Here is a 115,343-nt window from a genome sequence, read left to right as displayed (position 1 = left end):
TTGTAGTACGCCGGGAAGTTGATCCCCGGGAAGATGTTGTCGTGGTAGGCCAGCGTGTTGGTGGTCAGCTCATACGGCAGCAGGAGGCTGGACTGCAGGTCGCCGGCATTGGGGTCGCAGCTCTGGAACTGCTGCGTCGTGCCGGGGCAGTACCAGCGCAACTGGCCACTCTGCTGGTAGGCGGTGTTGTAGCGGTACTTGGCGCCGAACTGCACCGACGACAGCCAGCCCTTGTCGAGATCCAGCGTGAAATCGGCCTGGGCGACGTTCTGGGATGTCGCGGTGTTGACGAAGCCGGAACCGGTGGAACCCAGATCCACCTGCCCCTCGCCATCCAGCATGTTCTGCAGCGTGTCCGTCGAAGCCGAGATGCCCGGCGTACCCTCTCTGCCCATCAGGGTCCACTGGCTGTACTCGCTGCCGTCTACCCACTGCCCGTTGACGAAGTTGCGCGGCTTGGCCGCCACGCCGAACTCCACCGACGGGCCACCCGTGGCCCAGGTGCGGCCGAGATTGAACGTGCCGCTGAGGATGCCGCCGGTATTCCATTCGCCCTCGATGTTGGCGGTCTGCGACGTCGCTTTTTCGACGGAGTAGTTGCCATTGAGCCACGGCGTCTGCGTGGAGCAGACATCCACTGGCTGGCGCTGCGCACCGGTGACCGGATTGGTCAGCGAGTTGCACCCCGTGCCGGCCGCCGGCAACTGGTAGTTGGCGCCGGTGACGACCGTGCCCGACGGGTCGAACGTCAGTCCGTTAGGCGCCAGCAAGTTGCCCTGCTGGTTCGCGTAGGTGTCGGTGGGCAGATTCCATTCGGGAATCTCGAGCGTGTTGGTAATCTGGGTGCGGTCCAACTGGAAGCGGAAGTAGTTGGCCGTCATCTGGAAGTGGTCGCTGGGCTTGAACTGCAAGGTGAGCTGGGCGGCCTTGTTTTTCAGGTTCAACTGCGTCTGGGAAGTGCTGAACTGCTGCGGCATCCAGTAACCCGAATAGGCGCGGCCGCCCTGGTCGACGATGCCTCCGGGCGGGACGTTGCCCCATTCGGGGATGTTGGGCTCCACGTAGTTGCCGAACTGGTTGCCGCCGACGCTCACCGGCGGCTGGGTGTTGTAATTGTTGGCCCACCAGTACCAGTTCGAGGCGTTGGACGTGTATTCGGTTTCCTGCCGCTTGTTGTAGGCCCCGCCCACCAGCACGCCGAAGGTGCTGTCGCTGTTGTGCCAGGAATACAGCCCGGATACCTGCGGATTGATCTTGCCGTTGTTGTCGGCGCCCGTCTCGTTGACGGTGAGGAAGCCGTCGTTGGGTTTCATGTCCAGCGGCTTGCGCGTGTGCGCCTCCACTACGCCGCCGATGCCGCCTTCGTCCAGCGACGCCATCTGGCTCTTGTAGAGCTTGACGCTGGAGAACATGTTGGCCGGCAGCAACTGGTAGTTGAACGAACGGTCGAGCCCGCTCGACGTATCGGCGGAGGCGACGTAGTTGCCGTTGAGTTCGGTCAACGTCAGCTCCGGCGCCAGGCCGCGGATGCTGATGTTCTTGCCTTCGCCGTCGCTGCGGCTGATCACCACGCCGGGAACGAACTGCAGGGCATCGGCGATGTTCTGGGCGGGGAACTGCGCGATGTTCTGCGCGTTGACGACTTCCACGATCTCGTTGGTGTTGCGCTTGTCCTGCAGGTTTTCGTCGATCGACTGGCGGTAGCCCGTGACGACCATGCCTTGCAGTACCACCGGTTTTTCGTTTCCGGCCTTCTTCTTGCCATCCGTCTTCGTCGTGTCGGATGTCGTGCTATCGGCCGCCTGAGGGGACGGCGAGCTTGCCGGCGCCGTCGGCGCCTGTTGGGCATGAACGGCTGCGGGCAGGCCACCTCCAAAAGACAGGAGGGCCAGGGTGAGCGCTGCATACAAGGGCTTTCGTGCAGAAACACGCAATAGACTGATCATATTTGAATCCCCATTTCATTGGCGCGCGTTGTTTGTCGGAGTCAGCGCGACATCTCCTCCCGCCCCTGTTTGGATAGACGATTCATTCACGTGGTCATAACAACCTCCGACACCCGGCAGATAATCCATGGCATGCACATCGCCACCCCTGACGACGCGCAAACCCTCCCAGCGCCATGTCATCCATGGACGTCAAAGAAAGCCGTATTTATATCGATCTAAATCGTATTATAAAACTTATACATCGCGGCGCGGCATGTCACGCTGCACTGCGCAAAATCTTCATCTTTTCTTAATCGATGCGCGCCAATGAAATTCGGCGCCAAGCATTGCCATTCCATTCAATGCTTGAAATGAGGCGTAAATGGCAGTTTGGGAGGAAGGCAAAAGCCTCCTCCACTCCGTATCCATTATTCGATTCGGCAATAAAGCCGGATTAATCGAAACGCGTCACGGCGTTCCACCCGCGCGAATTACCGCTGCGTTGATCGCACGCACCTTGGCCTCGTCCACTTTCTCAACCTTGCGGTCGTAGGTGAACAGGCCGTTGTGCTCGCCCTCGACGTCGGTGATCTGGGTGTAGACGCTGCCGGACATGCCCTTGGGCACGCCCTTGTCGAGCAGCACTTGGGTGTTGGCGACATAGCCAGCAACCAGCGCCGCGCGATCCTTCACCGCGCCATAGGGGTTGATCGGCGTACCGGGCCAGACATGACCGGGGATGCCGAGGGTAAGACCGCCGTGCTCGCCGTCGATGGCTGCACGTACCGCATCCGGACTGGGCAGGCCCGGCCCCTGGTAGTCGTGTACGTCGTAGACGTCGCCGGCATGCGGATCGCCCTTCATGTCGCAGCAATTGGCACCGCTGCGCGCATCGACGAGGCGCGACGGATCGAGCTGCTTGATCTGCGCGGCCAGCTCGGCCGCGGCGGGAATGCTCCACTGGCCCCAGCCTTCGTTGAAGGGAATCCAGCCGATGATCGCCGTCGTGCCCTTGAGCTGGTCGACGATGGCCGACACCTGCGTGCGGAAGTTGTCCTTGTCGGCCTCGCTGAGCTTGTCGTTGCGGTCCGTGGGCAGCGCCGGCATGTCCTGCCACACCATCACGCCGAGGCGGTCGGCCCAGTAATACCAGCGCGCCGGCTCCACCTTGATGTGCTTGCGGATGGTGTTGAAACCGAGGTCCTTGGTCTTCTGGATGTCGAACTTCAGGGCCTCGTCGGTAGGCGCGGTGTAGATGCCGTCCGGCCAATAGCCCTGGTCCAGCGTGGCCAGCAGGAAGGTCGGCTTGCCATTCAACACGATGCGGTTGCGGCCGCCTTCCGGCTTGATCGCGATGCTGCGCAGACCGGCGTAGCTGGTGACCGCGTCGCTTTGCCCATCCCGCGTGAGCGTGGCCTTGAAGGTATAGAGAAACGGATCCGCCGGGCTCCACAGATGCGGTTGCGCGATCGCCAGATGCAGCGGCTGGCCGGCCGGGCCGCTGGCCTCCCCCGCCACCTTGTCGCCTGCATAGGCGGTGACGTGCAGGGTGGCGCCCTCGCTTCCGTGCACCTTGGCGGTCACGGTGAAAGCGTCAAGGCTTTGGCTCGGCGTGAAGACGAGCTGCGCGAGGCTGGTGGCCGGCGCCGGCTCCAGCCACACCGACTGCCAGATGCCCGAGGCCGCCGTGTAGAAGATGCCGCCCGGCTTCAGGCGCTGCTTGCCGACCATCACGTTGAGGCTGTCCGCCGGCGCATGCACGGCGACGATGATCTCCTGCATTCCCTGCGCATGAAGATAAGGCGTGATGTCTACGCTGAAGGAGGTGTAGCCGCCCACGTGCCGGGCCGCCTGCCTGCCGTTGACGTAGACCGTGGCCTCCCGGTCCACCGCGCCGAAGTTCAGCCATACGTGCTGATCGTGCGCGGTGAATGCCGGCGGGATATCCACCAGCCGGCGATAGAACATGAAGTCGGCATGCTGCTGCACGCCCGACAACACGGACTCGATCGGGTACGGCACCAGCACGCGCTCCGCCAGCGTCTTGCCGAACGGCGGGGCACCCTTGCCGTCATCCGGCGCAAACTGCCACAGGCCATTCAAGTTCATCCATTGCGGATGCGCCAGCGACGGCCGGGCGAGCTGCGGGCGCGGGTAGTCCGGCAACGCATTGGTGGGCGAGACCTTGGCCGTCCATGGCGTCGTCAGGGGCGCGATCTTGCCGCTCCATGTGGCCGCCTGGTCCGGTGCCGCCATCGCCATGGGAGCAAACCCGATGGCGGCAGCCAGACCGATCATCAGCATCACTTGTCGCATCTCGCCCTTACCGATCATGTGCGTGCCTCTCTGCTTATGCTTTGGTTTCCGTGGCAAGACGGCCGAACGACGGCGGCCGGTCTTCCGGCGCGGCGCCGAACTTCTTGTTCGGCTGGTCACCCATCTCGAATACCAGCGTGCCGCCTGCGGCCAGTTCCGCGTGGCTGATCCAGCTCTTCGTCCACGGCTTGCCATTCCACGTCACGGACTGGATGTAGGGCTTGCCCGGGCCGTTGCCGTGCGCCTCGACGACGAGCTTCTTGCCTTCGCCCACCGTCACTTCGCCGCGATCCACCAGCGGGCTGCCGAACACCCATTCGGCGCTCACCGGATCCACCGCGTACAGGCCCAGCGCACTCAGCACGTACCACGCGCTCATCTGCCCGCAGTCGTCGTTGCCGGCGGTGCCGTCGGGCAGCGGCGGGTACATGGTTTCCAGCAGGGAGCGCACGCGCGACTGCGTCTTCCAGTGCGAACCGGTGTAGGCGTAGAGGTAGGCCACGTGGTGGCTGGGCTCGTTGCCGTGCGCGTATTGGCCCACCATGCCGGCGATGTCCGGCGGCGCGTCGGCAGGCAGCTCGGAGCTGGTGGTGAACAGTTCGTCCAGCTTGCGCTCGAAGGCGGGGATGCCGCCGAACATCGGCATGTAGCCGTAGAGGTCGTGCTGGTTGAGGAAGGTGGCTTCCCAGGGATTCGACTCGGTGAAATCGCGCCACTTCTCGAAGTGGCCCATCTCGAGCGGATTGAACGGCTCGATCCACTGGCCCTTGCTGTCGCGCGGACGCATGAAGGTGATCTTGGGGTCGAACACGTTGCGGTAGTTGCGCGAACGCTTGCGCAGCGCCTCCGCATCCGCGTGCTGGCCCACGGCGTCGGCCAGGCGGGCCATCGCCCAGTCGTCGTAGGAGTATTCCAGCGTCTTGCTCACCGACTCCCATTCCATGTCCGCCGGGATGAAGCCCATGCCGCGGTACAGCGGCAGGCCGCGGTAGTCGTCGTCGAAGGCGCGCTTGCGATACACCGGCCAAGCCTTGTCGAAGGCGATGCCGGTATAGCCCTTGGCCTGCGCCTCGGCGAGCAGCACGATGGAGTGGTAGCCGATCATGCAGCCGGTCTCCACGCCCTGCAGCGGCCATACCGCCGGACCTTCCGGGCTTTCGTTGGCCTGGCGGATCAGGTCGTTGGCGAAGTCGGGAATGCGCTCCGGCTGGAACAGCGTGTACAGCGGATGCAGCGCACGGTAGATGTCCCACAGCGAATACGTGCTGTAGGTGTGCTGTCCCTGCGGCAACTGGTGCACCTCGAGGTCCATGCCGCGGTAGCGGCCGTCGACGTCGCTGAAAAGCGTGGGCGCGACCATCGTGTGATAGAGCGAGCTGTAGAACGTCTTCAGCACCACGTTGGACGAGCTGTCGATGCGGATGCGCGAAAGCTCCTGCTCCCACTGCTGCGCGGCGGCCTGCTGCACGTGCTCGAAATTCCAGTCGGGCAGTTCGGTTTCGAGGTTGCGCAGCGCGCCGTCGATATCCACGGCCGAGAGACCCACCTTGACCAGCAGCGGCGCCTTGTCCGCGTCGTCGAAGTGCAGCGCGGCCTTGAGATGGTCGCCCGATGCTTCCTTCATGCTGCTGGGAAGCGGCGCGTCCTCGATGTACAGCGTGGCCTTGGAGATCGGCCGCGACAGCTTCATCGCGAAGTAGATGTAACGGCCGGGCGCCCATTCGTTGACGCGGCGGCCGCCGACCAGGGTGTCGTTGCCGACCAGGCGCAGCTTGGCGTCGGTGACCTTGCACGGCGTCTTCGCGTTGTCCTGGTAGCCGTGCGTGAAATCGACCAGCAGGTGACCGGGGCCGCTCTTGTTGAAGGTATAACGGTGGAAGCCGGTGCGCGCCGTCGCGGTCAGCTCGGCGAGGATGTCGTTGTCGGTGAGGCGCACGCGGTAATAGCCCGGCACCGCCTGCTCGGAACCCTTGTCGTAGCGCGAGCGGTAGCCCTTGCCCGGATGCGCCACGGAATCCGCCGTGAGGTGCGGCCCATGCGCCGCGCCGTCGAACTTGGAGAAGTACAGCTGGTCGGGCAAGCCGCGGTCGCCGGCCTTGAGCAGCACCTCGCCCTGCCTCGGCATCACCAGCACGTCCAGCAGGTCGCCGCCACCGGTGCCGCTGAGATGGGTGTGCGAGAAGCCCATGATGGAACCGTCGGCCTGGTGGTAGCCCGAGCAGGCATCCCAGCCGTAGTTGTTGGTGTCGGGCGACAGCTGCACCATGCCCCACGGCAGCGTGGGGCCCGGATAGGTGTGCCCATGGCCGCCGGTGCCGACGAAGATGTCGACGTACTTCGACACGTTGTTCTTAGGCAGGCTGGACAGCGACAGCGCATCCGCGCCGCCTAGCGCGCGCGTCGCGGCCAGCGCGCGGTGCGCATCGAGGCCGCCAAGCAGGGTCAATGCTGTCGCGCCTTGCAGGAATCGTCTGCGGGTCACCATGTTCGTGGGCTCCTTCGGGGAATGTGGGGTGCGGCGGTTACCGCAGCAGCTCGGGGTGGTGGTCGGCCAGCTCGACGATCAGCTCGCCGAACAGGCTGTTGGCCCAGGCGAACCAGGGCCGCGTGAATTTCGCGGGATCGTCCTGATCGAAGGCTTCGTGCATGAAACCGGTGCCGGCGTGCGTGGTCTTGAGCCAGTGCAGGCACTGGCGGATCTCGCCCGTGTCCGCGCTGGTGAGCGCACGCACCATCAGCGACATCGGCCAGATCATTCGCAGGCCTTCGTGCGGTCCGCCGATGCCCTCCGCCGCCTTGCCGCGGAAGAAATACGGATTGTGCTCGCTCCAGACGCGCGCGCGGGTGCGGCGATAACGCGCATCGTCAGGGGTGCAGAAGCCGAGATACGGCAAGGCCAGCAGGCTGGGTACGTTGGCGTCGTCCATGAACAGCTGGTTGCCGTAGCCGTCCGTTTCATAGGCCCAGAAGTCCTGGCCGGCGTCGCTCATCACGGCGTACTTTTCCAGCGCCGCCTGCACCTCGCCGGCCAGCGCCTCGCAGTCGGCGGCGAACGCGGCATCGCCATGCAGTGTTCGCGACATTTCGGCCAGTTGCCGCAGCGATACCACGGCGAACGCATTCGCCGGTACGAACAACGGATAGATGCAGGCATCGTCCGACGGACGGAACATCGAGAAGATCATCCCCACCGGCAACGCCGGATTGCCGTAGCCGTCCAGCGGCACGGTGTCGGTGGGCACGGCGGAGGCGCGCTGGAAATGGTACGGACCCGGACCGTGCTTGCGCTGCTGCGCGCGGAACGTCGCCAGCACCTGCTGCATCGCCGCGCGCCAGTCGTCGTCGAACGGTACGCGGTCGCCGGTGGCTTTCCAGTAGCCGTGCGCGATGCGGATCGTCCAGCACAGCGAGTCGATCTCCCACTTGCGCTCTGCCACGCCGGGCTTCATGTCGGTGAGGTCGTGCTGCGCCCAGCTCAGCGTGGTGTGTGCCTGCGGATCCGGCAGGAAAGCATTGGCGTAGGCATCAATCGCGATGCATGCCGCATGGCGGTGGATCAGCCCGCGATACAGCCGTCGCAGCGACTCGTCCTTCGCCGCCAGCGGCAGGTACGGCCACACCTGCGCCGAGGAATCGCGCAGCCACATCGCGTCGATGTCGCCGGTGACGATGAAGGTGTCCGGCTTGCCGCGCAGGGTGCCGATATGCACGGTGGTATCCAGCGTGTTCGGATAGCAGTTGCCAAACAGCCACGCGAGTTCGGGATCGCCGATCTTCGCCTGCACCCGCGCGATCTCCGCTTCCACCGCCGCACTGGTGAACTTGCGCTTGCCCGGTGGCGGACGGTGATCGGGACGCGCCTGCTTCGCGGCCGCGATGGCGAAACGCGGCGACGCCAGCGCGACGGCGCTGGCACCGATCAGCTTGAGCATGTCGCGCCGGGTGAGCGTGTCCATGGTCATGGAGCCAGCACCTCTTTGCCGTTGATGGTGAATGTGGATGCGACACCTGCAGCGTCGCCGGGCTGGCCGCCGCCGATGAACACACGATAGCGGCCGGGCACCACGGCGCGCATGCCCGCCGCGTCCACGCTGCTCAATTGCCGCGGCGACAGCGTGAAGCTCACGTGCCGCGTTTCGCCCGGTGCGAGGTGCACGCGCTGGAAGCCGACCAACGCATGCCGTGGCGCCAGCGGTGACGGCGGCACATCCAGGTACACCTGCACCACTTCGTCGCCCGCGCGCGATCCGGCGTTGCGCAGCTCGGCGCTCACCTGCAAGGTGCCGCCCGCCTTGAGTGCATCCGTCGACAATGCGGGCGCCGCATAGGCGAAGCGCGTGTAGCTCAAGCCATGGCCGAAGGCATACAGCGGCGTGCCCTGGAAATAGCGGTAGGTGCGCCCCTGCATCGCATAGCTGGTGAACGGCGGCAGATCCTGCACCGAGCGATAGAACGTCACCGGCAAGTGGCCAGCAGGATTGGTGTCGCCCGCCAGGGTCTGCGCGATCGCCGTGCCGCCGGCCTGCCCCGGATACCACGCGGCAAGGATGGCGTCGGCGTGCTGCTTCGCCCAGTCCAGCGCCACCGCGCCGCCGGACATCAACACGACGACCAGCGGCTTGCCGGATGCCGCGGCGCGTTCCAGCAAGGCGCGTTGCGGTGCCGGCAGATCGAGCGAAGTGCGGTCGCCGCCCGCGAAGCCGGGTACCTCGACCTGCAAGGCCTCGCCTTCGACATCGGGCGACAGGCCGACGAAGGCGACCACTGCATCCGCCGCGCGCATCGCGCGATCGGCCTCGGCGAGTTGCACCGCAGGCGGCGCCAGCCACTGCAGGCGCACGCCGCCGTCGTGACCGCGATGCAGCAGCTCTATGCGCAAGCTGTGCGGCTTGCCGTCGGCGAAATGCAGCTTCGCCTGCATGTGCTTGTCGTCGCCATCGTCAGCAAGCACGGGCTTGCCGTCCACGAACAGTCGCAACGCGTCGTGCGCATCGCAATCGAAGCAACGGTCCACATGCAAGGCGAGCACGTAGTCGCCGGACCCCGGCGGCAAGAGCTCGCCGCTCCAGCGCACCGCGTAGTGACCGGCATCGAGACCGGCGGCAGGCGCCGCGCGATCCCAGTCGAAGTCGATCACACGATCGGTGCGCGTGACGCGCGGCGTGCCGCGGAAGTCGTCATGTGCGTAGTACTCGCCCGTGAGACCGGCTGCGCCACCTACGGTGCGCAGCGCGCTCTCCGGCACCGGAATGGGCACGCCGATCGCGACCGGAGCGCCTTGCGCATAGCTCACGCGATCGTTGCCGAAACGCGCGCGCAATCTCTGCAACGGCGTCACCGCCGCACGCGCGGTGCCGTGGTAGTTCGCCTCCAGCGTTTCCAGCGTATCCGCGTCCGGGCCGATCACGGCAAGGCGCAGGCCGGCATGCAGCGGCAGCGTGTCGTGTGCGTTCTTCAGCAGCACCAGCGACTCCTGCGCGGCCTGCAGCGCCAGCTTGCGGTGCACGTCGCTGTCGATGTCGTCCGTGCCGATGCGTGCATACCTGTCGTCGCTGCCGAGCTCGCCGAGGCGATAGCGCGCGGTGAACAGGCGCACCAGCGCGGTATCCAGCGCAGCTTCGGGAAGCTCGCCCTTGCCCACCATGGCGGCGAGGCTGGCGTAGGTGTGGCCGCAATCGAGATCGGTGCCGGCACGCAACGCGGCCGCAGCAGCCTGCCCATCGTCGGGCTTGTAATGATGGAAGGCCGAGATGTCGCCTACCGCGTCGCAGTCGGACACCACATAGCCCTTGAAGCCCCAGTCCTTGCGCAGGCGCGTGTCCAGCAGCGTTGCGTTGGCGCACATCGGCACGCCGTCCAGCGCGTTGTAGGAACACATCACCGAGCCTGCGCCGCCTGCGGTGACGGCTGCGCGGAAGGCCGGCAGATAGGTGTCTTCCAGATCGTGTGGCGACACCTTGGCATCGAAGCTGTCGCGCCCGGTCTCCGGCCCGCTGTGCGCCACGAAATGCTTGGGCGTGGCGATGGCGCGCGGGTGCAGCGCATCGTCGCCCTGGATGCCATGCACGAAGGCCACCGCGAGACTGCCGGTGAGGAACGGATCCTCGCCGTAGGTTTCCTGCCCGCGGCCCCAGCGCGGGTCACGGTCGATGTTGATGTTGGGCGACCAGATGGTCAGGCCTCGATAGCGCTCGTGGGCATGGCCCACGCCGGCTGCGTTGAAGCTGGCGCGGGCCTCGGTCGACACCGCCGTCCCCACCGCCTGCAGCAGCGGCGCATCCCAGCTCGCAGCGAGGCCGATGGCCTGCGGAAACACGGTGGCGTAGCCGTCGCGCGCGTGGCCGTGCAGGCCCTCGTTCCACCAGTCGTACGCCGGCACGCCGAGGCGTGGGATCGCCGGCGCGTCGTTCTGCAGCTGCGAGACTTTTTCCGCCAGCGTCATCTTCGCCACTAGCGCCGACGCCTGCGCCTCGGCGCCTTGCGTCTGCGCTGCAGCGCCACCCGCCGCCAGCAGCAGGGCCATAGCCGCGATGCTGGCGATACGTTTCGTCACGGCGCGGTTACCGTGGCGCCGTACAGGCTGCGCACCGTCAACGAGTGCTGCAAGGCGGCCGCATCGGCGGTGCTGTCGACATGCAGCGTCACCGATTCGCCGGGCAGCAGGTCGAAGGCGTTGTCGGACAGGCGCGCATCGGGATCGGCGAAGTCCAGCCACACTTCGCGCGCAAGATGCCGTGCGCTCACCGTGACGCTGTGGCCGTCCGCGGAAAGCTCCGCCTTCAGGCCGGGGTCGGGCAGCGCCAGGTTCTTCGCGTCATCGAAATACAGCAGATGACGCGAAACCGGCTTGCCGTGCTCCAGCAATTCGAACACCGCCACCGTGCGGCGCGGATCGGCGCCACGCAGCAGTTGTGCATCGGTGTAGTCGCCGACGGCCGTGCTGGCCAGCGCCGCCACGTGCGCAGGCTGCGTGCGCTCCCAGAGCGTCTTGCCGTCCATGCCGAGCACGCGCACGCGCAGTTCGGCGTCGAACGCCTCGGTGCGGTCGGACACCAGCGACACCTGCGTCTTGCCGCCCTTGCGCAGGGCTACCACACGCAGCGGCGCGTAGAAGCGCTTGGCATGGTATTGCAGCGCCTTCCAGCGACCGTAGTAGTCGATGCTGGCCCAGGTGGCGCCCGGCCACACGTCGTTGAGCTGCCAGTACAGCGAACCCATGCTCTGCGGCCGCGAGGCGCGCAGGTGCTCGGCGGCGAGCTGGATGCCTTCGGCCTGCATCACCTGGCTGAGGTACACCAACGAGGCGAAATCCTTGGGCTTGCCGTAGCCGCGCTCCACGTACATCAACAGGCGCTGGTTGCCCTTGCCCTTGTCGAACTTCTGGTGCGCGCGCAGCACGGGTGAATCGATGTCGAGGTCGGACGGCTCGAGCGCGCTGCGCAGCGTCGCCATCGAGGGGAAGGATTGCAGGCCGTATTCGGACTGGAAGCGCGGCGTCACGTCGAGGTAGGCCGTCGGCGGCAGCGCGTCGCCCGACCACACGTTCCAGTAGTGGTAGTCGCCGTTGTCCAGCACGTTGGCCTTGTCGTCGTAATTGCTGCTGGGCGTGCTCGGCCAGTACGGCGTATCGGGCGACTGCGACGCCACCACGTCGCGCAGCGTGTGGTCGAACAGCTCGCGCATGCCCTGCTCGATGCGCCGGGCTTCGTCCTTCGCCAGCTTGGCCTTGAGATCGAGGCTGGTGCCCCAGGACTCCCACGCGGTTTCGACTTCGTTGTTGCCCACCCATATGACGATGGAGGGATGGTCGCGCAGGCGGTCCACCTGCTCGACGGCCTCGATGCGCGTGTTGTCGCGGTAGGCCTTGTCGTAGGGCGTGATCGCGCCGCCGAACATGAAGTCCTGCCACACCATCAGGCCCAGCTTGTCGGCCTCGGCGTAGAACGCGTCGTCGAAGTAGTAGCCGCCGCCCCAGATGCGCAGCATGTTCATGTTGGCGTCGCGCGCGGATTGCAGCATCGCATCGATGCGCGCCGGCGTGACGCGGTTCGGGAACATGTCCTGTGGGATCACGTCCGCGCCCTTGGCGAAGATGGGCACGCCGTTCACCACGAACTCGAAGCTCTTGCCCCACTGATCCTTCTGCCGACGCAGCTCGACGCTGCGCAGGCCGGTGCTGCGGTCCGCACTGGCCACGGTCTGGCCGCCCATGTCCACGTCGACGTGGAAGTCGTACAGGTTCGGTGCGCCGTAGCCGACAGGCCACCAGCGCTGCGGGTGGGCGATGCGCAGCGGCAGTGCGATGTGGTTGTCGCCGGCTTTCAGCGCGATGTCGCTGGTCTGCGATTGCGTGCCGCCGTCCGGCGCGCGCCAGCGCAGCGTGGCCTTGGCCATACCGGCGGCATCGGCATGGAGGTCGAGCTGCGCCTGCAGTTCGGCGACGTCCGCCGTGACTTTCGGCTGGGCGATGTGGAAATCGACGAGGCGCAGCGCGTCCCAGCTTTCCAGCTTCACGTCCCTCCAGATGCCTTCGGCGACGATGCGCGGACCCCAGTCCCAGCCGTACTGCCAGGCGGCCTTGCGCACGTAGTTGGCCGTCTGCTTGCCTTCGGGCTCGTCGCCGAAGGGCGTGTCGAACTCGCCCGGCAGCGCATACGGCTGCTTCAGCAACCAGGGCTGCAGGCGCGCGATCGGCGAATGCAGGGTGACTTCCAGCGTGTTCGCACCCGCATGCAGCCACGCCTTCACCGGCACGCGCCAGCGGCGGAACATGTTGTCGGCGGCGAGCAGCTTGTGGCCGTTGAGCGAGACGTCCGCAAACGTGTCCAGCCCGTCGAACACCAGCTCCACGTGCTTGCGCGCCAGCGTGGCGACGTCGATGCTGAAACTGCTGCGGTACTGCCAGTCGGACAGGCCCACCCACTGGATCTTGGCCTCGTTGTCGCGCCAGTACGGATCGGGCACCAGCTTCGCGGCGAGCAGGTCGGTCTGCACCATACCGGGCACGGTGGCAGCCAGCCATTGCGCGGCGTCGGGATGATCGGCGGCGTGCTTGTCGCCGGGTGCGAGGCGGAACTGCCAGCCGCTGTCCAGCGATTGCGTCGCCAGTGACGCCGCCAGGCTTGGCAGGGGCAAGGCCAGCATCAGGGCCGCCAGTGCCGGCAACCATGGGCTGCATGCCGGCACGCTTCGCGGCCATCGCTTCTTCATCGCCTACCCCTTCTCGTATGGCCGCGTACCGGCTCTGTCATCGCCAAATTTAGATCGATCCATGTGGACGCTAACACCGACCTGACCCCGGTGCATGCCGCAGCGCAAAATCCGCCAAGGCGGTCACGCGGATTGGAGACTTCAACCGATCCAAAGCTTCCCTCTCCCACCCCGCCCCAGCCTGTGAAAGAAGTCAGGCGGTTGCATGAATACGTATGCACCGGGCTGGCTGCTGCACTGCGATGCCGCCTAACCTCGCAGGATCGCCCAGCGCAGGATCGTGCCCTTGACGCCCGTCCCCACCCCTCGCACCGCCTCGCAGCAACAACCCGAGTTGTCGTTCCGGCAGATCTGGAACATGTGCTTCGGCTTCCTCGGCATCCAGTTCGGCTTCGCGCTGCAGACCGCCGACGTCAGCCGCATCTTCCAGACCCTGGGCGCCTCGCTGGAGCAGATCCCTTCGCTGTGGATAGCCGCGCCGCTCACCGGCCTGATCGTGCAACCCATCATCGGCCACTACTCCGACCGCACCTGGACCCGGCTGGGGCGGCGACGCCCGTATTTCCTCGCCGGCGCGCTGCTGTCGACGCTGGCGCTGCTGTGGATGCCGAACTCCGGCGTGCTGTGGATGGCGGCGATCCTGCTGTGGCTGATGGACGCCTCCTTCAATGTCGCGATGGAGCCGTTCCGCGCCTTCGTCGCCGACCAGTTGCCGGTGCGCCAGCGTCCGCTGGGCTATCTGATGCAGAGCTTCTTCATCGGCATCGGCGCGGTGGTCGCTTCGATGCTGCCGTGGATCCTGGCGCACTCGGGCGTCAGCAACGTGGCGCCCGACGGCGGCATTCCCGATACGGTGAAGTATTCGTTCTATGCCGGCGGCGCCGCGCTGCTGTGCGCCGTGCTGTGGACCGTCTTCAGCACGAAGGAGTACCCGCCCGAACAGTTGCGCAGCTTCGATGCCGCGCCGGCACACGGGAACCTGCCCGACCTGCGCGGCATCTGGCGCCGCGGCAGCCTGTGGCTGGTCGCGGGCATGGCGCTCGGCATGCTGGTCTGGCTCCTGCAACTGCGCAACGAGGTATACCTGCTGGCCGGCGGCCTGGCCTTCTACGGCCTGCTGCTGATCGGCTACGAGGCCGCCATGAAGATGCGTCCCGCGCTGGCGGAAAAGCGCGGCCTGCTCGGCCATGTACTGGGCGACCTGCACGCCATGCCCGCGGCGATGCGCCAACTCGCGTGGGTGCAGTTGTTCTCGTGGTTCGCGCTGTTCGCGATGTGGATCTACACCACGGCTACCGTGGCGCAGGTGCAATACGGCGCCACGGACGCGCACTCCGCGCTCTACAACGAAGCGGCGAACTGGGTGGGCGTGCTTTCCGCCGCCTACAACGTCTGCGCGGCGGTGGCCGCGATGGTCATTCCGCGCATGGTGCGCCGCTGGGGCCTGCGCGTGAGCCATCTGGTGAACCTGTGGCTGGGCGGCCTGGGGCTGGCGTCCTTCCTGTTCGTGCGCGACCCGCACTGGCTGCTGCTGCCGATGGTGGGCGTGGGCTTCGCATGGGCATCGATCCTGTCGCTGCCCTACGCGATGCTCTCCGACAACCTGCCCGCGTCGAAGATGGGCGTGTACATGGGCATCTTCAATTTCTTCATCGTGATTCCGCAGCTAGTCGCCGCCAGCGTGCTGGGGGAGCTGTTGAAGCGGTGCTTCCATGATCAGCCGGTGTGGGCGCTGGTGACGGGGGGCGCCAGTCTGTTCATGGCGGGGTTGTGTACGTTGAGGGTGCGATTGGGGAATGGGGTCGCGGGCTGAGAAGGCACCCTGGTGTTCTGCGCCGGGGATGAGTTGTCTTGGCTATCGCAAGCGACAAAGCGGTTTCGGTCGCCTGCCGGCGCCCGAGTTACTTCTCTTTGCTGGCCCAAAGAGAAGTAACCCAGAGAAAGGGCCTGGTGTAATCCGCCGGGACTACGAGCAGGCGGTGTTGAGGATGTTGGAACTACGTTCGGCGACACGTCCTGCACCGCGGCCACACCGCGCCGTATCTGGAAACTGAGGGGACAAAGCACAAAGCCTCGCGGCGCTTCGCGCCGCCTTGGCTTTGCTCTGGCGGTTGCCGTTGCTTCTGCGCGGAGGAAGCGCGCTGCTTCTTCAGGGGCCCCTAGGCGGCGGTGAGGCGGGGGCGATCAGGCCGCGCAGCGGGCGAGTCCATGGAGGGACTCGCCTTTTCGACCGGACAGGAGTCCGGCCGAAAAGCCCGGCCCCGCCTCACGCACTCGCAGGGCAGGATGCCCGGAGAGCGCTGCATCGGGGTGGCCTTCTCTTTTGGTTACTTTTCTCTTGGCCACGCAAGAGAAAAGTAACTCGGGCTGCGGCAGCAGCACGAAACCGCTCTGTAACTTGCGGCAACGCATACCCCCATCCCTGGCGCAGAGCGCATACACACCTCTCACCAAGAGGTCATGAATCCGACAGTCTCCCCGCGCTTTTGGACATCTCACGCCGATGCGCAATCGCCACGTGCTGCCTAGCATGAAGCCATCCCCGCCGGAGTCCGCGCATGGCCATCGACCTCGACCGCCCCTACCCGCTCACCGCGCAGCAGATCGCGGATTACCGCCGCAACGGCTTCATCAAGCTCAAGGACGTGTTCAATGCCGACGAGCTGCGCCATTACGGCGAGGAAATCACCCGCCTCACCATCGCGCTGAACACGCAGACCGCGCCGCTGGAAGAACGCAGCACCTACGACCGCGCCTTCCTGCAGGTGATGAACCTCTGGGAGGAAAGCGCCACCGTGCGCGAGTTCGTGTTCGGCAGGCGCCTGGCCGGGCTCGCCGCCGCATTGATGGAAGTGGACGGTGTGCGGCTGTACCACGACCAGTCGCTGTACAAGGAGCCGGGCGGCGGCATCACCCCGGCGCACGCCGACCAGTACTACTGGCCCGTCACCAGCGACCGCACCGTCACCGCCTGGGTGCCATTGCAGGCCGTGCCGCAGGACATGGGACCGCTGGCCTTCTTCGCCGGCAGCCAGCATGAGGCGTTCGGCCGCGACCTGGAGATTTCCGACGAGAGCGAGCGCGCGATCACCGCGAAGATGCAAGCCTGCGGCTTCGACGTGCTGGACGAACCGTTCGCGCTGGGCGAAGTGAGCTTCCACTCCGGCTGGACTTTCCACCGCGCCGGCCCCAACCGCTCGGCCACGCCGCGCTCGGTGATGACGGTGATCTACATGGACCGCGACATGCGGCTGAAGGCGCCGGACAACCACATGCAGCAGGCCGACTGGGAGCGCTGGTGCCCGGGCGCGGAAGTCGGCGCGGTGATAGCCACACCGAAGAACCCGCTGCTGTTCGAAAGCAGGCCGTCCGGGCACGCGGCGTGAGCGCCAAGGTCGTCCACGGCAACGCGATCATCACCGACGGCATGGGGCGTTTCAGCCTCGAAACCATCGCGGTCGATGCGCCCGCCGCGGGCGAAGTGCGCGTGACGATGGCCGCGGCGGGCGTCTGCCATACCGATCACGCCTCGCTGCACTGGCCCGGCCCGCTGGTGATGGGCCACGAAGGTGCAGGCCATATCGAAGCCATCGGCGAAGGCGTGGCTGGCCTGGAAGTCGGCCAGCCGGTATTGCTCAACTGGGCGATACCGTGCGGCCACTGCTTCCAGTGCGCGCAAGGCGCCGCGGCACTGTGCGAGCGCACGCACGAGCTAGACGTGCCGCATCTCGGCAACAGCCGCGCGCATGCCGGCGCGACGCGCTGGCGCGGGCAGCCTGTCGAGCGTTCCTTCCACCTCGGCACCTTCGCCCACTACACGCTGGTGCGTGCCGAGGCGGTGACGCCACTGCCACCCAGCCTTCCGCTCGACCTCGCCTGCATCCTCGGCTGTGCGGTGATGACCGGCGTGGGTTCGGCGGTGAACGTGGCCGCAGTGGCGCCCGGCGATACGGTGGCGGTGCTCGGCTGCGGCGGCGTCGGCCTCAACGTGGTCCAGGGCGCGCGCATCGCCGGCGCGCGCCGCATCATCGCCATCGACCGCGTGCCGGCCCGGCTGGAGCGCGCACGCGAACTCGGCGCGACGCACACGCTGCTGCCGCGCGATGGCGATGGCGATCACGCGCAGCTCGTCGCCGACGTGCGCGTGCTGACCGATGGCCGCGGCGTGGATCATGCCTTCGAGGCCACCGGCGTGCCGGCGCTGGCCTTCCTGCCGCTCAAGCTCGCCCGCAACGGCGGCAATGCACTGCAGGTGAGCGGCGCGCACGGCCCTTCCACGCTGGAACTCACCGACCTGTTCTGGAACAAGCGCTATTTCGCGCCGCTGTATGGCGGTTGCGTTCCCGCACGCGACTTTCCACGGCTGTTCGAGTGGATCGCGCAAGGCAAGCTCGAACTCGCTTCGCTGGTCAGCCACCACTATCCGATGGAGGCGCTGGATCGCGCCTTCGACGACATGCTGCAGGGACACAGCACCAAGGGCGTATTGCGCATCGCATGAACGACGACATCTTCCGCACCGTCGAGGTTTCCGATCCCGCCATTGCCGCGGACGGGCTAGTCTTCGCCACCGTGAAAAGCCGCGCGCTGGCGCGCCGCGCCGACGTCACCCTGTACGTGCCGCCAGCGGCGCGCGGCGTGGCGGACCTGCCGGTGGCGATACTGCTGCACGGCGTGTACGGCTCGCACTGGGCATGGGCATTGAAAGGCCGCGCGCATCTCACTGCCGCACGCCTGATCGACGAAGGCGCGCTGCCACCGATGGCCCTGCTGATGCCATCGGACGGACTGTGGGGCGATGGTTCGGGTTACGTCGCGCACGGCGACCACGACGCCGAGCGCTGGATCATCGACGAACTGCCCGTGCTGGCATGCGAACTGATCGATGGCTGCACCGCACGCTCGCCGCTGCTGGTGGCGGGCCTGAGCATGGGCGGTTTCGGCGCACTGCGGCTGGCCGGCAAATATCCGCGCCGCATTGCGGCAGCGGCCTCGCTCTCGGCCGTGACCGAAGCCGTCCAGCTCGGTGCGCTGATCGAGGAGGACCGCCACGACTGGAGCACGGCGCCCGCCGACCGCAGCGTGCTCACCGCGCTCACCGGCGGCAACGTCCCGCTGCCGCCGCTGCGCATCGACTGCGGCCTCGACGACCCCTGCATCGAAGCCAACCGCGCCCTGCACCGCGAGCTGCAGCGCCACGGCATCACGCACCACTACGCCGAAGGTCCGGGCGGGCACGACTGGGATTACTGGTCGGCCACCTTGGAAAGCACGCTGCGCTTCTTCGGCCACGCATTGCGCACGACGGAGGACGATGCATGAAACCTGCCCGCTTTCTGCTCGCCTGGTTCGGCGCCGCGCTGTTCGCGGTGTTGTCCGCAGCGCCGGCACAGGCTGCGACGCCCGCGCCCGCGCAATCCGGCAGCCAGGTTTTCTACCAGATCTTCTTCCGCAGCTTCCGCGACTCCAACGGCGACCGCATCGGCGACCTCAAGGGACTGACTTCCGAGCTCGGCTACATCAGGCAGCTCGGCGCCAGCACCATCCTGCTCACGCCGCTGCAGCCCTCGCCGTACTACCACAACTACTTCGCCACCCGGTTCAAGGCCATAGACCCGGCCTACGGCACGATGGACGATTACTTCGCCTTCGTGCGCGCCGCGCATGCGCAAGGGCTCAAGGTCTATCTCGACGAGGAATTCCAGTACGTCGTCGAAGGCCATCCATGGTGGCAGGAATCGATCTGCAAGCCGCACGCGAAATACGCCGGCTATCTGCTGTGGACGGACGCGCAGCATTGCGTGGCCCAGCCCTTCCTGGGACAGGCGAAGTGGATGGGCTACGACGGCAAGTCCCATGGCATCGCCATGGTCAACCTCGAAAACCCGGCGGTGCGCGCGTATTTCCGTGACCTGCTGCTGTACTGGGCCGACCCGCATGGCAACGGCAGCGGCCGCGACGGCGTGGATGGTTTCCGCATCGACCACATGATGGACGACCTCGACCACAAGGGGCTGGACAAGCACCTGTTCGCCGGCTTCTGGACGCCTATCTTCGATGCGCTAAAAGCGCGCCGTCCCGCGCTGCGCATCCTCGCCGAACAGGCCGGCTGGGGCTACGGCACGCAGTGGCTGACCGACGGCCACGTGGACATGGTGTTCGCCTTCCCGCTGCGCGGCGCGCTGGTGTCGCTGGACAAGAAGACCATCGTCAAGGCGATCCGCGCCACCGACGCCGCCACGCCGCCGGGCAAGACCCAGGTGCTGCTCCTGGAAAACCACGACATCGACCGCTACATGTCGCTGGTGCACGACGATCCCGCCAGGGCACGCGCGGGTGCCGCGATCGAGCTGATGCTCAAGGGCGATCCGCTGATCTACTACGGGCAGGAACTGGGCATGCGCGGCGAGCAGCCGAAGAATATCGGCACCTCCAGCGGCATCCCGCTCACCGACGCCGTGGGCATACCTTCGCGCGAGGCGTTCCGCTGGAAGACGGACCTCGATGCCGCGGGCTCGGCCACCTGGTACCGCGGCGACCAATGGTTCTGGAAGAACCGTTTCAACCGCTCGCATGACGGCGTGTCGCTGGAGGAAGAACAGGCCGACCCCGGTTCGCTCTACCACTGGTACCGGAAGCTGCTCGCACTGCGCAACGCGCGGCCGGACATCGGCGGCGGCAGCCAGCGCATCCTCTGCGACGACGACACTGCGGTGCTCTGCATACTGCGCGAACAGGGCGGCCACCGCACGCTGCTGCTGGTCAATCTCGGCAAGGCCGATGCGCGGCCGCGCCTCGATCCGCAGTTCGTCGCCGGCACTGCTTGGGTCGACCTGCTCGACGGCGGCGGCACCGCTTCGCCCGATGCGGTACTGCATCCCATGCAGGTGCGCATTGTGGGCACGCGCTGAATCCAGTGCCTTGACGCGCGATAGGCGACAATCGACCGTCGCCATCCTGCAGGCATCGCCATGGCCCTGCCCCACTTCGAACGCCCGATCTGCGAACCCGTAGAACTGGCGCCGCGCACGCCGGTCCGTGTCGAGCGCGTCCGTCAGGGTCGCGGGTCCGCGGCCACCGATTCGTTCGTGCATTTCCATGATGCGCACGAGCTGGTGCTGTTCGGCCGCGTCGGTGGCCATTTCGATACGGAAGACCGGCGCTACGCCCTGACCCCCGGCTGCCTCGCCTTCATTCCCTCGATGCGCCAGCACGATTTCCAGCTCGACCCCGGCGCGCGCGACTGGGTGCTCGTGCAGATCGAGGCCACGGCCGGCGAGACACTGGTCCATGCACCCGAGTGGCAGCGGCTGCGCCAGCCGTTCTGCGCACGCCCTGGCCGGCTGCTGCGGCAGCGCCTGGGCGTGCTGGCCGATTGGCTGCTCGGCCTCGACGCCGGCGATCCATTGGTGTTGCCGCTGACCGCACTGCTGCTGCGCGCGGCGACGCTCGCGCCGGCGGTCGCGGGCGAGAAACTGGCCGCCAATGCCCGTGGCCTGCAACGCCTGCGCCCCGCCATCGATCGCCTGCGCCGCCACCCGGCCGATGCGCCCGGCGCGGAACAGGCCGCCGCGCTTTGCGCGATGTCGGCCGCCTATTTCAGTCGCCGCTTCAAGCAGCAGGTGGGCATGAGCTGGAGCGACTACGTGCGCACGCACCGCCTGCACCTGGCCGGCCGCCGTCTGCTCGAAACCGAGCAGAGCATTGCCGGCATCGCGACCGGCCTGGGCTTCGCCACGCCATCGCATTTCGGCGATCTGTTCCTGCACCGCTTCGGCATGACGCCGGGCGAATACCGGCGTGCCGGGCACGACCGATCCACGCCAGCTTCGCCCGTCTCACGCTGACGCTGCTTCGTGCCGCACGAATTCCACGAAGGCCTTGAGTGGCGCCGGCAGATGCCGCCGCCCCGGGTAATAGAGATAGGGCCCGGTGAAAGTCTGGCACCAGGGCTCGAGAACGGATACGAGTGCCCCGCTGTCCAGATGCGGCTGCAGCCAGTCCTCGAACAAATGGATGATGCCCAGGCCCTGCAAGGCAGCGCCGACCGCCAGGTCGAACGCCGCGCCTTGCCGCACCAGCAGCGGGCCAGACGCATCGATGCGGATGATTTCCCCGTCGCGCTCGAACTCCCATGCCGGCATCGCGCCGCCTGCGAACTGGCCGCGTAGACAGCGATGCTCGAGCAGGTCACGCGGATGCCGGGGCGTGCCGTGCGCAGCCAGATATTCCGGCGCAGCGGCCGTGACCAGACGCTGCGTGCGCGGGCCGATCGGCAGGGCAATCATGTCCTGCTCCAGCCTGTCGTCGTAGCGGATGCCCGCATCGCAGCCTGCGGCCAGCAGATCGACGAAGCTGTCCTCCACCACGACCTCGATGCGGATATCGGGATAGCGTTCCAGGAACGGCGCGATGATGGGCAGCAGCACCGTGCGCGCCACGTTGGCTGGCACGTTGATGCGCAGGGTGCCTGCCGGGCTGTCGCGGTAAAGGTTCACCACGTCGAGCGCGGCTTCCACCTCGCCCAGCGCGGGCAGCAGCCGTTCGACCAGCCGCGCGCCCACCTCGGTGGGTGCGACACTGCGTGTCGTGCGGTTCAACAGGCGGACGCCCAGCCTGGCCTCCAGCCTGCGCACGGCCTCGCTGAGGCTGGATGCCGAGGCATCGCCGGTGCGCGCTGCCTCGCGGAAGCCTCCCGCACGGACCACGGCGAGGAAAGCGAGGAGATCCTGCATGTCGGCATTCATTGTTCGACCATTCGCACAACCCGTGCCGATTCCAACGGATTATCGATCGACCGGTCAATCCCTATGCTTCCGCGCATCCCCCTCGCCCGTCAGGAGTCACGCATGAACGCTCTGAAGAAAGCCGGCACCTTCCAGCTTGGTGACCGCACCGTCCACCGCATGGGCTACGGCGCCATGCAACTCGCCGGCCCGGGCGTGTTCGGACCGCCGAAGGACCATGCCGGCGCACTCGCCGTATTGCGCGAAGCCATCGCGGCTGGCGTCGACCACATCGACACCAGCGACTTCTATGGCCCGCACGTCACCAACCGCCTCATCCGCGAGGCGCTCAGCCCCTACCCGGACAAGCTCACCATCGTGACCAAGGTGGGTGCCGTGCGCGGCGCCGACGCATCGTGGAACCCCGCGCAAAGCCCTGCCGAACTGACCCAGGCCGTGCACGACAACCTGCGCAACCTCGGCCTCGACGCCCTCGACGTGGTGAACCTGCGCATCATGGGCGACGTACACAAGCCCAGCGAAGGCAGCATCGAACCGCAATTCGCCGCCCTGGCCGCACTACGCGAGAAAGGCCTGATCCGCCACCTCGGCCTCAGCAACGCCACGCTCGGACAGGTGAAGCAGGCACAGTCCATCGCACCGGTGGCATGCGTGCAGAACCAGTACAACCTCGTGCAGCGCGAGGACGATGCCCTGGTGGATGCGCTGGCCGGCATGGGCATCGCCTACGTGCCGTTCTTCCCGCTGGGCGGCTTCAGCCCGCTGCAATCGGACAAGCTCAACAACGTGGCCAAACGCATCGGCGCGACGCCGATGCAGGTGGCCCTCGCGTGGCTGCTGCACCGCTCGCCGAACATCCTGCTGATCCCGGGCACGTCATCGGTCGGCCACCTGCGCGAAAACCTCGCAGCGGCGGAACTGGAATTGTCGACCGAAGTTCTGGCGGAACTGGATGCCATCGGCAATCGATGAGCAGAGCGCCTGCCTTCTCTCTTGCAAGCAAAGCAGAAAGCCCGCCATGACGGCGGGCTTTCTGCTTTTGCGGGGCGAGAAACGGCATGAACACGATGTTGGAGTGCGTTGCGCCGCATTTCCATGGCACCGCGTTGTCCGGATAACCACGCACAACTGTCCGCGGACAAGACGCCGCGTTTCGATGATCCATCAGAAATGGCGTTCCCATGCGGTTTTCGAGACACCGATGCAGTTGGCATCCGCCTTGCACTACCTACCTCGAAAGCCTCATCAACCCACCCAACGGACAACCGCCATGAAATTCGAAGCCATGATGCTCAACAGCCTGTTCGTCGTCTGCACTGCCATCTGCGTGTCTGTGCTGACGGCGATGCTGGCCTGAACCCTCGCCACAACGACACCTCATCGAACCATCGAAGGGATGGCCATGACCAAGCAGGTTGCGCGGGATGCGACGTCTCCAGCCTGCACGTTGTGCTGGCTGGCTTGCGTCACGGTGCTTCTGTACTCGGCCGCCTCCCTCGTTGCGTGCACCGCGACAACAAGAACACCCAGCGACAATCCACGCCATTCGGCGCTGGATCGCGCCGTCGACAGAGCCGCCAATGACTATTTTCGCAATCGCTGCCATGTAGGTGTTTCCATCGTCGTCATCGAGGCTGGCCAACCTCATTTCTACGACTACGGAAGCACTTCTCGCGACAAAGCTGCCTTGGCGACGCCGCAAAGCATCTACGAGCTTGCATCGGTCACCAAGACCTTCACCGCAACGCTGGCAGCGCAAGCGCTTGTCGACGGGCGCATGAGTCTGGACGGCGATTTCCGCAACGACTTGCCGGGCGACTTCGGCAATCTCGCCTGGAAGGGCCAGCCGATCACCTTGCGCACGCTGGCCACGCATTACTCCGGCATGCCTCGCGATATTCCCGACACGGATGCCCTCTTTGCGAACAAGAACGCGCCTGACTTCATCGCCCGCATGGTCGCCCTCAACCGGGGCTTCGGCCGCGAACAGTTCCTGGCTGCGCTGCACGACACCAGGCTGCGCAGCACACCCGGCGAAAAGCAGGTCTACTCCAATGCCGGCTTTCTGGTGATCGGACTAGGGCTCGAAAAGGTCTACGGCAAACCATTCGATCAAGTGTTGCGCCAATACATCACGCAGCCGCTGGGCATGGCATCCACGGGCCTCACGCTAGACGACGGCGAGCGATCACGCCTGGTCAACGGCTACGACGGCTATGACCGCGCCGCGCCGTACCACGCGCAGAACGCGGGTGCTGCATGGGGGCTCTATGCGTCCACGGAGGACATGGCGCGCTACGTCCGCTGGCAGCTGGACGGCAATGATCCGGCCGTGCGCCTGTCGCACCAGGTCTTGACGGGCAGCACAGACGACGGCGAAGCCATGGCCTGGAACCTAGGAAATGACCAGGGCCAGCCTGTCATCTCGCACAGCGGCGGCAGCTTTGGCATGTCCAGCCAGGTTGTGCTCTATCCGAAACAGCACGAAGGCTTCGCTTTGCTTGCCAACGATGCCTGCGAGGGCACCGAGGGCGCGCTGAAGGCCATTGCCGAAGCCGTACATCAAAACGGCTCGCCGACGAAGACGGCGGTGGATTGAGCCAACCACCATGGCTTTGCCATGGAAGCAAAATGGACTCTCTCTTCGACTTCGCTCTTGTTCGTGGGGAAAACCACCCCACCAAGATCGCTGGAAAGATGGCCGGCCTTGAAAAGAAAAGCCCCGTAAGAACGGGGCCCTCTCTGCATCTCTCTCAACACTCGGAAATAGGTGTTGTTCAGAACGGGATATCGTCATCCTCGAAGCCGCCGTTGCCGGCTGGTGCCGACGGCGCCGGGACACCGCCGCCGCGCGACTGGTTGCCGTAATTGCCGCCGCCACCCTGCGGGCGCTGGCCGCCTTGCGGACGCTCGCGCTGGAAACCGCCACCGCCGCCACCGCCGCTGCCACCTTCGCTGCCGCCGCCGAGCATCTGCATTTCGTTGGCGATGATGTCGGTGGAGTAGCGCTCGACGCCGTCCTTGTCGGTGTACTTGTCGGTACGCAGCGAGCCTTCGATGTAGACCTGGCGCCCCTTCTTCAGGTATTCGCCAGCGATCTCGGCCAGCTTGCCGAACAGCTTCACGCGATGCCACTCGGTGCGTTCCTGGCGCTCCCCGCTCTGCTTGTCGGTCCACTGTTCCGAGGTGGCGATGCGCAGGCTGGTGATGGCCGTGCCATTGCCGGTATAGCGGGTTTCGGGATCGGCGCCGAGGTTGCCGACGATGATGACCTTGTTGATGCCGCGTGCCATGGATTCGCTTCCTGGTTGAGCCGGCCGCACTTGAGGTTGAATTGCGGCCGGGGTTGAAGTGACGGCCATCATACCTCGCCGGGGACTGAAAGCACCTGCCGCAAACCCGCCACAGCTGTAGTCGCATGCAGACTCGCAGCACCAGCCGACATCCGGCGCTACCCGGCTTCGAATCCGGCGGCCCTCATTTTTCGGATGTCTCCACGTCCAACCTGGCCCGACTCGGGGCAACTAACGCTGCCAGTGTGGCTTGTTTGGCATATAAACCCATCTGCGCCGATCCGGCACGCAAGATGCCACGTCTCGATTGGCTTCAGTTACCCCGAGAACAATCGCACCCTGAAACGAACAAGGCCACCGGATAACCGGTGGCCTTGTTCGTTTGCTTGATCACCTATCCCCGTGCTGCCAACTCGCAATTGCACGGAACACGGGGAGCCGCACTGCTTACCAATCGTACTTCACGCTGAATTCCGCGTAGCGCGGGGACTCGATGCCCCACGGCTCCTTGTACTGGGGATCTGCGCCACCCGGGACATTCGTTGCGCCGTAGAAATCGTCATAGGCAGTGACGTTCTGCTCGTTGAACACGTTATGGAGCTGCAACTGAAAGGTCAGGTGCTTGTCGGCCCAAGCCGGGATGTAGTTCACCGACAGGTTCAACTGGTGGGTCCACGGCGTGTGGCCCATCTCCCCCGGGGGTGCCGGGTGGCCACCGCACCAGTGGTAGGCCTCGCCATAGCTGATCGGATCAGTCTGCCCCGGACCAAACAGGCCCAAGCAGGAGATCGCCGCGCCCGACTGGACGATGTAGGTGCCGCTGACCAACCACTCCGGCGTGATGGCATAGGTGCCATAGGCCTTGAACGTGTGACGATGCGAGTTAGGCAATTCGCCGTTGGCATACTGCATGACCTCGGGGAAGTCCCATGCCTCGGTCAGGCCACCCGAGTTGTAGCCACCTGCTGCAGACGACGACGAGCTGACCTGGTGAGTGGACGACTCAGTGGGGCCTTCCGTGGTGCCGTAGCTCTTGGAGAAGACGTAGTCGATCTTCGCCATCCACTTGCCGTCCCACGGGCGCTCCAGCGATTCCTCGAGGCTGTAGTACTTGCGGAACGCGGCGGGGAAGCCAACGACCGCACCTGCGGCGCTTTGAGCCGTGTGCGGATTCCAGACGAAGGTGCCGTAGCTGCCATCGGTCTTCTGGTAGCGCATCACGTTGCTGCGCCCCGGATTGACCAGGTAGTCATCGGTCCAGGTGGCGGGATTGGCATCCGGCGGCAGGAAGGTATAACCGCTGGCGCATGCCGTTGGCTGCGTGGTCACGGCATAGCCGGTACCTGCCGTGGTGCAGAAGGCGCTCGTGTCATCCACGATATCGTTCATCTTCGAGTAGGTGGCCTGAGTGGTCCACACCAGCGACTGGCCGAAGGTCTGAAATGCCTTCTGGAAGCCCAGCACGTACTCGTCCTGGTACATCGGCTTCAGGTCGGCCGAGGACGCAGTGCGCGGATCCTTGGGCTGGCCATATTCACCGTCGGCGGAATACGGCGTGGCCGTGGTGGGCACCTGCGTCACGATGTGCGGGATACCTTCCGCATTGACCGAATCGTAGGTGTAGTACTCGTAGCTATAGTCGTTGGAGCCCGCCATGCGCGTACCCATGCCCGAGGGGATGGCAAGGTAATAGCGGCCTGCATTGCCGTACAACTTGGCACTGCTGTCGCCGAAGATGTCCCAGCTGAAGCCAATGCGCGGCGCCCACTGCGGCGAGGTCTCGCGGATGTACGGAACCATGGCCCCGTTGTAGTTGGTGAACTGGTCGTTGCGCAGACCGAGGTTCAGCAACAAGTTCGGCGTGACCTGCCAGTTATCCTCGATGTACTGCGCCTTCTGCTGCACTACGAACGAAGAGGTGCCGCCGTAGAACACCTTGGCTGCGTAATAGCCGCTGGCGCCACCCGCATAGTTGCGCGGGTTGTAGAGGCATTGGCCGAGGTTGTTGCATGACTGGTACTGCGCGCTGACCGGTGCCGTCGGGGCTGCGTACTGCCAGTAGTATCCAGGGCCAGCAGTGATCTGGCCGTCGTCGATATCCACGCTGCGCTGATTGTCGATACCGAAGCGCAAGTCATGATCGCCCAGCTTCCAGTCCAAATCCAGACGGAAGTTGTTCGTCGTCGATTTGTGCCCCGGCGAACCGGCTGTTGTTGCGTAGATGTTGTTGTTGACGTTCGTGTATCCCGGAACATTGGGATTCACACCCGGGTTGGCGGCAATGCCCGGGATGGTCGGATCGAAGCCCGCGTAAGGCACGAACTGACTGAAGTACGTACTCTTCATCTTGCCGCCCAGCACGGTCAGCGTGAGGTTGTCGGTGATGTACGAGGTGTACTTGAGAATGTTGACGCCGAACTTGCTCGAAGTGATCGGATTACTGACGGCGTTGAAGCCACCAATGGTGCGCGTGGCGTAGTCGTAGTTGTACAGATTGTCGAACTGGGTCTGGTTCTTGGTCTGGATATTGGTGTATTCGAGGGTGTTATTGTCGTTGATGTTCCAATCCAGCTTGCCGTAGAACTTGGGCAAGGTAGAACCCGTCGACTGGTAGTGCGCATCGGTACTGGGCAAGTTGAGCCCGGTGACCCCCTCGCTGTGGTCATGCTCGGATTCAGCAGTGATGTAGAAGAACAGCTTGTCCTTGATCAGCGGGCCGGACAGATAGGCGTCGTAGATCGTGGTCCAATTGCTGTTTGCCTTCCGATACTGGTAGAGATCCCCGTATTCCTTGTCCGGCGTGGTCGACAACGCATTGGAATAGTACGTATTGTCGGCGTCGCTTTGCGCCCAGCCCGGCAACATCGTGACGTAAACGCCAGCGTGGAAATCGTTACCGCCACGCGCGCCTACCTGGCTGATCACACCGCCAGTGGAGCGGCCATATTCGGCGCCATAGCCCGAGGTAATGGTCTGCTGCTCGGCAATGGCGAAGTACGGCAGGGCGATGCCGCCGGTGTTGCCCACCGGATCGGTGGTGTTGAAGCCGTTGATGTAATAGGCATTCTCCATCACGGAGTTGCCGCCGAAGGAAAGCAGCGGAGTACCTGCCGGGCCAGTGCCCAGCACGGCATTGCCGCCGGAGACACCCGGCGCCAGCAGTGCGATGGCCTCAGCATCACGGGCTACCGGCAGCACCTTCAGATCCTGCGAGGTAATCACCGAGGTCTGGCGGGTCGAGGACACGTCGATCGCAGGCACCGAATTGGCGGTGACCGTCACGCTGGAAAGGTTCTGTACATTCTGACCGGCTTCGGCAGTAGTGAACGGTACTTGAGAACCGCCGTTCACGCTTACCGACACGTGCTCGCGCGAGGCGATCACGTTGCCGCCTTGCATCAGCGACACCGTGTAATCACCCACCGGCAACTGGTTGGCGCCGAAACGACCCGTGCTGTCCACCGCCACTTCGCGAGTGAGACCAGTCTGGTTGTTGACGATGCGTACCGTCTCGCCCGACGAGACTGGTGCGGAACCAAACACTGAGCCAGTGGTGGCCTGTGCCAACACCTGCCCCGTCATGCCGACGCCGGCGACGACGGCCACGGCCAACGCAGTGCGACGCAAACGCGTGCCATGCAGCGATGAATTACGGAATTTTGCGATATTCATTAAGCGACTCCCCAGCTAATGACATGAACAAGGACCATGACCTCTCCGGCCAATGGTCCAAAAAGGTTTATTCCCCGCGACTCAAAACATCTTTCAAACAACAGCAATAACATCTACATCAAAGGCATTCACGTAATTTCCTGCGATTGCGCCGATAAATGCGCGTAGCTCAACCGGTTTTGTCCAAGAGACTGGCAGCGATGCCGGCAAACGTATCGCGCTCAATCGCAAGTCTTTTTACGCAGGCGCGCAGTTGTTCAATGTCGTTGAGAGAAGTCTTGCGGCAACGAAAGCGATGCACCCAGACCCTGACGACTTCGCCGCGCAAACCTAGCTTCAGGGCCGCCTCGTTCGTGGTGAGCCGATGCTCGACCACCAGTCGGATAGCCTCGTCCTTCAGCTCATCCGGATACGACTTCACACGCATCTTTCCGCCCCCATCGTCTTGCCATGTGCGGTTTGCACGGCATGGAGTTGGTTGATCGGCATGCCTGACTCGCCCCGGTTCCATTCGGCTTCAATCAGAAACGACAAATCGGCCACCCTTTAAAGCTTCCATACATACACACTAAATAAACATTTGGATGCTTTACAGAACCATTTGACTGGAAACCAGCATGACCAATGTCATCGAGATCTATTGATCCGTTTGCATCCGCGGACAGTCAATCCGTGCCTTCTGGCACATGACCGAATATCCAGGAAGCGGAAACAAATGGATTCGGCCAACATTCTTTTCCCGGAATGTCGTTGTCATTTCAATTTTGGGATCGTCAAACGTCGTGCTTTGGCGAAGTAGTGTCATGCACATGACCATTTTTAAGGAAACACGTATAACCAATCAGGAGGCGACATGTTTCTTGAGCTAGATGGACACGGTCCGCATTACAGCCAGCTCACCCGTGCCCTGAAGTCGGCCATCCTCAGCGGACGGCTGAGCACCGGCGCGCGGCTGCCTTCTACCCGCGTGCTGGCCGAAGAATTGGGGCTCTCCCGCATCACGGTGCTGACTGCCTATGAGCAGTTGCGCGCCGAGGGCTACATCGTCGGCCGCGTGGGCTCCGGCAGCTACGTGAGCACGTCGCACGCCGAGCCCATGCTTCCGCGCCGTGCGCCGGCCATTCCCGGCACGCCGCTCACGCGCTATGCGAAACGTGCGCGGCAGCTCGCGGACTGGTCGATCACGACCCGGCATTGCGACCGGCGTCTGGACATGCAGTACGGGCGCTCGCAGATCAACCCCACGCTGGGCGCCATCTGGGGCCGCGAGCTCGCCTGGGCCTCCACGCGCACCCGGCTCGAATATGCCAGCAACCAGGGGCTCCCGGCCCTGCGCGAACAGGTCTGCGACTATCTGGCGCGGCGTCGCGGCATCCGGACAACGTCGGACCGCGTACTGATCGTCAGCGGCACCCAGCAGGCGATCAGCCTGACGTCGCGCGTGCTTTTGGACGAAGGCGACGAGGTAGGCATAGAGGATCCGCATTATTTCGGCGCCTGGCAGCAATTCGGCGCCCATGGCGCATCGTTGCAGGCCATCCCGACGGACCATGAAGGCCTGGTCTGCAGCGCCCTGCCAGCGCAGGCACCGCGCCTGGTGATGGTCACCCCTTCCCACCAGTTCCCCGCCGGCCCGGCGCTTTCCCTGCCGCGGCGGCAGGAACTGCTGCGTTATGCGCAGGCCAAAAACTGCTGGATCATGGAGGACGACTACGATGGCGAGCTGCGCTACGACTCCGCGCCGCTGCCGACCCTGCGCTCGCTCGACGACGACGATCGCGTGATCTATGTGGGCACCTTCTCCAAAGTGATGTTCGGCGCGCTGCGGCTTGGCTACATGGTGCTGCCGGAGGCGCTGTGCGACGACTTCGTCAACGCCAAGTATTTATGCGATCGCGGCAACCCGGCGATCGAGCAGGCCGCGCTTGCGCATTTCATGGAGGACGGCGGTTTCGAGCGCCATCTGCGCTATGTGACGAAGGAGCTGAGCGCACGGCGGCGCGAGCTGATCGCCGGCCTGCAGCAATACGTCGGCGACCGCGTGCAGATCGCCGACGCCCATGCCGGCATGCATGTCACCGTCTGGCTGCCCGACTACGGACATGAGCAAGTCGACGCGGTGATCGCCGAAGCGCATGGGCGCGGGCTGGGCTTGTATTCCATTGCGCCGCACTACCGGAAGCCACCGACCGTACCCGGCCTCATCCTTGGCTACTGCGGCCTATCCAGGGCGCAATTGCACGAAGCGATGCAGCTGTTCGGCGAGAGCCTGGACGCGGTCGACGCCGCGCGGAAGCCGTTGTCGATGCGGCGCCACTCGGCATGATCCGCCTCGTCATGTCCTGTCGCGGCACGGTCACCCAAGGAAGCGGTAGCCCACGCCCGGCTCGGTCTTCAGCCAGCGCGGCTGGGTCGGATCGTCGCCCAGCTTCTGGCGCAGCTTGCCGATGACGATGCGCAGGTACTGGCTGTCGCCCACATGGCTGGGGCCCCATACCTCGCGCAGCAACTGAGGTTGCGTGACCACGCGCCCGGCGTGGCGCAGCAGCAGGCTGAGCACCGCGTATTCCTTGCGGGTCAACGCTAGCTCGGCGCCGTCGAGGCGCACTTCGCGGCGCAGGAAATCCACGCTGAGGCGGCCGTCGTCCCAGCGCGGCGGCGCCTCCGGCTCGCCGGCCGTGCGCTGGCGCAGCAGCGCGCGCAGACGCGCCATCAGCTCCTGGATGCCGAAGGGCTTGGTGACGTAGTCGTTAGCGCCGGCGTCCAGCGCGCGCACCTTTTCGGTTTCCGTGTCGCGCACCGACAGCATGAGCACCGGCACCCGGCTCCATTGCCGCAACTCGGCCAGCACCTCGTGGCCATCGCGGTCGGGCAGGCCGATGTCCAGGATCACCAGATCCGGGCTGCCGGTGGCGGCCTGGGCCAGGCCTTCGGCGGCGTTGGCGGCGAGCAGCACCTGGTAACCCTCGGCGCGCAGGCCGATGTCGAGGAAGCGGCGGATCTGCGCTTCGTCGTCGATCACCAGGATACGGGGCGATGCGGCATTCATGCGGCGGCGGGTGGTTCGGGCAACGGCAGATTGATGCGAATGGTGGTGCCGCCGCCTTCGCGCGGCAAGGCCTCCACGCTGCCGCCGTGCGCACCGATCATGCCGCGGCAGATCGCCAGGCCCAATCCGGTGCCTTGTGTCGCGCGGTCGCCGCGCGACACGGAATAGAACATGTCGAAGATGCGTGCGCGCTCGTCCTCCGGAATGCCGGGACCGCGGTCGCCCACGTCCAGCAGCAGGCGTCCGCCCTCGGTGCGCGCGCCCACCGTCACCGGCTGGTCCGGCGGCGAGAAACGCGCGGCGTTCTCGAGGATGTTGAACAGCGCCTGCTCGATCAGTGCGGGATGCGCATGCAGCAATACCGTGTCGGACGGCAGCGCGATCTCCACGCGCTGCGCGGGAAACAGCTTGCGCAGGCGCGTCACCGCCGCCCCCACGATTTCGGCCACGTCCACCCAGTCGCGGTTGAGCTTGAGCGTGCCGTGGCCGAGCCGGGTCATGTCGAGCAGGTTCTGGATATAGCGGTCCAGCCGCTGGCCTTCGCCGAGGATGGCTTCGAGCAATTCGCGGCGTTCGGTAGGCGGCAGGCGATCTTCGTAGTCCACCAGCGTGCCCGCGGCGCCGATCATCGAGGACAGCGGCGAGCGCAGGTCGTGCGATACCGAGGAAAGCAGCGCGCTGCGCAGGCGCTCCGTCTCGCCCTGCACGCGCGCGCCCTCCAGCTCCTCCGCCAGCCGTGCGCGCGCCAGCGCCTGGCCGATGTCCTGCACCATCGCCAGCGCAAGGCTGCGGCGGTCAGAGTCGAGGTCGCCGTCACTGGCCGGGAACCGCAGCGCGGCCACACCCAGGCGTTGCTCGTCGCCACCCAGCGGCAATAGCCAGCACGGTGCGGCGTTCAAGGTGTCGGTATAGCGGCCCGCCGGCGCGGCATGGCGTTCACACCAGTCGGCGGCGGCGATGTCCTGCGGCTGCAGCTGCATCACGTGCGGATCGGTCGCCACCGCCTGCAGCGCGCCGGTGGCGTCGCGCGCCAGCAGCGCCGCTTCGCATGGCAGCGCTTTCGCCAGGGCCGCCACGCCCACGGCACGCACGCCATCGGCATCGGTACTGGCGGCCAGACGCTGGCCCAGCGTGAGCAGGGACCGCGCGTGCACGTGCGTCGTACGCAACGACTCCACCTGCTGCGTCAGGCGCGTAGCCAGCCGGCTGCACACCAGCGCCGCCAGCAGGAACAGTCCCATGGCAAGCACATCGTCGGTACTGGAAATCGTCAGCGAGTAGATCGGCGGTACGAAGAAGAAGTTGTAGGAAAGAAAACACAGGATGGCCGTATAGATCGCCACGGCCATGCGCGTTCGCACCGCCACCACCAGCACGGCGGTGAGGAAGATCAGCGAGAGATTCGCCACCCCCAGATAACGCTGCCCCAGGAAACCCAGGGCCAGCGCCACCAGCGTGGCCGACGTGGCATAGACGTATTCGCCGCCCCGCCCCAGGCCGCCGGGAAGGTTCGGCAGGCGCTGGCGGCGACGCGAAGCCGCGCGCTCGGCCGGCGTGGCGACAATGGTGAGTTCCATATGCGCGCCACGGCGCAGCAGCTGTTGCGTGAGCGAGCGCCCGAACATGCGTGCGAACAGGCGCTCGCGCGTGCGCGCCAGCAGGATCTGGCCCACCCCTTCGCGGTCGGCGTGCGCCAGCAGTTCGTCGGCGATGGCGTGGCCGCGCAGCACCACGGCGTCGCCGCCGAGGCGGCGCGCCAGGCGCATCGCGGCGTCCAGCCGCTCGTGCCATGCCCCGTCCATGCTCGCCCCGGTGTCCACGAAGGCCACGCCCCAGGGCACGCCGCGCCGTTCGGCGATGCGTCGCGCCACGCGCACCAGGTATTCGCTCTGCGCATGGCCGTCGATCGCCGCCAGCACGCGACGGCGCACCGGCATCGCGCCGCCGCGCGCCAGCATGGCGCCGCGCAGGTCGCTTTCCACGTGGCCGGCCACGGTGTCCACCGACAGCTCGCGCAACGCGGCGAGATTGGTCGGCGAAAAGAACGAATCCAGCGCCGCCGACGCGGTTTCCGGCACGTAGACCTTGCCGTCCTTCAGGCGCTGGATCAGCTCGCGCGACGGCAGGTCGATCAGCACGATGTCGCGCGCACGATCCAGGAAGGCATCCGGCACGCGCTCGCGCACGGTCACGCCGGTGATGCGCTGCACCTGGTCGTTGAGGCTTTCCAGGTGCTGCACGTTGAGTGCGGTGTACACCTCGATGCCGGCATCGAGCAGCTCGGCGATGTCCTGCCAGCGGCGCTCGTGGCGGCCGCCGGGAAGATTGGTGTGCGCCAGCTCGTCCACCAGCAGCAACGCCGGCTTACGCGCCAGAGCGGCGTCGAGATCGAACTCCTCGAACTCGCGGCCGCGGTAGTGCACGTGCCGGCGCGGCAGGATTTCCAGGCCTTCGAGCATGGCCGCCGTCTCGGCGCGGCCGTGCGTCTCCACCAGGCCCACCACCACGTCCACGCCCTGCTTCTTCAGCTCGCGCGCGGCGGACAGCATGGCCCAAGTCTTGCCCACGCCCGGCGCGGCGCCGAGAAAGATCTTCAGGCGCCGCCGTTCGCCGTTGGCGACACCGAGCAGGGCGTCGGCGCGGGCTTCGCGGTTGGGTTCGCTCATGGCCATACGGTTCCCGATGGGAAGAGCGAATTCTTCACCGCCTCGCTCCTTTTGCAAGTCCGGCAAAAGAACACTCAGGCCCCGTGCGGCAGGATCAGCATCGCATCGCCGTACGAGAAGAAGCGGTAACGCTGCTCCACCGCATGCCGATACGCGCCCAGCATGTATTCGCGCCCGGCCAGTGCGGACACCAGCATCAGCAGTGTGGATTGCGGCAGGTGGAAGTTGGTGATGAGGCCGTCGATGCTGGTGATCCTGTAGCCCGGGAAGATGAAGATCTGCGTTTCCCCCGCGAACGGATGCAGCACGCCATCCACCGTGGCGCTTTCTAGCGCACGCACCACCGTGGTGCCCACCGCGATCACCCGGCCACCGGCGGCGCGGGTGCGGCGGATCTGTTCCACCAGGCCCGCACCCACGTTGAGCCACTCGCGGTGCATATGGTGATCGCTCAGGTTGTCCTCGCGCACCGGCTGGAACGTACCCGCGCCTACGTGGAGAGTGACGTACCCGAACGCCACACCGAGATCGCGCAGCGCGGCCAGCAGCGGCTCGTCGAAATGCAGGCCGGCCGTGGGCGCCGCCACCGCACCAGGCGCACGTGCGTACACCGTCTGGTAACGCTCCATGTCGGCGGCGTCGGCATGGCGTTCGATGTACGGCGGCAGCGGCATCTCGCCCAGCTTGAGCAACAGCTTTTCCAGCGGCTCGGGAGCCTCGAAGCGCAGCCGGAAGAAACCCTCGTCGCGACCTAGCACCACGGCGTGGCTGCCGTCGGCCAGTTCGATGCGACCGCCTTCCTTCGGCTTCTTGCTCACGCCCAGCTGCACGACGGCTTCGTGTGCGCCGGTGACGCGCTCGATCAGGATCTCCACCGCGCCGCCCGTGTCCTTGCGCCCGTACAGTCGCGCCGGCAGCACGCGGGTGTCGTTGAACACCAGCAGGTCGCCGGGACGCAGGAAGCCGGGCAGCTCGCGGAACATCCGGTCTTCGCGCCGGTCAGCCGGCACATCCAGCAGCAACAGGCGGCTCGCCGAACGCTCGGGCAGCGGCGCCTGCGCGATCAGTTCGCGCGGCAGGTCAAAATCGAAATCGGACTTCTTCAAGAGCGGCTCGGCGGCGATGCGGGGATCGGCCATTATCCCGCAGTGCGCCGCCGCCGGCATGCCCGGGCTTGGTCGAGGGTCTTCACTGCCGCACGAACCGTGAAGAACCGCGTGATTTCCTGCTGTATGCGACGCCGCCATCCGCATGCGGCGAATCGCTTTGGCCCTGGCATTCCGCCTTGTCTGCATGCCGGACTGCGGCCAGAATCCCGGCCATGGACCCACGCTATCCCGCCGCGCCCTGGGGCGGCTTCCTCAAGGGCATCTCGGTCGCCGTCACCCTGCTTCTGCTGGGCATATCCCTGCTGCTTGCCTTCGTCACGCCGATCCATGCGCATGCGCCGCCGTCGTTACACCGGGCGGTGTCCGCGTTGCCGCTGATAATCCTGCTGGCCGCCGCGCTCTTCGTGGTACGCGGCTACGAACTGCGCGACGGCGTGCTGCAGGTCTACCGATTGTGCTGGGTCACGCGGGTTGCGCTGGGCGAACTGCGCGAAGCGACCATCGACCCGCAGGCCGGGTCCGGTTCGCTGCGGCTGGTCGGCAACGGCGGCCTGTTTTCGTTCTCGGGCTGGTTCCGCAACGCGAAGCTGGGCCGCTACCGCGCCTTCGTCACCGACTGGCAGCAGGCCGTGGTGTTGCGCACCAGCACCTGCACCGTGGTGCTGTCTCCCGCGAACCCTGCCGGCTTCGTGCGCGATCTGCAGGCGTCACGCACCCCGGAGCGGAAGCAAGGCACGAAGGTCCGGCGTTAGGCGCGCTGGCAAGCTTCAGGCATCACAGCCAACCCTTCTGCCGCGCCAGGCGGTACGCCTCGATGCGATTCGCCACGCCGAGTTTGCCGATGGCTTCGGAAAGGTAGTTGCGCACGGTGCCGTGCGACAGGTTCAAGGCGGTGGCGATGTCGCCCGCGCTCTGCCCTTCGCCGGCCAGGCGCAGCACCTGGCGTTCGCGATCGTTGAGCGGGTCGGCTTCGGACCAGGCTTCCAGCGCCAGTTGCGGATCGATGGCGCGGCCGCCGCGATGCACCGTGCGCAGCGCTTCGGCGAGGTTCTCCGCAGGCGCATCCTTGAGCAGGTAGCCGGACACGCCCGCATCCAGCGCGCGGCGCAAAAAGCCCGGTCGCGCGAAGGTGGTGACGATGATCACCTTGATCGGCAGCTCGTGCCGCTGGATGCGCTGCGCCAGCTCCAGCCCGGTGAGGCCGGGCATCTCGATGTCGGTGACCAGCACGTCGGGCTTCAGCCGCTGCAGCTCGCGCCATGCGGCCTCGCCGTCGCAGGCGGAGCCCAGCACCTCGATGTCCGACTCGAGGTTCAGCAGCGCCGACAGCGCGCCGCGCACCATGGCCTGGTCTTCGGCCAGCAACACGCGGATCATGCGCCGCTCCTCTGGGCTGCCAGCGTTGGCTGCAGACGCGCATCCGCAACGGCGGATCTCGGCACCATACGCAAAGGCACTTGGATGTCGAGCGTCGTGCCGCGCCGCGCGGGCGAGTCGATGGCCAGTGTGCCGCCCAGCGCGCGCACGCGCTCGCGCATGCCGCTGATGCCGTTGCCGTGGGCGGCAAGGCCGCCGCGTCCGTTGTCGCTGATGCGCATGTGCAAGCTTTCCGCCTCGCATGAGAAAGACACTCGCGCCACCGCGGCATGCGCGTGGCGATGGATATTGGTGACCGCCTCGCGCAGCACCAGCGCCAGCGACGCCTCGATCTCCGGCGGCAGCTCGGGCAACACGGGCGCACCGGCCTCGAACGCGATGTTCGAAGCTTCGAGCATCAGCCGCGCCGAGGCCAGCTCCGCCGTCAGGTCGCTGCGCCGCATGCCGGTGACCGCGGCGCGTACCTCGGCCAGCGCGTGGCGCGACACGCGCTCCACTTCTTCCATCTCGCGCTGGGCGCGCGGCGGATCGGCCAGCGCCAGCTTGCGCGCCAGCTCGGACTTCAGCGTCACCAGCGACAGCGTGTGACCGAGCAGGTCGTGCAAGTCGCGGCCGATGCGCTCGCGCTCGGCGAGCACCGCCAGCCGGCGTATCTCTTCCTGCGACAGGCGCAGCGCGGCGTCCTTTTCCTTGTTGATGCGCTCGACCAGCATGATCACGCTGATCACGATGACCGAAGCCGGCATGATCACCAGCACGCTGGTCGGATAGCCGATCCACCAGGCCAGTCCAAGCAAGGCCACGTTGAGCAGCACCAGCTGGATCAGCTGGGCGCGCAGGCGCATCCGGCAATGATTCAGCATCACGCAGGCATAGACGAAATAGCTGAGGCCACTCGGGTACCAGCGCAGCAGCGCGAAACACAGCGCCGCCATCGCCCAGGCATAGACATACGTCGTGCGCTGGGGCGCCAACTGGATGCGGGCGAACAGCAACAGGAACAGCGGATACGACACCAGCGTGAACAGCAGCCAGGTCCGGGTGTAGCCGGCAACGCCGTTGTCGAACAGCGGAGTGACGAAGATCCACACCGACCACAGCAGGTGGACGCTGTCGGCCCACGGCGATTTGCCGCGCTTGATGTCGTCGGCCACGCCGGAATCCGGCGCAGGTGTGAACCAGCGGGCGAGAAAGGCCGGCATCATGTGGCGTGCCGTACTCTGGCGAAAACCAGCGGCGATTCGATGCCGTGCGCCGCAACCGTCGCGGCCAACGGCACCTGGACGTTCAGCCGCGTGCCGCCGCCAGGCGGCGAATCCAATTGCAGCGTGCCGCCCAACGCCTGCACGCGCTCACGCATCCCGCGCAGGCCGTTGCCTGCGACCTGGATGCCGCCGCGCCCGTTGTCCTCGACGCACAGCTGCACGCCGTCGCCCGTGCCGGCGAGGGACACCCGCGCAAGCGTCGCATGCGCGTGCCGCGCGATATTCGTGGTCGCCTCGCGCAGCACCAGCGCCAAACCGCACTCGACAGGCTCGGGCAGGTTGAAGGCCTGCAGGTGCTGGTCGAGCCGCACGCCGGACGTGCGCAGCAGCAGCGACGCCGAAGCCAGCTCCGCGGCAAAACCCGCGGCGCGGATGCCGGTGACCGCCGCACGCACTTCCGCCAGCGCGTGGCGCGCCACCTCTTCGGCCTCGGCCAGCTCGCGTCGTGCCGTCGCCGGGTCGCGGTCCAGCAACCGGCGCGACAACTCCAGCTTCATCGTGATCAAAGACAGCGTATGGCCGAGCAAGTCGTGCAAATCGCGACCGATGCGCTCGCGCTCCGCGGTAGCGGCGAGCTGGCGGATCTGCTCGTGCGACATGCGCAGCCTGGTGTTCTTTTCCCAGTTGATGCGCCCCGCCAGCGCACCGACGCCGGTACTGGTGCATACGCCGACCAGGATCAGGAAGGCATACCAGTCCCAGTGCAGGAAGATGCCTTCCAGCACCAGCAGAGCCTGGATCACCGCCATCCTTATGGCCGTGGTCAGCCACGACCCTTCGTATGGCAGCATCGCGCAGGCGAACACGGCATAGGTCCACCCGGCGGGATTCCACGGCATCGACAGCGCGGTCAATATCACCAGCGCACCGACGTAACCGTTCACCTCGACGGTCGGCCGTATCCACGAAAGCAGGAAGAGCAGCAGGAAAATCGGATAGCCCAGGACCAGCGACCACCAGAAGCCAGGCCCCACGTGCTGGAACAGCGGGCCGAGGAAGATCCAGAACGACCACAGCAGGTTCCATCCATAGGCCCACGGCGAATGGCCTGCGGCGCGCATTGCCGCCGCCGCGGAATCTGGCGTCGGGTGCAGCCAGGCAGGCCATCGCCTATTGCTTGCATGGGGATTGCTGTCGCTCATGGCCGAATGCTACCGCCAGTTCAGCCGTACCGGCGCAGCCGCCGCACCGCCAGCGCGAAGAACACCGCGCCGAAGCCGGCCAGCACCAGCACATGGGGCAGCACTGCCTCGTGCGCCAGGCCCACCGCGACCAGCGCGATGCGGTCGAGGTGATAGCTCGGCCACACCGGCGCGAACTGCTGCAGGAACTTCGGCATCATCGACAGCGGAAACCACAGGCCGGAGAGGAAGGACATCGGCAGGTAGACCAGCTGCAGCATGCCGGGCGCGCCCTGCCCCTTGATCAGGGTGCCCACCAGCATGCCCAGCGCGCAGAACGGCAGCACGCCCAGCATGCCGGTGACGAGCAGCGCGATGGCCTGCATCGGCGCCAGCACCACGTGGCCCAGGCCCGTCGCCATCGCCAGCAGCATCAGCACCACCACCGTGGCGGCGCCCATCGCCATCAGCATCTTGCCCAGCAGGTAGGCGCCGGGCGGCATCGGCAGCGCGCGCTTCCAGGTCAGCAGGCCGCCGTCGCGCTCCAGCGACAGCGACACGCCGAAACCGAAAAGACCCGGGCTCATCACGCCGAAGACGCTATAGCTGCCCAACAGGTAGCGGGCCGCATCCGCACCCTCGGAGCGCCCCATCAGCACGCCGAACACCAGGTAGAACAGGCCCGGGAACAGCAGGATCGGCAGCAGGAAACCGGGCGCCCGCAGATAGCGCAGGCACTCGCTGCGCGCCTCGGCAAGATAGGCGCCCAGCACGCGGCGCGGCGGCATGACGGGGGCGGCATCCGGCGATGCGGCGGCAAAGGCAATGGTGTTCATCAGGCGGCCTCCAGCTCGGCAGTGGGTTCGCGGGTGAGTTCGGTAAACGCCTCGGCGAGGCCGGCACGCTGCACTTCCAGCTCATCCAGGGCGGGATCGGCGTCGAGCAACCGGCGCACCACGATCTCGGCGCGCGCGGTGGCGATGCTCAGATGCACGCCGTCGCGCGAGGCGGAAGCCACGCCGGGCCATGCGGCAATCGCCTCGGCATCCAGGTCGCTCACGCAGCGGATGCGGGTGAGCGCCACGCGCTTGCGCAGGTCGTCCACGCTGCCCTCGCTGAGCACGCGGCCCTGCCCCAGCACCACCACGCGCTGCGCAAGCGCCTGGGCTTCTTCCAGGTAATGCGTGGTGAGCACCACGGCGCAGCCTTCGGCGACCAGGGTGCGCATCGCCGCCCACAGCTTCTGCCGCGCGTCGATGTCCATGCCCACGGTGGGCTCGTCGAGGAACAGCAGCTCGGGCCGGCCGCACAGCGCCAGCGCGAACTGCACGCGACGCTGCTGGCCGCCGGAAAGCTTGCCGTAGGGCCGCTTCAACAGATCGGCGATGCCGGCCAGCGCAGCGGTTTCGTCGAAATCGCGCGGGTTCGGGTAGTAGCTCATGGTGAGGCGCAGCAGCTCGCCGACGCGCAGGGTGGGCGGCAGGTTGGCCGACTGCAGCATCACGCCGATGCGGCGGCGCGCCTCGATGCGCTGCGGGTCCAGGCCGAACAGTTCGGCACGGCCGGCATCGGGGCGGATCAGCCCCAGCAGCAGGCTGATGCTGGTGCTCTTGCCGGCGCCGTTGGGACCGAGCAGGGCCAGCAGTTCGCCGCGCCGCACGGCAAGATCCACGCCGTCCAGCGCGACAAGGGAGCCATAGCGTTTCGCGGCAGCGGCAAGACAGGCAACGATAGTGTCGTTCATGGGGTTTCCTCCGTGCTGCACAGCCTAGGCAGCGTGCCACCGCGGCCCCAGTCGTGGCCGTCAGCCATCGCGTGTGACAGGCGTCACCCGCCCGCAAAGTGTTGCAGTGCAAGGCGTTTTGCCGCAGTCAGGGGGTACCGGGCCACCTGCCCCGCGGGTTATCCTTAGGATTCGTGGACGCGCGCTGCCGCCAAGCCGGCTCACCCCGCCGCGCCACGTAACCACACGTCGGCCTGCTTTGCGCTGGGTGCGAGGCGCCGGCGGATTTTCGAGGAGAGCACCATGGGTTTGATCGATCAGCTGCGCGAACTGCGCGAATTCGGCGGCAAGCCGCGCACCACCGGTCTGGATGACGCCAGTATCGAGCGCATGGCCGCGACCGACTCCATGCTGGCCGAGGCCGTGGCCGCCGCCGTGGCGCGCCACCGCGAACTGCGCGCCGACCTTGGAGATTTCCTGAAGCTGGACGAGTCCGCGCAGCTGGCGCAGGCGCAGGCCGGCTTCGTCAACTTCTATCCCGACGATGCGATCAACCCGTATCTGCCGGCCGCTGCGCGCGGTCCTTGGGTCGTCACGCTGAAGGGCGCGGTGGTGCACGACAACGGCGGCTACGGCATGCTGGGCTTCGGCCACAACCACCCGGCCATCGAAGCCGCGCTGGCCCGCCCGCAGGTGATGGCCAACGTGATGACGCCCAGCATTGCTCAGCTGCGTCTGGTGCAGGCGCTGAACCGCGAGCTGGGCCACCACCGCGGCGGCAATCCCTACGCGCACTACCTGTGCCTCAACTCCGGTTCGGAATCGGTGTCGCTGGCCTGCCGCATCGCCGACGTCAACGCCAAGCTGATGACCGACGCCGGTGGCCGCTATGCCGGCCGCACCATCAAGCGCCTCGCGGTGAAGGGCGCCTTCCACGGCCGCACCGACAAACCGGCGCTGTATTCCGATTCCTCGCGCAAGACCTACCAGCAGCACCTCGCCAGCTATCGCCACGAGGACACCTTGCTGACGGTCGAGCCGTACAACGTGGCCCAGCTCGAGGCCGCGTTCGCCGACGCCGACAAGCACGGCTGGTTCATCGAAGCGATGTTCCTCGAGCCGGTGATGGGCGAAGGCGACCCGGGCCGCGCGGTGACGCCGGAGTTCTACGCCGCCGCGCGCAAGCTCACCGAAGCGCACGGCACCCTGCTGCTGGTCGACTCGATCCAGGCCGGCCTGCGCGCGCACGGCGTGCTCTCGCTCACCGACTACCCCGGTTTCGAGAAGCTGCCCGCGCCGGACATGGAGACTTTCTCCAAGGCGCTCAATGCCGGCCAGTACCCGCTGTCGGTGCTGGCCGTGAGCGAGCGTGCCGGCAACCTGTACCGCAAGGGCATCTACGGCAACACCATGACCGCCAACCCGCGCGCGCTGGACGTGGCGCTGGCCACGCTGGGCGAGCTCACCGACGAGGTGCGCGCCAACATCCGCGAGCGCGGCAAGGAGTTCGTGGACAAGCTCAATGCGCTGAAGGACGAACTGGGCGGTCTGATCACCAAGGTGCAGGGCACCGGCCTGCTGTTCTCCTGCGAGCTGGCCCCGCAGTTCAAGTGCTACGGCGCCGGCTCCACCGAGGAATACCTGCGCGAGCGCGGCATCGGCGTGATCCACGGCGGCGTCAATTCGCTGCGCTTCACCCCGCACTTCAACGTCACCAGCGCCGAGGTGGACCTGGTGGTGTCGCACGTGCGCCACGCCCTGCTGGAAGGCCCGCGCAAGAGCGAAAGCAAGGCCGCCTGACCGGCGCCACACACGCCCGCGCCCGCCGCCGACCGTGCGGCGGGCGCCCGGCCTACGCCAACCTTCCGTCGTTCAGCATCGATGCGCCCTCCGCAGCGATAGACTGCGCACGCCGGCAGCCGCCGGTCACCTCGGGAGGAACCATCATGACGTTGCGTTTCAGCCAGATCGCCGCCTGCGCCGCCCTCGCCTTCGCCACCACCGTCGCGTTCGCCGCCACGCCGCAAGCCGCCGCCACTGGCAAGACCCTCACTCCGCAGCAACAGCGCATGAGCGACTGCAACAAGCAGGCTACCGGCAAGACCGGCGCCGACCGCAAAACCTTCATGAGCTCCTGCCTCAAGGGCGAAAGCGCCGCCGCCGCGCCGGCCGCCAAGACCACGCAGCAGGAAAAGATGAAGACCTGCAACGCCGACGCCAAGACCAAGGCGCTCAAGGGCGCCGACCGCAAGTCCTTCATGAGCACCTGCCTCAAGGGCGACGCCTCCGCGGCTCCTGCCCCCGCGCACTGAGCCCGATCGCCGTACACCGGGCACCGCCGCAAGGCGGTGCCCGTTCTTTTGGCTTCGCGGAAAACCATCCGCGACGGCGTTGCTCCCGGCACGCTGCGCCCGGTTTGCCCGGATTCCTACGCTGCCCCGGCTAGGCGCTTGTCGCGGTGATTCCCGCCGCTATGCTTGGCCGATGAAAACCGTCGAAGTCCGCCACCCGCTCATCCAGCACAAGCTCGGCCTGATGCGCCGCGCCGGGATCAGCACCAAGGAATTCCGCGAGCTGGCCGGCGAAGTCGCCGCCCTGCTCACCTACGAGGCCACCAAGGACCTGGAAACCGTCGAGGAACATATCGACGGCTGGGCCGGGCCGCTGACCGTGCAGCGGATCAAGGGCGCCAAGATCACCATCGTGCCCATCCTGCGCGCGGGCCTCGGCATGCTGCCCGGCGTGCTCGACCTGATCCCTGCGGCCAAGGTCAGCGTGGTGGGCCTGCAGCGCGACGAGCAGACGCTCAAGCCCATCGCCTACTACGAGAAACTCACCGGCCGCATGGACGAACGCATCGCACTGATCGTCGACCCCATGCTCGCCACCGCCGGCACCCTGGTCGCCACCGTGGACATGCTCAAGGCCGCCGGGTGCACGCGCATCAAAGGCCTGTTCCTGGTCGCCGCGCCGGAAGGCCTGAAGCGCATCGAGGCCGCCCACCCCGACATCGAGATCTACACCGCCGCCATCGACGAGCGGCTCAACGGACAGGGCTACATCCTGCCCGGCCTGGGCGATGCGGGCGACAAGATCTTCGGCACCAAGCAACTGCCGGGCTGAATGCGGATCCGTTCGAATGCCCGCAAAGGGAACGCCGCGCCACGCGCGGCGTTCCTGTTTTCGGCGTACCCGGAATTCGTCCAGAACGGCTTCTGACATCGCGCTGGCGGCGACGCTAAAGACGATGGCCGCCAAGATCGGCGATCGCAAAAAAACCCGTCTTTCACCTCACTTCGCTAAGCTTCCTCAACCACGAACGTTTGAGGACGGATCCCGACGCATGCGCCGCGCCACCCTGCTCGCCCTGCCGCTGCTGCTGTTCGCGACATTCGCGCAAGCCGGCGTGCAACTGGTGGTGCGCGGCGTGGACGAACCGCTGCAGCAGGCCATTGCGGCGTCGGTGGGGCTGTCGCAATACGCGCAGCGCGACGTCAGCGAAGCGCAGATGCGTCGCCTATACGCACAGGCCCCCGCGCAAGCGAAGACGGCGCTGGAGCCTTATGGTTACTACGACGCGGACGTCACGCCGCAACTGCAGCAGGTCGGCAAGGACTGGAAAGTGACGCTGGACGTTCGCGTGGGCGAACCGGTGAAGGTCGCCTCGGTGGACGTGCAGCTCGACGCCGACGCGCTCGCGCTGCCCTCCATCCGCCATGCGCGCAACGCGCTGACGCGCATGCGCGGCAAGCAACTGGACCACGCCAGCTACGACGCCGCGCGCGATGCGCTGTCGGCTGCGCTGACCGCGAGCGGCTTCCTCGACGCGAAGCTGGTGACGCATCGCGTCGAGGTGGACACGGCGCAGCGCAGCGCGGCGATCCGGCTGGCCTGGCAGGCGGGCCAGCGCTACCGCTATGGCACCGTGCATTTCGAGGGCTCGCAGTTCAAGGACGGCTTTCTCGAACGCTACGTGCCGTTCAAGTCCGGCGATTACTTCGATCAGAATCAGCTGTTGCAATTGCAGCAGGCCTTGAACGGCGCGGACTACTTCGCCGTGGTCAACGTGCTGCCGCAGATCGACGAGAAAGCGGACGGCCGGGTCGACATCGAGGTGGAACTCGCACCGGCGAAGCGCACCATCTACACCGGCGGCCCCTTCATCGGCACCGACACCGGCCTCGGCGTGCGCGGCGGCCTGGAGCGCCGCTGGGTCAACCGCAGCGGCCACAAATGGAAGAACGAACTGGTGCTGGCGCAGCGGCTGAAAATGCTGTCCACGCTGTATTCCATACCGCTACCCGGCGACAACCAGCGCAGCCTCAACTTCGGCGCCAACTACCGCGACGCCAACACCGACACCTCGCAGTCGCGCACGCTGGAACTGGTCGCCAACGAGACGCAGCTGTGGCACGGCTGGACGCGCACCGTGGGCCTGCACGCGCTGTCCGGCACCTTCACCGTGGGCAAGCGCAGCGACGAGCCCGACGACACGCCCGGCATCGAGCACGGCAACAGCACGCTGCTGTTCGCCGAGGCCTCGCTGTCGCGCAAGCAGGCCGACAACGTCGATTTCGTCCACGACGGCTGGTCGCTGAACTTCGCGGCGCGCAGCACGGCGGGCGACCTGCTCTCCTCCGCCAGCTTCAGCCAGCTCACCGCCGACGCGAAATGGATACACGCGTTCGGCGCAAAGCAGCGCAACCGGCTGATCCTGCGCGGCAGCGCCGGCAAGACCTGGACCGATGATTTCGCCGCGCTGCCGCCGCAGTTGCGCTTCTTCGCCGGTGGTGACCGCTCAGTGCGCGGCTACGGCTTCCAGTCCATCGGCCCCGAGAACAGCTACGGCCGCGTGATCGGCGGCAGCAACCTGCTGGTGGCCAGCGCCGAAGTGGAGCACTACTTCACCCGCAACTGGGGCATCGCCACCTTCATCGACGCCGGCAACGCCTTCGACGCGGTCGATTTCCAGCCCAAGCTCGGCACCGGCGTCGGCGTGCGCTGGCGCTCGCCGGTGGGCATGATCCGGGTGGACATCGGCACGCCGATCAACGACTCGCAGCGCCATGGCGTGGTGCTGCACCTGGTGATCGGACCGGACCTGTGAGCAGCCGTCGCAGGCGACTGCTCACAAGCGATCCACGGATGGATCGCACGCGCATCGGCCACACAGTGGACGATGCGCGGAGCCAAGTCTGCGCAGCGGACTCGGCGAGTCGAAGACGGGCAGGACAGCCCGTCTTCGACATAGGCAAAGGGCTTGGTTCTGCAATCCACAAACGCGCGGCGACCGAAGCAACCCGGAGGCAGAAGACAACATCATGAAGTGGCTGAAGCGCATCGCCATCGCCTTCGCTGTCCTGCTGCTGGTGACGGCTACCGCACTGTGGTGGCTGCTGGCCACTGGTGCTGGGCTGCGCTTCGCTTTGGCGCGCGCTCAATCGGCCACGCACGGCGCACTGCAATGGAAGCAGGCGCAAGGCGCACTGCTCGGTCCGTTGCAACTGGACGGCCTGCGCTACGACGACGGCAAGGGCACGCGGGTCGACGTGGCGCAGGCGCATCTCGACCTGCGCTTCTGGCCGCTGCTGGCCGGCCGCGTGCACGTCAGCGAGCTCGACCTCGAAGACGTGACGGTGGCGCTGCCGAAAAGCAGCGACGACAACGAAAGCTCCAGCAGCTTTTCGCTCAAGCCGCCCATCGACCTGCGGCTGGATCGCGCGCACATCGGCACGGTGCGCGTGAGCCAGGCGGGCCAGCCCGTGTTCGCCTCCGACAGCCTCGATCTGGCGGGGAGCTGGACAAAGGCAGGCATCGCCCTCGACACCCTGAAGCTGCGCGCGCCGGATGGACATGTCGACCTCGAAGGCCGGCTTGCCCTCGCCAGCGGGCAGCGCGGCAGCGGCAAGGCCGGGTTCGCATGGCAGGTGGGCGATACCCGCTATGCCGGCCAGGTCACCGCCAACGGCGACGGCAAGCAGGTGCTGCTGGACCTGCAACTCACGCAGCCAATGGCGGCCCGCCTGCACCTCGACCTGATGCAGAACGCCAGGTACGCATGGAAGGCCACGCTCGATGCGCCACGCTTCGATCCCACGCCGCTGCTCGGCGACAGCGCGCTGACCTCCGTGGCACTGGCCGTGCAAGGCCATGGCGACCGCCATGGCGGCGAACTCGCCGGCACGCTGGACCTCAACCAGTACCGCGTCCTGCTGCAACCCTTGCGCGCGAGCATCAGCGACGACGGCAAGACGCTGGCGCTGCAGCAACTCGCGCTGGCCTCGCCGCAGATCAAGGGAACGCTTGCCGCCAGCGGCACGCTGCAGCTCGATGCGAAACCCGTGGGCGGCCAACTGACCATCCAGTGGAACGGCGTGCAACTGCCCGCCGAACTGGTCGGCCAGCCGCTGGCCAGCACTGGCAGGCTGGACGCCAACGGCAACGCCGAAAATTTCCATGCCGCCGGAGACGTCACCGTCGGGCCGCTCGGCAAGCCCGCGCATCTGGTCTTGAATATCGACGGGACGCCGCAGGCGATCTCCCTGCACCCGCTCACCTTGCAGCAGGCACAGGGCCAGTTGCAGGCGCAAGGCACGCTGCAACTGCAGCCCGTGCTTGGCTGGCGGCTCGATGCCAAGGCCAGCCGCTTCGATCCCGGCCAGTTGTTCGCGGGCTGGAACGGCGCACTGGATTTCACGCTCGCCAGCCAGGGCACACTGGCAAAGGCCGGCCCCGATGCCACGGTGGAACTCAGGCAACTCGCCGGACGCCTGCGCGACCGCACCATCGGCGGCGATGGGAAATTGCATCTGTCGCCTAACCAGGTGATCGACGGCACGTTGAAGCTGTCGTCCGCTGGCAGCACGGTGCAGCTCGACGCCAAGCCAGGCCAGAGCAACGACGCCGACCTCACCCTCGCGATTGCCTCGCTCGGCGACTGGCTGCCCGACGCCGGCGGCCGTCTGAACGGCCGCTTTGCCATCCGCGGCCTGCTGCCGAAGCTTTCCGTCAACGGCCATCTGAACGGCAACGCGTTGGCGTGGCAGCAGCAGCGCGTGGATACGCTGCAGCTCATCGCCGGCATTCCCGACATCAGCCATCCCGCGGGCAAGCTGGAACTCACCGCCAGCGGTGCGCACGCCGGCGGCCTGGTGTTCCAGCGCGTCCACCTGCTGGCCGAAGGCAGCCAGGGCGACCATCGGCTGGCGCTGGAGGCGAACGGCAGCCAGATCTCCGGCGCGCTGGCCCTGCATGGCGCGCTGAAGAACGATGCATGGAGCGGCACGCTGTCCGCGCTGAACCTCGATCCGCAGGGCCTGCCCGGATGGCGCCTGCAGCAGTCCAGCGCGCTCGCCTGGCGCGACGGCGCCGCCAGCCTGTCCGAGCTGTGCCTCACGGCAGGCGATCCCCAGCTGTGCGTCAGCGCGAAGCAGGACAAGGGCGGCAACCTCGACGCCAGCTACCAGTTGCGCGCGCTGCCATTGGCCCTGCTGCTCAATGCCGCAGGCGAAGCCGACCTGCCGGTGCGCGTGGACGGCAACCTGCAAGGCGACGGCCAGCTGCATCGCAGCGCCGCCGGTGCGCTCAGCGGACATGCCAACGTCAGCTCCGCACGCGGCAGCGTCACCTACACCGAGCATACCGACGCGCCGCTGCTGAGCTACGACGGCTTTGCATTGAACGCCAACCTCGGCGCCAGCAGCCAGGATTTCACCGTGCGCGCCGGGCTCGATCACGGCGGGCGCCTGGACGGCCAGGTGAGCGTGTCCGGCAAGCAGCAGTCGCTGGGCGGACAGATCGACCTGCGCCTGAACAGCCTCGCCTTCATCGAACTGTTCGGCAGCTCGCTGGCGAACGTGCATGGCCAGGCCAGCGGCAGCTTCCGCCTTGGCGGCACGCTGGCACAACCGGCCGTCAGCGGCGACGCCACGCTGGGCGACTTCGCTGCCGAAGTGCCGGCAGCGGGGCTGAAACTCGCGCAGGGCCGGATGACGGTACGCGCCATCGACGCGCACAGCCTGCGGGTGGACGGCAGCGTGCAGTCCGGTGCAGGCACGCTGGCGGTGAATGGTGTGGCCGGCATCGGCGGCGACATCGCCACCGACATCGCGATCAAGGGCAATCAGTTCACCGCGGCCGACATTCCCGCAGCCAAGGTCGTGATCGCGCCCGACCTGCGCCTGCAACGCAGCGCGCAGGGACTGGGCCTCAGCGGCTCGGTGCTGATGGACAGCGCCGACGTGAACCTCGACAAGCTGCCCGGCGCAGGCGCCAGCAAGGCGTCGCCCGACGTGGTGGTGGTGGATCGCCCGCAGCCCGAGCCTGGCAGCGCCTTGCCGTTCACCGCCACGGTGAAGGTGGATCTCGGCCGCAAGACGCATCTGGCCGGCATGGGGCTCGATGGGCGCCTCGGCGGCGTGCTCACGGTCAACGAGCGTCCCGGCCGTGCCACCACCGGGCAGGGCCAGGTCACGGTGAGCGGCACGTACAAGGCCTACGGCCAGAATCTGGCGATCCAGAGCGGCAAGCTGCTGTTCGCCAGCACGCCCATCGACAATCCCGGACTGGACATCCGTGCGGTCCGCAAGCTCAACCCCAACGCCACCATCGACGAAGGGCAGGAAGTAGGCCTGCAGATTTCTGGCACCGCGCAACGCCCGGTGCTCACCGTGTTCTCCAATCCGCTGATGGAGCAATCCGACGCGCTTTCCTACCTGATCACGGGCAAGCCGCTGTCGCAGGTGAAGGGCGGCGAAGGCGACATGCTGGGCGCCGCCGCGCAGGCGCTGGGTTCCGCGGCGGGCAATCTGCTGGCCAAGAGCATCGGATCGAAGATCGGCGTGGACGACATCGGCGTCTCCAGCAACGAGGCGCTGGGCGGCAACTCCGCCTTCACCGTGGGCAAGTATCTGTCGCCGCGGCTCTACCTCAGTTACGGCGTAGGTCTTTTCGAACCCGGCCAGGTCATCACGCTGCGCTACCGGCTCAGCCATCGCTGGAATTTCGAAGCGCAAAGCGCCACCGACTTCAACCGGGCGAGCTTCAATTACCGCTACGAGCGCTGAACGTGCGCGCAAGAAATTCCGCGCAACCGACCCGCTGCCCGAATCGCGCATGACCAGTGCGTCGGCGACGACGGTTGTCACACGCTGCGTGTGACGATAATCGACCGGCATCGCCGCCGCATCGCGCGGCGCCCGTTTCACCGTCGTCTCTCATGGAGTGCTTCCGATGACCGACCGTACCCTGACCCGAAATACCGCATGCGCATTGCTCTGCGCCGGCGTCGTGATGCTGGCCGGCTGCAACAAGGCAGCCGACACGCCAGCCGCGAATCCCGCTGCATCCGGTACGGCGCCCGCACCGGCCGGCACCAGCGCAAGTGCGCAGCAGGCGCCGCCCTATACGCCGCCCACGGCCGATCAGCTGTATCAGCTGGTCGCGCCCATCGCGCTGTTCCCCGACAAGCTGGTGGCGCAGGTGCTGGCCGGCTCGACCTACCCGGACCAGATCACCGCTGCCGACAACATGCTGCAGCAGAATCCCCACGTGACCGGGACGCCGTTGGCCAACATGGTCAATCCGCAACCCTGGGACCCCAGCGTGAAGGGCCTGACGCAATTCCCGTCCGTGCTCGACCAGATGGCGCAGAACATCCAGTGGACGACCTCGCTGGGCGAGGCCTACGTCAACGATCCCACGGACGTGATGAACGCCATCCAGGTGATGCGCCAGCGTGCGCAGAGCAACGGCAGCCTGCGCAGCTCGTCGCAGATGCAGGTGGTGAGCCAGCCTGCCGGCAGCACGGTCAGCGACCAGGTCGTGCAAGGCGGTGACGATGCAGAGCCCGTGTACTCCGGGCCGTCCGTCGTGCCGGCGCCGCAGCAGACCATCCTGCTCCAGCCCGCGCAACCCGATACGGTCTACGTGCCGCAATACGACCCGGAAACCGTGTATGGCCAACCGGTGGCCACCTATCCCGGCTACACCTATGTCCAGCCGAGCGGCTACAGCACCGGCCAGATGGTGGCGGCCGGCGCCATCGGCTTCGGCGTGGGCGTGGTGGTGGCTGCGCTGCTCGACCATCACCACGACGGCGGTGGCCCGGGCCCGAATCCCGGCTGGGGCTGGAACAGCTGGGGCATGAACTGGGGCCGTCACGGCGGTGAAGGCGGCTATGCGGGCGGCGGCGGTTGGCAGCGTCCGGCGGTGGTGCACAACAACTCGGTGTACGTCTCGCGTTCCACCACCGTGGTCAACCGCTACGTCACCAACAACATCAACAACAGCCGCACGGTCAACTACGTCAACAGCAACAACCGCACGGTCAACAACACCACGAACAACAACCAGGTCAACAACAACAATCGCTATACCAACAACACCACCAACAATCGCACAGTCAACAACAACGTGGTGAACGAACGCGCAGCCGCGGCCGGTCAGAGGCCGGCCACGCAGGCGATGACCACGCCGCATTTCGGCACGCCGGTGCGCGGCGCCGAACCCGCCCGCTTCGAACAGGCCCGCACGGCCGCCCAACCGGCGGCACGTCCCGCCGCGAACGAGGCGCCGCGCGGAATCGCCCGCCCCGCGCAGCAGCCCCGCCCCGAAGCCGCAGCCGCGCGCGAAATGCCGCGTACCGAACCCGCACACGCCGCCGCACCACGCCCCATGGAACGGCCGGCGCAGCCTACGCCGGAACGCCCCGTCCAGCGGCCTGCGCAGGAGCGCCCCGTGCAACGGCCGATGCAGCCCGCGCAGGAACGACCGGCACAACCTGCACAGCAACGGCCGGCCGAACGTCCGGCGCCACAGCCCATGGAACGCGCGCCGGAACGCCCCGCCCCGCAACCGCAGGCGCGCCCGGAACCGCAGCGCCCCGCCGCTCGTCCGGCGCCCACCCATCACGAAGCGCCCAAGCCCGCGCCCAAGAAGCACGACGACAACCAGCATTGACGCTACCTTCGCTACGCCGCCGCGACCGTGGCGGCGTAGCGGCCGCAATGCCTTCCGACACCTGCAGCGCCGCCCGCTTGGCGCTATCGTGCTCGCCTCCCAAGACAGCGAGGTGGCACCCATGCAACGCAATCGATGGATCCTGGCCGCGGCGATCGCCACCGCGCTTTGCGGTACCTCCGCCATCGCAGCGACGCCTGCGCCGTCCAACGCCGATATCGGCCTCGACCTCGCCGGCATCGACCACTCGGTGAAGCCTGGCGATGAGTTCTTCGACTACGCCAATGGCGCCTGGCTGAAAACCGCGCAGATTCCTGCCGACCGCTCCAGCGTCGGCACCTTCCTGAAGATCTTCGAAGCCACCGAAAAGCACACCGCCGACCTCATCAAGAACGCCGGCGACAGCCATCCCGCCGCAGGCAGCAATGCGCGCAAGATCGCCGACTACTACGCCGCCTACATGGACGAGGCCGCCATCGCGAAGCACGGCCTCGCTCCGCTGAAGCCAGCGCTGTCCGCCATCGACGCCATCGCCAGCAAGGGCGACCTCGCCCGCGTGCTGGGCGGTCGTCTGCGCGCCGACGTCGATCCGGTCAACGCCACCAACTTCCACACCGAAAACCTGTTCGGCCTGTTCGTGACGCAGGGGCTGGAAGACCCCGGCCACACCGTCGCCTACCTGCTGCAGGGCGGCCTGGCCATGCCCAGCCGCGACTATTACCTATCGAACGATCCGCACATGGTGGCGTTCCGCGGCAAGTACCACGACTACGTGGCGGCGCTGCTGAAGCAGGCCGGCATCGCCGATGCGGATGCGAAGGCAAACACCGTCGTCGATCTCGAAACGAAGATCGCCAAGGCGCAGGAAAGCCTGATCGACAGCCAGGACGTGCACAAGGCGAACAACCTGTGGAGCATGGCCGACTTCGCGCAGAAGGCGCCGGGCCTGGACTGGTCTGCCTATTTCAAGGCCGCGCACCTGGACGGCCAGAAGCAGATCGACGTGTGGCAACCCAGCGCCGCCACCGGTCTCGCCGCACTGGTCGCCAGCGAACCGCTGGACGCATGGAAGACCCTGCTCACCTTCCACACCCTCGATGCCGCCGCACCGCTGCTGCCCAAGGCCTACGACGACCTCCACTTCGGCTTCTACGGCCAGACCCTGCAGGGCACGCCGCAACAGCAGCCGCGCTGGAAGCTCGCGGTGGGCGCCACCAACACCGACCTCGGCGATGCGGTGGGCCAGCTCTACGTGCAGAAGTACTTCCCGGCCTCGTCCAAGACCGAAGTGCAGCAGCTGGTGAAGAACCTGATCGCAGCCTTCGACGAACGCCTCGACACGCTGAGCTGGATGACCCCGGCCACGCGCGCCAAGGCCAAGGAAAAACTGGTCACGCTGAAGGTGGGCGTGGGCTACCCCGAACATTGGCGCGACTACTCCGCGCTGAAGATCGACGCCGACGATCCGCTGGGCAACCACCTGCGCGCGGTGCGGCACGAGTACGAACACCAGCTCGCCAAGCTGGGCCAGCCGGTGGATCGCGGCGAGTGGTGGATGACGCCGCAGACGGTGAACGCGGTGAACCTGCCGCTGCAGAACGCACTGAACTTCCCCGCCGCGATCCTGCAGGCGCCGTTCTTCGATCCCAAGGCCGACGCCGCCGCCAACTACGGCGCCATCGGCGCCATCATCGGCCACGAGATCAGCCACAGCTTCGACAACACCGGCGCCGATTTCGATGCGCAGGGCAGGATGGAGAACTGGTGGACGCCGGCCGACGAGGCGCATTTCAAGAGCGCCACCGCGCAACTGGTCAAGCAGTTCGACCAGTACGAGGCCCTGCCCGGCCTGCACGTGAGCGGCGAGCAGACCCTGGGCGAGAACATCGCCGACGTCTCCGGCCTCACCATCGCCTACCTCGCGTACCACAAGTCGCTGGGCGGCAAGCCCGCGCCGGTGATCGACGGCCTCAGCGGCGACCAACGCTTCTTCCTCGCCTTCGGCCAGGCCTGGCGTTCGAAGATCCGCGATGCCGCGCAGCGCCAGCGCCTCGCCACGGACGTGCACGCACCCGCCGAGTTCCGCGCCCTCACCGTGCGCAACCTCGACGCCTGGTACCCGGCGTTCAACGTGCAGCCCGGCCAGAAGCTGTACCTCGCGCCGGACCAGCGGGTGAAGATCTGGTAAGCCCCTGCGCCGGCCGGCGGGACCGGCCGGCGCAACCCGGGATCGCGAGCCCCGATGGCCGCATGACGCCAGCCATCGGGGCCGTGCGATAATCCGGCCGAATGGCATACCGATATCAGCACAAGGAGTAGCTGCCCATGTTCAAGCAAATCGCCCTGTCCGCCGCCCTGCTGGCCGCTCCCGCGGCACTGCTGGCCCAGTCGCAACCCGCCGCCACGCCTGCTGCAGGCCAGGCGAACCAGGCCGCTCCGGCGCTGACGCCGCAGCAGCTCGCTGCGATCAAGCAGCAGAACGAAGCCATGGCGCAGGGCGCGGCGAGGGTCGCCCAGATGATCGACCAGGGCCAGGCCGGCCAGGTGTGGGATGGCGCTTCCAGCGGCACCAAGCAGGTAGTGGCCCGCGACAGCTTCGTCAAACAGATCGCCGCCGACCGCGCGCAGGTGGGCAAGCTGGTCTCGCGCAAGCTGGCGGCCATTTCCCGCAGCCAATCCACGGATGGCCGCGCGCCCGCCGGCATCTACATCAACGTGAGCTTCGCCACCCAGTTCGCCAACGAGAAACAGCCCGTGCGCGAGCTGATCTCGTTCCATCTCGACAGCGACAAGACCTGGCGCGTGTCGGGTTACACGCTGCGCTGAGTTTCCGTCCTAGGTATCCTCCACGATGCCCCGGTCCTGCCGGGGCATCGTCGTTTCCCCTACCCGACAGCCATGACCCACGCCAACGAAATCCGCACGCTGCTGGATGAAGCAAAGCACGCCCGCGCCCGCGGCGACCATGCGCAGGCCGGCCAGCTCGCCGTGCAGGCGACGCGCCTGGATGCCAATTGCGCCGAGGCGCACCATCTCGCCGGGTTGGCATGCCTGGACACCCAGCAACTGAGTCGCGCCCTGGAGCACCTCAACCGTGCCGTGGCGATCGAAACCGAAAACGCCGAGTACGCCACCTACTTCGCGCGGGCGCTGGCGATATCGTGCCGCTACGGCCATGCGCTGCAGGTCGCCAACATCGCCTACGCGCTGACCCCGGCCGATCCGCTGACGCTGGACGTGCTGGGCGGCGTCTACATGCAATGCAACGCCTTCGAGCGCGCCAACACTATGTTCCGCCGCGCCGTGGCCGCGCTGCCGGATCACGCCGTCGTCCGCTTCAACGCCGCCGTGACCGCCACCTTCACCGGCAACCTCGCCGCCGCCGAAACGCATTTCGATGCCTGCGTGGCGCGCATGCCGACCTACTGGCCGGCCTACGGACTGCGCTCGCGCCTGCGCCGGCAGACGCCGGACAACAACCATGTCGAGGCCCTGCGCGCGCTGCTGGCCGCGCATGCCGGCGATGTCGACGCGCAGACCCATCTGCACAGTGCGCTGGCCAAGGAATGCGAGGATCTCGGCGACTACGCCGCCGCCTTCGAGCACATGCGGCTGGGCAAGGCCGCCGCGCGCACGCGGGTGGACTACCGGCCCGAACAGGACCGCGCGATGGTCGATGCGCTGATCGCGGCGTTCCCCACCACCGTGAGCACCGACAAGGGCTACGGCAGCGACGAGCCCATCTTCGTGGTGGGCATGCCGCGCTCCGGCACCACGCTGGTGGAGCGCATCCTGTCCAGCCACCCGGACGTGCATTCCGCCGGCGAACTGATGGACTTCGGCACCCAGCTCTGCCGCCTCGCTCCCACCGGCACGCCGGCGAAGCTCACCCCGGAACTGATCGCGCAATCGCACCGCTACGACTGGCACCAGCTCGGCCTGCGCTACGTGGACGCCACCCGGCCGCAGACTGCGCTCAAACCGCACTTCATCGACAAACTGCCGCACAACTTCCTCAACCTCGGCCTGATCGCCAAGGCGCTGCCGAAAGCGAAGATCGTCTGCCTGCGCCGCCATCCGCTCGACACCTGCCTCAGCAATTTCCGCGAAGCCTTCGCGGAAAACTCCGCCTTCCACGGCTACAGCTTCGACCTGCTCGACATCGGCCGCTTCTACATCCAGTTCGACCGCATGATGGCGCACTGGAACGCCGTGCTGCCCGGCCGCATCCTGCAGGTGGACTACGAAACCCTGGTCGCCGAACAGGAGGCCACCACCCGCAAACTGCTCGCCCACTGCGAGCTGGAGTGGCACGACGCCTGCCTGGCCTTCCAGAACAACCCCTCCGCCGTGGCCACCGCCAGCACCGCCCAGGTGCGCGAAGGCATGCACCGCCGTGCCGTGGGGCGCTGGGAAAAATTCCGGCCGTGGCTCGGCCCGCTGGAAGAGCTGTTGAACGAGGCGGGCATCGACACTTCCGCGACAACACAGAATTGAGGGCGCTCTGAAGTTGCGAAGGGCCGCATCATTGCGGAAATAAAGGCTTGCGCGAGCAGTTGCCCCTCATCTCCCTTTCCGCGAAGGTAGAGAGGGAGAAAGCGGCTCACCGCAGCTTCCGCCACAAACTCACGCGCCGATCCAAGCGAATCGACGTCCAACCGAACCGTCGCGCCATCCATCCCAGCGACGTCTCGGAATGAAACCCCACATGCGTGGGATCGCGGTGGTAATGCCAGCGCGAAAACTCCGCCATCGGCGGCCGCAGCTCGGTCATCAATCCGACCACACCGCCCGCGACGAGCACCGCATCGATACGCGCGAGATCGCGCAGCGGCGCGTGCATGTGCTCCAGCACTTCCGTGCAGGTGACAAAGCCGTAACGCGCGGCGAGCAGCGCCTCGTCGGGAGCGAAGAACGGGTCATAGCCGGCCGTGGAAAACCCCGCTTCGTCCATCATCGATGCGAGCGCAGGCGCCGCACCGCAACCGTAATCGAGGCCCTGCGCCCCAGGCTCCAGCAGCGCCATCAAGGGTTCGGCGAGCTGCGCGAGGAAACGGCGATAACCCGGGTCGTCGATGCGGTTGTCGTGCGTGCCGTAGTAGGCACGCTCCGCCGCGGCATCCAGCCACGTCGACGGATCGCGGCTCACGAGATCGCACGATGGGCAATGCCGGTAGACGCCCGTGGTTTCGCGCCACGGCGCGCCGGTCGCCGCGCCGCACAGCAGACACGCCACCATCGTCTCAGCGGATGCCAAGCCCATCGATGCCGATGGTTTCGACGGCGAAGCCGGCCAGCTCCGCGAAACGGCGCCCGCGCTCGGCATAGTCCTTGAACTGGTCGAAGCTGGGCGCGCCCGGCGACAGCAGCACCACGCCACCCGCTGGCGTGACGGTGCGCGCCATCGTCACTGCGTCGGCGAAATCTTCGGCCTCGCCCAGCGGTACCACAGCCTTGGCGGCGCGCAGCGCCTGCGCGATGCGCGGGCCGTTGGCGCCCTGCGTCACGATGCGCAGGTCGGTGCGGTCTTTGGCAGCGCGCACGAAGTCCGACCAGTCCAGCCCGCGGTCATGGCCACCCACGATCACCGTGACCTCTCGTCCGGCGAGGCTGTCCAGCGCGGCCAGCGTGGCCAGCGGCGTGGTGCTGATGGAATCGTTGATCCACGCCAGGCCGTCGTGCATGCCCAGCGGCTGCAGGCGATGCGGCAGCGGGCGGAAATCCGCCAAGGCAGGCGCGGCCTTGACCGCGTCGTAGCCCAGCGTTTCCAGCGCAGCCAATGCCGCGCAGGCGTTGAGCGCGTTGTGCAAGCCGGGCGCGGCCATCGCGTGGATGTCGAACACGGCCTGCTCGCCGCGACGGATCGCGCCATCGGCTACGTGCCAACCCTCAAGCGTGCCGAACAGGAGGCGGTGCGGATGCGCGGCGGTGCGCTCCAGCAGGTGCGCCTGTTGCCCATTGACCAGCAGGGTACGCGATACGTCCGCAAGCTTGAGCTTGTCGGCCACATAGCGTTCGCGCGAACCGTGCCAGTCGAGGTGTTCCTCGTACAGACTGGTGACCACGCCCAGTTCCAGCGCGCCCGCTTCGCCGGTCTGGAAGCTGGAAAGCTCGATGGCCCACAGGTCGGCGGACTGCCCCTGCAGCTCCAGCAGCGGCAGGCCGATATTGCCGGCCAGCGCCGTACGCACACCCAGCGCACGTGCGAGGTGTGCGATGAAGGCAGTCGTGGTGCTCTTGCCCTTGGTGCCGGTGACGGCGATCACACGCGCCCCCGGGTTCTCTGCAAACCACAGCGCGGTGCCCGAAGTGAAGGTCGTGCCCTGCGCCTGCGCGGTGGTCACCGCGGGCTTGTAGGCAGAAATGCCAGGCGACTTCACCACCACGTCGTAGGCGCACAGGGCAACCGAACCCGGCTCCTGGCCATAGACGGTGAGCGTGGCGTCGAACGCGCGCGCCGCATCGGCCTCGCTCTCACTGCAATACAGAGCCAGCGGCAACTGGGGTAGCTGCGCACGGATGGCGCGGATCGCAGCGCGGCCCTCGCGGCCGAAGCCCCACACCGCGACGCGCTTGGCCGCCAGGTCGGCGATGCGCATCAGGCAATGGCCTGCAGCGCCGCCCGCAGGCGCGCCGGCACGCGATGTTCGGCGGAAGGTTCGAGCCACGGTTCCAGCGCGAGTTGCGCCACGTCGAGCTGCGGCAGGATTTCGCTGCGGAAGCGCGCCACCAGCGCATCCTCCTGCCACTCGGGGCGCTGGCTCAGCGCGTACATGGCCGCGCGCGCCTCGGCGCCCTCGCCCACGCATTCGAACGGCTTGTGGTCCTGGTATTCCAGCAGCGCATCGAAGCCCGCCGCCTGCGCCTCGTCATCCAGCAGGTTGCGGCCGAAGATCGCGAGCAGGCGCGGCTTGGGCAGGAACGGTGCCAGCGCGAGGAACACGAAATGGCACTTCGGGCATTGCCCGCACCAACGGTCCGCCGGCTTGGGGCCGAGGATCTTGAAGTTGCGGTTGCAACTGGAGAACGCATCGAAGTACGGCGTGAGCTTGGCGAACGCGCGCGTGATCGCCAGCTCGGAATACGGACGCAGCAGCGAGCAGTAGTCGAGGTCGGCGGCCACGTGCGTGTGCAGCCAGTCGCTCAGCAATTGTTCGAAGGCGTAGCCCTTGCTCCACTGATGGTTCACCTGCTGGCCTTCGTATTCCAGCGTGGCGGCGGAGGCGGAACGTTCGTTGGCGAAGGCGATGGAGTCGAAGCCGTAGAGGATCGCGGCCACGGCGAGGATGGCCGAGTTCACCGCGGTCACCGGGATGTGCCCGTTCCACGCACCGCGCTGGTTGAGCTCGAACAGCGCCGGCGCCAGCTCGCGCTGGATATTGAGCGTGGGCAGACCGGTGCGCTCGGCACAGGCAGCGATCAGCGCAGAGTTGCCCACCCACACGGCCGTGGCTTCGCCACCGATGGACTTGATGGCCTCCACCGCGACGAGGGAATCCTTGCCGCCACCGATGGGAACCAGCGTGCGGTGCGGCAGGCCCAGTGCTTTTGCTGTGGGCCGGTCGGCGCCATTACCGGGGCTTGCCGACTTCGTTTCTGCGCCAAGACGCGGAAACGCAATGCGCCCGCGCAGGTCCAGCCCATTGCGATAGGCGAATTCGGCCAGGCCGTGCAGATAGAGTGCGTCGAGCAGGTCGGCGGTGGCGTCGTCCAATGGGCCGTCGGCCACTTCGATCTTCGGTGGCACGCCGGCCTTGTAATAGCTGACACCGGCGATCAGGTGAAGCAGCTTCAGCGCGGCATCGAACGCGGCCTTGTGCCCGTCCGGAAGCGCAGGCGCATGCGGGAAGCGGATGCGCTCCACCATGGGCTCGCCGTCGTCGAAGGCATACGCCAGCTCGGCCACGCCGTCGGCGTAGCTTGCGTGCAGGAAGCGGAACACCTGGGTCAGGCGGGGATTGTTGATCGTCGTCATTCTCTTAAGTCTCCCGCGAGCCCTGCCCCCTCTCCCCTCCGGGGAGAGGGTTGGGGTGAGGGGCCGGGCTTGCCAAGGCCACCAGAATCGCCTCAAGCACGCCCTCAATATTTGTCAGTACGTCATTGTCCCAGAAACGCAGCATGCGGTAGCCCATGGTTTCCAACTTGTGCGTGCGAGTTTCGTCATAAATCACCTGTTCGCCATGCTGGCTGCCGTCCAATTCCACGATCAGGCCCGCATCCGGACAGGCGAAGTCGGCGATATAGCGTCGATCTCCTGCTGGCGGCGGAATTTCCAACCTTGCAGGTTGCGGTTGCGCAGGTGGTGCCAAAGTTTTTGTTCGGCTTCGGTTTGGCTGACTCTCAGGCGTCGTGCCCGATCCACGCGCAAGCGTTTCATCCTTGAAACCTCCGCTTCGTTGGATAGCTACCCGCGAGCACCCACCCCTCACCCCAACCCTCTCCCCGGAGGGGAGAGGGAGGAGGTAGCGTCAGCTGTCCAGCACGACTTCCTCGGTTTCGCCTCGCAGGTTGTAGGGCGAGGACATCACCTTGCCGTAGGCGCCGGTCTGGGCGATCAGGACCACGTCGCCTTCCTGCGGCTCGGGCAAGCGGCGGTCGCTGCCCAGCACGTCGCCGCTTTCGCATATCGGGCCGACCACCTGGAACAGCGCGTCGGCGGGCTCGTCCAGGCGGCTGAGGTTGGCGATCTCGTGCCAGGCGTCGTACAGCGCGGGGCGGATCAGGCTGTTCATGCCGGTGTCCACGCCGAGGTAGCGCCAGCTGCCCTTGCCCTTGGTCTGCGTGACGCGCGCCAGCAGCACGCCGGCGTCGGCCACCAGGTAGCGGCCCGGCTCCATCCACAGCTGGTAGTGCGGATAGGCGGCCTTGACCTCGCGCAGCACTTTGTCCAGCGCTGCGATGTCCAGCTTCGCCTCGCCCGGGTGCGAGGGCACGCCCAGGCCGCCGCCGATATTGAGGAAGGCGATGCTGCCGATGCGCTCGGCGAGGCTGGCGAGCTGGCTGTAGACCTCGCCCCAGTGTTTAGCGTCGAGCACGCCCGAGCCGAGGTGCGCATGCAGGCCGCGCACCACCACGCCATGCGCGTCGGCGTGGCGCAGGAAGGTGTCGAGTTGCTCCACCGGCAGGCCGAACTTGCTGCCGCTGCCGCCGGTGCGCACCTTTTCGTGATGGCCCAGGCCGCGACCGAGGTCCACCCGCAGCACGATCTCGCGGCCGCGGAAAAGTTCGCCCCAGTGTTCCACCGGATGCAGCGCATCCAGCGTGATCGTGGCGCGCGTAGCCAGTCCGCGCTCGAAATCCGAACGCGAGGCGAAGTTGGGCGTGAACAGCAGCGGCACGTCGGCGGGCACCGCCGCCGATACCGACTCCAGCTCGCCGGGCGACACGCACTCGAAGGCGAAGCCTTCCGCGGCCAGCGCGCGCAGGATCGCCGGGTGGGTGTTCGCCTTCACCGCATAGTGCAGGCGATCCACCGCCGCCAGCGATTTCAGCTCGCGCGCCTGCTGGCGCACCGTGGGCAGGTGATACACGTAGCGCGGCGTGGCCTCGGCGGCGATGTCGAGAAGCCGCCCGCGCTCGGCCGGCTCGCGCCACCATGCCTGCGAAACCGCCGCTTCGCCGCTGCCGTACAGCTGCTGCCAGCTCGAGCCGAACAACACGCTGTCGTCGGTGCGCAGCGCGCCGGCGGCGATCAGCAGCTCGTGCAGATGCGGCAGCAGGGTATCCACCACGTCCTCGTCCACCACGAAGGTGAGGTTGAGGTTGTTGGACGACTGCGAGATCAGGTGCACGCGCAGCTGGTCGAACTCGGCCAGCACGCTGGACAGCGTGTGCAGCATCGAGCGCATGCCGCGGCCGACCAGGGTAATCGCCGCGCAGGGCGCGATCACCTTGACCCGGCATACCTTGGCCAGGTCGGCCGCCAGTGCGGCGATGGCGTCGGAGTCGAGCAGGTTCTCGGTGGGATCGAGCGACACGGTGACGTTGGTCTCGGCCGAACCGATCAGATCCACCGACAGGCCGTGCTGCTTGAAGTGCGCGAACACGTCGGCGAGGAAGCCGACCTGCTGCCACATGCCCACCGATTCCATCGATACCAGGGTGATGCCCTTGCGCGCGCTGATCGCCTTCACCGACGGCGCGTGTTCGCGCACCTGCGGGCCGATCACCGTGCCCTCCAGCTCGGGACGGTTGGTGTCCTTCACCAGCAGCGGCACGCGCGGCTCGCGCAGCGGCGACAGGCAGCGTGGGTGCAGCACCTTGGCGCCGGTGGAGGCGATTTCCTGCGCCTCCTCGTAATCCAGCTTCTGCAGCAGGCGCGCGCCCGGCACCTGGCGCGGGTTGGCGGTGAACATGCCGGCCACGTCGGTCCAGATCTCCACGCGCGCCGCCTTGAGCAGCGCGCCGAAGTACGAGGCCGAGGTGTCCGAACCGCCGCGGCCCAGCAGCACCGTGCGGCCTTCGCTCTCGCGCGCGATGAAGCCCTGCGTGATGAACACTTCGCCCTGCGCGGCGAGGCGCACGTTCAAGGCCGGATCGGGCCGTGCCTCGACCATTGCCGAGAGCAGCTTGGTGCGCTCGTTCTGGTTGGGCAGCGCGACGGCGGCGAGGCAGTCGCGCGCGTCCACCCACTGCGTGGGCAGGCCGCTGTGGCTGAGGAAGGCCGCGCCCAGCGCGCTCGACATCAGCTCGCCATGCGCCTGCACCAGGGCTGCCCAGGCCAGTTCGCCCTGCCGCGACGGGCCTTCCACCGCCAGCGCGGCCAGCTCGTCCAGGCGTTCGCCCAGCGTGGCCGGCAACTGGAGCTGCATGTGGCCGAGCAGATCGTAGTGGCGTTGCGCGATGGCGCTGGCCGCCGCCTTGCGTTTGCCCTGGTCGCCCTCGCTGCACAGCTGTTTCAGCGCGTCGGTGATGCCGGTGAGCGCGGACACGACCACCAGCACGCGCGCGCCTTCGGCGCGGCGGCTGGCGACCAGCTCATGGATGTTCTGCCAGCGCGGCAGGGTGGCGACACTGGTGCCGCCGAACTTCATCACGATCCAGGGGGCGTCCGCAGGCAGCGGCGCAGGGGCGTTGGGGTTCACGGGTCTCTTGCTGTGGTTGGGGGAAACAATCCCCCCAGTGTTGCGCTGCGGCAACGCGATTGCAACCGTGGATTCATACGCCGGCGTTTGGACGTCCAGACGTCCACTTCCATGGACGGATGGAGGCGCGGACGGGCGCTGCTAGACTGCGCACCACCGCCATGGAGCCCGACCGCGCATGACCGCCGCGTCTTCCGTCCTGCCCAATGCGCTGCGGGCCTTGCCCGAAGCGATCGTCTCGATGGCGGCCGCGCTGCTCACGCTGGCCTGCGCGCAATGGCTGGCCCCCGGCCCCGGCAGCGCCGTGCTGGCCGTGGTGCTTAGCCTTTCGCTCGCCCGCAGCCGGCTCGATCGCGACCGTCGCGGTCGGCTGGAAGCGGCCATCGCCCTGCCCGCGGTGGGCCTGGCCGCGACCGGGGTGGGCTGGCTGCTGCTGCACGCGCCCTGGGTGGGTGCGGCGGCCTTCACCGTAGGCGTGTCGTCGTCGGTGTGGCTGCGCCAGTTCGGCGAACTGGCGCGACGCGCCAGCCGGCTGATCGCCTTGCCCTTCGTGACCGTGCTCACCGTGCCGCATTTGTCCGGCGCACAGCACGGCCCCCTGCCTGCCGCCCTGGTGCCGATCCTGGTGGCCCTGTTCGCGCTGGCCTGGGTATCGCTGCTGGACGTCCTGGGACGGCGCCTCGGCTGGCTCGCCGATGCCCATGTGCGCCACGTCGCTGTGCCGCCACGTCCTTCCGCCAGCCAGGCACGCCCCTCCGCCACAACGCGCATGGCCGTGCAGATGGCCGTGGCATTGGCGCTGGCCTTCGGCGTCGGCCATGCGTGTTTCGGCGAGCATTGGCCGTGGGTGGTGCTGACCGCCTTCATCGTGCACAGCGGCAACCGCGGCCACATGGAGGTGGCGTACAAGAGCGTGCTGCGGCTGGTCGGCGCTGCGGGCGGCTGCATCGCCGCGGCCGTGCTGGCCGCACCGGTCGGCACGCACGGCAACGCGGGGCTGATCCTGCTCGCGCTGTTCCTGGGCACCTGGCTGCGCCAGTTCAACTATGCGTGGTGGGCGCTGTTCGTCACCGTGGCACTGGCCTTGCTGCAGAACTACGCCGGGCTGCCTGCGGCATCGGCGATGACGCTGCGCCTCGCCGCCATCGCGGTGGGTGCGGCGATCGGCGTGACCACGGCATGGCTGGTGCTGCCGGTGCGTTCCACCGATGCGCTGCGCCGGCGCCTGGCCGATGCGCTGGCAGCGCTGAGCGAGGCGTTGGATCCGACGATCGAACCACGCAGTGCCGCAGCCTTCGTGCGTGCGCTGGATGACGTGCGGTCGCTGGCGCCGACGTTTCGCGCGGCGCGTCTGCTGGGCATGCGCGAGCAGGCGGACTGGATCGATACGCTGTTCGCTTGCCGCGCACCCGCGCTGGCCCTGATCGAACGAGGGGCCACGCCAGGGCAGGTACGACGCGCGGTGGGTGCGGCGCGGCAGGCGCTGCGGGAACCGGAGCGCCTGCTCGATGCGTTGAAGGCGCTGCGTGACTCGTTCCCTCTCGCCGGCGGGGAGAGGGCTGAGGTGAGGAGCCCATCTGGCGAGAAGCTTTGATGGAGCACCTGCTTCGATGGGATGTTCTCGCGAGCACCCGCCCCTCGCCTCGATCCTCTCCCCGCCGGGGAGAGGAAGCGAAGGCGTGCGTTGGCGTTACGCGACCACCACCGGAATCTTGCCGATCCGCGCCTGCCACTCCTTCGGCCCGGTCTGGTGCACGGACGTACCGGCGGAATCCACGGCTACGGTGACGGGCATGTCCTGCACCTCGAACTCGTAGATCGCCTCCATGCCGAGATCGGCGAAGCCGACCACGCGCGAGGCCTTGATTGCCTTGGACACCAGGTAGGCAGCGCCGCCCACGGCCATCAGGTACACCGAGCGGTGCTTCTTGATCGCCTCGATGGCGCCCGGGCCGCGCTCGGCCTTGCCGACCATGCCGAGCAGGCCGGTCTGCGCCAGCACCTGCTCGGTGAACTTGTCCATGCGGGTGGCGGTGGTGGGACCGGCAGGGCCGACCACTTCGTCGCGCACCGGATCGACCGGGCCCACGTAGTAGATGAAGCGACCGGTGAAATCCACCGGCAGCGGCTCGCCCTTGTTGAGCATGTCGACCATGCGCTTGTGCGCGGCGTCGCGGCCGGTGAGCAGCTTGCCGTTGAGCAGCAGCACTTCGCCCGGCTTCCAGGTGGCGACTTCTTCGCGGGTCACCGTGTCGAGGTTCACGCGGCGCGCGTTCTGCGGGCTGTAGGTGAGCTTGGGCCAGTCTTCCAGCGAGGGCGGATCGAGTGCGACCGGACCGGAGCCGTCCAGCGTGAAGTGCGCGTGGCGGGTGGCGGCGCAGTTGGGGATCATCGCCACCGGCAGGTTGGCCGCGTGGGTGGGGTAATCCTTGACCTTGATGTCGAGCACGGTGGTGAGGCCACCCAGGCCCTGCGCGCCGATGCCCAGCGCGTTGACCTTCTCGTACAACTCGATGCGCAGTTCCTCGGCGCGGTTCTGCGGGCCGCGGGCGATCAGCTCCTGGATGTCGATGTGCTCCATCAGCGACTCCTTCGCCAGCAGCATCGCCTTCTCGGCGGTGCCGCCGATGCCGATGCCCAGCATGCCCGGCGGGCACCAGCCCGCGCCCATGGTCGGCACGGTCTTGAGCACCCAGTCCACGATGGAGTCGGACGGGTTGAGCATCACGAACTTGCTCTTGGCTTCGGAACCGCCGCCCTTGGCCGCGACGATCACGTCCACGGTGTCGCCCGGCACGATGGAGACGTTGATGACGGCCGGCGTGTTGTCCTTAGTGTTGCTGCGCTTGCCCGCCGGATCGGCCAGCACGCTGGCGCGCAGCTTGTTGTCGGGGTCGTTGTAGGCGCGGCGCACGCCTTCGTTGACCATGTCCTCCAGCGACATCGTGGCGTCGTCCCAGCGCACGTTCATGCCTACCTTGAGGAACACGGTGACGATGCCCGTGTCCTGGCACAGCGGACGGTGGCCCTCGGCGGCCATGCGCGAGTTGATCAGGATCTGCGCCATCGCGTCCTTCGCCGCCGGCGACTCCTCGCGCTCGTACGCGGCGGCGAGGTTCTTGATGTAGTCGACGGGGTGGTAATAGCTGATGTACTGCAGCGCGTCGGCGACGGACTGGATCAGGTCGGCTTGCTTGATGGCGGTCATGGCGATGGCTTCGATGGGGAAAGGGGCTTGCGGCGGCGTAACCGGCGAAGCCAGTCGCCTATTGTGCCGCAGCTCGCGCATGCGCCCCAAGCCGCACGGCCATCGCAGGGCTTCCGGCAGAGCCGCCGCCCGAATTCAACCGTTCGCCTCGGGCGTAAATCGAAGCCCTTGATGGCCTTCGATTTCCTCGTTCCAAACCTGGGACGCCAGCGTTCTCCCGTAGACGCCGACAGGCCGGCGCCCGGGCATAACCTTATTCAAAACCCGTGGTGCCGCCGGACATCCAAAGCACTACCCGCCGCACCCAACATCGCGGTAGGCTCCATGGGCGGCGCAACGCCGGTCGTCAGGGGGTGACAGACGGCGTCGCTGGGGAATTCCTCAAGTCATTGTTCGACGTCATGCCATGTGGATCGACCACAGGGCGTCGCGACGACGCGCCGTCGCCCGTGCACGCCCGGATTATTTGCCACCAGGAGGAAGCGCAATGTTCGTGAAGCTGCAACGCAAATCCCTCGCCGGTTGCCTCGCCCTGCTGCTCGCAGGCGTCGGGAGCACCGCGCTGGCCGCCGACGAGCGGCCCAGCACCGACATGGGCATGGCCACTTCGAGCCAGACCGTGCATGTCACGCTGATGTTGAAACTGCGCAACGAAGCGGCATTGCAGGACTACATCCGTCAGACCGTCACCCCCGGCAGCGCGCACTACCAGCAATTCCTCAGCACCAGCGACTTCGCCAGCAAATACGGCGCCAGCGATGCGGACGTCGCGCGCGTACTGGCTTATCTGCAGCAGCACGGCCTCAGCGGCAAGGTGCTGGACAGCCACGTGGCGATCCAGACCAGCGGCACGCTGGCCCAGTTCGGCACGCTGTTCCAGGCGCCCATCCACGACTATGTGTCGAAGCGCAGCGGCCGGCATTTCCATCGCCCGTCGAAGACGCCGCAGATGCCTGGCGCGCTGGCCGACACCGTGGTCTTCGCCAGCGGCCTGAGCAATGAGCGGCAGTTCCTGTCGCATCGCATCCGCGCGCCGCAGCTGCCGGCGGCACAGCAGGCGCTCACGCTGAAGGCACTCGGCCAGAGCACCAGCGGCGGCAACCCCACGGCCACCGGCCAGCCGGGCAACTACACCGTGGGCGACGTGGCCAACTTCTACAACATCAACCCGCTGTACCAGCACGGCATCACCGGCAAGGGCGCGACGGTGGCCATCGTTACCCTGTCCAACTTCTACCCGGCCGACGCGCAGGCCTACTGGGACGCCATCGGCCTCACCACCAAGGCGAACCGCATCACCCAGGTGCACGTGGACGGCGGCGGCGCCATCGACGGCGGCAGCGGCGAAACCTCGCTGGACGTGGAACAGGCCGGCGGCATTGCGCCCAACGCCAACATCCTCGTCTACGACGCACCCAACGCCGGCAACGGCTTCATCGACGCCCTCGCGCAGGCGGTGTCCGACAACAAGGCCGACAGCATCTCCACCAGCTGGGGCTCGCCGGAGATCTACAACTTCGCCGCACTGAACGTGAACGGCGCCAGCGTCAGCGACACCACCGACGTGGGCGACCTGCGCGCGTTCCACCAGTTGCTGCTGGAAGCTGCGGTGCAGGGGCAGTCGGTATTCGCCGCCACCGGCGACTCCGGCGCCTACGACACCGTGCGCGGCCTGGGCACGGGCACCGGCCCGGGGCAGTTCAGCGCGCCGCTGACCGTGGACTCGCCCGCCTCCGATCCGTACATCACCGCCGCAGGCGGCACCACCACGCCGGTGACGTTCACCAGCTCGACCGGCGCCACGCTGTCGATCAATCAGGAAAGCGTCTGGGGCTGGGACTACCTGGAGTTCTTCGGAATTCCCCGCGCCGAGCTGTTCTCCAGCGGCGGCGGTGGCGGCGTGAGCGTGTACTGGCAGCAGCCGTTCTACCAGTGGTTCACCCGGGGCACCCAGCGCAGCCAGAAGAAGCAGTCGCTGGTCTACAACGACCCCAGCGCCGGCCCCACCACCCTGCTGAAGCTGCCTGCCAACTTCAACGGCCGCAACGTGCCGGACATCTCGCTCAACGCCGATCCCGAAACCGGCTATGTCGTGGTGTCCAGCGCCGACGGCGGCGTGATCTCCGAAGGCGGCACCAGCTTCGTGGCGCCGCAGCTCAACGGCATCAGCGCGCTGCTGACGCAGAGCACGGGGCATCGCGTGGGCTTCTGGAACCCGCAGGTGTATCTGCTGCAGAACATCTTCGGCTACGGCAAGTGGTCGGCTTTCAACAGCGTGAACGCCGGCGACAACTGGTTCTACTACGGTGCGCCGAACTACACGCCGGGCGCGGGCATCGGCACGCTCAACGTGGCCAACCTCAACCTGTTCCTCGGCGGACGCTGAGGTTTCGCCACGAAGGTGTCTCGACGGCGGCCGCGCAAGCGGCCGTCGTTTTTTGTGGTGGGGTCTTGCTGCTGGGAGTTGAGGGAGTGGCGAGCGCCGAGTTTCGCGACTTGATTCAGTTGGGCTTTGTTTGAGTGTTTGGTGCAAGGGACAGAGCGGTTTCGGTCGCCTGCCGGCGCCCGAGTTACTTCTCTTTGCTGGCCCAAAGAGAAGTAACCCAGAGAAATGGCCTGGCTCAATCCGCCGGAACTACAAGCGGGCGGTGTCGAGGACGTTGGAACTACGTTCGGCGACACGTCCTGCACAGCGGCCACACCACGCCGTATCTGGGAACTGAGGGAAACATCTGAGAACTGAGGGCAAGACCCTAGGGCGCTTCGCTCTGCATGTCTTGCTCGTCATTCCAGCGCAGGCCGGAATCCAGTAACCGTGATGCTCGAACAGGCGTGGTTGCTATTGGATCCCGGCCTGCGCCGGGATGACGAGCAGAGACGTTAGTACCTCGCCCCGCTTTAGCTTGGCTCTGCTCTCTGCTCTCTGCTCTCTGCTTTAGCTTGGCTCTGGTTTGGTTTGGTTTGATTCTGCTCTGGCCGTGGCTTCTGCGCGCTGGGAGCGCGCTGCTCTTCGGAGCCCCTATGCGGCGGTGAGGCGGGGACGATCAGGCCGCGCAGCGGGCATCGCCAGGGAGGGCGATGCCTTTTCGACCGGGCAGGAAGCCCGGCCGAAAAGCCCGGCCACGCCTCACGCACTCGCAGGGCAGGATGCCCGGAGAGCGACGCATCGGGGTGCTCTTTCTCTTTGGCTACTTTCTCTTTGAGCACGCAAAGAGAAAGTAGCTCGGCCGCCGGCAGGCGGACGAAACCGCTCCGTTGCTTGCGACAAGTTCACGAAGCCAAGCGCCAGCCGTTCAGACCCCGCATTCCTAAGCCACCCGCCACAATGCAACAATGCACGGGATACGTTTGGAGGAGATCCCGCATGGCGCCAGCCCAAGCCCACGATGTGCCGCCCATTCCGGACAACGGCATCGTGTCCGAGCCGGCACGCGGCGGCATCGCGGTCGAGATCAACGGCGAGCGCTTCGTGCACACGGGCGATCCGCAGATGCCGCTGCTGTGGTACCTGCGCGACGTACTGTGGCTCACCGGCACCAAATACGGCGGCACGCATGGCGAGAACGGCGCCGATCTGGTGCTGGTGAACGGCAAGCCCGTTTCCGCGATCACCCAGCCCATGGCCAAGCTCGCCGGCAAGAGCATCACCACGGTGGAAGGCCTCACCGCGGAAGACGGCAGCCTGCATCCGCTGCAGCAAGCCTTCATCGACGAGGATGCGATCGGCTGCGGCTACTGCACCCCCGGCTGGCTGATGGCCAGCTTCGACCTGCTCAAGCGCAAGCCGCAACCCGGCGACGTCGATATCGACCAGTTGCCCAACAGCTGCCGCTGCGGCAGCCAGACGCGGGTGCGTGCCGCGATCAAGCGTGCGGCCGCCGGCAAGGCAGGTCAGGCATGAGCACTCCTGCGACGAATGGCATCCGCCTCTCGCGGCGGCGCTTCCTGCAGATCCTCGCCGGCACCGCGGGTGCGCTGGTGGTTGGCGTGCGCTTCGCCGAGGCGACCGAACCGCCGCTGCCGCCGGAATGGCTTGGCAACGATTTCCACGAGCTCGGCGCCTATGTGCGCATCGATTCCGACGGCAATGTGCTGATCGGCGCGCGCGATCCCGACACCGGCACCGGCGTCGCCACCTCGCTGCCGATGATCGTCGCCGACGAACTGGACGCCGACTGGAACCGCGTCAGCGTGGTGCATCTCGGCCTTGGCGTCGACGCCGGCGACAACAACAAGACGCACTGGAGCTACGGCCGCCAGCGCGGCGGTACCGGCGACTCCATCCCCGCCGCCTGGGCCGACCTGCGCCAGGCCGGCGCGCTGGCGCGCTGGCTGCTCACGCAGGCGGCCGCGCGCCGGCTCGGCATCGCCGCCGACCGCCTGCGCTGCGAAGCCGGCACCGTGATCGCGCCGGACGGCCGCCGCGTCACCTACGGCAGCCTGGTGGCCGACGCCAGCAAGATCGACCTGCCGCAGCAGCCGCCCACACCGAAGTCGCCGGAGCAGTACACCCTCATCGGCAAGCCGGTAGGCGACGTGGATGCGCATGCCATCGTCACCGGCCGCGCGAAATACGCCGTCGACCACAACGAGGCCGAGGCGCTGGTCGCCGTGCTGCTGCACTGCCCTTGGCCGGACGGCGCGCTGGCCAGCCTCGATCCCGCACCTGCGCTCGCCGTGAAGGGCGTGGTCAAGGTGATACCGCTCCGGCCCGAGCACACCATGCAGCCCGGCCTCACCGTGATCGCCCCCGCGGTGGCCGTGCTGGCCGAAAACACCTGGGCCGCGCTGCAAGGCCGCGACCAGCTCAAGGTGGAATGGAAGCCCGGTGCCAGCGCCACGGAAAGCACCGCCGCCCTGGAACAACAGGCCGCTGACCTGCTCGACGACAAATCCTCTGCCACGCCCACGACCCGCGTACGCGACGACGGCGATGTGGAAAAAACCGCCAAGCATGCGGCCGTGCGCGTGGACGCGACCTATTACCAGCCCTGGCTCGCGCACGCCTGCGCCGAGCCGATGAACTGCCTCGCGCACATCGAAAAGGACCGGGCCAGCCTCGTCGTGCCCACCCAGGCGCCGCAGCAGGCCTGCGCCGTGGTGCAGCGGCTCACCGGCCTCACGCCCGACAAGATCGAAATCCGCGTGCCGCGCGTGGGCGGCGGTTACGGACGCCGCCTCGACCACGACTACGTGGCCGAAGCCGTGCTGCTGGCGAAGGAAGCGAACAAGCCCGTGCGCCTGCTGTGGACGCGCGGCGAAGACTTCACCCACGACTACTACCGCCCCGCCAGTGTGCACCGGATCAGTGCGGTGCTGGACCGCAAGCGCAACGTGGTCGGCTGGAACCAGCGCATCGCCAGCGCCTCCGCGCTCGCCGGCCGCGGCGTGCCTGCCGACCGGCTGTGGCATTCGGAAGTTTCGGTGGACCAGCTGCCCGCCGGTCTCGTACCCAACTTCCGCAGCGACTGGTATGCGCAGGAATCCTCCCTGCCGCGCGGCCCGCATCGCGCCATGCCGCACCTCGCCAACGCCTTCGCGGCGGAAAGCTTCGTCGACGAAATCGCGCACCAGCTGCGCGAAGATCCGCTGCAGACGCGCCTGCGCCTGCTCGGCGACCCGCGCAGCATTCCGCTGAAGGACGGCGGCGCGCTGGACACTGCGCGCCTGCGCAACGTGCTGCAGCTGGTCGCCGACCGTATCGGCTGGAAGAACTGGCTGCACAGCGTCAACGGCCTCGGCATCGCCTGCTGGAGCATGGACGGCGCCTACGTGGCGCATGCCGTCGAGACCTCGCTGCAGAACGACAAGCTCAGCATCGTGCGCGTCGTCTGCGCGGTGGACGTGGGCCGCGTCATCAACCCGCTCGGCCTCGAAGGCCAGGTCGCCGGCGCCACGCTGGATGCGCTCTCCATCGCACTCAACCTCGCCATCACCACGAAGGACGGCAAGGTGCAGCAGCGCGACTGGAAGAGTTATCCGATCGCCGGCATGGCCCAGCTGCCGAATGCCGTGGAGACCATCATCGTCCCCAACGACGGCCTTCCGCCCGCAGGCGCCAGCTTCCTCGGCATGCCAACGGCGGCGCCGGCCTTGGCCAATGCGGTGTTCCGCGTGAGCGCGGTGCGCGTGCGGCGCTTGCCGCTGCTGCGGGAGTTCCAGCGGTTGCAGTAACCGGCTCCGAAAACCTGCCGCCCTTCCCGTGCTTGCGGATCTCGTCTGTCCGCGAAGCCGTTGCTTGCGCTCCTGGCTAGGACTGCAGCGGTTCCGGGTACCGGCGGCAATCGAAGCCGCCGGGTTACTCACGGCATGCGAAAAGCCCGACTCGCCGAGGCGGGCGAAGCGCTGGAAAGCAGCGCCACCTGTCTGCCGATCAACTCAATGGAACTGATCGCTGGCCGGTACCCATGAACTCGCCGAAGCCGCGGGCACGTACCCCTTCACCACCGGCTCGGTCGGCGGGCACCCTGGCGGCATCGGGCCACCGGCAATGCGCGCGGCCGCGCACTGCGCATCGTTGTTCAACGCGACGTGCGCCGGCGCCGCCGCGGTAGCCGAGGCCGCGGGCGACACGCTGGGCACGCTGCCGCCGGGAAGGCTAGGTAAATTGAGCCGGTCGTAGGATTTCTGCGCCACCGCCGGCGGCGGCTGGTCGGCGTTGCCGCAACCCAGCAGCGACACGGGAATCAGCGGCGTCACCGAGCACTTGATGCGGATGCCCAGCGGCAGGTGGAAGGTGTGCTGCACCGTGGTCTTTTCCGCCGCGTGGCGCAGCGCGGTGTCCACCGTGCTTTCGCCCGGCGGCGTCCAGTACGGGTCGAAGCGCGTGGCCTGGTACTTCACGCTGTTGACGTTGTGGCGCATCACCGCAGTGTCGCCCGAGGGCTTGAGCTGGATGAACTCGGGCACCTTGTTCGGCGTTGCCTGGCTGGCCGATGCCGCCCCAGCGCCAGCGATGCCGGCACCGGGCTGCGTGCCCGGCAAAGCGCCCTGCCCCTTGCCGGGATTGCCCGAAGTGGCGTGGCCCAGGCCATGCGATGTGGTCGGACCGTTGCCGTGCACGGCAGCCATGTCGCTGGCGCTGGTCGTGCCCTGCGGTTCGCCGGGATGCGCGTTGTCGCTGCCCTCCGGCGTGGCGTTGGGTGCGGTGCTGACGCCCGATGCCGCGCTTTCGCTTGTTTTCCCCGTGGCCTCTTCGCTCGCTGCGTTGTCCGTGGCGGTCGACGATGCCGTCGCCGATGCCTGGCTCGACGCCGGCGTGCTTTCTCCCGGCGGCAAGGCCACCGGCGCGAGCTTGCCGATCGTGGTCGCCGACTGGTCGCTGGTGATCTCGACGGTGGCCTTCGGCGACGGCGCGATGCTGGGTGTCGCGGATGCCGATTGCGGGATCGCGGCGAGCGGCTGCTCCTGAGCTTCGATGGGCGCGGGAGCCTGCACCTTGGACAGATGACTGGGCGCATCCGGCGCGGGTGCGTCCAGCGAGGTCTGCAAGCTCACCTGCGGCGCGACCTGGGCCGGCAGCGGCACGGCCTGCAAGTCGGGAGCGGGCGGCGCGGCAGGCAGGTCTACATGCGCCGGTTGCGCGATGGCGGGTGCCTGCGAATCCGGCGCCACGCGATCCAGCGCCATGGTGGGTGGTGTGACCGCGGGTTGCGATTGCGGCGGCACGGCCGGGAGTGCCAGCGAAGGCGGCGGCAGCATCGGCTGGTTGCCTTCGACCTGCGGCGGACGCACGGGCTGTGGCTGGAACCGGGGCGGCACCGGCGGCTGCAAGGTGGGCTTGGACAGGTTCACCGGCGGCGGCTGGTTCGCCACCGGCACCGGCTGCAACTTCGGCGTGGGCGCCGGCCGCGGCACGCTGGGCGGCGGTATCGGCGCCGCCGCCACTTTCGCCGGCGCAACAGCCACGGCTTTCGCGGCGACTGCAGGTGCATGCGGTGCGTGCGGCGCGCGATGCGCGGCGGCGTTCGCGGTGTGCTGCGCGCCGGCACGGGGCGCAGCATGGCCCTGGTGCACCGGGCCGACCTGGCGCGGCGGCTCGCCTTTCGGCGGCGGCGGGGGCGCGAGGTCGGGCAATTCGATGAAGTGTGCCTGCAGCTTCGCCGGCGTGTCCGGACCCGGCGGCACCTCCCAATCCTCCACGAAAGTGAAGCCGAGCAGGAACAGGATGTGGATCAGCAGGCTGCAGACGAGCGCCGTCACACGCCGCCACGCCAGGCGCGGCCTAGGCCGCCGCGACGCGCGCAGGCCGAGCATGCGCGAGGAAGCGGCGAGCGGCGAATTCAGCAGTACCTGAGCCGGCCGCTGGGCAGATGGTCGAGGCGTGTTCGGATCCGTAGGCAGCGGCATGGCACGAGTTTAGCGGGCGGCAGCCTCGTGTCAGTGACCCGCCGCCTGTTTGGCCTGCTTTTCGCGCTGCTCGCGCACCTCCTCGTCCACGGCGCGAAGCGGCGTGTCGCTGGGGCAGCCCTCGGCGAGCGGCTGGCCGGCACGGTACAGCGCGATGCACTTGGACAAAGGCGGCGGCGGCGGGGCATGCGGGTTGGGCGCCAGCGGCTTGGCGGGCGCCATGTTCATGCGCACGTCGCCATCCTTGGGCGGCGGCGGCGAAGGCGGATCGCCGCCGCAGCCCCCGCCCAGACCCACCAGCGAAACACCGCAATGGATGTGGATGCCATGTCCCAGGTCGAAGGTGTGCTTCACGGTGGTCTTGTCCACCGCCTTCTGCAACGCATCGTCGACCGCGTTGCTGCCGTGGCCCCAGTCCTTGTCGAAGGGAGTCGGTTTGTACTTCACCGGACTGGTGTGCTGCATGATCCGCGTGTCGCCCTGCGGCATGTGCTGCACGTACTCGGGCGCCGCTGCGCTGCTGGCGGCCGCCGGCAGGATGGCCGCACCGCTGCTGTCGAACAGGCGTGGCGGCGCCACGCTGGCCGCCGGTGCCGGCGCGGGCGGCGGTTCGCTCGATGCATTCTTCGACGCGGGTTCGGCGACGCGCTTCGCCGTCGCGCGGACGGGCGCGCGAGCCGGCGGTGGCGGCAGGGCCAGGGGCGGCACGGGCTTAGCGGCCGGCGCATGGGCGGCGGAAATGAAGCGCACCTCGAGCACGTCGCTGGCGCTCGTCGTGGATTGCTCGGCGGGCACGGGTTCCTGCGGATGCATCGCGTACCAGGTCATCACCGCGAACACGAGGTGCAGCAGCGCCACGACGAGCAGCACCAGCCACGCCAGGCGCCGGCCGGGCGGCGGCTCGCGCCAGCGCAGCTGGCGCAGGCGCGCCACGGTCGCAAGGTCGAGCGCACGCGTGCCGTCCCGGTCGTGGCCGGGCGGTGGCGTGGCGGGGATGTCGGCCTGCGGTGGGGTGGCGATGGGAAGGGCCTTGGTGCCGGAAACGGCAGGAAGTATGCGGAGCGCTGCTTGAACCGGCCCTAGAGACCGCAACCGGCCGCGGCGGTTCCCGCGTCCCTTGACGCACGCCTAACCCCGCCGCGACTTACCATCCACGAACTCACCCCGCCATGACCGCCCCCGCGTCCGCGCCCGGACGACCATGACGGCCCGCCAGTCGCCACGCGCGGCTTCCGTGCGGCGCCGTTACGCCGAACGAGGCTGCGCCCAAAGAGCTTGCCGGTATCTCCAGGCAGGCCCGAGAGGAGGGTCGCATCGTGTCGTACAACACGGAAAGCATCCGCAACATCGCGCTCGCCGGCCATGCCGGCGCCGGCAAGACCTCGCTGTTCGAAGCCCTGCTGCACGCCGGCGGCGTGATCCAGGCGCAAGGTTCGGTGGAGCGCGGCACCACGCAGTCCGACACCGACGCGCAGGAAAAGGCGCGCGGCCACTCCATCGACAGTTGCGTCGCCGGCATCGACCGCGGCAACTGCCACATCAACCTGATCGACACCGCCGGCTACGACGATTTCCGCGGCGGCACGCTCTCGGCGTTCGCCGCGGTGGAAACCGTGATGGTGGTCGTGAACGCCGTCAACGGCATCGAGCACGGCACCCGCCGCATGATGGAACACGCCCGCATGCGCGGCCTCGCGCGCGTGCTGGTGGTCAACAAGATCGACGCCGTCGTCGCCCATCTGGGTGCGCTGGTGGAAGCGCTGCGCGAAGAATTCGGCCCCGAATGCCTGCCGGTGAACCTGCCCGCACAGGGCGGCAAACAGGTGCTGGACTGCTTCTTCCACGCCGAGGGAGCCACCGATTTCTCCTCGCTGGCCAGCGCGCACCAGCACATCCTCGACCAGGTGGTGGAGATCAACGAGGCGACCATGGGCGCCTACCTCGACAACGGCGAGGCCGCGCTGAACCGGCAACAGCTGCACGACGCCTTCGAGCAGTGCCTGCGCGAAGGCCACCTGGTGCCGATCTGCTTCGTCAGCGCGCGCAGCGGCGCGGGCGTGACGGAGCTGCTGGATCTCGCGGACCGCCTGCTGCCGAATCCCGCGGAAGGCAACCCGCCGCCTTTCCTCAACGGCGAGCATGAGGCGATCACGGTGAACGCCGACCCCAAGCAGCACGTGATCGCCGACGTGTTCAAGATCGTCAACGATCCCTTCGTGGGCAAGCTCGGCATCTTCCGCGTGTGGCAGGGCACGCTGCGGCGCGACGCGCAGCTGTTCGTGGACGACGGCCGCAAGCCGTTCCGGGTGGGCCACCTGTTCCGGCTCAATGCCAGGAACCACGTGGAGATCGAGCAGGCCATCCCCGGCGACATCGCCGCGGTGGCCAAGGTGGAGGAGATCCACTACGACGCCGTGCTGCACGACTCGCACGACGACGACCGCATCCATCTCGCGCCCATGCGCTTCCCGCAGCCGATGTTCGGCCTCGCGCTGGAACCTAAGCACAAGGGCCAGGAACAGAAGCTCGCAAATGCATTGGCACGGCTGGCCGAGGAAGACCCCTGCCTGCGCATGGAGCACCACAAGGAACTCAACGAGACCGTGCTGCGCGGACTTTCCGAACTGCATCTCAAGGTCACGCTGGAGCGCATGCGCGAACGCTACGGCGCGGAGGCGGCCACCCATCCGCCGCGCATCGCCTATCGCGAAACCATCGCCGCGCTGGCGGAAGGCCATCACCGCCACAAGAAGCAGACCGGCGGCGCCGGCCAGTTCGGCGAGGTGTTTTTGCGCGTGGAGCCGCTGGAGCGCGGCGCCGGCTTCGAATTCGTGGACGCGGTGAAAGGCGGCGTGATCCCGGGCACCTTCCTCCCCGCCATCGAGAAAGGCGTGCGGCAGGCGATGGAGCGCGGCGCGGTGGCCGGCTACCCGCTGCAGGATCTGCGCGTGACCGTGTACGACGGCAAGTACCACCCGGTCGACTCCAAGGAGGTGGCCTTCGTCAGCGCCGGCAAGAAAGCCTTTCTCGATGCCGTGGGCAAGGCGCGGCCCATCGTGCTCGAACCCATCATGGACGTGGAAATCTCGATCCCCGAAGTCGACGTGGGCGACGTCACCGGCGGCCTCGCCGGCAAGCGCGCCCGCATCCTGGGCACCGACAGCAGCCGCGGCGGCGAACTGATGATCCGCGCCCAGGCCCCGCTGGCCGAACTCACCGACTACCCCACCGAACTCAAGGCCATGACCGGCGGCCGCGGCCGCTACAGCCTGGACCTGAGCCACTACGAGCCAGTGCCGATGCCGGTGCAGAAGCAGCTCAGCGAGGCATGGCGGCCGAAAGCGGAGGAGGAATAGGACGGTGCACCGATCGTGCGATCCAGGCGCCGTGAAAACTCATTCGCCGGAAGCGGATACGCGGATGCCAGACAGGCCGATCAGCGCTTCGGCTTGAGCAGCGTCCCCGTGCAATCCGGCGACCCGCACAGACACTTCCACAGCTTCTTCAGGCGCGCCGTATGCGGCACTTCCAGCGTGATGCCGTAGTCGTAGGTGAGCTCTTCGCCCGGCTTGATGTTGCGGATGGCCTCGATCAGCACCCGATCCTTGCGCGGGTCGCCGCCGGCGCTTTCCTCCACCACGGCGCGGCAGTTGGGCGCGCAGCTGTGGTTGATCCAGCGCGCGTCGTTGCCCTTGCGGTTGGCGTCGATGATGTAGTCGTCGTTGAGGGTGAACAGGAAGGTGTGGCCGGTTTCGCCGCCGTCGCCGTACATGTCGTCGGCCTCGGCATGGGTCATCAGCGTGCCCTTGTACTGGATGATCTCCTCGCCTTTCCGGATGGGCTCGACGGCGAACACGCCATTGCCGTGGATGGGGGAGCGACGGGCGGCGATGCGACGGGTCATGTGGCGTGCGGATGTGGTGGAGGAACTCCGCATGATGCCGTGAGTCCGCCGATGTGGGAACCGTCCAGGCTCCCATCCATTGACGTGCGCGGCGGCCCGGGTCAAGATTCAAACAATCGTTTGAGATCGTAGCCACCGAGGTCACGGCCATGACGCGACTGATCCGCTGCTTCGCACTCGCCGCCCTCGCCGTCGGCCTGGCGGCGTGCGGCCCGCAGCGCAAGAGCGTGTTCCCACCCTCGCTCGCCGTGCAGCAGATGCAGGTGCTGCCGAGCGGCATGTGGCGGCTCACCGTGCGCATCCAGAACAACAGCTACGGCGGCATGGATTTCAGTGCCATCGAAGGCTCGCTGCAGGTGGCCAGCGAGACGCCGGTGCGCCTGCATGCCTCGTTCGACCGCGACATCCCCTCCTTCGCCGGCGATGTGATCGCCGTCGACGTGCTGCCCACGCCCGCGATGGGCAGCGCGCTCGCCGCCGTCGCCGCCAAGGGCAGCGGCGGCTCGCTGGCCTACGCCATCCAGGGCACGATCCACGCCCAGCCGGACCTGGTCGACCATCCGGACGACAAGAACCCGCAGGACTTCCCCTTCCAGCACAACGATTTCCTGTCGCCGGTGCCGGGCATCGCCAACACTTTCCGCTGATTCCTTCCGAGAGAACGACCATGACGATCTACAAGGCTCCGCTGGACGACCAGCGCTTCGCCCTCTTCGACCTGCTCGGCGCCGAGGCCATCCTCACCAAGCTGCAGGGTGGCGCGGAACACAGCCGCGACCTGCTGGACGCGGTGCTGGAAGAAGCCGGCAAGCTCTCCGAACAGGTGCTGGCGCCCACCAACGCCTCGGGCGACGCCGAGGGCTGCCATTACGACAAGGCCACCCACGCGGTGACCACGCCGAAAGGTTTCAAAGAGGCCTTCAAGGCCTTCTCCGAAGGCGGCTGGGCCGGCCTCACCGCGAAGGAGGAGTTCGGCGGCCAGGCATTGCCCAACGTCATCGGAACCAGCACCACCGAGCTGTTCCAGTCCGGCAACCTGTCGTGGAGCCTGTACCCGCTGCTGAGCGAAGGCGCCTGCCACGCGATGGAGCTGCACGGCACGGCCGAGCAGCAGAAGACCTACATGATGCCCATCGTGGAAGGCCGCTGGACCGGCACGATGTGCCTCACCGAGCCGCAGGCCGGCTCCGACCTCGGCCTGCTGAAGACGCGCGCCGAACCGAACGCCGACGGCAGCTACGCGATCAGCGGCACCAAGATCTTCATCAGCGCCGGCGAGCACGACATGGCCGAGAACATCGTGCACCTGGTGCTGGCGCGCCTGCCCGACGCGCCAGCCGGCAGCCGCGGCATCTCGATGTTCATCGTGCCGAAGTTCAAGGTGAACGCCGACGGCTCGCCGGGCGAACGCAACAAGGCCTACGCCGGCGCCATCGAGCACAAGATGGGCTTGAAGGGCTCGGCCACCTGCGTGATGAACTTCGACGGTGCCGAGGGCTACCTGATCGGCCAGCCGCACAAGGGCCTGGCCGCGATGTTCACCATGATGAATGCCGCGCGCCTTTCGGTGGGCGTGCAGGGCCTCGCGCTCGCCGAGCGCGCGTGGCAGAACAGCCTGAACTACGCGCGCGAGCGCCTGCAGGGCCGCGCGCTGTCCGGCGCGAAGTTCCCCGACAAGGCCGCCGACAACCTGCTGGTGCAGCCCGACGTGCGCCGCATGCTACTGACCCAGCGCGCCTTCGTGGAAGGCTCGCGCGCCCTGCTCTACTACACCGCGCTGCAGACCGACATCGAATCGCGCAGCGAGAGCGAGGCCGAGCGCAAGCAGGCCAGCGAACTGGTGGCCTTCCTCATCCCCATCGCCAAGGGCGTGGTGACCGAACTCGCGCAGGAGTGCACCAAGGAAGCGCTGCAGGTGTACGGCGGCCACGGCTACATCGGCGAGAACGGGATGGAGCAGTTCGTGCGCGACGCGCGCATCATCACGCTGTACGAAGGCACCACCGGCATCCAGGCCGCCGACCTGCTGGGCCGCAAGATCCTCCAGCTGCAGGGCGTGGGCTTCAAGCACTTCCTCGCCGAGATCGGCGCGTTCTGCAAGGCGCATGCGGGCGACGCGAAGCTCGCTGCGCTGATCGCACCGCTGGGCGCGCTGGCGAAGGAATGGGGCGAACTCACCCTCTCGCTCGCGCAGCGCGTGCAGGCCAACCCGGAAGAGCTCGGCGCCGCCGCCACCGATTACCTGTGGTACTCGGGCTACGCCACATTGGCCTATTTCTGGGTGCGCGCCGTGGCCGCCGCCGAGGCGGGCGCGCAGTCCGAGGCGTTCAAGCAGGCCAAGCGCGACACCGCCGCGTTCTACTTCGCCCGCATCCTGCCGCGCACGCTGACGCACAAGGCGGCGATGACCGCGGGCGTGGCGACGATCGCTGATATTGCTTGATGGAAACGGCCATCGCGTCTTGTATGCGATGGCTTCTTTTCGTCATTCCGGTGCAGGCCGGAATGACGAGCCAAGTCATTGGCGATTGTCGCCGTCCGCCCGCTGCAGATGCAGCCGCATGATCCGGCGCACCTCCAGGATCGCCGCGGGCGTCTCCTGCACGCTGTGCCAGGAAGGAATCACCACTTCGGAATCCGCGCCGGCGAGATGCGCGCTGGCATAAGGCACCACGCCATCGCTGCTCTGTGCCAGCGGTCCGTTCGCCTTGTACAGACCGATGATGGAGTGGTAATGCACCGCGGGCGAGATCGGCAGATTCTCGCTGGCGACGATGAAGGGATCGGTGTCGCTGAGGTTGTCCACGCTGTTCGACACGTGCAGCGGCGCGCCCTTGCCGCCGTCGCCCTGCTGCAGCAGATCCGAAATGCCGGTCACTTCCTTGAGCACGCCGAACGGCAGCCGGATCAGTTCGGCCACCCAGCGCGCGATGCGGTGCCGCGCCATCGGCGTGCCGCGATGCGGCGCGGCGAGGAACACCGCCGAATCCACCTGCGGCATCGGCGAGAACTGCAGGTAGGGCGCCAGTTGCTGGCGCAGCTTCGCGCGCTGGGCGGCTGAAAGGCTTTTCCCTTGCGGCACCAGGCTCCACAGCCTGTCGCCGCTGGATGACACCAGCAGTCGCGCGATCACCCCGCCCATGCTGTGCCCCACCAGCATCATGTGCTGCGTGGCGCGCGCGGTACCCTGGGGATCGAAGTGGCGGATCGTCTCGTCCAGCGCACGGCGGATCTGCATCAGGTTCACCGCGATGGGCGCGTTGGTCGGGTAGTAGACCTGCCACACCTGGTAATGCCGGCGCAGCTCCTCGTCGCCCAGCACCTCATTCGCCACATTCACCCAGGCCTCGGGGCTGCTGGCGAGGCCGTGCAGCATCACCACGGTGCGCCGGTTCGGATCGTAGGGCTGCATCAGCAGCACGCGCGGCGAGTCCAGGCCGCCCTGCCGTCCCAGCAGCGAACGGATCGACTGCATCGCGAAACCCGAACGCGCCAGCCACAAACCGTAGGGCGCGGTGAAATTGGCGCCCAGCGGCACGCTGCGCCCGGCGATGCTCATGTCCGCATCGCGATACGGGTCGCGCGCCAGCAGCTGCACCTGCCGCGTGTCCAGGACTTCATCCAGCGTGTTGCCGCCGAACACCAGCACGCCGGTCATCGCCACGTAGCGCGGATCGCGCCAGGGCACGGCGGGCGTATCCGATGCCGGCTTCTGCGTCACCGCCACGAAGTCCGAGCCGAAACCATCGCGCTGATAGACGTTGCGCAGGCCCTTGAAGCGCAGCGACGAAGCGGGCAGCAGTTCCGCCGGCGTGGCATGCAGGCCCAGATCGGTATCCGGCCGCAGTACCGACCAGCCTGCCAGATCCGTGTGTGTCCAGCCCGCACCGAGCCTGGGCAACTCCTCGAACCAGCGCTGCACCACGCGCTCCACCGCATAGTCGTAGAAGGCGATCACCTTGGCCTGGCGCTGATCGAACACGCGATCGGCAGGTGTGCGCTGCGTGTAGAACAGATAGGCGTAGGCGTAGCGCGCGCTCTGCAGATAGGCATCCAGGGTGGCGTCATCCATCACGGGCTGATGGTCGCCGCGCAGCGCGCGCCCCAGCCACAGTTCGGACAGCGAGGAAAGCCGCCGTTCTTCGTCGAGTCCGCTGGCGTGTTCGACGATGCCCGCGCAGGTATCGAAGGATTGCGCGCATTGCTTCGGCGTCAGCGCCAACACGTTCAGCGTCTGCACGGTGCCGTCGCTGAACTGCTTGCTGCCGATCACGTCGGCGCGCCGCTCGCTCACGACGTCGCCGGGCTTGAGGCGGCTCACGTCCACCATGGCGCAGGCATTGAGGCACAGCAGCGATATCACGGCGGCGCACCGCCACAGCTGCCTGATCGGGTCGCCCTGCATTCCCTGCCGCCTCCGTCGTGGAATCCGCCGTGATTGTAGATGCCGTTGTCTTGGCGCGCGCATCGCGGCACGCTGGCCGTACCGGACAAAGCATGGACGATACCGATGGCGAAACTGTTGCGCACCGTGGGACGCCTGCTGGCGTGGCTGTTTTGCGCGCTGGTTGCCCTTCTCTCCCTCGCCTGGGGCACCCTCGCGCTGTGGTACCGGCTGCCCGGCGGCGACGCCATGCGCGTGCTGGGCGCCGGGTTGTGGTGCGCGCTGGCGCTGGCCTTCTTCGCGCTGGCGATCCGCCGCCGCACATGGCGCCCCTTGCTCGGCTACGTCGGGATGTACGCGCTGCTGCTGGCCTGGTGGTCCACCATCGAACCCAGCAACCATCGGGACTGGGCCGACGACGTTTCCCGGCAGCTCACCGGCGAAGTGCACGGCGACACGGTGGTCCTGCACAACGTGCGCGACTTCGCATGGCGCAGCGACAGCGACTACGACATCCGCTGGGAGACGCAAAGCTACGATCTCGACCACCTTGTCTCCGCCGATGCCGTGCTGTCGCACTGGGGCAGCGATGCCATCGCGCACGCGATGGTCTCGTTCGGTTTCGACGACGGCCGCCACCTCGTGTTCTCGGTGGAAATACGCAAGCGCCGCGGGCAGGAGTTCTCCTCCATCGGCGGCTTCTTCAAGGATTTCGAAACGACGCTGGTCGCCGCGCCGGAGAGCGACCTGATACGTGTGCGCACCAATGTGCGCGGCGAGGACGACTACCTCTACCCGCTCGCCATCGACCGCGGCACGATGCGGGGACTGTTTCTTTCGTACGTGAATACCGCCAACCGGCTGGCGACCGCGCCAGCCTTCTACAACACCGTCACTTCGAACTGCGTCACGGTGGTGTACCGCATGGCGCGGCACCTCGATCCAGGCTTGCCGATGGATGTACGCCTGCTGCTCACCGGTTATCTGCCCGGCTATCTCTACAAGATCGGCGCGCTCGATCATCGCCTCACGCTGGCGCAATGGAATGCGCGTGCGCGCATCACCGAACGGGCACGCGCAAGCAAGCCGGGCGACGATTTTTCAACAGCCATACGCACAGCGCCGCCATGACATCGCGACACGCGATTCGCCATGCGTACACAAACCTGAACCTCGGCGCAGCAGCGGAACTGAACAACGCGCAGGCACGCATCACATCGGTTAGGGTCGATGGACAGCACACGACATGCTTCCTAAACGACTTGCACGCAAACGTACGCGATGCAGGCACGCACCAAGGAGACACTCGATGCACACTCCCTCCCCCCGAATCGCCGTGCTGGCGGCGAGCCTCCTGACCATCGGCCTGGCAGGTTGCTCGAACTACGTGAAGAAACAGGATTTCAGCGCCGCCATCCAGCAGCTTCAGCAGAAGCAGCAGGATCAGCAGAGCCAGATCGACGCACTGCGGCAACAGATGCAGGCGCAGTTCTCGAAGTACGACACGCAGATCACCGCCATGCAGGGCCGTGTCAGCGTGGACACGGTGGCGCACTTCGCGTTCAACAGCGCCACGCTCGACGATCAGGACAAACCGGCGTTGCAGAATTTCGCCGCGACCATCAGCAAGTACCACCCGAACGTGCTCATCACCGTGGAAGGTTTCGCCGATCCGGCCGGCTCGCATGCCTACAATCGGCGACTCGGCATGAAACGCGCCGAAGCCGTGCGCGACTTCCTCGTGCAGAGCGGCGTGAACGCCGACCAGTTGCGCGCGGTGAGCTACGGCAGCGACACCAACCGCCAGGTGGCGAAGGGCGCCACCCACGACCGCGGCACGGACAACCGTCGCGTGTCGCTGACGGTGGATTCCGCCGGCGCGAATGCATCGGCGACAACGGCCACGTCCTGACATCCCGCATCCACGCAACGCAAAACGCCCGGGGGAACCCGGGCGTTTTCGCAGCATGCCGTCGACTCACATGCCGTTCGGCCGCTCCTGCAGTATGCGTTCGAACATCTGCAGCGGCATCGGCCGCGAAATCAGATATCCCTGGAAGACCTCGCAGCCTTCAGCCATCAGGAAATTCTGCTGCGCCTCGGTCTCCACACCCTCGGCCACCACCTGCAGGCCCAGGCCGCGTCCCATGCCGATAATGGTGCGCGCCACCATCGCATCGTTGGCGTCGTCCGGCAGCCGTGCGACGAAGGACTGGTCGATCTTGAGCTGGTCCAGCGGCAGGTGCGAGAGATAGGCCAGCGAAGAGTAGCCCGTACCAAAATCGTCCAGCGAGATGCGGATGCCCAGCGCGCGCAGCTGCGCCAGCTTTCCGGCGGCTTCGTCTAGGTCGTCGAGGATCGCCGTCTCGGTGATTTCCAGCGTCAGCATCGCCGGATCGGCGCCGGTGACGGACAAGGCCTGACGCACCTCCTCCACGAAGCCGGGTTGGGCGAACTGCCGGGCGCTCATGTTGACGGCCAGCCCGAGCACGCGCGTTGCGGAGTGCCCGGACCAATCCACCAGACACGCACAGGCTTGCCGCAGCACCCATTCGCCCAGCGGCAGGATCAGGCCGTTTTCCTCGATCACCGGAATGAATTCCTCCGGAGACACCTGGCGACCATCGGGACGCGTCCAGCGCAGCAGCATCTCCGCACCGACCACGCGGCCGCGCCGATCCACCTGTGCCTGCACATGCAGGTCCATCACCTTCTCGGCGATGGCGCGGCGCAGGTCGCCCATCAGTGCTTCGCGCTGCGCCAACTCGTCCTGCATGGCCGGTTCGAAACCGCACACCCGGTCGCGCCCCGCGGCCTTGGCGGCATACATCGCGAGCTCGGCCTGCTTGAGCACCGTCTCCGAGGAATCGCAGCCCGGTGCCACCTCGGCCCAACCGATGCTGACGGTCATGCCTGCCGGCACGCCGTCGTCCAGTTGGAACGGCCTCTGCAAGGACTGGCGCACGCGCTCGGCATAATCCAGCACCCGCGCGGCCCGCTCCGTTGGTCCGCCGTCGCTCCCCGGCAACAGCAGCGCGAACGTGCCACCGCCAAAACGGCTCAGCACACATTCGTCGCCCAGCAGGCCGCGCAGGCGTTGCGCCATCCGCACGAGCAGGCGGTCGCCTGCGGCATGCCCGCGCAGATCGTTGATCCGCTTGAAGTGGTCGAGGTCGAACATCAGCAAGGCGACGCCGTGCGCCTCCCCCTCGTCCAGCAAGTGCTGCAGCCGGCCGAGCAGGAAGTGCCGGTTGGACAGATCGGTGAGCGGATCGAAATACGTCATGCGATCGATGCTGGCGTGCGCCTCGCGTTCGCCGGTGAAATCCACCATCGAACAGACGAAGTGGCTGATCTGTCCGTTGCTGCCCGTCACAGCCGAGATGGAAGTGCGGACCACCTTGAGCGGCCCCTGTTTCGGTTGGATCCACGCCTCGCCCACCCATGAGCCGTCGCGCCGCGCCGCGCTCCAGAGATTCTCGTAGACGTCGGGTGCGTGATGCCGCGAGCGCAGCACCGTGGAACGCCTACCGACCACCTCCTCGGGGCCGTAACCGGTGAGCGCGACGAAGGCCTGATTGACCCGCAGGATGGTGCGCTCCGCATCCGTCACCATCAGCGCCTCCTGCGTCTGGAAAGCCACGGCGGCAAGACGCAGCTCGCCCTCCAGCCTTCTGCGTTCGCTGATGTCCTGCGCATAGACCAGCACGTGCTGCGCGCGACCGTCGGCGTCGTGGAATACCGAGCAGTCCACCCGCACGGGGAAGCGCCGGCCATCGCGCGTCACGTGCTCGCTTTCCCATACGGCATGTTCGTGGCGGTCCACCTCCCTGCGCGCCGCCGCACGCTCGGCCACCAGGTCGGCCGGATACAGCGCATCCACCGGCATGCCCACCATCTCTTCCACCTTGTAGCCGCGTTCCGCGGCAAAAGCCGGGTTGACGGCGATCACACGCCGGCTGCGCGCATCGCAGAGGTACATGCTGAAGGCGGCGTTCTCGAACGCATGCGCCCATAACCGCAGCTGCGCCTCGGCGCGCAGCCGCTCGGTGACATCGCGCGCCGTGCTCAGCACGCCGCTCACTTCGCCTTGCGACGAGAGCAGCGGCACGCTGATGACCTCCAGCCGCCGCTCGCCACCGGCAGCGTCCCGCAGCGACAACAGGTCGCCGACGTGCTGAATCCGGTGCACCGCTTCCGCGTCAAGCGCGCGCACCCTGGCCGCGAATGCGGGATCGAACAGCTCGTCGCCGTGGCGACCCTGCGGCGCTTCGCATCCGGCACGGAACAGGGTAGCGACACGGTCGTTGCCGTCACGGTAGATGTCCGCGCGGTCCTTCACCCACATCGCGTCCGGACTGGCATCGAAGATCGCGCGCAGCTTGCCCTGCTCCGCCAGCAATTCGGACGTACGCGCCGCCACCCTGCGTCGCAACGTCGATACCCACAGCGCCATCAGGGAGACCAACGCCAGCACCGCCATCAGCACGATGCCGACGGTGCGCAGGTAGCCGCCCAGCAAAAGCGGATGCTCGAGCCAGCGCTCGCGCAGGGCCTCGCGTTCGTGCGGCGTGATCTCCGCCATGCCGCGCTCCACCACCTGCAGCATGGCCGTGTCGCCCTTGCGCACGGCGCGATGCGCCTGCCCGGTATAGATCACGAAGGCCTGGTAGAAACGGTCGATGGCCGAGTAGCGATACAGGTAGAAATCCGCCGGGTACTCGTCCATGCAGAAGATGCGCAGATTCCCCAGGGCCGCGGCCTTGACGATATCCTCATAGCCATCGAACTCGTGAAGGTTGGTGAGACCCTGCGAACGCAACCGTTCCGCGCAGACGTCGCCGCGCTCCACCCCCACGGGAAACCCGCGCAACGTGTCTATGTCGCGCACCCCGGCGATGCGCCGGTCCACATAGATGCCGACCGGCAGATCGGCATAAGGCTCGGAAAAGTCGTACTGCGTCTCGCGCGAAGGTGCGCGGTAGAGCATGTCGATCACGTCCGCACGGTCGGCTTGCATGTTCTGCAGGGCACCGTTCCAGCTCGTCGGCTCAAGATCGACCTTGATGCCGGTATGGGCCTGGAACAGTCGCCACATGTCGACTTCGTAGCCTTGCGGTTTGCCGTCGGCGTCCAGGAACAGGAACGGCGGGTAGTCGTTGCTGCTGGCCACGCGGATGTGAGTAGGCGCAGGGACAGATGCCGCCGACGCCGGCACGGCCGCGTTTGCCGCCATGCCGCAGAGCAGCCAAGCCACACATGCAGTACCCCGCCCGTTCACACGCGCGTCCCCCTTTCTCGGCTACCGCCATAGCCGACAGGCATCCTCATGATGCAGGTCGGCACGGTATTGATTGGCCTTGCTTCTCCGCCTTACCGCATCACGTGCCCGTCCAGTGTCTCGAAAGGTTCATGCCACCTCGAAGCGCACCACCCGCTTCAGCGGATCGGCCTCGACCAGGCGTACCGCCACTTCCTGCCCCAGGGGCAGCGGAGCCGCCGAGCTGACCGAGGCCTCGATCGCCGGGTCGCGCAGCATCACCAGGCCGCTTCGCGAAGCAACGGCACCGTGGCCGTTGGCTCCGGTGACTTCGACGATAGTACCCCGGAAGGTCTCGCCCACGCGTTGCGACAGCAGCATCGCCTCGACCAGGTCGATCACCTGGCGCTCGTAGTGCTTGGCGCGGCGGTCCGCTTCGGCCATCAGGTCCGGCAACGCAGGCAGCGCACTGCGCGCCCATTCCGGCACGGGCTGGTTCGCGCACAGCGCGACGCATACCTCGCCCACGTAGCGGTCCACCAGCCGGCGCAGCGGCGCCGTGGCATGGCTGTATTGCGCCGCCAGCGCGGATTGCAGGGGCTGCGCCGGCAACTCGCCGTCGAAGGCCGCGTAGCCGGCACCGCGCAGCACGGTGGTGCACGCGGTGAGCATCGCGACATGGGTGTCCTTGGAGGGATCGAGCGTGCGGATGAAATCGGGATAGTTCTGCCCGTCCGGCCACGCGATGGCCAGCGCCTGCGCCGTACGCTTGAGCCGAGCGATGTCCTGCGGCTGCGGTGGCGGCAGCGTGCGCAGGATGCCTATCTTGCCCTTCGCCATCAGCTGTGCCGCGGCCATGCCGGTGAGCAGCGAGATCTGCGCGTTCCAGTCCTCGTCCGGATGATTGACGCGGTAGCTCAGTTGCCACTGGCCATCCACCATGTCGATCTCCTGCTCGGGCAACGCCAGGCTGACGCCGCCGCGCGCCTGTTCGCGCTGCTTGCGCAGCTCGCCCACCTCGCGCAACAGCGTCCACAGCGGATCGGCGGTGCCGGCGTCGAGCTGCTGCTGCACGCCGACATAGTCCAGCCGCGCCCGGCTCTTCACGCGCGCGCGGCGCACGTCGATGGCGACGATCTCGCCGCTCGCATCGAGGTCGATCGTCCACAGCAGCGCAGGCCGCAACTGGTCCGGCAGCAACGAGGCCGCGCCCTCGGACAACACCGGCGGATGCAGCGGAATGCGCGAATCGGCGCCGTACAGCGTTTCGCCGCGGCGATGCGCCTCGGCATCCAGCGCACCGCCCGGCGCCACGAACGCGGCCACGTCGGCGATGGCGTAATGCACGCGGTAGCCGGCGCCCTCGCGGCGTTCGAAGTGCAGCGCCTGGTCCAGGTCCATCGAACCGGGCGGGTCGATCGTCACCAGCGGGATGTCGGTGCGGTCCAGTGCCGGCAGGTTCGGCTGCGCAGCCGCCTGCTTCGCCTCGGCTTCGACTTCGGGCGGAAATGCCTGCGGCAATTTCATTTCCTGCTGAATCGCCGCCTCGCCCTGCGTGAGCGTGGTGTCGTCGCCGGTCTGCAGGCGGATGCGGGTCGAGGGCATGGATCGATCCTGTCGAAAGCACGAACGCCGCACTATAGCCGTGACATGTGTCGGCATGGCGCACTTCCGTCGCGCGCCGTGCGGGTGTAGAACCAGCGTACGTCTCTGCACACGTTACGACTCATGAGCGATACGCCCCTGCTGATCCGTCTGGCCGAAGACGACGACGACTTCATCCTGGCCCTGGTGCCGCGCTTCGTGGACTTCCCGCTGCCGACATGGCGACGGCGGCACGAATGCATCGAAGGCATCCGCGACGAACTGCTGCGGCACCTGGAAGACCAGCCCGTGAACAGCCACCTGTTCGTGGCCGAGGATACCGACGGCACGCGCGTGGGCTTCATCCATTTGCAGCGCACCGAGGATTTCTTCACCGGCCGCAGCAACTGTCACGTCTCCGACCTCGCCGTGGTGCCCGAACACGAGGGTCGTGGCGTGGGCAAGGCGTTGCTGGCGCACGCGGAGCAATGGGCGCGGGAGCATCACTGCCAGCTGGTGACGCTGGCAGTATTTCCCGGCAACGAGCGAGCGCTGAAACTGTACGAGGCGGCAGGCTTCGGCGTGGACCTGTTGCGGCTGGCCAAGCCCATGCGCTGAAGGATACGGGCGTCAGATTTTCCGGCCGTCGAACGGCACCCGCTTGAGCGAATCCAGCTCCACGCCTTCAAGACAACGCACGTTGATCGCCGCCATCGGCTTGCCGTCCGGGCCGATGCCCAGGCCGAACGGCGCGCAGCCGCACTGCGGACAGAAACGATGGTCGATCACATGCCTGTTGAAGCGGTAGCTGGCCATGTCCGCCTCCGGCGTGCTCACGCGCAGCTGCTCGCGCGGTACGAACCACAGCAGGTAACCCTTGCGGCTGCAGTGGGAGCAATTGCACTCCATCGCCGCATCGAACTCGCCTTCGACCTCGAACGCGATGCGTCCGCAGTGACAGCTGCCGTGGTGGGGCATGGGGAGAATCCGCAGTGACCGTGGTCGGAGTATTCCATGAAGCGGGGTGACCTGCGTCGTCACCTCGGCGAGGCGGTCACCTCGTGTCTGGCGAAAAGCCTCCGGCGGATCAGTCCTCGCGTTCCGCCAGCAGCTTCTCCATCACCTTGCCCACCGCCGCGAACGCGAATGCGCCGGTGACATGCGTGGCCGCACCCAGCCCGCCGCCGCAGGCGAGGTTGAGTGCGTCGCCGCCGGGCGGCCGGTTGCCGCACACGCTGCCGTCGGGCTGCGGGTATTGCACGTTCTGCAGCGAATAAACCGCCGACACGCCGAAGTAGCGATCCGGGTTACGCGGAAAATTGAAGTCCGTGCGGAGCTTTTTGCGGATCAGGCTGAACATCGCGTCGTGTTCGGTACGCGAGAGGTCGCGTACGCGGATCTGGGTGGGATCGGTACGTCCGCCCGCCGAACCCACGCTGACGATGGGCAGCTTGCGGCGGCGGCACCACGCGATCATCTCCAGTTTCACGCGGAAGGCGTCGCAGGCATCCAGCACCGCGTCATAGCCGCGGTCCAGCAGTTCGTCCAGCGTGGAGGTGGTGAGGAAGCGCTCGATGCCCTCCAGGCGCAGGGCCGGGTTGATCGCATGCAGCCGCGCTGCCATCACGCCCACCTTGGGCTTGCCGAACTCGCCGTCCAGCGCGTGCATCTGGCGGTTGGTGTTGGACACGCACACTTCGTCGGCATCGATCAGGGTGAGCCGCCCCACCCCGCTGCGCGCCAGTGCCTCGGCCGCCCACGACCCCACGCCGCCCACGCCCACCACGCAGACGTGGCGCCGCGCCAGTTTCGCCACGCTGCCGATGCCGTACAGGCGCTCGACGCCGGCGAAGCGTTCATGGGGGAATTCTGTGTCGCTCATGGATGCAGCCTTGTTCCGGGACGGGCGATTCTATCGCCGGCCGCGTTATGCTCGCCGCATCCACCCTGAGGAATTGCCACGATGCGTGCAGCCCTGTTGATCCTGCTTGGCCTGGTCATCGGCGTGATCGGTACCGCCCAGGTCATGAGCACCCTCGCCGCGCGCAATCCCATGCCCAAGGCGGTGATGCACACCATGAGCTACCACACGAGCGAGCTGAAGCAGGCGATGAAATCGCAGGCATGCGACGCCGCGAAGATCCAGCCGCACCTGCTGCGCCTGCAGTCCACCGCCACCGACATCGTCCCCACCTTCGGCATCGCCGACCAGGGCTTTGCCGACGCCGCGAACAAGCTGCAGGCCAGCCTGCAGCAGGCCGTCGCATCCGCCCCGGCCAGCTGCGCGGCGCTGGCCGCGGCCCTGAAACCGGTCGGCGAGGCCTGCCAGGACTGCCACCAGAAATACCGCTAGAAACTGACCTTGCCGCGCAGCATCTGCGCATACATCACCCAGTCGCCCATCAGGCTGTACAGCGGATGGCGGAAGGTGGCCGGGCGGTTCTTCTCGTAGACGAAGTGGCCGATCCACGCACAGCCGTAGCCGGCCACCGGCAGCAGCCACAGCCACGCCAGCCGCCCGCTGGCGAATGCCAGCAGCAGAATCAGCAGCACCAGCGTACTGCCGACGAAATGCCAGCGCCGACACAACCGGTTGGCGTGCTCGCCGAGGTAGTAGGGATAGAACGCGCGGAAGCTGGCGAATTCGGCCATCTCGTTCTCCTCAAGCCGGCAGCGGAATGAATTCCAGTTCGTCGCCGGGCACCTTGGGGAAACGCTTTTCGCGCCAGTCGGCCTTGGCCTGCTCGATGCGGGCGTTGTCGGCGGCCACGAAGTTCCACCACAGGTGCCGCTCGCCATCCAGCGGCGCGCCGCCGAACAGCATCACGCGGCTGGCATGAGTCGCTTTGAGTGCGGGCGCGTCGCCTGATTGCGCCGCCATCCGCCCCGCGGACACGGTCAGGCCGCCCCACGCCAACTCGCCATCGATCACGTGTACGCCATGCTCGACGTGCTCGGACGGCAACGCCAGCTCGGCGCCCGCGTCCAGCCGCGCTTCGGCGAAGAACATCGGTGCGTACACCTTCACCGGCGATGCCGCATCCCAGCCGGTACCGGCGATCAGCACCAGTTCGACGCCCGATTGGCGGATGCGCGGCAGTGCATCCGCTTCGTGATGGTGGAACTCCGGCGCCACTTCCGCGTGCTCGCGCGGCAGCGCCACCCATACCTGGATGCCGTGCAGGCGCTGGCCTTCGACGCGCGCCTGCGGCGGCGTGCGCTCGGAATGCACGATGCCGCGGCCGGCGGTCATCCAGTTCACCGCGCCGGGCTGGATGTCGGCGAGGCTGCCCAGGCTGTCGCGGTGACGGATACTGCCGTCGAACAGCCAGGTCACGGTGGCCAGGCCGATGTGCGGGTGCGGACGCACGTCCATGCCCCGGCCCGGCGCGAAATCCGCCGGCCCCATGTGGTCGTAGAACACGAACGGCCCCACGTGGCGCGCATCCAGCACCGGCAGCAGCCGGCGCACGCTGAAGCCTTCGCCGAGATCGTGCAGGCGGCCGTCGATCAGGATCGGTTGCGCATCCATGGAAATACTCCGCTCACCAGGCACGCTGATATTGCACTGGCGCGGCCACCGACGCACCCAGTTCCTGCGCGGCGCGGCGCGGGAAGTAGGGATCGCGCAGGCTTTCGCGGGCAAGCAGCACCACGTCCGCCTCGCCATCCGCCACGATGTTGGCAGCCTGCCCAGCTTCGGTGATGAGGCCCACCGCACCGGTGGCGATGCCAGCTTCGCGGCGGATGCGCGCGGCGAACGGCACCTGGTAGCCCGGCCCCAGCGGAATCTTCACGTGCGGCACCAGGCCGCCGCTGGAAACGTCGATCAGATCGACGCCCAGCGATTTCACTTCGCGCGCCAGGCGCACGCTCTGCTCCACATCCCAGCCGCCTTCCGCCCAGTCCGTGGCCGAGATGCGCAACCACAGCGGCAGTTGCTCGGGCCATACCTCGCGCACGGCGGCAATCGCCTCGTGCACCAGTCGCGTGCGGTTTTCGAAGCTGCCGCCGTATTCGTCGTCGCGCCGGTTGCTGAGCGGCGACAGGAACTGGTGCAACAGGTAGCCGTGCGCGCCGTGCAGCTCGATCAACTTGAAGCCGGCGGCCAGCGCCCGTTGCGCAGCCGCGCGGAAATCGGCGAGCAGTTGGCGGATGGACGCCGCATCCAGCGCCATCGGCACATGCCAGCCCGCGTCGAACGGCAGGGCCGACGGCGCAACCGTGGTCCACGCGCCCTGTTCCGTCGAGAGCGCGCCGCCGCCCTCCCACGGCCGCAGCGCGCTGGCCTTGCGGCCCGCATGCGCCAGCTGCACGCCGGGCACCGCGCCCTGCGCGGCGATAAAGGCGGTGATCGGGCGCCATGCCTCCACTTGCGCGTCGTTCCATATCCCAGTGTCGCCCGGCGAGATGCGCCCTTGCGCCGACACAGCCGTGGCTTCGGCAATCACCGCACCCGCGCCGCCCACCGCGCGGCTGCCCAGGTGCACCAGATGCCAGTGGTCGGGTATGCCATCGGTGGCCGAGTACTGGCACATCGGCGATACCACGATGCGGTTGCGCAGTTCGAGGCTGCGCTGCGTGAAGGATTCGAACAATTTCATCAGGGGACCGGCGAAGGAACGGAAGCTTCTACAGTGCCGTCCCGCCGGTGCCGCTTCAAGGGCCGGAAGGGGGCGATGCCGTGGACACTGCGTCGCTCGCGGCGATCCATTCGGCCATGTGCGCGGCGATATGCCCGGGTGTTTTCATCCAGCTGAAATGATCGGCCAACTGGCCGCCGAGATCCTCGGGTGTGACCTGTTCGTGCCGGCGCAAGGCATGCGGCATCTTTCCCAGCAGCCAGTCCAGCGAAGCGGCCGGCCCCAGCCAGTCGTCGCGCAGGCGCTGCGCCAGTATCGGCAGCTGCAATGCGGCCAGCCGCTGCTCGAAGTCCTCGTCCATGCCCGCCGCGGCGTAGCGGCCGGTGCGCCCGCTGCGCGCCCAGTCGGTGGCGACGCCGCGCGCCTCGTTGCCGCCGAAGCCGATGCGGCGCCCCGGCAGATGCCCGCACAGCGCGGCAAGCGCCGGGGCCAGCGCATAAGCCAGGCCGACCAAGGCGCCGTGACGGAATCGCCGCCAATACGGCGCGCCGCTAGCGACCAGCGCGATGCCTTCCGCCTCCTGCGGGTGCAGCGCCGCGTACAGGCAAGCCAGTTGGCCACCGAGACTGTGACCGCCCAGCCACATGCGCGCCTGCGGCCAATGCGCGCGCATCGCAGCCGCGCCGGCGGGCAGATCGAACTGCAGCAATTCGCGATAACCCCAGTTGCAGCGGCGGCCGGCACGCAGGCTGCTGGAGCCGATGCCGCGCCATTCGTGCAGCGCCACCGCCACGCCGTGGGCCGCCAGCGCATGGGCCAGCGGCAGGTAATGCCGCGCCGGCACGCCCATCGCCGGCAACCAGAGGACGGCGTCGCGCGGCTCGCCATCCGGCGCCACGCAAAGCAGTTCGGCGCGCGCGCCGTCAGCCATCGCCAGCGGCAGCACGGCGGGTTCGGCGGCAGCAATGGCGTTCAGCATCGCCGAAGAGTGCAGCCATGGATGGCTGCCCGTTTGATTCTCGCGATCAAGGACGATCGCAAAGGCAAGAGCCAGCCATGGATGGCTGCCCGTTTGATTCTCGCGATCAGGGACGATCGCAAAGGCAAGAGCCAGCCATGGGTAGCTGGCCGTTTGATCCCCGCAACCAGGGACGACCGCAGGCGCGAAGCGTGCGGCCACGGGTGGCCGCACGTTCGGCTTTCGCGACCAAGGGCGATCGCAAGAACCAAAGAAAAAGGCCGGCTTGCGCCGGCCCCTTCCGCTTGCAAGGCAGCGATCAAGCCGGGGCGACTTCTTCGGCCTGCAGGCCCTTCTGGCCCTGCACAACCTTGAAGCTCACCTTCTGGCCTTCCTGCAGGCTCTTGAAGCCCGTGCCGGTGATGGCACGGAAATGCACGAACACGTCGGGGCCGTTCTCACGGCTGATGAAGCCGAACCCCTTGGCGTCGTTGAACCACTTGACGGTACCTGTTTCACGATCCGACATGACTCACTCCGATCCAGACATCTTGAGACGAGCCGGCCCCCCTCGAGCCGACGACTTACTGGGCATGCCGGGATCGGGTGTAGCGACATGGAACTGGGTGGTTCCACACCGGGCACGCACGTGGCCAAGCAGACGCAGTCAGCCAAGCATAGCGGAATTTCACGAATGCGAGGGAGGTGTCAAGTGGCATTTCAAAAGGCTGCCGCGGCCATGAAAATCGCCGGGAACGCGCCGGGGTATCGCATCGGCAGGATCCCCCAGGGCTGGCCGAGAGCGGCAGGCGCAAAAAATCGCAGGAGGGGATTCTTGGCATGACGAATGCAGTCACCGGATGTGCCCACCCTGGGTGACGGGCACAAAAAAACCGGGCATCGCTGCCCGGTTTCGTTCGACGCTGGCCGGTAATCAGGCGGCGCTGACTTCGTCGGCCTGCAGGCCCTTCTGGCCCTGCACCACCTTGAACGTCACTTTCTGGCCTTCCTGCAGGCTCTTGAAGCCGTTGCCGGTGATCGCGCGGAAATGCACGAACACGTCCGGGCCGTTGTCACGGGCGATGAAACCGAAGCCCTTGGCGTCGTTGAACCACTTGACGGTACCGATCTGACGATCAGACATAAATCACTCCACATGGGTAAAAAAGAGACTCGACCGCCGCGACATTGCGGTGGCCGGCTTACTGGTGTGCAAAGGAAAACAACCCCGGGGTGAACTGATGAGGCAGATCGCGGATCGGCGGCATCGGGTCACCGGTGCTTGGCGACCCCGGCAAACGCAGTACCGCAATGATAACCGATTCTCGCCACCGGCCGTCCGATGCGAGAATCGCCCCCTCCCTGCCGAGGATCGCCGCTTGAACATCCGCCCGCTGCTTCCGCTGTGCGCCGGCCTGCTGCTGGCCGGCTGCGCCACCACCCCGCCACGACGTCCGGCCCCGCCCCCGGCGCCCCCGGCCCTCATCACCGGCGTAGCTTCCTGCGACGCCTACCTGTCCAGCTACCTGGCCTGCCACCGCACCGCGGGGATCTTTCCGGCGGACCAGCTGCAGGCGCGTTACCAGGCCATGCACGACACCTTGCTGCAAGCCGCGCAAAACCCGCAGAGCCGCCCCTACCTGGATGCGCGTTGCCGTCTGCTGGCCAGCCAGATGAGCCAGAGCCTGCAGGGGCGTTCGTGTAATGGGCCAGCTGCGGCGGCAGGGACGCGTTGAGGGGAGGCTACTCGTTTCCGAACAGGGCCTCTGCTTGCCTAGCTGTTCCGCATGGGACAGCGCGGCTTCGGCCGCCGGCAGGCAAGCCAGACCGCTCCGTCACTGACCGGTCCGCTCCCAAAAAGAACAAACGAGCCCTGCGGCGCCCGGGATCTACTTCCAGCCAGCCCGCAGCATCGCCCCCAGTGCCGCCGGCCGACAACGCCTCAGTCGAACCGTTGGCGTGCCATGCCAGCTCGCGGTGCGCGCGATGGCCGCGGCCACCTCGCTGGCGAGACGCGGCGAAGGCTCCACTCCCGGCTCCAGGAACAGCGCCTTGATCTCGAACACGCCCTCGGCACGGTGGGCCTTCGCATCCAGGCGACCGACCAGCGCACCGCGATGCAGGATGGGCAGCACGTAATAGCCGTAGTGCCGTTTCGGCGCGGGCACGTAGCATTCGATGCGGTAATCGAAATCGAACATCGCCAACGCGCGGGCGCGGTCCCACACCAGGGGATCGAAGGGCGACAGCAGGGCGGTATGCGTGGCGCGCAGGCGACTGCCGCGTGCCGACTCCAGCGCGTCGGCGTGCTCGCGATGCACGTAGCCCGGCGCATCCCAGCCGCGCACCGCCACTTCCAGCAATTCGCCCTCGGCCAGCAAGGGGGCCAGTTCCTGCGCGGTGACTGCCGGCTTGAGGCGGAAATAGTCGGCGATCCAGCGCGCCTGCGCGATACCCAGCGCGCGCACGCTGTCGAGGATGAAGTGCCGGCGCAGCTGTCCGGTATCGAGTTCGCTGGCGGCATACGGCGGGTCGAGGCCGGCCAATACGCGCTCGGCAAGATCGTATACGCGCTGGAACCGTTCGCGCCGCGGAATCATCAGGTCGCCCAGCGCGAACCATGCCTCCAGCCAGCGCTTCTCCGGCTTCCATTCCCACCAGCCGGAAACGCCGCGGTCTTCGCGCGGAAAATCCGAAGCCAGCACCGGCCCGTTCTCGCGAATGCGCGCGAGCAAGGCGTCCATCGCCGGCTTGTGTTCGCGATGCATGCGCTCGGCATGCCGCTGCGCCCAGTGGCTGCCGCGCTCGCGCCAGGCGCGGTGTTCGGCAAGATCGCGCGCGGCTACGAAGCAGGCCTCGTGCGCCCAGCATTCGGCGATGCGGCCGTCGGCCAGCGACTCGTCCAGCCACGCCATCGGGTAATCGCCGAGGCGCGCATGCAGTACCAGGTACGGGCTGCGCGCAACCACGTGGATGGAGTCGATCTGCAGCAGGCGCATGCGCTCGATGGCCGCCACCACGTCACCGCGGCGCGGCTTGCGGCGCGGCGCCTGCAGCAGACCCTGCGCATGCAATTGCAGGGCACGCGCCTGCGTCGGGTTCAAAAAATCCCCCTGGGCGACGTCGCATCCCTGCCGGCGACGGCTCTCTGACCGGCCACCCCGAACCGCGCCCGCGGCGGAGTCGGCCTGGCTGAAGTTGCGTTCAACGGCATGTCGTTTTCACACCATCTCGACAGGAATATTGCGATGACATTTAGGTGGCCTTTGCTAACGTCCTGCACAAGCCCCACGGATTGCGCACACGCACAACACAAAGGCCCAACTGTTCCGCAAACATTTTGGCATGGAGGAACGATCATGAAAGCACGCAACGCAATGCTGTCCACACTCGCCGTCGGCAGCCTGATCTTCGCCGGGGCATCCTTCGCGCAAGACAACAGCGGCCAAAGCCAGAGCGGCCAGACACCGCCGCCCATCGTCACCGTGCGCAGCATGCCGGCGCCGGCGCCGCAGGTCACGACACCGCCGCCCTTCAGCCAGCTCTCCGGCGGCAGCAAGTCGATCACCCAGGAACAGGCAGAAGCCTACCCGCCGCTGGCCAACGACTTCCTCAACGCCAGCCACGGCGCCGAACGCGTCAGCAAGGCGCAATACGAGGCGTGGGTGAAGCAGGCCCAGTGAAGCGTTGAAGATCGAACCGGCCGTATCGGAATGCGGCCGGTTTTTTTGTGTCCCCATATCCCGGCTGCTGCCCCGGCGCCTTCGCGCCAGCGATGCCGACTTCCGGCAATGCCCCATAGCCGATTGCGGAGCCATCACCGCACATGACCTAGACTTCACGCACATTCGTGCGACGGAGTCGCCATGAAGCACCTTCGCCTTCTTCTGCTGGCCTGTACCTTCGCTGCCGGCGTCTGCCACGCGCAGAATCCCGACCCGATGGACATACGCGCCTGCACCGCGATCGAAAGCGATGCGCAGCGGCTGGCCTGCTACGACCGCGCCACCGGGCGCGACCAATTACCGGCCGCGCAGAAGCGTGCCAACCCGCCGGATGCGGCGAACGCCGGTGTGTTCGCGCACGACCGCCAGGCCGCCGACACCGGAACTGCCGAGGTGTCGGCGCCGCTGTCGCTGCTCGACAGCCGCTGGGAGCTGTCGCCGGAAAGCAAGCTCGGCACCTTCAACCTGCGCGGCTACCAGCCGGTGTATGCGATGCCGCTGTTCGCCACCAGCAACCAGAACAACAAGCCGTCCAGCCCGAATCCCGACAACACCGTGCAGACGTCGCAGCAGTTGCAGAACGTCGAGGGCAAATTCCAGCTGAGCCTCAAGACCAAAGTGTGGCAAGGCGTGTTCGGCGACGTGGGCGACCTGTGGGTGGGCTACACGCAAAGCTCGCGCTGGCAGGTCTACAACGCCGCGATCTCGCGCCCCTTCCGCGAGACCGACTACGAGCCCGAAGCGTTGCTGGCGTTCGACACGAACTACCAGGTGCTGGGCTGGAACGGCCACATGTTCGGCATCGGCGTCGACCACCAGTCCAACGGCCGCAGCAACCCGCTGTCGCGCAGCTGGAACCGCGTGATCGCCGACTTCGGCTTCGAACGCCCCGGCTGGGTCATCATGTTCCGCCCGTGGTGGCGCATCCCCGAAGCGCGCAGCGACGACGACAACCCGGACATCAGCAGGTACATGGGCCGCGGCGACGTGCAGATCATCCACGAATGGAACGGGCAGGAATTCGGCCTGATGCTGCGCGACTCGCTGAGCCTGGGCGACAGCAACCACGGTGCGGCGCGCTTCACCTGGAGCTTCCCCATCGCCGGCAATCTGCGCGGCTACATGGAGCTGTTCAAGGGCTATGGCGAAAGCCTGATCGACTACAACCACAACGCCACGTACTTTGGCGTGGGTGTGTCGTTGCTCGATTGGTACTGAGCAATCGCATCCTCTCAGTAGCTTTTGCGCCCATCGATGAGCGCGAAGATCAAACGGTAGCCATCCTTGGCCGCATTCCTCAACAAAACACGCAACCGCGAGCAGCCATGAGCGACATGCCATCGATTCGCCCCGTGACCACCCACGACTACGCCGCGTGGCGACCCTTGTGGGACGGCTACAACGCGTTCTACGGCCGCAGCGGCCCTACCGCCCTGCCGGAAGAAATCACCCGCAGCACCTGGGCGCGTTTCCATGATCCCGACGAACCCGTGCATGCGCTGGTGGCCGAACGCGACGGCGCGCTGCTCGGCCTGGCGCACTACCTGTTCCACCGCAGCACGATCCAGATCGCGCCCAGCTGCTACCTGCAGGATCTTTTCACCGCACCGGCCGCGCGCGGCCTTGGCGTGGGACGCGCCTTGATCGAGCGGGTCTACGCACTCGCGCAATCGGCACACGCGCCGCGCGTGTACTGGCAGACCCATGAGAGCAACGCCACCGCGATGCGGCTCTACGACCAGGTCGCCGAGAAATCGGGCTTCGTCGTCTACCGCAAGATGCTTTAACGCCACCAGCCCTGCTTGGTGCCCGTGAGGATGCGCAGCATCTGCCCGCGCGCCAGCGGAAAGCGGCCCAGCGGGCCGAAGGCGAAATCGCGCAATTGCGCCAGGCGGTCGTGCTTCGACTGGAACAGCGGCGTGAGCCAGCGGCTCATGGACTGGTACACCTGCAAATGGCGGCGGCGCGTGCGCACATGCGCACGCAGGGCCAATGCGAGGTTGTCGTGCGCGACCAATGCATCCGCCAGCGACTGCGCATCCAGCAGCGCCATGTTCACGCCCTGGCCGAGCTGCGGGCTCATGGCATGCGCCGAATCGCCGAGGAACACTACGCGTCCACGATGCGGCACGCGCATCACCACGTCGCGATAGCGCGAGCGATGCAGCTGTTCCGGCGCGTCGATGCCGTCCAGCAACGGCGACGCCTCGGGCCACAGCGCCGCCACCCGTTCGCGCAGGTGCCGGAGAGCCGCCGCATCGAAAGCGTCCACCTGTTCGCCCGGCAGGCTGAAGTAGAAGGTCAGCCAGCGACCGTCGCGATCAACACGGCGCCCCACCGGCAACAGCCCGATCATCTCGCGCGCTCCGGCGTAGCGCTGCTGCAGGGTATCGGCATGCGCCCAATCTCCGGCGGGCAGCAGACACCACACCGCTCCCCAGGGGTAGACCACGTCGCGCGCGGCCAGCCCGGGCAGGCTGGCACGCAGACGCGAACCTGCGCCATCGGCGGCCACGATCAGGTCGAACGGTCCATGTCCGCCGCCATGTTCGTCGAACAGCATGCCGGCTTCGGCATCCACGCCGACCATGCGTGTGCCGACATGGATGCCGCCGGCATCGGCATAGGCATCGCGCAGCAGGGAAAACAGGGCGCCGCGGCTCAGGCCCAGGCCGAAGCAATCCGGCGCATGGTCGGCGTAGCGCATGGCCATCACCTGCCGACCATGCGTGTTGCAGCCGTGCAGCGACTCGATGCGCTGGCCTTGCGCCAGCGCCTGCTCGTGCAAGCCGAGCCGGGCCAGTACCGCCAGTCCGGTGGGCTGCAGCAGGAAGCCCGCTCCCACCGGCCCGGGTGCGCCGGCCTGCTCGAATACGCTCAGGCGGTGCCCTTGCTGCGCCAGAAACAACGACGCCGCCTGACCGGCGGCGCCGTAACCCACGATGGCGATCTTCATGCGTCCATGCATGGCGATGCGTCAGTGGTGATGGCCACCCGCGCCATGCACGTGGCCGTGCGACAGCTCTTCTTCGCTGGCATCGCGCACGCCGGTCACTTCGATGGCGAAGTGCAGCGGCTTGCCGGCCAGCGGATGGTTGCCGTCGATGTGCACCTTGTCGCCCTCGACCTTGGTCACGGTGACGTTGATGACGCCCTGCGGGCCGTGGCCCTGGAACTGCATGCCGGGCTGGATGTCGGCCACGCCCTGGAACGCCTCGCGCGGCACTTCCTGCACCAGCTCCTCGTGGCGCACGCCGTAGCCTTCCTCCGGCTCCACGTGGGCATCGAACTTGTCGCCGGTCTGGCGCCCTTCCATCTGCTTCTCCAGGCCCGGCACGATGTGGCCGTGGCCATGCAGGTAGGCCAGCGGCTCGCGGCCGGCGGAGCTGTCGACGACCTGGCCGTCATCGTCGGTGAGCGTGTAGTGGAAGGTGACGGCGGAGTTCTTGGCGATCTGCATGACGGTGTTCCGGTATCGGTGAAAGAGCCGGTTTCGCGCCGGCATGAGCATGCAAGCCTAGCAGATGGGGACTTTGCGATACTCCGCGCATGAAACCCGCCCCGTGGATCGCCGCACTGCTGTGCCCGCTGACCCTGCTGTGCGCCGTGCTGCCGGCAACGGCGCTCGCCGCCGCCTCTGCCTCCGCTGTGGCGCAGAGCTCTCGCCCACTGGCAGCGCAGATCGACGCGATCATCCAGCAGCCGCGCTACGCCGCCGCCGACTGGGGCATTGCCGTGGTGTCGCTGGACAGTGGCCGCACGCTGTACGCGCACCAGTCCGGCAAGCTGTTCGTGCCGGCCTCCACCGCCAAGCTGTTCACCGCAGCGTTGACGCTGCAGACGCTGGATCCGCAATCGCGCATCCCCACGCGCCTGCTTTCGGCCGCCGCCATCCGCCACGGCAAACTGGATGGCCCGCTGCTGCTGTACGGCATGGGCGATCCCACGCTGGGCACGCCCGGCGCCAATCCCGATTGGGCTGACAATCTTGCTGCGCAACTGGCCGCACGCGGCATCCATGAAGTGCATGGCGACCTGATTGCCGACGCCACGTACTTTTCCGGCCCGTCGCTGGGCAAAGGCTGGGAAGCCAGCGACCTGCTGGGCTGGTTCGCCGCGCCGGCCTCCGCGCTGAGCGTGCACGAGAACACCGTGGCGCTCACCGTGACGCCTGCCGGTCGCGCCGGCCTGCCGCCGCAACTGGGTTTCGTCCCCGATGTGGCCACGCCGCCGCTGACCAGCACGCTGACCACCGCGCCGGCGCGCACGCGCGGCGACATCAACCTCTACCGCGCACCCGGAGACACGCTGCTGCACGCCTTCGGCAGCATGGCCGTAGGTACGCCTGCACAAACCTACCAACTGGCCATTCCCGACCCCGCGCAGCAAGCCGGCAATGAATTGCGCGCCGCACTGACGCGGCATGGCGTGCGCCTGACCGGCGAACTGCGCGTGCTCACCTGGCCGGAACGCGACGACACTTTGCGCGCCAACGCACAAGTGCTGGCCGAGGTGCTGTCGCCGCCCGTGAGCGAGATCCTGACCCAGGGGCTCAAGCGTTCGCAGAACCTCTATCTGCAGAACCTGCTGCAACTCGACGGCATCAGCGCGCAGGCCGCGGCGGCCAGCCAGCCCGGCGCGCACACCGGCTTCCTCAGCAGCGAAGCATGGGGACTGCGCGCGCTGCACGACTTTCTGGAACGCATCGGCATCGCGCCGTCGTCGGTAGTCATGGAGGAAGGCAGCGGACTTTCGCGTGGCGACCTGGTGACGCCCGCGGCGATGACGCAGCTGCTGCAATACATCGCCGCGCAGCCATGGGCAGGCGCCTTGCAGGACATGCTGCCGGTCGCCGGCGTGGACGGCACGCTGGAATGGCGCATGCGCGACGGCCTGGCCACCGACAAGGTGCACGCCAAGACCGGCAGCATGAACCATGTGCATTGCATCGCCGGCTACGTCACCGCTCCGGACGGCCAGCGGCTGGCCTTCGCGATCATGCTCAACAACTATGACCGCGGCGATGGCGGCGAGCCGCCGGCCAACCGCGACATCGACGCCATCGTGCAGTTGCTGGCCGGCTGGCACGGCGCCGGCTGAACCCGCTCACGCGCCCAGCTGGCGCTCCAGCTCCTTGCCGATCTTCTCCGGCGTATCGGTGGGCGCATAGCGCTTCACCACCTGTCCGTTGCCGTCGACGAGGAACTTGGTGAAGTTCCACTTGATCGCCTCGCTGCCGAGGATGCCCTTGCCCTCGTGCTTCAGCCACTGGTACAGCGGGTGCGCGTCGGCGCCGTTCACCTCGATCTTGGCGAACAGCGGGAAGCTCACTTCATAGCTGGTGCTGCAGAAATTGCGGATCTCCGCCTCGTCGCCCGGCTCCTGGTGACCGAACTGGTCGCAGGGGAAGCCCAGCACCGCCAGGCCGCGCTCGCGCCATTCGCGCCACAGTTTTTCCAGCCCGGCGTACTGCGGGGTGAAGCCGCATTTGGAAGCTACGTTGACGATCAGCAGGGTCTTGCCCCGCCATTCGGCGAGCGAACGCTCGTTGCCGTCGATGTCGCGCGCGTTGAAGTCGTAGATATCGCTCATGGCATGGATTCCTTGAATGGCCGTATGGAAGGCCGGTCAGCGGGTAGAATACTCGCCCGCACCGAAGCCATGCTGCCGTGATCCGCTTTCTCGACGTACACAAGTCCTACCGCGTGGACGGCCGGGAGATCCCCGCGCTGCAACCGTTCAACCTCGACATCAGGGATGGCGAGGTATTCGGCATCATCGGCCATTCCGGCGCGGGCAAGTCCACGCTGATCCGGCTGATCAACCTGCTGGAACGGCCCAGCGGCGGGCGCATCCTGATCGGCGACACCGACATGACCGCGCTGCCCGAGCCGGCGCTGCGCGCGCAGCGCCGGCGCATCGGCATGATCTTCCAGCACTTCAATCTGCTGTCCTCGCAGACGGTGGCCGACAACGTGGCGTTCCCGCTGCGCCTTGCCGGCGAGCGCGATGCAGCGAAGATCCGTGCACGCGTGGACGAACTGCTCGCGCGCGTTGGTCTCACCGAGCATGCGGGCAAATATCCGTCGCAGCTTTCCGGCGGCCAGAAGCAGCGTGTGGGCATCGCCCGCGCGCTGGCGAATCGGCCCGAGATCCTGCTCTGCGACGAAGCCACCAGCGCGCTCGATCCGCAGACCACGGCTTCCGTGCTCGACCTGCTCGCGGCGATCAACCGCGAACTGAAGCTCACCATCGTGCTGATCACCCACGAGATGGACGTGGTGCGTCGCATCTGCGACCGCGTGGCCGTGCTCGATGCCGGCCGCATTGTGGAAAGCGGCACGGTGGCCGACGTGTTCCTGCACCCGCAGCACGCCACCACGCGGCGCTTCGTCGACGAGGCGCTGCCCGAGGAGGCGGCCACCGCACAGGCGCCGAACATGACCGGCCGCGTGCTGCGCCTCACCTTCCGCGGTGCCGCCACGCTGCAGCCCGTGCTGAGCCGTGTGATGCGCGAGCATGGCGTGGATTTCAACCTGCTCGCCGGCCGCATCGACCGCATCAAGGAACTACCCTACGGCCAGCTCACCCTGGCGCTGGAAGGCGCGAACACCGACGCCGCGCTGGCCGCCCTGCGCGCGGCCGGCATCGAGATCGAGGAGATGGGCGCATGACCGCGTCGCCACTGCAAAGCCTGTTCCCCAACATCGACGACTGGGGCGAACTGGGCCACGCCTGCATCGACACCCTGCTGATGCTGGGCGGCTCGCTGGCGCTCACCGTGCTGATCGGCCTGCCGCTGGGCGTGCTGCTCTACCTCACCGGCAAGGGGCAGTTGCGCGCGATGCCGAAGTTCTACGGCATCGTCTCGCTGCTGGTAAACGTGCTGCGCTCGGTGCCCTTCATCATCCTGATGATCGTGCTGATGCCGGTCACCTATGCGCTCGTAGGCACCAAGCTGGGCGTGCGCGGCGCGATCCCGCCGCTGGTGATCGGCGCCGCGCCGTTCTTCGCGCGGCTGGTGGAGACCGCGCTGCGCGAGGTGCAGCAGGGCGTGATCGAGGCGGCACAAGCGATGGGCGCCAGCACCTGGCAGGTCGTGCGCCATGTGCTGCTGCCCGAGGCGCGCGGCGGCCTCGCCGCCGGCATCACGGTCACCGCCATCGCCCTGGTGGGCTATACCGCGATGGGTGGCGCGATCGGTTCCGGCGGTCTGGGCGACCTGGCCTACCGCTACGGCTACCTCAGCTACAAGTCCGACTACATGCTGGTCACGGTGGTGCTGCTGGTGGTGCTGGTACAACTGCTGCAAATGATGGGTGACCGTATCGTGGCGCGTTATAAGCGGCACTGATCTGGTTATTTCCACTCCAAGGTTTGGCTATCTAGTCTGGAACTCCCCCGGAAACCGCCATGATCCATGCTGCTGCTCGCTTCCATCTCCGCCATCCTTTCGCTGCTGCTGCTCGCTGGCGTGGCCCGCAAGTCGTCATGAAGCGTGCGTTGCGCGTTGCCGGCGCCGCGGCCGTGGCCCTGCTGCTCGCGGCCTGTTCTGCGCCGAAGCAGGACGCGGACACGCTGGTCGTGGCCGCCACCGCCGTGCCGCATGCGGAAATCCTGAAGCAAGCGCAGCCCATCCTCGCGAAGGAAGGTGTGAAGCTGGAGATCAAGGTGTTCGCCGACTACGTGCAGCCGAACACGCAGGTGGCCGAGAAGAACATCGACCTCAACTATTTCCAGACCAAGCCCTACCTGGATGCCTTCAACCGTGAGCACGGCACCCAGCTGGCGCCCATCGTGGGCGTACACATCGAGCCGTTCGGCGCCTATTCGCGCAAGATCAAGAACATAGCCCAGCTGCCGGACGGCGCCACCGTGACGCTGCCGAACGATCCGAGCAACGACAGCCGCGCCCTGCTGCTGCTGGCGAAAAACGGCCTGATCACGCTGAAGGATCCCGCCAACTCGCTGGCCACGGTCAAGGACATCACGGCGAACCCGAAGCACCTGCAGTTCAAGGAACTGGAGGCGGCGATGCTGCCGCGCACGCTGGACGAGGTGGACCTGGCGCTGATCAACACCAACTACGCGCTGGCGGCAGGCCTGAATCCCACCAAGGACGCGCTGCTGATCGAGAGCAAGGATTCGCCCTACGTGAACTATCTGGTGGGTCGCCCGGACAACCAGAACGACCCACGCGTGCAGAAGCTGGCGAAGGCGCTGACCAGCCCGGAAATCAAGGCGTTCATCGAGCAGAAGTACCAGGGCGCGGTGCTGCCCGCGTTCTGAGTCGCTGCCGAGTGAGCGCCGCTCGCGCACGGATGATCGTCATCCCCCCGCAGGCCGGACAAGCGCGAAGCGCACAGAACGCACGTACCGCAACCCCGAAAGGGCGAGCGCACCGAGTCGTCCAGTAGCAACCGCATTCACCATTCAAGCCATGCCGTCACTGGATTCCGGCCTGCGCCGGAATGACGGGCAAGAGCAGTAAGGCCCCCCACGTAGGGAATAAGCCCCCTACGGGTTCAACCGCCGGATCAGGCGGCTGCCATCTGCTTCGGGATCGAGCGGTTGGTGTGGGTGATGCGGTTCTTCTCGTCCACGTAGACGCAGGTGGGCTGGAACTGCGCCAGCTCCTTCTCGTCGATCTGGGCGAACGCAGCGATGATGATGAGGTCGCCCACCTGCACGCTGCGTGCGGCGCTGCCGTTCACCGAGATGATGCCCGAGCCTTCCTCCGCGCGCAGCGCGTAGGTGACGAAGCGCTGGCCGTTGTCGATGTCCCAGGCATGGATCTGCTCGTACTCGCGGATACCCGCGGCATCCAGCAGGTTGCCGTCGATCGCGATGGAGCCTTCGTAATGCAGCTCGGCGTGGCTGACGGTGGCGCGATGGATCTTCGCCTTGAACATGTTCAGGTGCATGACTTCGATTTCCTGCGGGGACGGCCCGCCTGGGTGCGCATTATCGAACTGCCGACATTGCACCGCAACATCGGCGGTTCTGCCCCGGAAATGGGGGCGATTCAGTCAAACGGAAGGTTGTCGATCAAGCGCGTCGTGCCAAGGCGCGCGGCGATCAGCGCCACCAGCCCCTCGCGCTCGCCGTCGGCCGGCTCGGACAGGTCCTCGGCACGGCGGATCACCGCGTAGTCGGGCACGAAGCCCGCCCGCTCCAGCTTCGAATGCGCGGCTTCCTCGATGATGCGCCGCGCATGGCCCTTGCCCAGCAGGTCGCGCATCTGCTGCAGAGTCTGCCGGACCAGCGGCGCCTGCCTGCGCTCCGCCTCGGACAGGTACTGGTTGCGCGAACTCAACGCCAGGCCGTCGTCGGCGCGCAGGGTGGGCGCGCCCATCACCTTCAGCGGCAAGGACAGGTCGCGCACCATGCGCTCGATCACCTTGAGCTGCTGGAAATCCTTCTGGCCGAACACCGCCAGGTCAGGCTGCACCAGGTTGAACAGCTTGCACACCACGGTGGCCACGCCATCGAAATGGCCGGGGCGATGCGCGCCCTCCAGCGTGTCGGTGATGCCGGGCACGTGGATGCTCACGCTCTGCGCGGCGCCGAACGGGTACAGGGTCGCCACTTCCGGGGCGAACAGCAGGTCGCAGCCATGCTCGGCGAGGCCGGCCTGGTCCTGCACCAGGGTGCGCGGGTAGCGCTCGAAGTCCTCGTTCGGCCCGAACTGGGTGGGGTTGACGAACACCGTGGCCACCACGCGGTCGGCGCGCGCGCGCGCCAGCTTCAACAGCGAGTGGTGCCCCGCATGCAGATTGCCCATGGTGGGCACCAGCCCCACAGTCTGGCCCTGGGAGCGCCAGCCGCGGATGGCGGCACGCAGCGCCGGGGCGTCTTGCACGGTTTGCATGGCGTGTTCTCGCTCGGTGGAAGCTCAGTTGAAACAGTGCTCGGGGGCTGGGAAAGCCCCGCTCCGCACGTCGGCCGCATAGGCGGCGAGCGCAGCCGCCACAGAATCGCGGCCGGCGAGGAAATCCTTGCTGAACTTGGGTCGCTTGCCCGGCGTGATGCCCAGCATGTCGTGGATCACCAGCACCTGGCCGTCGCAGTTCGGCCCGGCGCCGATGCCGATTACCGGAATCTTCAGCTCCTGCGTCACCCGCTTGCCCAGCGCGGTGGGCACGCCCTCCAGCACCAGCAGGTCCGCGCCCGCGGCCTGCACGGCCTGGGCCTCGGCGAAGATGCGATCGGCCGTTTCCTGCTCGCGGCCCTGAATGCGGAAGCCGCCGAACTTGTGCACCGACTGCGGGGTGAGGCCCAGGTGCGCGCACACCGGGATCGCGCGCGCCACCAGCGCGGAAATCGCGTCCAGGATGTGCGGCGCGGCGCCTTCGATCTTCACCATCGCCGCGCCCGCCTCGCCCACCAGCCGCGCACCGGCCTGCAGCGCGTGCGACACGTCGCGATCGGCCATGAACGGCAGGTCTGTGACCAGCAGCGTGGCCGACAGCCCGCGCGCCACCGCCTGCGTGTGGTAGACCATGTGGTCCAGCGTCACCGGCAAAGTGCTCTTGTGACCCTGCACCACCATGCCCAGCGAATCGCCCACCAGCGCCACGTCGATGCCGGCCAGTTCCACCTGCGCGGCGAGGCTGTAGTCGTAGGCGGTGAGCACGGCGATGCGGCGGCCTTCGGCCTTCATGGCGTGCAGACCGGGCACGGTGACCGGCTTGCGCGCTGGAATGGTGGCGGGATCCACGTACACGGTGCGGCCTCGAGTCGTTAGTCCGTCGATTATCCGCTGCGCCGCATCATTCGGCCAGCCGGCTTTCGCCAAGGCACTCGCAACCCTGCGTATCTACGGCCGGCAGCAGGTCGGCCACACGGCCCTGCCCCGGCAATACGAGATCGGGCGCCAGGTCGGCCAGCGGCAGCAGCACGAAGGCGCGCTCGGCGATGCGCGGATGCGGCAGGGTCAGCTTGGCGTCGTCGCTCTGCACGCCGTCCATGTGCAGCAGATCGAGATCCAGCGTGCGCGGCCCGTTGCGCTCGGTGCGCACGCGGCCGGCGCGCTGCTCGATCGCCAGCAGCGCTTCCAGCAGCGCCTGCGGCTCGATGCCGGTCTCGAGCAACACGGCGGCATTGACGAACGGCGGCTGCTCCAGCACGCCCCAAGGCGGCGTGCGATACAGGCGCGAACGGCGCATCAGTTGCGTGCCAGGCAGGCGCGCCAACGCATCCATCGCATCCAGCACCTGGCGGCGCGGATCACCCAGGTTGCTGCCCAACGCAACGTAGGCTGCGGTCACGCGGGCTTGGACTTCGCCGCGGGCTTGCGCCGGCGCCGCTTGCGCGCCGGACTGGGCGCCGCCGCGGGCGCATCGGAATCGTTGCCGCCGCCGTGCGTCGGCAGCGCCGCCGCCAGCGTGTCGTGCGGCAACTGCTGGGCGTGATCCCACCACAGGCCCAGCTCGCGGATCGCCGGCGATTCGTGCGCGCGCAGCAGCAGGAAATCGAACGCGGCGCGGAACCGCGGATGCGTCAGCAGGCGCAACACCTTCTTGCGCTGGATCTGCTCGAAGCGCGGCTGCAGCGACCAGATCTCTTCCATGGTGAAGGTGAAGCGGCGCGGGATCGCCACACGCTGGCACTGCTCCGCCACCACCTGCATCGCGGCGTGCATCCAGGCTTCGTTGGCGTCCTTGCCGCGGGCGATCTGGTGATGCGCCAGGTCGCGCACCTCGCCCCACAGCAGCACGGCGAACAGGAAGGCCGGCGTCACCGACTTGCCTTCGGCCACGCGTTCGTCGGTATTGGCCAGGCCCTGTTCGACCAGGGCGCGCAAGGCTTCGTCGCCGCGCTTCAGCGCACGCGCGGTGGCGGGGAACAGGAACTGCAGCAGACCGCACTGCTCGAGCATGCGGAAGCTCTTCAGCCCGTGCCCGGAGAGGAACATCTTCAGCGATTCGTCGAACAGCCGCGCCGGCGAAGCCTCGAGCAACAGCGGACCCAGCTCCTCGAACGGCGCGGACGCCGCCGCATCGATGGTGAAGCCGAGCTTGGCCGCCAGCCGCGCCGCGCGCAGCATGCGCACCGGGTCTTCGCGGTAGCGCGTGACCGGTTCGCCGATCAGGCGCAGCACGCGGTCCTCGAGATCCTGCATGCCGCCGACGTAGTCGCGTACCGAGAAGTCGTTGACGGCGTAGTACATCGCGTTGACGCGGAAGTCGCGGCGCAGCGCGTCTTCCTCGATCGTGCCCCACACGTTGTCGCGCACGATGCGGCCGTCGACGATGTGGCGCTCGCCCTCCGCGCCTTCCTCCTCGCCGGTGCCGCGGAAGGTGGCCACCTCGATGATCTCCGGCCCGAACACCACGTGGGCCAGACGGAAGCGCCGGCCGATCAGGCGGCAGTTGCGGAACAGCTTCTTCACTTCGTCCGGCGTGGCGTTGGTGGCCACGTCGAAGTCTTTCGGGCGCCCTCCCAGCAGCAGGTCGCGCACCGCGCCACCGACCAGGAAGGCGTCGTAGCCGGCCTCGTTGAGTCGGTACAGCACGCGCAGCGCGGCCTTGCTGATGTTCTTGCGGGAGATCGTGTGCTGCTCGCGCGGAATGATCCGCAGCGCGGGCATGGCGTCGTTCCTGGCTTCGGGATTCAAGCGTGTGGAGTCCTTGAGCTGGCGTATCCGGCACGTCCGTGGCATGACAGCGGTGCGGCGGCATGGGGCCGCATGCGTTGCGCGACGTCATTCGACGGGCATTGCCGGAGAAAGCAATTCAGCTATACTACCGCGCCTCGCAGCAATCCGCTCCCATCGTCTAGCGGTCTAGGACACCGCCCTCTCAAGGCGGGAACACGAGTTCGAACCTCGTTGGGAGCGCCATCTGCTTTTGCGATCTTCCCGGATCGCGGCAAGGTGGCAGGTAGCGGCAAGCTTCAAGCATTCGCCCTATCCAGCGCCAACCGCGGCCATCCATGGCCGCACTCTTCAAGAACAGCCGGCACGATCTAGCGATCGTGCCGTTTGTTTTTGGTTGCTTGCGTTCAGCCAAAAGCCCGTGCAGCAAGCACCAAGCGCTCGCGCTGCCCACTCATGCGGACCATCCATCCCAACGCTCTCAAGAACACCTGACACGATCCAACAGGCGTGCCGGTTTCCGTATTCAGGGGACTGGACCCCGACCATCCACGTCGAAAGTCATGCCACGCGCGCGGCCCAGCCGCGCGGCGATCCGCTAGCATGCGCCGACATTCTCGGGGAGCGTTGCGCATGAAAGCGAAGACATACCGTTTGTCCTGTGGCCTGCTGGCGGCATCCGTCGCCATCGCACTGGGTGGTTGCAGCAGTGCAACGCCGCCGCAGGCAGCGAACACTGCCGCGACCTCCGCGGCACCCGCCCCCGCATCGACGACCGCGGCGACGCCTGCGACGAAGGCGGACGTGGTGGCCGCGAACATCGACGCCTCGGTAAATCCCGGCGACGATTTCTTCAGCTACGCGAATGGCGCATGGCTCAAGGCCAACCCCATCCCCGCTTCGGAAGCCTCTTGGGGCATCGGCAAGCTGGTGCAGGAGGACCTGTACGGCAAGCTGCGCAAGATCAGCGAGGACGCCGCGGCGAAGAAGGACGCCCCGGCCGGCAGCGACGAGCAGAAGATCGGCGATTTCTGGAGCACGGCGATGGACGGCGACCTGGCCGAACGCCAGGGCCTGGCGCCGCTGAAGCCCGAGCTCGACCGCATCGCCGCCATCAAGGACGTGCCTGGCGCCATCGACGAGGCCTTCGCGCTGCAGCCGCTGGGCGTCGACGTCCTGTTCGATTTCGGCGTGCAGCAGGACGAGAAGCAGAGCGACGTGATGGCGGTCCATCTGGATCAGGGCGGACTCGGCCTGCCCGAGCGCGACTACTACTTCAACACCGAGGCCGGCGTGGCCAAGGCGCGCGCGGCGTACGTCGCGCATCTGCAGCACATGTTCAAGCTGCTGGGCGAGGACGATGCTTCGGCCGGCACCAGCGCCGACAAGGTGATGGCCTTCGAGACCGCGCTGGCCAAGGCGTCGCGTCCGCTGGCCGACCTGCGCGATCCGCAGAAGAACTACAACAAGATGTCTGCCGCCGACCTGACCCGCAAATACACGCCGGGCATCGCGTGGGGCCAGCAGATGCAGGCGTGGAAGCTTGACCCGTCCTACGTCATCGTCGGCCAGCCCGAATTCTTCGGCAGCCTGCAGAAGCTGCTCGCGCAGACGCCGGTGCCGGTGCTGCGCGACTACCTGCGCGTGCACCTCGTCGACGATTACGCCTCAACGCTCAGCAAGCCCTTCGACGACGAGCATTTCGATTTCTACGGCCGCGTGCTCACCGGCCAGCAGGAGCAGCAGCCGCGCTGGAAGCGCGCGCTGCGCGCGGAGAACCGCGCCATCGGCATGATCCTCGGCCGCATCTACGTGCAGAACTACTTCCCCGCGAAGACCAAGCAGCGCTACAACGACCTGGTCGAGGCGATCCGCACCGCCTACGGCGAGCGCATCAAGAAGCTGGACTGGATGAGCCCCGCCACCCAGGCCAAGGCGCTGGAGAAGCTCGCCGCGGTAACCAAGAAGGTCGGCTACCCGGACAAGTGGAAGGACTACTCCGCGCTGCAGATCGGCCGCGACTCCTGGGCGCAGAACGAAATGAACGCACGGCGCTGGGCCTTCAACGACCAGGTGTCGAAGTTCGGCAAGCCGGTCGACCGCAGCGAATGGGACATGACGCCGCAGACCTACAACGCCTACTACAACCCGTCGAACAACGAGATCGTGCTGCCGGCCGCGCAGTTCATGATCCCTGGCTTCAGCGACGACCAGGTGGACGACGCCGTCGTGTACGGCTATGCCGCCGCCTCGACCATCGGCCACGAGATCACCCACGGCTTCGACGACCAGGGCCGCCAGTTCGACGCCAAGGGCAACCTCGCCGACTGGTGGACGAAGGAAGACGCGAAGAAGTTCAACCAGCGCGCCGACGTGCTGGTGAAGCAGTTCGATGCCTACGAGCCGCTGCCGGGCCTGCACATCAACGGCAGCGCCAGCCTCGGCGAGAACATGGCCGACCTGGGCGGCGTGCTGATCGGCCTGGATGCGTTCAAGCAGACCGACGAATACAAGAAGGGCGAGAAGATCGCCGGCTACACGCCGCTGCAGCGCTTCTTCCTCGGCTATGCGCTGTCGTGGATCTTCGAGGAACGCGACGCCATGCTGCGCCAGTCCCTGCTCAGCGACGTGCACGCCCCGGCCAAGTGGCGCGTGAACGGGCCGCTGTCGAACATCCCGGATTTCTACCAAGCGTTCGACGTCAAGCCCGGCCAGCCGATGTGGCGCGACGCCAAGGATCGCGTGCAGGTCTGGTGAGCACCGACGTCGCGACTGGTCCGCAGCGCACAGCGCGGATCAGTCGTGACGCTCCGCCCATGCCGCAACGATGCGATGGATCGCATCCAGCCCGTCGAACAGCGCCGCCGGCCCCGGCTGCAGGATGATCGGCGACTTGATCTCGTGGAGTTCGCCGTCGCGCACCGCGGGCATCGTGTCCCAGCCCGGCCGCGCCGCCACCTTCTCGGGCCGGAAGCGTTTGCCGCACCACGAACCGAGGACAATGTCCGGCGCGCGCCGCACCACTTCGTCGCCGTTAGGCAGGATGCGCTGCTTGGCCAGCGGTTCGCGCGTCAGCTCGGGGAAACAGTCCTCGCCGCCGGCGATCTGCACCAGCTCGGCCACCCAGCGGATGCCGGTGATGATGGGCTCGTCCCATTCCTCGAAATACACCTTGGGCCGGCGCGGCAGTTTCGCCGCCGCCGCGCGCACGGCCGCGATGTGCTGCTCCGCGCGCAACGCATAGGCTTCGGCTTTCTCGTGCGCACCCACC

87 protein-coding genes, 1 tRNA gene and 1 pseudogene (2 of these 89 only partly in view) are annotated in these 115,343 nt (G+C 67.1%); 41 read left to right on the top strand and 48 right to left on the bottom strand.

Annotated elements, in window-relative coordinates:
* The 6 genes from IHE46_RS12595 to IHE46_RS12570 form a co-directional block, all read right to left on the bottom strand.
* On the bottom strand, nt 1-1,733 hold the 5' portion of the coding sequence (locus tag IHE46_RS12595; RefSeq protein ID WP_343230028.1) for a TonB-dependent receptor. It extends 1,258 nt beyond the left edge of the window; 1,733 of the gene's 2,991 nt are visible here — the first part of the coding sequence; it begins with the start codon at nt 1,731-1,733; its stop codon lies off the left edge, out of view.
* A 663-nt stretch (nt 1,734-2,396) separates the two neighbouring features.
* Complete coding sequence (locus IHE46_RS12590; RefSeq protein ID WP_192164988.1) at nt 2,397-4,262, bottom strand: sugar-binding domain-containing protein; 1,866 nt, start codon at nt 4,260-4,262, stop codon at nt 2,397-2,399.
* Nucleotides 4,263-4,278: 16 nt separating this feature from the next.
* Nucleotides 4,279-6,729 (bottom strand): GH92 family glycosyl hydrolase, encoded by a 2,451-nt coding sequence (locus IHE46_RS12585; RefSeq protein WP_192164987.1) that lies wholly within the window; start codon nt 6,727-6,729, stop codon nt 4,279-4,281.
* 37 nt (nt 6,730-6,766) lie between these two features.
* A complete protein-coding gene (locus IHE46_RS12580) occupies nt 6,767-8,200 on the bottom strand; it encodes a glycoside hydrolase family 125 protein (protein WP_225563060.1) in 1,434 nt (477 codons plus the stop codon).
* Between the two features lie 2 nt (nt 8,201-8,202).
* On the bottom strand, nt 8,203-10,767 hold the full coding sequence (locus IHE46_RS12575; protein ID WP_192165277.1) for a glycoside hydrolase family 3 protein: 2,565 nt from the start codon (nt 10,765-10,767) through the stop codon (nt 8,203-8,205).
* 26 nt (nt 10,768-10,793) lie between these two features.
* On the bottom strand, nt 10,794-13,388 hold the full coding sequence (locus tag IHE46_RS12570; RefSeq protein WP_225563059.1) for a glycoside hydrolase family 2 protein: 2,595 nt from the start codon (nt 13,386-13,388) through the stop codon (nt 10,794-10,796).
* A gap of 424 nt (nt 13,389-13,812) precedes the next feature.
* On the opposite strand from IHE46_RS12570, the gene IHE46_RS12565 reads away from it, so the two are divergent.
* The 6 genes from IHE46_RS12565 (at nt 13,813) to IHE46_RS12540 (ending at nt 21,301) form a co-directional block, all read left to right on the top strand.
* The gene (locus IHE46_RS12565) at nt 13,813-15,267 is read left to right on the top strand and encodes an MFS transporter (RefSeq protein ID WP_192165276.1); all 1,455 of its coding nucleotides are present in this window, start codon (nt 13,813-13,815) and stop codon (nt 15,265-15,267) included.
* Between the two features lie 745 nt (nt 15,268-16,012).
* The gene (locus IHE46_RS12560; protein WP_192164985.1) at nt 16,013-16,840 is read left to right on the top strand and encodes a phytanoyl-CoA dioxygenase family protein; all 828 of its coding nucleotides are present in this window, start codon (nt 16,013-16,015) and stop codon (nt 16,838-16,840) included.
* Nucleotides 16,837-17,955, top strand: a complete 1,119-nt coding sequence (locus IHE46_RS12555) for an alcohol dehydrogenase catalytic domain-containing protein (RefSeq protein WP_343230027.1) — start codon at nt 16,837-16,839, stop codon at nt 17,953-17,955. Before IHE46_RS12560 ends, IHE46_RS12555 begins: the two co-directional genes overlap by 4 nt.
* On the top strand, nt 17,952-18,776 hold the full coding sequence (locus IHE46_RS12550; RefSeq protein ID WP_192164984.1) for an alpha/beta hydrolase-fold protein: 825 nt from the start codon (nt 17,952-17,954) through the stop codon (nt 18,774-18,776). Before IHE46_RS12555 ends, IHE46_RS12550 begins: the two co-directional genes overlap by 4 nt.
* Entirely contained in the window at nt 18,773-20,365 is a 1,593-nt protein-coding gene (locus IHE46_RS12545) for an alpha-amylase family glycosyl hydrolase (protein ID WP_192164983.1), read from the top strand. Before IHE46_RS12550 ends, IHE46_RS12545 begins: the two co-directional genes overlap by 4 nt.
* A 60-nt stretch (nt 20,366-20,425) precedes the next feature.
* A complete protein-coding gene (locus tag IHE46_RS12540) occupies nt 20,426-21,301 on the top strand; it encodes an AraC family transcriptional regulator (protein ID WP_192164982.1) in 876 nt (291 codons plus the stop codon).
* On the opposite strand, the gene IHE46_RS12535 is transcribed toward IHE46_RS12540, so the two are convergent.
* Nucleotides 21,293-22,201 (bottom strand): LysR family transcriptional regulator, encoded by a 909-nt coding sequence (locus tag IHE46_RS12535; RefSeq protein WP_192164981.1) that lies wholly within the window; start codon nt 22,199-22,201, stop codon nt 21,293-21,295. The genes IHE46_RS12540 and IHE46_RS12535 overlap by 9 nt on opposite strands.
* A gap of 102 nt (nt 22,202-22,303) precedes the next feature.
* Between IHE46_RS12535 and IHE46_RS12530 the strand changes: the two genes are divergently transcribed.
* Genes IHE46_RS12530 through IHE46_RS12520 form a run of 3 tightly spaced genes read left to right on the top strand, consistent with a single transcriptional unit; the run spans nt 22,304 to nt 24,800 of the window.
* On the top strand, nt 22,304-23,173 hold the full coding sequence (locus tag IHE46_RS12530; protein WP_192164980.1) for an aldo/keto reductase family oxidoreductase: 870 nt from the start codon (nt 22,304-22,306) through the stop codon (nt 23,171-23,173).
* 46 nt (nt 23,174-23,219) lie between these two features.
* Nucleotides 23,220-23,558 carry a hypothetical protein gene (locus IHE46_RS17015; RefSeq protein ID WP_225563031.1) on the top strand — a complete coding sequence of 113 codons (339 nt, stop codon included), beginning with the start codon at nt 23,220-23,222 and terminating at the stop codon, nt 23,556-23,558.
* 45 nt (nt 23,559-23,603) lie between these two features.
* The gene (locus IHE46_RS12520) at nt 23,604-24,800 is read left to right on the top strand and encodes a serine hydrolase domain-containing protein (RefSeq protein ID WP_192164978.1); all 1,197 of its coding nucleotides are present in this window, start codon (nt 23,604-23,606) and stop codon (nt 24,798-24,800) included.
* A 178-nt stretch (nt 24,801-24,978) separates the two neighbouring features.
* Here the strand turns inward: IHE46_RS12520 and ssb are convergent, their stop codons facing one another.
* The 3 genes from ssb to IHE46_RS12505 form a co-directional block, all read right to left on the bottom strand.
* Entirely contained in the window at nt 24,979-25,494 is a 516-nt protein-coding gene (gene ssb / locus IHE46_RS12515; protein ID WP_192164977.1) for a single-stranded DNA-binding protein, read from the bottom strand.
* Between the two features lie 447 nt (nt 25,495-25,941).
* Nucleotides 25,942-29,166, bottom strand: coding sequence for a TonB-dependent receptor (locus tag IHE46_RS12510; protein WP_192164976.1), 3,225 nt, complete (start codon nt 29,164-29,166; stop codon nt 25,942-25,944).
* A gap of 169 nt (nt 29,167-29,335) precedes the next feature.
* Nucleotides 29,336-29,593, bottom strand: a complete 258-nt coding sequence (locus IHE46_RS12505) for a transposase (RefSeq protein ID WP_192164975.1) — start codon at nt 29,591-29,593, stop codon at nt 29,336-29,338.
* Between the two features lie 426 nt (nt 29,594-30,019).
* Between IHE46_RS12505 and IHE46_RS12500 the strand changes: the two genes are divergently transcribed.
* Nucleotides 30,020-31,492, top strand: a complete 1,473-nt coding sequence (locus IHE46_RS12500) for a PLP-dependent aminotransferase family protein (RefSeq protein WP_192164974.1) — start codon at nt 30,020-30,022, stop codon at nt 31,490-31,492.
* A 30-nt stretch (nt 31,493-31,522) separates the two neighbouring features.
* Here the strand turns inward: IHE46_RS12500 and IHE46_RS12495 are convergent, their stop codons facing one another.
* The 3 genes from IHE46_RS12495 to queA form a co-directional block, all read right to left on the bottom strand.
* Nucleotides 31,523-32,215: a response regulator transcription factor gene (locus IHE46_RS12495; protein WP_192164973.1), complete on the bottom strand. Its 693-nt coding sequence runs from the start codon at nt 32,213-32,215 to the stop codon at nt 31,523-31,525.
* On the bottom strand, nt 32,212-34,881 hold the full coding sequence (locus IHE46_RS12490) for a sensor histidine kinase KdpD (RefSeq protein ID WP_192164972.1): 2,670 nt from the start codon (nt 34,879-34,881) through the stop codon (nt 32,212-32,214). The genes IHE46_RS12495 and IHE46_RS12490 overlap by 4 nt, the downstream gene beginning before the upstream one ends.
* 74 nt (nt 34,882-34,955) lie before the next feature.
* Nucleotides 34,956-36,020 carry a tRNA preQ1(34) S-adenosylmethionine ribosyltransferase-isomerase QueA gene (queA, locus tag IHE46_RS12485; protein WP_192164971.1) on the bottom strand — a complete coding sequence of 355 codons (1,065 nt, stop codon included), beginning with the start codon at nt 36,018-36,020 and terminating at the stop codon, nt 34,956-34,958.
* A gap of 182 nt (nt 36,021-36,202) precedes the next feature.
* Between queA and IHE46_RS12480 the strand changes: the two genes are divergently transcribed.
* The gene (locus IHE46_RS12480) at nt 36,203-36,742 is read left to right on the top strand and encodes a PH domain-containing protein (RefSeq protein WP_192164970.1); all 540 of its coding nucleotides are present in this window, start codon (nt 36,203-36,205) and stop codon (nt 36,740-36,742) included.
* Between the two features lie 22 nt (nt 36,743-36,764).
* On the opposite strand, the gene IHE46_RS12475 is transcribed toward IHE46_RS12480, so the two are convergent.
* The 5 genes from IHE46_RS12475 to IHE46_RS12455 form a co-directional block, all read right to left on the bottom strand.
* Nucleotides 36,765-37,367 (bottom strand): response regulator transcription factor, encoded by a 603-nt coding sequence (locus tag IHE46_RS12475; RefSeq protein WP_192164969.1) that lies wholly within the window; start codon nt 37,365-37,367, stop codon nt 36,765-36,767.
* Complete coding sequence (locus IHE46_RS12470) at nt 37,364-38,572, bottom strand: sensor histidine kinase (RefSeq protein ID WP_192164968.1); 1,209 nt, start codon at nt 38,570-38,572, stop codon at nt 37,364-37,366. Before IHE46_RS12470 ends, IHE46_RS12475 begins: the two co-directional genes overlap by 4 nt.
* A complete protein-coding gene (locus IHE46_RS12465) occupies nt 38,569-39,693 on the bottom strand; it encodes a sensor histidine kinase (protein WP_192164967.1) in 1,125 nt (374 codons plus the stop codon). The genes IHE46_RS12470 and IHE46_RS12465 overlap by 4 nt, the downstream gene beginning before the upstream one ends.
* Before the next feature lie 101 nt (nt 39,694-39,794).
* The gene (locus IHE46_RS12460) at nt 39,795-40,589 is read right to left on the bottom strand and encodes an ABC transporter permease (RefSeq protein WP_225563030.1); all 795 of its coding nucleotides are present in this window, start codon (nt 40,587-40,589) and stop codon (nt 39,795-39,797) included.
* Nucleotides 40,589-41,497 (bottom strand): ABC transporter ATP-binding protein, encoded by a 909-nt coding sequence (locus IHE46_RS12455; RefSeq protein ID WP_192164966.1) that lies wholly within the window; start codon nt 41,495-41,497, stop codon nt 40,589-40,591. The genes IHE46_RS12460 and IHE46_RS12455 overlap by 1 nt, the downstream gene beginning before the upstream one ends.
* 282 nt (nt 41,498-41,779) lie before the next feature.
* On the opposite strand from IHE46_RS12455, the gene IHE46_RS12450 reads away from it, so the two are divergent.
* From IHE46_RS12450 to IHE46_RS12410, 9 genes are all read left to right on the top strand, one after another.
* Nucleotides 41,780-43,276: an aminotransferase class III-fold pyridoxal phosphate-dependent enzyme gene (locus IHE46_RS12450; protein WP_192164965.1), complete on the top strand. Its 1,497-nt coding sequence runs from the start codon at nt 41,780-41,782 to the stop codon at nt 43,274-43,276.
* A 146-nt stretch (nt 43,277-43,422) separates the two neighbouring features.
* Complete coding sequence (locus IHE46_RS12445; RefSeq protein WP_192164964.1) at nt 43,423-43,788, top strand: PsiF family protein; 366 nt, start codon at nt 43,423-43,425, stop codon at nt 43,786-43,788.
* Nucleotides 43,789-43,960: 172 nt separating this feature from the next.
* A complete protein-coding gene (gene upp, locus IHE46_RS12440) occupies nt 43,961-44,599 on the top strand; it encodes a uracil phosphoribosyltransferase (RefSeq protein WP_192164963.1) in 639 nt (212 codons plus the stop codon).
* Nucleotides 44,600-44,819: 220 nt separating this feature from the next.
* Entirely contained in the window at nt 44,820-46,583 is a 1,764-nt protein-coding gene (locus IHE46_RS12435; RefSeq protein WP_192164962.1) for an autotransporter assembly complex family protein, read from the top strand.
* A gap of 214 nt (nt 46,584-46,797) precedes the next feature.
* Complete coding sequence (locus IHE46_RS12430) at nt 46,798-50,541, top strand: translocation/assembly module TamB domain-containing protein (RefSeq protein WP_192164961.1); 3,744 nt, start codon at nt 46,798-46,800, stop codon at nt 50,539-50,541.
* Nucleotides 50,542-50,707: 166 nt separating this feature from the next.
* Nucleotides 50,708-52,435, top strand: a complete 1,728-nt coding sequence (locus IHE46_RS12425) for a DUF3300 domain-containing protein (RefSeq protein WP_192164960.1) — start codon at nt 50,708-50,710, stop codon at nt 52,433-52,435.
* 121 nt (nt 52,436-52,556) lie between these two features.
* Nucleotides 52,557-54,623 carry a M13 family metallopeptidase gene (locus IHE46_RS12420; protein WP_192164959.1) on the top strand — a complete coding sequence of 689 codons (2,067 nt, stop codon included), beginning with the start codon at nt 52,557-52,559 and terminating at the stop codon, nt 54,621-54,623.
* A gap of 137 nt (nt 54,624-54,760) precedes the next feature.
* On the top strand, nt 54,761-55,261 hold the full coding sequence (locus IHE46_RS12415; RefSeq protein WP_192164958.1) for a DUF4019 domain-containing protein: 501 nt from the start codon (nt 54,761-54,763) through the stop codon (nt 55,259-55,261).
* A gap of 72 nt (nt 55,262-55,333) precedes the next feature.
* Nucleotides 55,334-56,932 (top strand): sulfotransferase, encoded by a 1,599-nt coding sequence (locus IHE46_RS12410; protein WP_192164957.1) that lies wholly within the window; start codon nt 55,334-55,336, stop codon nt 56,930-56,932.
* A gap of 106 nt (nt 56,933-57,038) precedes the next feature.
* Here the strand turns inward: IHE46_RS12410 and IHE46_RS12405 are convergent, their stop codons facing one another.
* The 5 genes and pseudogenes from IHE46_RS12405 to IHE46_RS12385 all read right to left on the bottom strand — a co-directional run bounded on the left by IHE46_RS12405 (nt 57,039) and on the right by IHE46_RS12385 (nt 63,519).
* On the bottom strand, nt 57,039-57,698 hold the full coding sequence (locus IHE46_RS12405) for a class I SAM-dependent methyltransferase (protein WP_192164956.1): 660 nt from the start codon (nt 57,696-57,698) through the stop codon (nt 57,039-57,041).
* Entirely contained in the window at nt 57,679-59,034 is a 1,356-nt protein-coding gene (gene murD / locus IHE46_RS12400; RefSeq protein WP_192164955.1) for a UDP-N-acetylmuramoyl-L-alanine--D-glutamate ligase, read from the bottom strand. The genes IHE46_RS12405 and murD overlap by 20 nt, the downstream gene beginning before the upstream one ends.
* Nucleotides 59,034-60,410 (bottom strand): UDP-N-acetyl-alpha-D-muramoyl-L-alanyl-L-glutamate epimerase, encoded by a 1,377-nt coding sequence (gene murL, locus IHE46_RS12395; RefSeq protein WP_192164954.1) that lies wholly within the window; start codon nt 60,408-60,410, stop codon nt 59,034-59,036. The genes murD and murL overlap by 1 nt, the downstream gene beginning before the upstream one ends.
* Nucleotides 60,411-60,414: 4 nt before the next feature.
* Nucleotides 60,415-60,812 (bottom strand): annotated as a pseudogene (locus IHE46_RS12390) (endonuclease domain-containing protein).
* A 91-nt stretch (nt 60,813-60,903) separates the two neighbouring features.
* Complete coding sequence (locus tag IHE46_RS12385) at nt 60,904-63,519, bottom strand: bifunctional aspartate kinase/diaminopimelate decarboxylase (RefSeq protein ID WP_343230026.1); 2,616 nt, start codon at nt 63,517-63,519, stop codon at nt 60,904-60,906.
* A 178-nt stretch (nt 63,520-63,697) separates the two neighbouring features.
* On the opposite strand from IHE46_RS12385, the gene IHE46_RS12380 reads away from it, so the two are divergent.
* The gene (locus tag IHE46_RS12380; protein ID WP_192164953.1) at nt 63,698-65,113 is read left to right on the top strand and encodes an FUSC family protein; all 1,416 of its coding nucleotides are present in this window, start codon (nt 63,698-63,700) and stop codon (nt 65,111-65,113) included.
* Nucleotides 65,114-65,209: 96 nt separating this feature from the next.
* Here the strand turns inward: IHE46_RS12380 and IHE46_RS12375 are convergent, their stop codons facing one another.
* Nucleotides 65,210-66,727 (bottom strand): fumarate hydratase, encoded by a 1,518-nt coding sequence (locus tag IHE46_RS12375; RefSeq protein ID WP_192164952.1) that lies wholly within the window; start codon nt 66,725-66,727, stop codon nt 65,210-65,212.
* Between the two features lie 487 nt (nt 66,728-67,214).
* On the opposite strand from IHE46_RS12375, the gene IHE46_RS12370 reads away from it, so the two are divergent.
* The 3 genes from IHE46_RS12370 (at nt 67,215) to IHE46_RS12360 (ending at nt 72,901) form a co-directional block, all read left to right on the top strand.
* Complete coding sequence (locus tag IHE46_RS12370) at nt 67,215-69,113, top strand: S53 family peptidase (protein ID WP_192164951.1); 1,899 nt, start codon at nt 67,215-67,217, stop codon at nt 69,111-69,113.
* Between the two features lie 978 nt (nt 69,114-70,091).
* Nucleotides 70,092-70,628 (top strand): (2Fe-2S)-binding protein, encoded by a 537-nt coding sequence (locus IHE46_RS12365; protein ID WP_192164950.1) that lies wholly within the window; start codon nt 70,092-70,094, stop codon nt 70,626-70,628.
* Nucleotides 70,625-72,901 carry a molybdopterin cofactor-binding domain-containing protein gene (locus IHE46_RS12360; protein ID WP_192164949.1) on the top strand — a complete coding sequence of 759 codons (2,277 nt, stop codon included), beginning with the start codon at nt 70,625-70,627 and terminating at the stop codon, nt 72,899-72,901. The genes IHE46_RS12365 and IHE46_RS12360 overlap by 4 nt, the downstream gene beginning before the upstream one ends.
* Nucleotides 72,902-73,105: 204 nt before the next feature.
* Here the strand turns inward: IHE46_RS12360 and IHE46_RS12355 are convergent, their stop codons facing one another.
* Both IHE46_RS12355 and IHE46_RS12350 read right to left on the bottom strand, forming a co-directional pair.
* Nucleotides 73,106-75,076 carry a hypothetical protein gene (locus IHE46_RS12355; RefSeq protein ID WP_192164948.1) on the bottom strand — a complete coding sequence of 657 codons (1,971 nt, stop codon included), beginning with the start codon at nt 75,074-75,076 and terminating at the stop codon, nt 73,106-73,108.
* 30 nt (nt 75,077-75,106) lie between these two features.
* Nucleotides 75,107-76,009 carry a hypothetical protein gene (locus IHE46_RS12350; protein ID WP_343230025.1) on the bottom strand — a complete coding sequence of 301 codons (903 nt, stop codon included), beginning with the start codon at nt 76,007-76,009 and terminating at the stop codon, nt 75,107-75,109.
* Nucleotides 76,010-76,392: 383 nt separating this feature from the next.
* On the opposite strand from IHE46_RS12350, the gene fusA reads away from it, so the two are divergent.
* Entirely contained in the window at nt 76,393-78,432 is a 2,040-nt protein-coding gene (gene fusA, locus IHE46_RS12345) for an elongation factor G (RefSeq protein ID WP_192164947.1), read from the top strand.
* 80 nt (nt 78,433-78,512) lie between these two features.
* On the opposite strand, the gene IHE46_RS12340 is transcribed toward fusA, so the two are convergent.
* Nucleotides 78,513-78,980, bottom strand: a complete 468-nt coding sequence (locus IHE46_RS12340; RefSeq protein ID WP_192164946.1) for an SET domain-containing protein-lysine N-methyltransferase — start codon at nt 78,978-78,980, stop codon at nt 78,513-78,515.
* Between the two features lie 149 nt (nt 78,981-79,129).
* On the opposite strand from IHE46_RS12340, the gene IHE46_RS12335 reads away from it, so the two are divergent.
* Both IHE46_RS12335 and IHE46_RS12330 read left to right on the top strand, forming a co-directional pair.
* On the top strand, nt 79,130-79,627 hold the full coding sequence (locus IHE46_RS12335) for a hypothetical protein (RefSeq protein ID WP_192164945.1): 498 nt from the start codon (nt 79,130-79,132) through the stop codon (nt 79,625-79,627).
* A 20-nt stretch (nt 79,628-79,647) separates the two neighbouring features.
* A complete protein-coding gene (locus IHE46_RS12330) occupies nt 79,648-81,423 on the top strand; it encodes an acyl-CoA dehydrogenase C-terminal domain-containing protein (protein ID WP_192164944.1) in 1,776 nt (591 codons plus the stop codon).
* Nucleotides 81,424-81,498: 75 nt separating this feature from the next.
* Here IHE46_RS12330 and IHE46_RS12325 read toward each other — a convergent pair whose 3' ends face one another.
* Nucleotides 81,499-83,343: an alpha/beta hydrolase gene (locus tag IHE46_RS12325; RefSeq protein ID WP_343230024.1), complete on the bottom strand. Its 1,845-nt coding sequence runs from the start codon at nt 83,341-83,343 to the stop codon at nt 81,499-81,501.
* 81 nt (nt 83,344-83,424) lie between these two features.
* Between IHE46_RS12325 and IHE46_RS12320 the strand changes: the two genes are divergently transcribed.
* Together IHE46_RS12320 and IHE46_RS12315 are read left to right on the top strand one after the other, a co-directional pair.
* A complete protein-coding gene (locus IHE46_RS12320; protein ID WP_225563029.1) occupies nt 83,425-84,495 on the top strand; it encodes a DUF4105 domain-containing protein in 1,071 nt (356 codons plus the stop codon).
* A gap of 178 nt (nt 84,496-84,673) precedes the next feature.
* Nucleotides 84,674-85,276, top strand: a complete 603-nt coding sequence (locus IHE46_RS12315; protein ID WP_192164942.1) for an OmpA family protein — start codon at nt 84,674-84,676, stop codon at nt 85,274-85,276.
* A 66-nt stretch (nt 85,277-85,342) separates the two neighbouring features.
* Here IHE46_RS12315 and IHE46_RS12310 read toward each other — a convergent pair whose 3' ends face one another.
* Both IHE46_RS12310 and IHE46_RS12305 read right to left on the bottom strand, forming a co-directional pair.
* Nucleotides 85,343-88,621 carry an EAL domain-containing protein gene (locus IHE46_RS12310; protein ID WP_192164941.1) on the bottom strand — a complete coding sequence of 1,093 codons (3,279 nt, stop codon included), beginning with the start codon at nt 88,619-88,621 and terminating at the stop codon, nt 85,343-85,345.
* A gap of 153 nt (nt 88,622-88,774) precedes the next feature.
* Nucleotides 88,775-90,229, bottom strand: a complete 1,455-nt coding sequence (locus tag IHE46_RS12305) for an RNB domain-containing ribonuclease (protein WP_192164940.1) — start codon at nt 90,227-90,229, stop codon at nt 88,775-88,777.
* 123 nt (nt 90,230-90,352) lie between these two features.
* On the opposite strand from IHE46_RS12305, the gene IHE46_RS12300 reads away from it, so the two are divergent.
* Entirely contained in the window at nt 90,353-90,826 is a 474-nt protein-coding gene (locus IHE46_RS12300) for a GNAT family N-acetyltransferase (protein ID WP_192164939.1), read from the top strand.
* Between the two features lie 12 nt (nt 90,827-90,838).
* Here IHE46_RS12300 and IHE46_RS12295 read toward each other — a convergent pair whose 3' ends face one another.
* Both IHE46_RS12295 and IHE46_RS12290 read right to left on the bottom strand, forming a co-directional pair.
* Nucleotides 90,839-91,186 (bottom strand): GFA family protein, encoded by a 348-nt coding sequence (locus IHE46_RS12295; protein ID WP_192164938.1) that lies wholly within the window; start codon nt 91,184-91,186, stop codon nt 90,839-90,841.
* Between the two features lie 109 nt (nt 91,187-91,295).
* Nucleotides 91,296-92,090, bottom strand: a complete 795-nt coding sequence (locus tag IHE46_RS12290; protein ID WP_192164937.1) for a tRNA threonylcarbamoyladenosine dehydratase — start codon at nt 92,088-92,090, stop codon at nt 91,296-91,298.
* A gap of 81 nt (nt 92,091-92,171) precedes the next feature.
* On the opposite strand from IHE46_RS12290, the gene IHE46_RS12285 reads away from it, so the two are divergent.
* On the top strand, nt 92,172-92,561 hold the full coding sequence (locus IHE46_RS12285; protein WP_192164936.1) for a cytochrome c: 390 nt from the start codon (nt 92,172-92,174) through the stop codon (nt 92,559-92,561).
* Here the strand turns inward: IHE46_RS12285 and IHE46_RS12280 are convergent.
* From IHE46_RS12280 to IHE46_RS12255, 6 genes are all read right to left on the bottom strand, one after another.
* Complete coding sequence (locus IHE46_RS12280) at nt 92,558-92,860, bottom strand: DUF962 domain-containing protein (protein ID WP_192164935.1); 303 nt, start codon at nt 92,858-92,860, stop codon at nt 92,558-92,560. The two genes, IHE46_RS12285 and IHE46_RS12280, sit on opposite strands and share 4 nt — an antisense overlap.
* Before the next feature lie 10 nt (nt 92,861-92,870).
* Nucleotides 92,871-93,740 carry a pirin family protein gene (locus IHE46_RS12275; protein ID WP_192164934.1) on the bottom strand — a complete coding sequence of 290 codons (870 nt, stop codon included), beginning with the start codon at nt 93,738-93,740 and terminating at the stop codon, nt 92,871-92,873.
* A gap of 13 nt (nt 93,741-93,753) precedes the next feature.
* On the bottom strand, nt 93,754-94,812 hold the full coding sequence (locus IHE46_RS12270; RefSeq protein ID WP_192164933.1) for an NADH:flavin oxidoreductase/NADH oxidase: 1,059 nt from the start codon (nt 94,810-94,812) through the stop codon (nt 93,754-93,756).
* Nucleotides 94,813-94,867: 55 nt separating this feature from the next.
* A complete protein-coding gene (locus IHE46_RS12265; RefSeq protein WP_192164932.1) occupies nt 94,868-95,770 on the bottom strand; it encodes an alpha/beta fold hydrolase in 903 nt (300 codons plus the stop codon).
* Between the two features lie 298 nt (nt 95,771-96,068).
* Nucleotides 96,069-96,278 carry a cold-shock protein gene (locus IHE46_RS12260; RefSeq protein WP_192164931.1) on the bottom strand — a complete coding sequence of 70 codons (210 nt, stop codon included), beginning with the start codon at nt 96,276-96,278 and terminating at the stop codon, nt 96,069-96,071.
* A gap of 405 nt (nt 96,279-96,683) precedes the next feature.
* Nucleotides 96,684-96,893 (bottom strand): cold-shock protein, encoded by a 210-nt coding sequence (locus IHE46_RS12255; RefSeq protein WP_192164930.1) that lies wholly within the window; start codon nt 96,891-96,893, stop codon nt 96,684-96,686.
* Between the two features lie 235 nt (nt 96,894-97,128).
* Here IHE46_RS12255 and IHE46_RS12250 point away from each other — a divergent pair, with 235 nt between their 5' ends.
* Nucleotides 97,129-97,485, top strand: coding sequence for a hypothetical protein (locus tag IHE46_RS12250; RefSeq protein ID WP_192164929.1), 357 nt, complete (start codon nt 97,129-97,131; stop codon nt 97,483-97,485).
* Between the two features lie 153 nt (nt 97,486-97,638).
* Here the strand turns inward: IHE46_RS12250 and IHE46_RS12245 are convergent, their stop codons facing one another.
* The gene (locus tag IHE46_RS12245) at nt 97,639-98,853 is read right to left on the bottom strand and encodes a crosslink repair DNA glycosylase YcaQ family protein (protein WP_225563028.1); all 1,215 of its coding nucleotides are present in this window, start codon (nt 98,851-98,853) and stop codon (nt 97,639-97,641) included.
* 255 nt (nt 98,854-99,108) lie between these two features.
* Here IHE46_RS12245 and IHE46_RS12240 point away from each other — a divergent pair, with 255 nt between their 5' ends.
* The 3 genes from IHE46_RS12240 (at nt 99,109) to IHE46_RS12230 (ending at nt 101,261) form a co-directional block, all read left to right on the top strand.
* Nucleotides 99,109-99,432, top strand: coding sequence for a hypothetical protein (locus IHE46_RS12240; RefSeq protein ID WP_192164928.1), 324 nt, complete (start codon nt 99,109-99,111; stop codon nt 99,430-99,432).
* Between the two features lie 183 nt (nt 99,433-99,615).
* Nucleotides 99,616-100,692, top strand: a complete 1,077-nt coding sequence (locus IHE46_RS12235; protein ID WP_192164927.1) for a phospholipase A — start codon at nt 99,616-99,618, stop codon at nt 100,690-100,692.
* Between the two features lie 107 nt (nt 100,693-100,799).
* Nucleotides 100,800-101,261 (top strand): GNAT family N-acetyltransferase, encoded by a 462-nt coding sequence (locus IHE46_RS12230; protein ID WP_192164926.1) that lies wholly within the window; start codon nt 100,800-100,802, stop codon nt 101,259-101,261.
* On the opposite strand, the gene IHE46_RS12225 is transcribed toward IHE46_RS12230, so the two are convergent.
* The gene (locus tag IHE46_RS12225; RefSeq protein WP_192164925.1) at nt 101,258-102,430 is read right to left on the bottom strand and encodes an NAD(P)/FAD-dependent oxidoreductase; all 1,173 of its coding nucleotides are present in this window, start codon (nt 102,428-102,430) and stop codon (nt 101,258-101,260) included. The genes IHE46_RS12230 and IHE46_RS12225 overlap by 4 nt on opposite strands.
* 21 nt (nt 102,431-102,451) lie before the next feature.
* Nucleotides 102,452-102,934 (bottom strand): peptidylprolyl isomerase, encoded by a 483-nt coding sequence (locus IHE46_RS12220; protein ID WP_192164924.1) that lies wholly within the window; start codon nt 102,932-102,934, stop codon nt 102,452-102,454.
* Between the two features lie 89 nt (nt 102,935-103,023).
* On the opposite strand from IHE46_RS12220, the gene dacB reads away from it, so the two are divergent.
* Nucleotides 103,024-104,574: a D-alanyl-D-alanine carboxypeptidase/D-alanyl-D-alanine-endopeptidase gene (gene dacB, locus IHE46_RS12215; RefSeq protein ID WP_225563027.1), complete on the top strand. Its 1,551-nt coding sequence runs from the start codon at nt 103,024-103,026 to the stop codon at nt 104,572-104,574.
* A gap of 6 nt (nt 104,575-104,580) precedes the next feature.
* On the opposite strand, the gene IHE46_RS12210 is transcribed toward dacB, so the two are convergent.
* The gene (locus IHE46_RS12210) at nt 104,581-105,066 is read right to left on the bottom strand and encodes a glutathione peroxidase (protein ID WP_192164923.1); all 486 of its coding nucleotides are present in this window, start codon (nt 105,064-105,066) and stop codon (nt 104,581-104,583) included.
* 77 nt (nt 105,067-105,143) lie between these two features.
* Between IHE46_RS12210 and IHE46_RS12205 the strand changes: the two genes are divergently transcribed.
* The 3 genes from IHE46_RS12205 to IHE46_RS12195 all read left to right on the top strand — a co-directional run bounded on the left by IHE46_RS12205 (nt 105,144) and on the right by IHE46_RS12195 (nt 107,763).
* Nucleotides 105,144-106,148 (top strand): methionine ABC transporter ATP-binding protein, encoded by a 1,005-nt coding sequence (locus IHE46_RS12205; protein WP_192164922.1) that lies wholly within the window; start codon nt 105,144-105,146, stop codon nt 106,146-106,148.
* On the top strand, nt 106,145-106,828 hold the full coding sequence (locus tag IHE46_RS12200; protein WP_192164921.1) for a methionine ABC transporter permease: 684 nt from the start codon (nt 106,145-106,147) through the stop codon (nt 106,826-106,828). Before IHE46_RS12205 ends, IHE46_RS12200 begins: the two co-directional genes overlap by 4 nt.
* 137 nt (nt 106,829-106,965) lie before the next feature.
* Nucleotides 106,966-107,763 (top strand): MetQ/NlpA family ABC transporter substrate-binding protein, encoded by a 798-nt coding sequence (locus IHE46_RS12195; RefSeq protein WP_192164920.1) that lies wholly within the window; start codon nt 106,966-106,968, stop codon nt 107,761-107,763.
* A 248-nt stretch (nt 107,764-108,011) separates the two neighbouring features.
* On the opposite strand, the gene panD is transcribed toward IHE46_RS12195, so the two are convergent.
* The 5 genes from panD to pcnB all read right to left on the bottom strand — a co-directional run bounded on the left by panD (nt 108,012) and on the right by pcnB (nt 112,093).
* A complete protein-coding gene (panD, locus tag IHE46_RS12190; protein WP_192154483.1) occupies nt 108,012-108,398 on the bottom strand; it encodes an aspartate 1-decarboxylase in 387 nt (128 codons plus the stop codon).
* Between the two features lie 101 nt (nt 108,399-108,499).
* On the bottom strand, nt 108,500-109,345 hold the full coding sequence (gene panC / locus IHE46_RS12185; protein ID WP_192164919.1) for a pantoate--beta-alanine ligase: 846 nt from the start codon (nt 109,343-109,345) through the stop codon (nt 108,500-108,502).
* A 24-nt stretch (nt 109,346-109,369) separates the two neighbouring features.
* Entirely contained in the window at nt 109,370-110,200 is an 831-nt protein-coding gene (gene panB / locus IHE46_RS12180) for a 3-methyl-2-oxobutanoate hydroxymethyltransferase (protein ID WP_192164918.1), read from the bottom strand.
* A 46-nt stretch (nt 110,201-110,246) separates the two neighbouring features.
* Nucleotides 110,247-110,744 carry a 2-amino-4-hydroxy-6-hydroxymethyldihydropteridine diphosphokinase gene (gene folK, locus IHE46_RS12175; protein WP_192164917.1) on the bottom strand — a complete coding sequence of 166 codons (498 nt, stop codon included), beginning with the start codon at nt 110,742-110,744 and terminating at the stop codon, nt 110,247-110,249.
* A complete protein-coding gene (gene pcnB, locus IHE46_RS12170; RefSeq protein WP_192164916.1) occupies nt 110,741-112,093 on the bottom strand; it encodes a polynucleotide adenylyltransferase PcnB in 1,353 nt (450 codons plus the stop codon). The genes folK and pcnB overlap by 4 nt, the downstream gene beginning before the upstream one ends.
* Nucleotides 112,094-112,242: 149 nt before the next feature.
* On the opposite strand from pcnB, the gene IHE46_RS12165 reads away from it, so the two are divergent.
* Nucleotides 112,243-112,318: transfer RNA gene (locus tag IHE46_RS12165), tRNA-Glu, on the top strand.
* A gap of 387 nt (nt 112,319-112,705) precedes the next feature.
* Complete coding sequence (locus IHE46_RS12160; RefSeq protein WP_192164915.1) at nt 112,706-114,829, top strand: M13 family metallopeptidase; 2,124 nt, start codon at nt 112,706-112,708, stop codon at nt 114,827-114,829.
* 39 nt (nt 114,830-114,868) lie between these two features.
* Here the strand turns inward: IHE46_RS12160 and IHE46_RS12155 are convergent, their stop codons facing one another.
* A protein-coding gene (locus IHE46_RS12155; RefSeq protein WP_192164914.1) for an ABC transporter substrate-binding protein crosses the window boundary here: on the bottom strand, nt 114,869-115,343 show its 3' portion. Its footprint extends 329 nt past the window's final position; only the last 475 of its 804 coding nucleotides appear in the window; the start codon falls outside the window, past its right edge — the gene reads right to left on this strand; the stop codon is at nt 114,869-114,871.

This window comes from Rhodanobacter sp. DHG33 (assembly GCF_014843005.1).
Classification (GTDB): domain Bacteria; phylum Pseudomonadota; class Gammaproteobacteria; order Xanthomonadales; family Rhodanobacteraceae; genus Rhodanobacter_A.
The sequence above is the reverse complement of the archived record's forward strand: the minus strand, read 5'-3'. Positions and strand labels throughout refer to the sequence as shown.

Excerpts from the sequence above, each read along its gene's own strand:
- IHE46_RS12540 (WP_192164982.1), top strand. The coding sequence starts at position 20,426 with ATGGCCCTGCCCCACTTCGAACGCCCGATCTGCGAACCCGTAGAACTG.
- IHE46_RS12290 (WP_192164937.1), bottom strand. The coding sequence starts at position 92,090 with ATGAGCGACACAGAATTCCCCCATGAACGCTTCGCCGGCGTCGAGCGC.
- murL (WP_192164954.1), bottom strand. The coding sequence starts at position 60,410 with ATGACGACGATCAACAATCCCCGCCTGACCCAGGTGTTCCGCTTCCTG.
- IHE46_RS12550 (WP_192164984.1), top strand. The coding sequence starts at position 17,952 with ATGAACGACGACATCTTCCGCACCGTCGAGGTTTCCGATCCCGCCATT.
- IHE46_RS12545 (WP_192164983.1), top strand. The coding sequence starts at position 18,773 with ATGAAACCTGCCCGCTTTCTGCTCGCCTGGTTCGGCGCCGCGCTGTTC.
- queA (WP_192164971.1), bottom strand. The coding sequence starts at position 36,020 with ATGGCCGATCCCCGCATCGCCGCCGAGCCGCTCTTGAAGAAGTCCGAT.
- IHE46_RS12465 (WP_192164967.1), bottom strand. The coding sequence starts at position 39,693 with ATGCGCGCCGCAGGCCATTCGCCGTGGGCCTATGGATGGAACCTGCTG.
- IHE46_RS12455 (WP_192164966.1), bottom strand. The coding sequence starts at position 41,497 with ATGAACGACACTATCGTTGCCTGTCTTGCCGCTGCCGCGAAACGCTAT.
- IHE46_RS12585 (WP_192164987.1), bottom strand. The coding sequence starts at position 6,729 with ATGGTGACCCGCAGACGATTCCTGCAAGGCGCGACAGCATTGACCCTG.
- IHE46_RS12475 (WP_192164969.1), bottom strand. The coding sequence starts at position 37,367 with ATGATCCGCGTGTTGCTGGCCGAAGACCAGGCCATGGTGCGCGGCGCG.
- IHE46_RS12375 (WP_192164952.1), bottom strand. The coding sequence starts at position 66,727 with ATGACCGCCATCAAGCAAGCCGACCTGATCCAGTCCGTCGCCGACGCG.
- IHE46_RS12575 (WP_192165277.1), bottom strand. The coding sequence starts at position 10,767 with ATGGCCCTGCTGCTGGCGGCGGGTGGCGCTGCAGCGCAGACGCAAGGC.
- IHE46_RS12565 (WP_192165276.1), top strand. The coding sequence starts at position 13,813 with ATGTGCTTCGGCTTCCTCGGCATCCAGTTCGGCTTCGCGCTGCAGACC.
- IHE46_RS12235 (WP_192164927.1), top strand. The coding sequence starts at position 99,616 with ATGAAGCACCTTCGCCTTCTTCTGCTGGCCTGTACCTTCGCTGCCGGC.
- IHE46_RS12425 (WP_192164960.1), top strand. The coding sequence starts at position 50,708 with ATGACCGACCGTACCCTGACCCGAAATACCGCATGCGCATTGCTCTGC.
- IHE46_RS12450 (WP_192164965.1), top strand. The coding sequence starts at position 41,780 with ATGGGTTTGATCGATCAGCTGCGCGAACTGCGCGAATTCGGCGGCAAG.
- ssb (WP_192164977.1), bottom strand. The coding sequence starts at position 25,494 with ATGGCACGCGGCATCAACAAGGTCATCATCGTCGGCAACCTCGGCGCC.
- IHE46_RS12300 (WP_192164939.1), top strand. The coding sequence starts at position 90,353 with ATGAGCGATACGCCCCTGCTGATCCGTCTGGCCGAAGACGACGACGAC.
- upp (WP_192164963.1), top strand. The coding sequence starts at position 43,961 with ATGAAAACCGTCGAAGTCCGCCACCCGCTCATCCAGCACAAGCTCGGC.
- IHE46_RS12355 (WP_192164948.1), bottom strand. The coding sequence starts at position 75,076 with ATGCCGCTGCCTACGGATCCGAACACGCCTCGACCATCTGCCCAGCGG.
- IHE46_RS12435 (WP_192164962.1), top strand. The coding sequence starts at position 44,820 with ATGCGCCGCGCCACCCTGCTCGCCCTGCCGCTGCTGCTGTTCGCGACA.
- IHE46_RS12580 (WP_225563060.1), bottom strand. The coding sequence starts at position 8,200 with ATGGACACGCTCACCCGGCGCGACATGCTCAAGCTGATCGGTGCCAGC.
- IHE46_RS12280 (WP_192164935.1), bottom strand. The coding sequence starts at position 92,860 with ATGGCCGAATTCGCCAGCTTCCGCGCGTTCTATCCCTACTACCTCGGC.
- IHE46_RS12285 (WP_192164936.1), top strand. The coding sequence starts at position 92,172 with ATGCGTGCAGCCCTGTTGATCCTGCTTGGCCTGGTCATCGGCGTGATC.
- IHE46_RS12255 (WP_192164930.1), bottom strand. The coding sequence starts at position 96,893 with ATGTCTGATCGTCAGATCGGTACCGTCAAGTGGTTCAACGACGCCAAG.
- IHE46_RS12225 (WP_192164925.1), bottom strand. The coding sequence starts at position 102,430 with ATGAAGATCGCCATCGTGGGTTACGGCGCCGCCGGTCAGGCGGCGTCG.
- IHE46_RS12590 (WP_192164988.1), bottom strand. The coding sequence starts at position 4,262 with ATGATCGGTAAGGGCGAGATGCGACAAGTGATGCTGATGATCGGTCTG.
- panC (WP_192164919.1), bottom strand. The coding sequence starts at position 109,345 with ATGCAAACCGTGCAAGACGCCCCGGCGCTGCGTGCCGCCATCCGCGGC.
- IHE46_RS12505 (WP_192164975.1), bottom strand. The coding sequence starts at position 29,593 with ATGCGTGTGAAGTCGTATCCGGATGAGCTGAAGGACGAGGCTATCCGA.
- IHE46_RS12380 (WP_192164953.1), top strand. The coding sequence starts at position 63,698 with ATGACCGCCGCGTCTTCCGTCCTGCCCAATGCGCTGCGGGCCTTGCCC.
- panD (WP_192154483.1), bottom strand. The coding sequence starts at position 108,398 with ATGCACCTGAACATGTTCAAGGCGAAGATCCATCGCGCCACCGTCAGC.
- IHE46_RS12230 (WP_192164926.1), top strand. The coding sequence starts at position 100,800 with ATGAGCGACATGCCATCGATTCGCCCCGTGACCACCCACGACTACGCC.
- IHE46_RS12520 (WP_192164978.1), top strand. The coding sequence starts at position 23,604 with ATGACCAAGCAGGTTGCGCGGGATGCGACGTCTCCAGCCTGCACGTTG.
- IHE46_RS12315 (WP_192164942.1), top strand. The coding sequence starts at position 84,674 with ATGCACACTCCCTCCCCCCGAATCGCCGTGCTGGCGGCGAGCCTCCTG.
- IHE46_RS12305 (WP_192164940.1), bottom strand. The coding sequence starts at position 90,229 with ATGCCCTCGACCCGCATCCGCCTGCAGACCGGCGACGACACCACGCTC.
- IHE46_RS12495 (WP_192164973.1), bottom strand. The coding sequence starts at position 32,215 with ATGAATGCCGCATCGCCCCGTATCCTGGTGATCGACGACGAAGCGCAG.
- IHE46_RS12415 (WP_192164958.1), top strand. The coding sequence starts at position 54,761 with ATGTTCAAGCAAATCGCCCTGTCCGCCGCCCTGCTGGCCGCTCCCGCG.
- IHE46_RS12360 (WP_192164949.1), top strand. The coding sequence starts at position 70,625 with ATGAGCACTCCTGCGACGAATGGCATCCGCCTCTCGCGGCGGCGCTTC.
- IHE46_RS12480 (WP_192164970.1), top strand. The coding sequence starts at position 36,203 with ATGGACCCACGCTATCCCGCCGCGCCCTGGGGCGGCTTCCTCAAGGGC.
- dacB (WP_225563027.1), top strand. The coding sequence starts at position 103,024 with ATGAAACCCGCCCCGTGGATCGCCGCACTGCTGTGCCCGCTGACCCTG.
- IHE46_RS12340 (WP_192164946.1), bottom strand. The coding sequence starts at position 78,980 with ATGACCCGTCGCATCGCCGCCCGTCGCTCCCCCATCCACGGCAATGGC.
- IHE46_RS12410 (WP_192164957.1), top strand. The coding sequence starts at position 55,334 with ATGACCCACGCCAACGAAATCCGCACGCTGCTGGATGAAGCAAAGCAC.
- IHE46_RS12330 (WP_192164944.1), top strand. The coding sequence starts at position 79,648 with ATGACGATCTACAAGGCTCCGCTGGACGACCAGCGCTTCGCCCTCTTC.
- IHE46_RS12535 (WP_192164981.1), bottom strand. The coding sequence starts at position 22,201 with ATGAATGCCGACATGCAGGATCTCCTCGCTTTCCTCGCCGTGGTCCGT.
- IHE46_RS12405 (WP_192164956.1), bottom strand. The coding sequence starts at position 57,698 with ATGGGCTTGGCATCCGCTGAGACGATGGTGGCGTGTCTGCTGTGCGGC.
- IHE46_RS12210 (WP_192164923.1), bottom strand. The coding sequence starts at position 105,066 with ATGAGCGATATCTACGACTTCAACGCGCGCGACATCGACGGCAACGAG.
- murD (WP_192164955.1), bottom strand. The coding sequence starts at position 59,034 with ATGCGCATCGCCGACCTGGCGGCCAAGCGCGTCGCGGTGTGGGGCTTC.
- IHE46_RS12200 (WP_192164921.1), top strand. The coding sequence starts at position 106,145 with ATGACCGCGTCGCCACTGCAAAGCCTGTTCCCCAACATCGACGACTGG.
- IHE46_RS12470 (WP_192164968.1), bottom strand. The coding sequence starts at position 38,572 with ATGATGCCGGCCTTTCTCGCCCGCTGGTTCACACCTGCGCCGGATTCC.
- IHE46_RS17015 (WP_225563031.1), top strand. The coding sequence starts at position 23,220 with ATGACGGCGGGCTTTCTGCTTTTGCGGGGCGAGAAACGGCATGAACAC.
- IHE46_RS12220 (WP_192164924.1), bottom strand. The coding sequence starts at position 102,934 with ATGCAGATCGCCAAGAACTCCGCCGTCACCTTCCACTACACGCTCACC.
- IHE46_RS12335 (WP_192164945.1), top strand. The coding sequence starts at position 79,130 with ATGACGCGACTGATCCGCTGCTTCGCACTCGCCGCCCTCGCCGTCGGC.
- IHE46_RS12560 (WP_192164985.1), top strand. The coding sequence starts at position 16,013 with ATGGCCATCGACCTCGACCGCCCCTACCCGCTCACCGCGCAGCAGATC.
- IHE46_RS12500 (WP_192164974.1), top strand. The coding sequence starts at position 30,020 with ATGTTTCTTGAGCTAGATGGACACGGTCCGCATTACAGCCAGCTCACC.
- IHE46_RS12160 (WP_192164915.1), top strand. The coding sequence starts at position 112,706 with ATGAAAGCGAAGACATACCGTTTGTCCTGTGGCCTGCTGGCGGCATCC.
- IHE46_RS12275 (WP_192164934.1), bottom strand. The coding sequence starts at position 93,740 with ATGGATGCGCAACCGATCCTGATCGACGGCCGCCTGCACGATCTCGGC.
- IHE46_RS12530 (WP_192164980.1), top strand. The coding sequence starts at position 22,304 with ATGAACGCTCTGAAGAAAGCCGGCACCTTCCAGCTTGGTGACCGCACC.
- IHE46_RS12445 (WP_192164964.1), top strand. The coding sequence starts at position 43,423 with ATGACGTTGCGTTTCAGCCAGATCGCCGCCTGCGCCGCCCTCGCCTTC.
- IHE46_RS12370 (WP_192164951.1), top strand. The coding sequence starts at position 67,215 with ATGTTCGTGAAGCTGCAACGCAAATCCCTCGCCGGTTGCCTCGCCCTG.
- IHE46_RS12460 (WP_225563030.1), bottom strand. The coding sequence starts at position 40,589 with ATGAACACCATTGCCTTTGCCGCCGCATCGCCGGATGCCGCCCCCGTC.
- IHE46_RS12240 (WP_192164928.1), top strand. The coding sequence starts at position 99,109 with ATGAAAGCACGCAACGCAATGCTGTCCACACTCGCCGTCGGCAGCCTG.
- IHE46_RS12270 (WP_192164933.1), bottom strand. The coding sequence starts at position 94,812 with ATGAAATTGTTCGAATCCTTCACGCAGCGCAGCCTCGAACTGCGCAAC.
- IHE46_RS12490 (WP_192164972.1), bottom strand. The coding sequence starts at position 34,881 with ATGAGCGAACCCAACCGCGAAGCCCGCGCCGACGCCCTGCTCGGTGTC.
- IHE46_RS12195 (WP_192164920.1), top strand. The coding sequence starts at position 106,966 with ATGAAGCGTGCGTTGCGCGTTGCCGGCGCCGCGGCCGTGGCCCTGCTG.
- IHE46_RS12365 (WP_192164950.1), top strand. The coding sequence starts at position 70,092 with ATGGCGCCAGCCCAAGCCCACGATGTGCCGCCCATTCCGGACAACGGC.
- IHE46_RS12260 (WP_192164931.1), bottom strand. The coding sequence starts at position 96,278 with ATGTCGGATCGTGAAACAGGTACCGTCAAGTGGTTCAACGACGCCAAG.
- IHE46_RS12570 (WP_225563059.1), bottom strand. The coding sequence starts at position 13,388 with ATGCTGGCCTTGCCCCTGCCAAGCCTGGCGGCGTCACTGGCGACGCAA.
- IHE46_RS12430 (WP_192164961.1), top strand. The coding sequence starts at position 46,798 with ATGAAGTGGCTGAAGCGCATCGCCATCGCCTTCGCTGTCCTGCTGCTG.
- IHE46_RS12420 (WP_192164959.1), top strand. The coding sequence starts at position 52,557 with ATGCAACGCAATCGATGGATCCTGGCCGCGGCGATCGCCACCGCGCTT.
- IHE46_RS12510 (WP_192164976.1), bottom strand. The coding sequence starts at position 29,166 with ATGAATATCGCAAAATTCCGTAATTCATCGCTGCATGGCACGCGTTTG.
- IHE46_RS12265 (WP_192164932.1), bottom strand. The coding sequence starts at position 95,770 with ATGCTGAACGCCATTGCTGCCGCCGAACCCGCCGTGCTGCCGCTGGCG.
- IHE46_RS12320 (WP_225563029.1), top strand. The coding sequence starts at position 83,425 with ATGCCGTTGTCTTGGCGCGCGCATCGCGGCACGCTGGCCGTACCGGAC.
- IHE46_RS12295 (WP_192164938.1), bottom strand. The coding sequence starts at position 91,186 with ATGCCCCACCACGGCAGCTGTCACTGCGGACGCATCGCGTTCGAGGTC.